This window comes from Actinoplanes sp. NPDC020271, from assembly GCF_044388125.1.
Lineage (GTDB): Bacteria > Actinomycetota > Actinomycetes > Mycobacteriales > Micromonosporaceae > Actinoplanes.
The window spans coordinates 286,729-399,892 of record NZ_JBIRWQ010000005.1 but is presented as its reverse complement, the minus strand read 5'-3'; the positions used below and the strand labels follow the sequence as shown (position 1 = coordinate 399,892).

At 70.4% G+C, this 113,164-nt stretch carries 105 protein-coding genes and 1 pseudogene (2 of these 106 running past the window's edge); 44 read left to right on the top strand and 62 right to left on the bottom strand.

Translation table 11 applies throughout. The features are described 5' to 3' along the window. On the top strand, positions 1-585 hold the 3' portion of the coding sequence (locus ACH442_RS14610) for a diacylglycerol/lipid kinase family protein (RefSeq protein ID WP_396338477.1). The gene continues 384 nt to the left of window position 1, outside the view; 585 of the gene's 969 nt are visible here — the last part of the coding sequence; its start codon lies beyond the left edge, outside the window; its stop codon occupies positions 583-585. A 354-nt stretch (positions 586-939) separates the two neighbouring features. Here ACH442_RS14610 and ACH442_RS14605 read toward each other — a convergent pair whose 3' ends face one another. Together ACH442_RS14605 and ACH442_RS14600 are read right to left on the bottom strand one after the other, a co-directional pair. Continuing rightward, positions 940-3,222 carry a putative bifunctional diguanylate cyclase/phosphodiesterase gene (locus ACH442_RS14605; RefSeq protein WP_396338476.1) on the bottom strand — a complete coding sequence of 761 codons (2,283 nt, stop codon included), beginning with the start codon at positions 3,220-3,222 and terminating at the stop codon, positions 940-942. A gap of 48 nt (positions 3,223-3,270) precedes the next feature. Beyond that, complete coding sequence (locus tag ACH442_RS14600; RefSeq protein WP_396338475.1) at positions 3,271-3,873, bottom strand: hypothetical protein; 603 nt, start codon at positions 3,871-3,873, stop codon at positions 3,271-3,273. A 122-nt stretch (positions 3,874-3,995) separates the two neighbouring features. On the opposite strand from ACH442_RS14600, the gene ACH442_RS14595 reads away from it, so the two are divergent. Beyond that, positions 3,996-4,667: an HAD family hydrolase gene (locus tag ACH442_RS14595; protein ID WP_396338473.1), complete on the top strand. Its 672-nt coding sequence runs from the start codon at positions 3,996-3,998 to the stop codon at positions 4,665-4,667. On the opposite strand, the gene ACH442_RS14590 is transcribed toward ACH442_RS14595, so the two are convergent. The 6 genes from ACH442_RS14590 to ACH442_RS14565 form a co-directional block, all read right to left on the bottom strand. Further along, entirely contained in the window at positions 4,657-5,457 is an 801-nt protein-coding gene (locus ACH442_RS14590; protein ID WP_396338472.1) for an ABC transporter permease, read from the bottom strand. The two genes, ACH442_RS14595 and ACH442_RS14590, sit on opposite strands and share 11 nt — an antisense overlap. Further along, positions 5,454-6,359: an ABC transporter ATP-binding protein gene (locus tag ACH442_RS14585; protein ID WP_396338471.1), complete on the bottom strand. Its 906-nt coding sequence runs from the start codon at positions 6,357-6,359 to the stop codon at positions 5,454-5,456. Before ACH442_RS14585 ends, ACH442_RS14590 begins: the two co-directional genes overlap by 4 nt. After that, complete coding sequence (locus tag ACH442_RS14580; protein ID WP_396338470.1) at positions 6,356-6,916, bottom strand: helix-turn-helix domain-containing protein; 561 nt, start codon at positions 6,914-6,916, stop codon at positions 6,356-6,358. The genes ACH442_RS14585 and ACH442_RS14580 overlap by 4 nt, the downstream gene beginning before the upstream one ends. A 95-nt stretch (positions 6,917-7,011) precedes the next feature. Then, positions 7,012-7,791 carry a MerR family transcriptional regulator gene (locus ACH442_RS14575; protein WP_396338469.1) on the bottom strand — a complete coding sequence of 260 codons (780 nt, stop codon included), beginning with the start codon at positions 7,789-7,791 and terminating at the stop codon, positions 7,012-7,014. A gap of 15 nt (positions 7,792-7,806) precedes the next feature. Beyond that, positions 7,807-8,568, bottom strand: a complete 762-nt coding sequence (locus ACH442_RS14570) for an ABC transporter permease (protein ID WP_396338468.1) — start codon at positions 8,566-8,568, stop codon at positions 7,807-7,809. Continuing rightward, a complete protein-coding gene (locus ACH442_RS14565; RefSeq protein ID WP_396338467.1) occupies positions 8,565-9,350 on the bottom strand; it encodes an ABC transporter ATP-binding protein in 786 nt (261 codons plus the stop codon). Before ACH442_RS14565 ends, ACH442_RS14570 begins: the two co-directional genes overlap by 4 nt. Positions 9,351-9,666: 316 nt before the next feature. Here ACH442_RS14565 and ACH442_RS14560 point away from each other — a divergent pair, with 316 nt between their 5' ends. The 4 genes from ACH442_RS14560 to ACH442_RS14545 all read left to right on the top strand — a co-directional run bounded on the left by ACH442_RS14560 (position 9,667) and on the right by ACH442_RS14545 (position 14,381). Further along, the gene (locus ACH442_RS14560; RefSeq protein ID WP_396338466.1) at positions 9,667-10,110 is read left to right on the top strand and encodes a YciI family protein; all 444 of its coding nucleotides are present in this window, start codon (positions 9,667-9,669) and stop codon (positions 10,108-10,110) included. Between the two features lie 35 nt (positions 10,111-10,145). Beyond that, on the top strand, positions 10,146-11,408 hold the full coding sequence (locus ACH442_RS14555; protein ID WP_396338465.1) for an RNA polymerase sigma factor: 1,263 nt from the start codon (positions 10,146-10,148) through the stop codon (positions 11,406-11,408). A gap of 193 nt (positions 11,409-11,601) precedes the next feature. Next, entirely contained in the window at positions 11,602-12,768 is a 1,167-nt protein-coding gene (locus ACH442_RS14550) for an LCP family protein (RefSeq protein WP_396338464.1), read from the top strand. A 128-nt stretch (positions 12,769-12,896) separates the two neighbouring features. After that, on the top strand, positions 12,897-14,381 hold the full coding sequence (locus ACH442_RS14545; protein ID WP_396338463.1) for a hypothetical protein: 1,485 nt from the start codon (positions 12,897-12,899) through the stop codon (positions 14,379-14,381). A gap of 133 nt (positions 14,382-14,514) precedes the next feature. Here the strand turns inward: ACH442_RS14545 and ACH442_RS14540 are convergent, their stop codons facing one another. The 3 genes from ACH442_RS14540 to ACH442_RS14530 form a co-directional block, all read right to left on the bottom strand. Next, a complete protein-coding gene (locus ACH442_RS14540) occupies positions 14,515-17,643 on the bottom strand; it encodes a WD40 repeat domain-containing protein (RefSeq protein WP_396338462.1) in 3,129 nt (1,042 codons plus the stop codon). 235 nt (positions 17,644-17,878) lie between these two features. Next, entirely contained in the window at positions 17,879-18,556 is a 678-nt protein-coding gene (locus ACH442_RS14535; protein ID WP_396338461.1) for a hypothetical protein, read from the bottom strand. Further along, positions 18,553-18,894 (bottom strand): hypothetical protein, encoded by a 342-nt coding sequence (locus ACH442_RS14530; RefSeq protein WP_396338460.1) that lies wholly within the window; start codon positions 18,892-18,894, stop codon positions 18,553-18,555. Before ACH442_RS14530 ends, ACH442_RS14535 begins: the two co-directional genes overlap by 4 nt. Before the next feature lie 293 nt (positions 18,895-19,187). On the opposite strand from ACH442_RS14530, the gene ACH442_RS14525 reads away from it, so the two are divergent. From ACH442_RS14525 to ACH442_RS14515, 3 genes are all read left to right on the top strand, one after another. After that, complete coding sequence (locus ACH442_RS14525; protein ID WP_396338459.1) at positions 19,188-20,462, top strand: hypothetical protein; 1,275 nt, start codon at positions 19,188-19,190, stop codon at positions 20,460-20,462. 587 nt (positions 20,463-21,049) lie between these two features. Beyond that, positions 21,050-22,042 carry a glycoside hydrolase family 11 protein gene (locus ACH442_RS14520; protein WP_396338458.1) on the top strand — a complete coding sequence of 331 codons (993 nt, stop codon included), beginning with the start codon at positions 21,050-21,052 and terminating at the stop codon, positions 22,040-22,042. A 26-nt stretch (positions 22,043-22,068) separates the two neighbouring features. After that, positions 22,069-23,058, top strand: coding sequence for a polysaccharide deacetylase family protein (locus ACH442_RS14515; protein ID WP_396338457.1), 990 nt, complete (start codon positions 22,069-22,071; stop codon positions 23,056-23,058). Between the two features lie 457 nt (positions 23,059-23,515). Here ACH442_RS14515 and ACH442_RS14510 read toward each other — a convergent pair whose 3' ends face one another. From ACH442_RS14510 to ACH442_RS14490, 5 genes are all read right to left on the bottom strand, one after another. Then, complete coding sequence (locus ACH442_RS14510; protein ID WP_396338456.1) at positions 23,516-25,396, bottom strand: CocE/NonD family hydrolase; 1,881 nt, start codon at positions 25,394-25,396, stop codon at positions 23,516-23,518. An 801-nt stretch (positions 25,397-26,197) separates the two neighbouring features. Continuing rightward, positions 26,198-26,710, bottom strand: coding sequence for a LytR C-terminal domain-containing protein (locus tag ACH442_RS14505; protein ID WP_396338455.1), 513 nt, complete (start codon positions 26,708-26,710; stop codon positions 26,198-26,200). Positions 26,711-26,815: 105 nt separating this feature from the next. Continuing rightward, entirely contained in the window at positions 26,816-27,451 is a 636-nt protein-coding gene (locus ACH442_RS14500; RefSeq protein ID WP_396338454.1) for a 3-oxoacid CoA-transferase subunit B, read from the bottom strand. Then, positions 27,448-28,110, bottom strand: coding sequence for a 3-oxoacid CoA-transferase subunit A (locus ACH442_RS14495; protein WP_396338453.1), 663 nt, complete (start codon positions 28,108-28,110; stop codon positions 27,448-27,450). Before ACH442_RS14495 ends, ACH442_RS14500 begins: the two co-directional genes overlap by 4 nt. Before the next feature lie 31 nt (positions 28,111-28,141). Next, complete coding sequence (locus ACH442_RS14490) at positions 28,142-29,323, bottom strand: thiolase family protein (RefSeq protein ID WP_396338452.1); 1,182 nt, start codon at positions 29,321-29,323, stop codon at positions 28,142-28,144. 71 nt (positions 29,324-29,394) lie between these two features. On the opposite strand from ACH442_RS14490, the gene ACH442_RS14485 reads away from it, so the two are divergent. From ACH442_RS14485 to ACH442_RS14470, 4 genes are all read left to right on the top strand, one after another. Further along, a complete protein-coding gene (locus ACH442_RS14485) occupies positions 29,395-30,279 on the top strand; it encodes a LysR family transcriptional regulator (protein ID WP_396338451.1) in 885 nt (294 codons plus the stop codon). Further along, the gene (locus ACH442_RS14480) at positions 30,276-30,599 is read left to right on the top strand and encodes a hypothetical protein (RefSeq protein WP_396338450.1); all 324 of its coding nucleotides are present in this window, start codon (positions 30,276-30,278) and stop codon (positions 30,597-30,599) included. The genes ACH442_RS14485 and ACH442_RS14480 overlap by 4 nt, the downstream gene beginning before the upstream one ends. A 64-nt stretch (positions 30,600-30,663) precedes the next feature. Continuing rightward, a complete protein-coding gene (locus ACH442_RS14475) occupies positions 30,664-31,644 on the top strand; it encodes a maleylacetate reductase (RefSeq protein ID WP_396338449.1) in 981 nt (326 codons plus the stop codon). Continuing rightward, the gene (locus ACH442_RS14470) at positions 31,641-32,540 is read left to right on the top strand and encodes an intradiol ring-cleavage dioxygenase (protein WP_396338448.1); all 900 of its coding nucleotides are present in this window, start codon (positions 31,641-31,643) and stop codon (positions 32,538-32,540) included. Before ACH442_RS14475 ends, ACH442_RS14470 begins: the two co-directional genes overlap by 4 nt. Here the strand turns inward: ACH442_RS14470 and ACH442_RS14465 are convergent. Next, a complete protein-coding gene (locus ACH442_RS14465; protein WP_396338446.1) occupies positions 32,509-33,387 on the bottom strand; it encodes a cytochrome c biogenesis protein/redoxin in 879 nt (292 codons plus the stop codon). The two genes, ACH442_RS14470 and ACH442_RS14465, sit on opposite strands and share 32 nt — an antisense overlap. 364 nt (positions 33,388-33,751) lie before the next feature. On the opposite strand from ACH442_RS14465, the gene ACH442_RS14460 reads away from it, so the two are divergent. Beyond that, positions 33,752-37,261 carry a TIR domain-containing protein gene (locus tag ACH442_RS14460; RefSeq protein WP_396338445.1) on the top strand — a complete coding sequence of 1,170 codons (3,510 nt, stop codon included), beginning with the start codon at positions 33,752-33,754 and terminating at the stop codon, positions 37,259-37,261. Here the strand turns inward: ACH442_RS14460 and ACH442_RS14455 are convergent. Beyond that, positions 37,246-40,152, bottom strand: coding sequence for a BTAD domain-containing putative transcriptional regulator (locus ACH442_RS14455; RefSeq protein WP_396338444.1), 2,907 nt, complete (start codon positions 40,150-40,152; stop codon positions 37,246-37,248). The genes ACH442_RS14460 and ACH442_RS14455 overlap by 16 nt on opposite strands. Positions 40,153-40,643: 491 nt before the next feature. Between ACH442_RS14455 and ACH442_RS14450 the strand changes: the two genes are divergently transcribed. Next, positions 40,644-40,796 carry a BBE domain-containing protein gene (locus ACH442_RS14450; protein WP_396338443.1) on the top strand — a complete coding sequence of 51 codons (153 nt, stop codon included), beginning with the start codon at positions 40,644-40,646 and terminating at the stop codon, positions 40,794-40,796. Positions 40,797-40,965: 169 nt separating this feature from the next. Then, positions 40,966-42,594, top strand: coding sequence for a ribosomal protection-like ABC-F family protein (gene abc-f, locus ACH442_RS14445; RefSeq protein ID WP_396338442.1), 1,629 nt, complete (start codon positions 40,966-40,968; stop codon positions 42,592-42,594). A 295-nt stretch (positions 42,595-42,889) separates the two neighbouring features. Here abc-f and ACH442_RS14440 read toward each other — a convergent pair whose 3' ends face one another. Further along, a complete protein-coding gene (locus ACH442_RS14440) occupies positions 42,890-43,360 on the bottom strand; it encodes a 4-oxalocrotonate tautomerase family protein (RefSeq protein ID WP_396338441.1) in 471 nt (156 codons plus the stop codon). 268 nt (positions 43,361-43,628) lie between these two features. Beyond that, on the bottom strand, positions 43,629-44,096 hold the full coding sequence (locus tag ACH442_RS14435; RefSeq protein ID WP_396338440.1) for an Hsp20/alpha crystallin family protein: 468 nt from the start codon (positions 44,094-44,096) through the stop codon (positions 43,629-43,631). A gap of 233 nt (positions 44,097-44,329) precedes the next feature. Here ACH442_RS14435 and ACH442_RS14430 point away from each other — a divergent pair, with 233 nt between their 5' ends. Further along, positions 44,330-45,376: an alanine racemase gene (locus ACH442_RS14430; RefSeq protein WP_396338439.1), complete on the top strand. Its 1,047-nt coding sequence runs from the start codon at positions 44,330-44,332 to the stop codon at positions 45,374-45,376. 142 nt (positions 45,377-45,518) lie between these two features. On the opposite strand, the pseudogene ACH442_RS14425 reads toward ACH442_RS14430, so the two are convergent. Then, positions 45,519-45,608: pseudogene (locus tag ACH442_RS14425) on the bottom strand (sigma factor-like helix-turn-helix DNA-binding protein); the annotation flags it as partial. Between the two features lie 123 nt (positions 45,609-45,731). Here ACH442_RS14425 and ACH442_RS14420 point away from each other — a divergent pair. Continuing rightward, a complete protein-coding gene (locus tag ACH442_RS14420) occupies positions 45,732-46,370 on the top strand; it encodes an SDR family NAD(P)-dependent oxidoreductase (protein WP_396338438.1) in 639 nt (212 codons plus the stop codon). A gap of 52 nt (positions 46,371-46,422) precedes the next feature. Here the strand turns inward: ACH442_RS14420 and ACH442_RS14415 are convergent, their stop codons facing one another. Further along, positions 46,423-47,034, bottom strand: a complete 612-nt coding sequence (locus ACH442_RS14415) for a VOC family protein (protein WP_396338437.1) — start codon at positions 47,032-47,034, stop codon at positions 46,423-46,425. A 365-nt stretch (positions 47,035-47,399) separates the two neighbouring features. Between ACH442_RS14415 and ACH442_RS14410 the strand changes: the two genes are divergently transcribed. Further along, positions 47,400-48,992 carry a GGDEF domain-containing protein gene (locus tag ACH442_RS14410; protein WP_396338436.1) on the top strand — a complete coding sequence of 531 codons (1,593 nt, stop codon included), beginning with the start codon at positions 47,400-47,402 and terminating at the stop codon, positions 48,990-48,992. Here the strand turns inward: ACH442_RS14410 and ACH442_RS14405 are convergent. From ACH442_RS14405 to ACH442_RS14370, 8 genes are all read right to left on the bottom strand, one after another. Continuing rightward, positions 48,944-50,353, bottom strand: coding sequence for a GGDEF domain-containing protein (locus tag ACH442_RS14405; RefSeq protein ID WP_396338435.1), 1,410 nt, complete (start codon positions 50,351-50,353; stop codon positions 48,944-48,946). The genes ACH442_RS14410 and ACH442_RS14405 overlap by 49 nt on opposite strands. Positions 50,354-50,512: 159 nt before the next feature. Continuing rightward, on the bottom strand, positions 50,513-51,283 hold the full coding sequence (locus ACH442_RS14400) for a metallophosphoesterase family protein (protein WP_396338434.1): 771 nt from the start codon (positions 51,281-51,283) through the stop codon (positions 50,513-50,515). A gap of 54 nt (positions 51,284-51,337) precedes the next feature. After that, positions 51,338-52,951, bottom strand: a complete 1,614-nt coding sequence (locus ACH442_RS14395; RefSeq protein WP_396338433.1) for a carbohydrate binding domain-containing protein — start codon at positions 52,949-52,951, stop codon at positions 51,338-51,340. A gap of 68 nt (positions 52,952-53,019) precedes the next feature. Further along, positions 53,020-53,403 (bottom strand): TetR/AcrR family transcriptional regulator, encoded by a 384-nt coding sequence (locus tag ACH442_RS14390; RefSeq protein WP_396338432.1) that lies wholly within the window; start codon positions 53,401-53,403, stop codon positions 53,020-53,022. Positions 53,404-53,456: 53 nt separating this feature from the next. Then, positions 53,457-54,182, bottom strand: coding sequence for a glycosyltransferase (locus ACH442_RS14385; RefSeq protein WP_396338431.1), 726 nt, complete (start codon positions 54,180-54,182; stop codon positions 53,457-53,459). An 8-nt stretch (positions 54,183-54,190) separates the two neighbouring features. After that, entirely contained in the window at positions 54,191-54,790 is a 600-nt protein-coding gene (locus ACH442_RS14380; protein ID WP_396338429.1) for an SAM-dependent methyltransferase, read from the bottom strand. Continuing rightward, positions 54,787-55,509, bottom strand: a complete 723-nt coding sequence (locus tag ACH442_RS14375; RefSeq protein ID WP_396338428.1) for a PIG-L deacetylase family protein — start codon at positions 55,507-55,509, stop codon at positions 54,787-54,789. The genes ACH442_RS14380 and ACH442_RS14375 overlap by 4 nt, the downstream gene beginning before the upstream one ends. Then, positions 55,503-56,444 (bottom strand): acyl-CoA dehydrogenase, encoded by a 942-nt coding sequence (locus ACH442_RS14370; RefSeq protein ID WP_396338427.1) that lies wholly within the window; start codon positions 56,442-56,444, stop codon positions 55,503-55,505. The genes ACH442_RS14375 and ACH442_RS14370 overlap by 7 nt, the downstream gene beginning before the upstream one ends. Positions 56,445-56,673: 229 nt before the next feature. On the opposite strand from ACH442_RS14370, the gene ACH442_RS14365 reads away from it, so the two are divergent. Continuing rightward, on the top strand, positions 56,674-58,167 hold the full coding sequence (locus ACH442_RS14365; protein WP_396338426.1) for a DUF1996 domain-containing protein: 1,494 nt from the start codon (positions 56,674-56,676) through the stop codon (positions 58,165-58,167). Continuing rightward, positions 58,134-58,697 (top strand): DUF305 domain-containing protein, encoded by a 564-nt coding sequence (locus ACH442_RS14360; RefSeq protein ID WP_396338425.1) that lies wholly within the window; start codon positions 58,134-58,136, stop codon positions 58,695-58,697. Before ACH442_RS14365 ends, ACH442_RS14360 begins: the two co-directional genes overlap by 34 nt. Before the next feature lie 218 nt (positions 58,698-58,915). Here ACH442_RS14360 and ACH442_RS14355 read toward each other — a convergent pair whose 3' ends face one another. Further along, a complete protein-coding gene (locus tag ACH442_RS14355; protein ID WP_396338424.1) occupies positions 58,916-59,587 on the bottom strand; it encodes an NADPH-dependent F420 reductase in 672 nt (223 codons plus the stop codon). 2 nt (positions 59,588-59,589) lie between these two features. Beyond that, complete coding sequence (locus ACH442_RS14350; protein ID WP_396338423.1) at positions 59,590-60,621, bottom strand: LLM class flavin-dependent oxidoreductase; 1,032 nt, start codon at positions 60,619-60,621, stop codon at positions 59,590-59,592. Positions 60,622-60,819: 198 nt separating this feature from the next. Between ACH442_RS14350 and ACH442_RS14345 the strand changes: the two genes are divergently transcribed. After that, positions 60,820-63,270 carry a GH36-type glycosyl hydrolase domain-containing protein gene (locus tag ACH442_RS14345; protein WP_396338422.1) on the top strand — a complete coding sequence of 817 codons (2,451 nt, stop codon included), beginning with the start codon at positions 60,820-60,822 and terminating at the stop codon, positions 63,268-63,270. Between the two features lie 19 nt (positions 63,271-63,289). Here ACH442_RS14345 and infA read toward each other — a convergent pair whose 3' ends face one another. The 4 genes from infA to ACH442_RS14325 form a co-directional block, all read right to left on the bottom strand. Beyond that, positions 63,290-63,514, bottom strand: a complete 225-nt coding sequence (gene infA / locus ACH442_RS14340; protein ID WP_396338421.1) for a translation initiation factor IF-1 — start codon at positions 63,512-63,514, stop codon at positions 63,290-63,292. Then, positions 63,514-64,209, bottom strand: coding sequence for a GNAT family N-acetyltransferase (locus ACH442_RS14335; protein WP_396338420.1), 696 nt, complete (start codon positions 64,207-64,209; stop codon positions 63,514-63,516). The genes infA and ACH442_RS14335 overlap by 1 nt, the downstream gene beginning before the upstream one ends. Before the next feature lie 230 nt (positions 64,210-64,439). Further along, a complete protein-coding gene (locus ACH442_RS14330) occupies positions 64,440-64,535 on the bottom strand; it encodes a nucleotidyltransferase family protein (protein WP_396338419.1) in 96 nt (31 codons plus the stop codon). Between the two features lie 180 nt (positions 64,536-64,715). Next, on the bottom strand, positions 64,716-65,363 hold the full coding sequence (locus ACH442_RS14325) for a hypothetical protein (protein WP_396338418.1): 648 nt from the start codon (positions 65,361-65,363) through the stop codon (positions 64,716-64,718). Positions 65,364-65,671: 308 nt separating this feature from the next. On the opposite strand from ACH442_RS14325, the gene ACH442_RS14320 reads away from it, so the two are divergent. Together ACH442_RS14320 and ACH442_RS14315 are read left to right on the top strand one after the other, a co-directional pair. Beyond that, a complete protein-coding gene (locus ACH442_RS14320) occupies positions 65,672-66,058 on the top strand; it encodes a hypothetical protein (protein ID WP_396338417.1) in 387 nt (128 codons plus the stop codon). A gap of 108 nt (positions 66,059-66,166) precedes the next feature. Further along, on the top strand, positions 66,167-66,667 hold the full coding sequence (locus ACH442_RS14315; RefSeq protein WP_396338416.1) for a hypothetical protein: 501 nt from the start codon (positions 66,167-66,169) through the stop codon (positions 66,665-66,667). Positions 66,668-66,800: 133 nt separating this feature from the next. Here the strand turns inward: ACH442_RS14315 and ACH442_RS14310 are convergent, their stop codons facing one another. Continuing rightward, positions 66,801-67,139: a DUF1330 domain-containing protein gene (locus ACH442_RS14310; protein ID WP_396338415.1), complete on the bottom strand. Its 339-nt coding sequence runs from the start codon at positions 67,137-67,139 to the stop codon at positions 66,801-66,803. Between the two features lie 209 nt (positions 67,140-67,348). On the opposite strand from ACH442_RS14310, the gene eno reads away from it, so the two are divergent. Then, entirely contained in the window at positions 67,349-68,605 is a 1,257-nt protein-coding gene (eno, locus tag ACH442_RS14305; protein ID WP_396338414.1) for a phosphopyruvate hydratase, read from the top strand. A gap of 4 nt (positions 68,606-68,609) precedes the next feature. Here the strand turns inward: eno and ACH442_RS14300 are convergent, their stop codons facing one another. Beyond that, positions 68,610-69,260: a DivIVA domain-containing protein gene (locus tag ACH442_RS14300; protein WP_396338413.1), complete on the bottom strand. Its 651-nt coding sequence runs from the start codon at positions 69,258-69,260 to the stop codon at positions 68,610-68,612. Positions 69,261-69,349: 89 nt separating this feature from the next. Here ACH442_RS14300 and ACH442_RS14295 point away from each other — a divergent pair, with 89 nt between their 5' ends. Together ACH442_RS14295 and ACH442_RS14290 are read left to right on the top strand one after the other, a co-directional pair. Further along, positions 69,350-71,356 carry a M6 family metalloprotease domain-containing protein gene (locus tag ACH442_RS14295; RefSeq protein WP_396338412.1) on the top strand — a complete coding sequence of 669 codons (2,007 nt, stop codon included), beginning with the start codon at positions 69,350-69,352 and terminating at the stop codon, positions 71,354-71,356. Positions 71,357-71,425: 69 nt separating this feature from the next. Further along, positions 71,426-72,013, top strand: coding sequence for a DedA family protein (locus ACH442_RS14290; protein WP_396338411.1), 588 nt, complete (start codon positions 71,426-71,428; stop codon positions 72,011-72,013). 107 nt (positions 72,014-72,120) lie between these two features. Here ACH442_RS14290 and ACH442_RS14285 read toward each other — a convergent pair whose 3' ends face one another. After that, on the bottom strand, positions 72,121-74,811 hold the full coding sequence (locus ACH442_RS14285; RefSeq protein WP_396338410.1) for a TIM-barrel domain-containing protein: 2,691 nt from the start codon (positions 74,809-74,811) through the stop codon (positions 72,121-72,123). A gap of 167 nt (positions 74,812-74,978) precedes the next feature. Here ACH442_RS14285 and ACH442_RS14280 point away from each other — a divergent pair, with 167 nt between their 5' ends. Next, positions 74,979-75,770 (top strand): aminotransferase class IV, encoded by a 792-nt coding sequence (locus ACH442_RS14280; protein WP_396338409.1) that lies wholly within the window; start codon positions 74,979-74,981, stop codon positions 75,768-75,770. Between the two features lie 77 nt (positions 75,771-75,847). On the opposite strand, the gene ACH442_RS14275 is transcribed toward ACH442_RS14280, so the two are convergent. The 6 genes from ACH442_RS14275 to ACH442_RS14250 all read right to left on the bottom strand — a co-directional run bounded on the left by ACH442_RS14275 (position 75,848) and on the right by ACH442_RS14250 (position 80,255). Further along, entirely contained in the window at positions 75,848-76,438 is a 591-nt protein-coding gene (locus ACH442_RS14275) for a TetR/AcrR family transcriptional regulator (RefSeq protein WP_396338408.1), read from the bottom strand. 55 nt (positions 76,439-76,493) lie between these two features. Beyond that, on the bottom strand, positions 76,494-77,180 hold the full coding sequence (locus ACH442_RS14270) for a DsbA family protein (RefSeq protein WP_396338407.1): 687 nt from the start codon (positions 77,178-77,180) through the stop codon (positions 76,494-76,496). Beyond that, the gene (locus tag ACH442_RS14265) at positions 77,180-77,329 is read right to left on the bottom strand and encodes a hypothetical protein (protein ID WP_396338406.1); all 150 of its coding nucleotides are present in this window, start codon (positions 77,327-77,329) and stop codon (positions 77,180-77,182) included. The genes ACH442_RS14270 and ACH442_RS14265 overlap by 1 nt, the downstream gene beginning before the upstream one ends. A 123-nt stretch (positions 77,330-77,452) precedes the next feature. Further along, positions 77,453-78,928, bottom strand: coding sequence for a gamma-glutamyltransferase (locus ACH442_RS14260; RefSeq protein WP_396338405.1), 1,476 nt, complete (start codon positions 78,926-78,928; stop codon positions 77,453-77,455). Positions 78,929-79,179: 251 nt separating this feature from the next. Beyond that, positions 79,180-79,626, bottom strand: a complete 447-nt coding sequence (locus ACH442_RS14255) for a hypothetical protein (RefSeq protein ID WP_396338404.1) — start codon at positions 79,624-79,626, stop codon at positions 79,180-79,182. A gap of 167 nt (positions 79,627-79,793) precedes the next feature. Beyond that, positions 79,794-80,255, bottom strand: a complete 462-nt coding sequence (locus ACH442_RS14250) for a TspO/MBR family protein (RefSeq protein WP_396338403.1) — start codon at positions 80,253-80,255, stop codon at positions 79,794-79,796. Between the two features lie 62 nt (positions 80,256-80,317). On the opposite strand from ACH442_RS14250, the gene ACH442_RS14245 reads away from it, so the two are divergent. Further along, positions 80,318-80,857 (top strand): type 1 glutamine amidotransferase domain-containing protein, encoded by a 540-nt coding sequence (locus ACH442_RS14245; protein ID WP_396338402.1) that lies wholly within the window; start codon positions 80,318-80,320, stop codon positions 80,855-80,857. Between the two features lie 20 nt (positions 80,858-80,877). Here ACH442_RS14245 and ACH442_RS14240 read toward each other — a convergent pair whose 3' ends face one another. Together ACH442_RS14240 and ACH442_RS14235 are read right to left on the bottom strand one after the other, a co-directional pair. Further along, complete coding sequence (locus ACH442_RS14240) at positions 80,878-82,617, bottom strand: methyl-accepting chemotaxis protein (RefSeq protein WP_396338401.1); 1,740 nt, start codon at positions 82,615-82,617, stop codon at positions 80,878-80,880. Between the two features lie 79 nt (positions 82,618-82,696). Then, a complete protein-coding gene (locus tag ACH442_RS14235) occupies positions 82,697-83,155 on the bottom strand; it encodes a hypothetical protein (RefSeq protein ID WP_396338400.1) in 459 nt (152 codons plus the stop codon). A 60-nt stretch (positions 83,156-83,215) separates the two neighbouring features. On the opposite strand from ACH442_RS14235, the gene ACH442_RS14230 reads away from it, so the two are divergent. Further along, a complete protein-coding gene (locus ACH442_RS14230) occupies positions 83,216-84,007 on the top strand; it encodes a (2Fe-2S)-binding protein (RefSeq protein ID WP_396338399.1) in 792 nt (263 codons plus the stop codon). A 49-nt stretch (positions 84,008-84,056) separates the two neighbouring features. Further along, positions 84,057-85,211 (top strand): oxygenase MpaB family protein, encoded by a 1,155-nt coding sequence (locus tag ACH442_RS14225; RefSeq protein WP_396338398.1) that lies wholly within the window; start codon positions 84,057-84,059, stop codon positions 85,209-85,211. A 12-nt stretch (positions 85,212-85,223) separates the two neighbouring features. On the opposite strand, the gene ACH442_RS14220 is transcribed toward ACH442_RS14225, so the two are convergent. After that, positions 85,224-85,958 (bottom strand): SDR family oxidoreductase, encoded by a 735-nt coding sequence (locus ACH442_RS14220; protein WP_396338396.1) that lies wholly within the window; start codon positions 85,956-85,958, stop codon positions 85,224-85,226. Between the two features lie 151 nt (positions 85,959-86,109). On the opposite strand from ACH442_RS14220, the gene ACH442_RS14215 reads away from it, so the two are divergent. Further along, positions 86,110-86,688: a hypothetical protein gene (locus ACH442_RS14215; RefSeq protein WP_396338395.1), complete on the top strand. Its 579-nt coding sequence runs from the start codon at positions 86,110-86,112 to the stop codon at positions 86,686-86,688. A gap of 65 nt (positions 86,689-86,753) precedes the next feature. Next, positions 86,754-87,521, top strand: a complete 768-nt coding sequence (locus tag ACH442_RS14210; protein ID WP_396338394.1) for a hypothetical protein — start codon at positions 86,754-86,756, stop codon at positions 87,519-87,521. Between the two features lie 7 nt (positions 87,522-87,528). On the opposite strand, the gene ACH442_RS14205 is transcribed toward ACH442_RS14210, so the two are convergent. Together ACH442_RS14205 and ACH442_RS14200 are read right to left on the bottom strand one after the other, a co-directional pair. Beyond that, a complete protein-coding gene (locus ACH442_RS14205) occupies positions 87,529-88,113 on the bottom strand; it encodes a DivIVA domain-containing protein (protein ID WP_396338393.1) in 585 nt (194 codons plus the stop codon). Between the two features lie 177 nt (positions 88,114-88,290). After that, positions 88,291-90,123, bottom strand: a complete 1,833-nt coding sequence (locus tag ACH442_RS14200; protein ID WP_396338392.1) for a PAS domain S-box protein — start codon at positions 90,121-90,123, stop codon at positions 88,291-88,293. Between the two features lie 177 nt (positions 90,124-90,300). On the opposite strand from ACH442_RS14200, the gene ACH442_RS14195 reads away from it, so the two are divergent. Then, entirely contained in the window at positions 90,301-91,038 is a 738-nt protein-coding gene (locus ACH442_RS14195) for an SDR family oxidoreductase (protein WP_396338391.1), read from the top strand. A gap of 467 nt (positions 91,039-91,505) precedes the next feature. Here the strand turns inward: ACH442_RS14195 and ACH442_RS14190 are convergent, their stop codons facing one another. From ACH442_RS14190 to ACH442_RS14170, 5 genes are all read right to left on the bottom strand, one after another. After that, positions 91,506-92,291 carry a MerR family transcriptional regulator gene (locus ACH442_RS14190; protein WP_396338390.1) on the bottom strand — a complete coding sequence of 262 codons (786 nt, stop codon included), beginning with the start codon at positions 92,289-92,291 and terminating at the stop codon, positions 91,506-91,508. An 80-nt stretch (positions 92,292-92,371) separates the two neighbouring features. Next, entirely contained in the window at positions 92,372-93,637 is a 1,266-nt protein-coding gene (locus tag ACH442_RS14185; RefSeq protein WP_396338389.1) for a serine hydrolase domain-containing protein, read from the bottom strand. 352 nt (positions 93,638-93,989) lie between these two features. Continuing rightward, on the bottom strand, positions 93,990-96,020 hold the full coding sequence (locus tag ACH442_RS14180; RefSeq protein ID WP_396338388.1) for a xanthine dehydrogenase family protein molybdopterin-binding subunit: 2,031 nt from the start codon (positions 96,018-96,020) through the stop codon (positions 93,990-93,992). Next, on the bottom strand, positions 96,017-96,994 hold the full coding sequence (locus ACH442_RS14175; protein WP_396338387.1) for an FAD binding domain-containing protein: 978 nt from the start codon (positions 96,992-96,994) through the stop codon (positions 96,017-96,019). Before ACH442_RS14175 ends, ACH442_RS14180 begins: the two co-directional genes overlap by 4 nt. Further along, positions 96,991-97,479, bottom strand: a complete 489-nt coding sequence (locus ACH442_RS14170; RefSeq protein ID WP_396338386.1) for a 2Fe-2S iron-sulfur cluster-binding protein — start codon at positions 97,477-97,479, stop codon at positions 96,991-96,993. Before ACH442_RS14170 ends, ACH442_RS14175 begins: the two co-directional genes overlap by 4 nt. Positions 97,480-97,587: 108 nt before the next feature. Between ACH442_RS14170 and ACH442_RS14165 the strand changes: the two genes are divergently transcribed. Continuing rightward, positions 97,588-97,986 (top strand): DUF6010 family protein, encoded by a 399-nt coding sequence (locus ACH442_RS14165; protein WP_396338385.1) that lies wholly within the window; start codon positions 97,588-97,590, stop codon positions 97,984-97,986. Here the strand turns inward: ACH442_RS14165 and ACH442_RS14160 are convergent. Further along, entirely contained in the window at positions 97,952-98,101 is a 150-nt protein-coding gene (locus ACH442_RS14160; protein ID WP_396338384.1) for a hypothetical protein, read from the bottom strand. The genes ACH442_RS14165 and ACH442_RS14160 overlap by 35 nt on opposite strands. Positions 98,102-98,165: 64 nt before the next feature. Here ACH442_RS14160 and ACH442_RS14155 point away from each other — a divergent pair, with 64 nt between their 5' ends. The 3 genes from ACH442_RS14155 (at position 98,166) to ACH442_RS14145 (ending at position 101,498) form a co-directional block, all read left to right on the top strand. Continuing rightward, positions 98,166-98,771, top strand: a complete 606-nt coding sequence (locus ACH442_RS14155) for an AAA family ATPase (protein ID WP_396338383.1) — start codon at positions 98,166-98,168, stop codon at positions 98,769-98,771. A 132-nt stretch (positions 98,772-98,903) separates the two neighbouring features. After that, a complete protein-coding gene (locus tag ACH442_RS14150; RefSeq protein WP_396338382.1) occupies positions 98,904-100,361 on the top strand; it encodes an FAD-dependent oxidoreductase in 1,458 nt (485 codons plus the stop codon). Positions 100,362-100,823: 462 nt separating this feature from the next. Further along, positions 100,824-101,498 (top strand): SprT-like domain-containing protein, encoded by a 675-nt coding sequence (locus tag ACH442_RS14145; RefSeq protein ID WP_396338381.1) that lies wholly within the window; start codon positions 100,824-100,826, stop codon positions 101,496-101,498. A gap of 57 nt (positions 101,499-101,555) precedes the next feature. Here ACH442_RS14145 and ACH442_RS14140 read toward each other — a convergent pair whose 3' ends face one another. The 3 genes from ACH442_RS14140 to mmsA are packed head-to-tail and all read right to left on the bottom strand — an operon-like array spanning position 101,556 to position 105,538. Continuing rightward, on the bottom strand, positions 101,556-102,677 hold the full coding sequence (locus ACH442_RS14140; RefSeq protein WP_396338380.1) for a substrate-binding domain-containing protein: 1,122 nt from the start codon (positions 102,675-102,677) through the stop codon (positions 101,556-101,558). Positions 102,678-102,695: 18 nt separating this feature from the next. Further along, positions 102,696-103,994: a multiple monosaccharide ABC transporter permease gene (gene mmsB / locus ACH442_RS14135; protein WP_396338379.1), complete on the bottom strand. Its 1,299-nt coding sequence runs from the start codon at positions 103,992-103,994 to the stop codon at positions 102,696-102,698. Further along, the gene (gene mmsA, locus ACH442_RS14130; RefSeq protein ID WP_396338378.1) at positions 103,991-105,538 is read right to left on the bottom strand and encodes a multiple monosaccharide ABC transporter ATP-binding protein; all 1,548 of its coding nucleotides are present in this window, start codon (positions 105,536-105,538) and stop codon (positions 103,991-103,993) included. Before mmsA ends, mmsB begins: the two co-directional genes overlap by 4 nt. Positions 105,539-105,682: 144 nt before the next feature. On the opposite strand from mmsA, the gene ACH442_RS14125 reads away from it, so the two are divergent. Both ACH442_RS14125 and ACH442_RS14120 read left to right on the top strand, forming a co-directional pair. After that, positions 105,683-106,858: an ROK family transcriptional regulator gene (locus tag ACH442_RS14125; RefSeq protein ID WP_396338377.1), complete on the top strand. Its 1,176-nt coding sequence runs from the start codon at positions 105,683-105,685 to the stop codon at positions 106,856-106,858. Positions 106,859-106,884: 26 nt separating this feature from the next. Then, positions 106,885-108,906: an ATP-binding protein gene (locus ACH442_RS14120; protein ID WP_396338376.1), complete on the top strand. Its 2,022-nt coding sequence runs from the start codon at positions 106,885-106,887 to the stop codon at positions 108,904-108,906. A 72-nt stretch (positions 108,907-108,978) separates the two neighbouring features. On the opposite strand, the gene ACH442_RS14115 is transcribed toward ACH442_RS14120, so the two are convergent. Beyond that, positions 108,979-109,341 carry a response regulator gene (locus tag ACH442_RS14115; protein WP_396338375.1) on the bottom strand — a complete coding sequence of 121 codons (363 nt, stop codon included), beginning with the start codon at positions 109,339-109,341 and terminating at the stop codon, positions 108,979-108,981. A 360-nt stretch (positions 109,342-109,701) separates the two neighbouring features. On the opposite strand from ACH442_RS14115, the gene ACH442_RS14110 reads away from it, so the two are divergent. From ACH442_RS14110 to ACH442_RS14100, 3 genes are read left to right on the top strand one after another with little or no spacing between them, the layout of a single operon-like run. After that, complete coding sequence (locus ACH442_RS14110) at positions 109,702-110,391, top strand: HAMP domain-containing protein (protein ID WP_396338374.1); 690 nt, start codon at positions 109,702-109,704, stop codon at positions 110,389-110,391. Then, positions 110,388-111,026 carry a DUF2461 domain-containing protein gene (locus tag ACH442_RS14105; RefSeq protein ID WP_396338373.1) on the top strand — a complete coding sequence of 213 codons (639 nt, stop codon included), beginning with the start codon at positions 110,388-110,390 and terminating at the stop codon, positions 111,024-111,026. Before ACH442_RS14110 ends, ACH442_RS14105 begins: the two co-directional genes overlap by 4 nt. 46 nt (positions 111,027-111,072) lie before the next feature. After that, positions 111,073-111,519 carry a VOC family protein gene (locus tag ACH442_RS14100; RefSeq protein ID WP_396338372.1) on the top strand — a complete coding sequence of 149 codons (447 nt, stop codon included), beginning with the start codon at positions 111,073-111,075 and terminating at the stop codon, positions 111,517-111,519. A 2-nt stretch (positions 111,520-111,521) separates the two neighbouring features. On the opposite strand, the gene ACH442_RS14095 is transcribed toward ACH442_RS14100, so the two are convergent. Next, positions 111,522-111,854 (bottom strand): ArsR/SmtB family transcription factor, encoded by a 333-nt coding sequence (locus ACH442_RS14095; RefSeq protein WP_396338371.1) that lies wholly within the window; start codon positions 111,852-111,854, stop codon positions 111,522-111,524. Next, a complete protein-coding gene (locus ACH442_RS14090; RefSeq protein WP_396338370.1) occupies positions 111,851-112,312 on the bottom strand; it encodes an SRPBCC family protein in 462 nt (153 codons plus the stop codon). The genes ACH442_RS14095 and ACH442_RS14090 overlap by 4 nt, the downstream gene beginning before the upstream one ends. 80 nt (positions 112,313-112,392) lie before the next feature. Here ACH442_RS14090 and ACH442_RS14085 point away from each other — a divergent pair, with 80 nt between their 5' ends. Beyond that, positions 112,393-113,164 carry the 5' portion of a GntR family transcriptional regulator gene (locus ACH442_RS14085; protein WP_396338369.1) on the top strand. It continues 140 nt past the right edge of the window, so 772 of the gene's 912 nt are visible here — the first part of the coding sequence; its start codon is at positions 112,393-112,395; its stop codon lies beyond the right edge, outside the window.

The following is a 113,164-nucleotide window of genomic DNA, read 5'->3' as shown; positions in this document are numbered from 1 at the left end:
GGCGAGCAGCGGTTCGCGGTGATGGCCGGGATGGGGTTCGACGCGCAGATGCTCGACGCCACCAGCGACACCGCGAAGAAGCACGTCGGCTGGCTCGCCTACGTCGCCGGGGCGCTGCGGCACCTGCGGGACCGCCCGATGCGCGTCCGGATCTCCCTGGACGGCGGCCCCGCCTTCACCCGCCGCCCGCGCACCGTGATCGTCGGCAACGTCGGCCGCCTCCAGGGCGGGATGCGCCTGCTCCAGGAGGCCCAGCCCGACGACGGCCTGCTCGACGTCGCCGTCCTCAGCCCACGCAACCTGCGGCACTGGCTCGCCCTGGCCTGGGGTGTGCTGCGCCGCCGCGACGCCGTCCCGCGCATGGAGACGTTCACCGCTTCCACCGTGGAGATCCGCAGCAACCGTCCACAGCCCCGGCAGCTCGACGGGGATCTCATCGAGCCAGGGAAAGAACTGCTTATTTCCGTACGCCCGAAAGCGCTCGTCCTGTGTGTCCCCCGCCCGGAGACCGACCCGGACCTCGCGCACGACGCCGGCGCCGTCGCCCGTGACGCCGACGAGGTCCGCGAGGCGACCGGCGCCTGACCGGAGATCACCGTGGCGGGGTACGCCGCTCACGCCCACCCCGCCGCGGGATGATCGTCGGGTGATGAATCGGGCCGCGGCGGTGGCGGCGATGCGCGGGCTGGCGCTCGGTGACGCCGCCGAGAAGCTGCCGGACCGGGTCACGGCAGCGGGCTGATCACGGCCGCCGCCACCGCGGCGTGTCACCGTCGCCGACCGGATGCAGGAGGCCGCCGAGACCGATCAACCCGCCCGGTACCCGGACAGCCTCACCCGGTCGTCCCGCTTCTGTCACCGCGACAGCGTGCGCCCCGCCCGCCGCGCGGCGGGGAGGCCGGACGGCGTGTCGCCCGGCATTGATCGCGTCTGACCCGGTCACGACACGGGTGTGACCTGCCGTTCCAGCAGCCACGGGGTCAAGCGTCCGGCGGCCTGCGGCCGGCTCAGGTGGTACCCCTGGACCAGATCGCAGTCCCATTCCCGGAGCCGGTCGAGGACCGCCTCGTTCTCCACCCCTTCCGCGATCAGCCGCATGTCGAGGTTGTGGGCGAGTTCGACGGTGCTTTTCACGATGGCCGCGCTGCGTGGATCGGTGTCGCAGTGGGCGACGAACGCCCGGTCCAGTTTCAGGTCGTCGACGGGCAGCGCGTGCAGGTAGGCCAGGCTCGAATACCCGGTGCCGTAGTCGTCGACGGCCAGCCTGATCCCCATGTCGCGCAGCTCGTCGAGGGTCCGGGTCGCGCGCGCCGCATCACGCATCAGCACCTCCTCGGTGACTTCGAGATGAAGAGCTTGCGGGGGTACGCCGTGACGGGCCAGCGCGTCAGCGACGTGATCGGGCAGCGCCGGGTCGTGCAGGTTGGAGGCGGACAGGTTCACCGCGACGGTCAGGCCCAGCCCGGCGGCCCGCCAGTCCCGGCACTGGCCGAGCGCTTTCTCCAACACTTGCAGCGTGATCCGCCCCATCAGCCCGGCGTGCTCGGCGAGGGACAGGAACCCGTCGGGGTAGACGAGCCCACGGTCCGGGTGGTTCCACCGCACGAGGGCTTCGACGCCGGCCACCGTGCCGGTTTGCACGTCGATCTGCGGCTGGTAGTGCAGGACGAGATCGTCCCGGTCGAGCCCCACGCGGAACTCTTCGAGGGTGGTCAGCCGCCGCCGCCCGGTGTCGTCGTCGGCGCCGTCGCTGGCCACGGCGAGCCCGCTGTGGTCGCTCTTCGCGGTGTACATGGCGTTGTCGGCGTGCCGCAGCAGGGTGCTGCGGTCGGTCCCGTGGCAGGGGAAGACCGCCAGTCCGATGCTGGCGTCGATGTGCAGGCTGACCTGTTCCAGGTCGAACGGGTGCCGCAGCGCGGTGAGCAGCGTCGTCGCGACCTCGCGGGCGCGGTCGGCCCCGGCCCCGGGCATGACCACGCCGAATTCGTCCCCGCCGAGCCGGGCCAGGGTCCCGGTGCCGCCGAGTGCCTCGGCGAGCCGGGTCGCGACCATCTGGATCAGCCGATCGCCGAGGTGATGCCCGAAGCTGTCGTTGATCTCCTTGAAGCGATCCAGGTCGAGGATCGCCACGGCGGTCGGATCGTCGGTGTCGCGGCGGTGCAGTTCGGCGTCGAGGGTTTCCTGGAACAGCCGCCGGTTGGGCAGCGTGGTGAGGTCGTCGGTGCGGGCCTGGCGCCGGGCGTCGGCGAGCGCCTCCACCGTGCGGACGGTCAGCAGGATCCGGACGATCGCCGCGGTGATCGCCGCCGCGGCGAGCAGGCTGCTGGTGCGGGGCAGCACGGATCCGCGCCAGCTGCCGTAGAGCAGCAGTCCCATCGACGCGCAGCCCAGCGCGGCCGGCAGCACCACGCCGACCAGGGCCCGGGCCGGTGGGCGGGCCGAGGCTTGCTCGGGGCGCTGCCAGGCCGCGGCGACGATGACGGCCAGCGCCACCGACCAGAGCGCGTCGGTCCAGCCACCCGGGATGTACGTGCCGTGGCTGGTCTCGAACATGTGGATGCCGTTGGCCGCGGTGTTGATGCCCATCCCGGCCAGCAGGACGGACCAGACCGGTTCGGTGCGCCAGCCGCTGAGCGCCCACGCGCCGAGCAGCAGCCCGGCCAGCACGATGTCGGCGATCGGGTAGGCCAGGCTCACCACCACGGTCGTCGCCGGTTCCCCGGCGACACCGGCGAACCCGGTCAGGAACACCACGGACGCGAACGCCGCCGCGCAGGCCGCCGCGATCAGCCCGTCGAGCCAGGTCGGCGCGTTGAACCGGGAGCGCCGGGCGCGCAGCAGCCGCAGCACCGCGGCGTAGGCGAACGGGTAGTAGGCCAGCCACATCGCGTCGGAGATCGAGGGGTACGGCGGTGGGTCCATCCGCACCAGGACGGCGACCCAGTAGACCGTTCCGGCGGCGTAACAGCCCAGCCCGGCGGCCATCAACGACCAGGCGCCGCGGTCCTGCCGGTGGACCGCCGCCCGGGTCGCGACGAGCACGGCGGCGAGCAGGTAGATCGCGTCCTGCATGACGTCGTTGAACCCGGGGTGCCGAGCGACCCAGTCCCGCGGTCCCGGCACGATCGCCACGAACTGCGCGATCAGCAGGACGACGCCCAGCCCGAACCCGGCCCGCAGCCAGATCCGGCCACGCGGCGGCACCATCGTCACCGACACCACACCCGCCCCTTCGGGCGATACGCCGTCATTGTGAGTGTTTTACCTTTCTCAGACGTCGAGGAATCCGCCGGACGCGGCGCCGGCCGGCGGCAGCCGCCCGGTGTCGATGTCCTCGACGAGGTGGATGTCGGCGAACTCGGGCGGGTCGGGGCGGCCGGCCTCGTCGAAGAGCCGCACGCCGCGGCGCAGCCGGATCCCGGGATGGTCCGGGCGATCCATGCCGAGCCGGTGCACGTCCCCGGCCGGGTTCACGACGATCACCTGGTCGTGCGGCAACGGGCCCGGCCGGTGATCCGGGCGGTGGACGAGCCGCTGGCGGAACCCGCCGTCGTTCAGGCACCAGGCGCCCCGGGACTCGACGGCGACCATCAGCCGGCCGGCGCTGTAACCGGCCGCGGCCAGGCCCGTACGGCCGATGCGCCCGACCGGTCCACCCTCGCCCGGCTGCACCCACAGGTCCGGCCCGTAGCTGAGGACCTGCCAGGTCTCGCCCAGGGGCGGTGGGGGCAGTCGCGGCCACGAGACCAGGTCACGCAGCATGCCGCCGGAGGCGTCGAGCACGGCCGCGACCGGCTGGAACTCGTCCACAGCCCAGACCACGTCACCATCGGTGAACAGGTGCAGCGGGCGCAGCGCCCGGCTCGGAGTCACGTGCTGGATTCTCCTCGGTGCGCGGGCCATGACCGTACGGGAAGATGATTTTGATCTTCTTCGGTAGCCGAGGTCAAAGGGCTTCGGTGATTCGGGCGGCCGATCGTGGGTACCGGGGTCGCATGAGATCCGGGGTTCTGTTCGACGTCGACGGCACACTCGTCGACACCACGTACCTGCATGCCGTCGCGTGGTGGGAGGCGCTGCGGCAGACCGGCGCGGACGTTCCGATGGCCAAGATCCACCGCGGGATCGGGATGGGCTCCGACAAACTGCTCGACCACCTGCTCGGCGAGAACCGCGACCGGGACGGCGACGAGCGGGCGTCGACCGCGCACGACGTGCTCTACGGCGCCTGGTGGGAACGGTTGCGCCCACTGTCCGGCGCGGCCGACCTGCTGCGCGCGGTCGCCGGGCGCGGGCTCGCGGTCGTGCTCGCCTCGTCGGCCAAGGAACCGGAGCTTCAGCAGCTGCGCCGGGTGCTCGGCGCCGACGACGTGATCGCGGCGGCCACCTCGTCGTCGGACGCCGAGGAGAGCAAACCGGCGCCGGACATCCTGCAGGCCGCGCTCGCCCAGTCGGACGTCGACCCGCACGCCGCGGTCTTCGTCGGCGACTCGGTCTGGGACGTACAGGCCGCGGGCCGCCTCGACATCCCGTGCATCGGCCTGGCCTGCGGCGGGACATCCGCCGGCGAGCTGGAGAAGGCGGGCGCGATCGCCGTCTACGACGACCCGGCGGCGCTGCTGGCCGCCCTCGACGACTCCGCGATCGCCACCCTGCTCAAAGAGTGACGTCGCGGCGCATCGGCAGGACGACGGCGATCAGGGCGGCGGCCAGCGCGTACCCGGCGAGCAGCAGCGCCCCGGCGGCCGGGGACAGCAGCCGGACGGCGGTGCCGCCGACCTCGTCCGAGATCGCGTCGGCCAGGTAGGTGAAGTCGGTCAGGGCGGCCGTGGCGCCGCCCGGCAGGACCGGGTAGAGCGCGTTGACGCCCGGGATCATCAGCAGCAGCGGCTCGCCCAGGTACAGATAGCCGATCACCACGCACAGGGCGGTGACTTGGTTGCGCAGCAGGGCGCCGACACCGACACCGAGCAGCAGGTAGACGACCATGGCCAGGCCGATGCGGGCGAGCAGGGCCAGCACCGTGGCCGCCGGCAGGCCGAGAGAGATGCCGCGGACGGCGGCGACGGCGAACAGGGCCCCGGCCGCGGTGCCGGCGAGGACCAGGCCGTACGCGAGGCCGGCCGCGCCGTACGTGACGAGTTTCGCGGCGAGCACCCGTCCCCGGCGCGGCTCGAACAGGAACGTCACCGCCGCGGTGCGGTGCCGGTGTTCCGAGGTGACGGCGAGCGCGCCGACTGCGGCCGGGACGAACGCGGTGTAGCCGAGCAGCCCGAGAAGGCCGCGGATGCCGGCCCCGGTGTCCAGCCCGGGCATCGGCGGGTCGAAGTTCTCCGGCCCGACCAGGGCCATCGCGCCGAAGAGGCCGGCCCCGGACAGCACCGCGGCGAGCAGCAGACCGCCGGGCACCCGGGTGGCGAGCAGCCGCCGGATCTCGGCTTTGACCAGGTTCTTCATGCGGTGGCCACCCTGTCGGTCGTCAGCTGGAGGAAGAGGTTCTCAAGGCTGGTGCTCTCGGTGATCAGTTCGTGCACCCGCACCTGATGCTCGGCGGCGAGGTCGGCGATGGCGGGCGCGGTCAAGCCGCGCACCCGGAGCCGGCCGTCCTCGACGGTCTCGACCCGCGGCACCTCCCCGCCCGGCCGGGCGTCGCGCAGCACGACGGTCAACCGGTCCGCGTCCGGGGACCGGACCAGCACAGCGGGCGGGCCGGCCAGCTCCGACCAGGGCCCGGCCGCGACGAGCTCGCCGCCCCGGATCACCACCACGTCGTCGACCAGCTGCTGGATCTCGCTCAGCACGTGGCTGGAGATCAGCACGGTACGCCCGTCGCGGGCCAGCCCGCGCAGGAGTCCGCGCAGCCAGAGCATGCCCTCCGGGTCGAGCCCGTTGCCCGACTCGTCCAGCAGCAGCACCCGCGGGTCGCCGAGCAGCGCGGTGGCCAGGTTGAGCCGCTGTCGCATGCCGGTGGAGAACTCGTGGGTGCGGCGGTCGGCGGCGCCGGTGAGGCCGAGCAGGTCGAGCAGCTCGATGACCCGGGCGTCCGGGTGACCGCCCATCGCGGCATAGACGCGCAGGTGGTCCCGGGCGGTGTGGGCCGGATGGAACGCGCTGCCGTCGAAGACCGCGCCGACCACACCGGACGGGCGGTGCAGCCGCCGGAACGCCCGGCCGTCGATCGTGGCAGTGCCGGACGTGGGCCGCACCAGACCGGTCAGCATGCGCATGGTGGTGGTCTTGCCGGCCCCGTTCGGGCCCAGGAAACCGGTGACCACGCCCGGCCGGACGGTGAACGTCAGATCGTGGACGGCGGTGACCGTGCCGTACCTCTTCGTCAGGTGCGAGACCTCGACCGTCACCGGGTGCTCCCCTCACTCTTGTCGCTGTGGTCGACCGGTAGCAGGACGGTGGCCAGCAGGCGTGGCACCCGGCCCTCGCCGGGCTCGTTGCCGAGCAGCGGGCCGACGACCCGGTTCAGGTCGGCGGCGAACGCGGCCAGCTCGGTGTCGGACAGATGCAGCACGACCTGCTGGTAACCGGCGCCGTCGGCGACGAGGTCGACCTGTTCCCGCGCGAGGTAGCGCGAGAAGTCGGAGAGCAGGCTCGACACGAACGCGGTGAAGTAGCGCGCGTGGTCCTCGGGTGTGGCCGTGGCCAGCTCCGCCGGGTTCAGCGTCGCACCGTGGGCCGGCAGCGCGTAGACCCGCTCGACGGCGCCCCGGACCTTGCGCTGGTCGACCACCTCGATCAGGCCGGCCTTGACCAGGGTGCCCAGGTGCCGGTACAGCGTGGCGTGCGGGACGTCGGGCAGTTGCGTCACGAGGTCGTGCGTGGTGAGGCGGGCGCCGGCGACCGCCCGCAGGATCCGGATCCGGACCGGGTGCAGGGCCAGGTCGGCCCATCGATCCTTCGACATGTCCACAGGGGAACGTTATCACTATCGATACTGATAGCAACAGGGCGCGGCGCAGACCATCGACGGGGTTCCCGCCCCGGCCGCCGGTGGCCTGGTCAGGCGGGTGGTTCCCGGACCCGCCGCATCCGGGTCCAGCCGTCCCAGCCGCGCTCGCGCATCAGTTCCCGCAGCTGCTCGGCCCGGCCGTCGGCCTCGTCGGCCAGGTTGTCCAGCAGCGCGAAGAACATCTCGTCCCATTCCCCCGTGCCCGCTTCGAACCCACCGGCGCCCGCCGCCGACTCGGCCAGCTCGACGAGCAGGTCGACGGCTTCCAGCACGAGCGGGTCGTCGAGTCCTTTCGTCTCCATCAGCGCCGACAGCACCTGATAGAGCCGGACGATCCGCGGGTCCTCGAGCTGCGCGAACTTGTCCGGGATCCACTCCGCCAGCTTGTCCGGCCAGCGGGCCGCGATCAGGATCCACCCGTCGCGCTCGCCGGCCAGCATCCGCTCGGACGCCCCGATCTCCCGCAGCCGGTCCAGGTAGGCGACGACCGGCGGCGGGAGCACCAGGCTGTCCCCGGCGGCGAGCTGCGCGATCTGTTTGCGGCTGGTCTCCAGGCGGGCGATCTCGTCACGAAGATGGGCGTCGATTCCGTCGATCGCCTCGGCGAAGTCGGCCTCGTCGGCTTCGAGCATCCGGGCGATCCGCCCCAGCGGCACGCCGGCCTCGGCCAGGGTACGGATCTTGATGAGCGCCACCACGGCCGGCGCGCCGTAGGTCCGGTAGCCGGAGGCGTCGCGCTCCGGCTCCGGCAGCAGCCCGATCTGGTGATAGTGCCGCACCGCCCGCACCGTGACCCCGGCATACGCCGCCAGTTGCCCGATCGTCAGCATGCTGGAGATCCTGGCTCAGCTCACCCGGCGGCGGTAGACCCGCCCGGCGAAGACGACGGCCACCACCAGGATGCCCACGCACCAGGCCAGCGCGGTCCAGATGCCCGACCCGACCGGTCGCCCGTCGAACAGCGCCCGCAGGCTGTCGACGATCGAGGTGACCGGCTGGTTCTCGGCGAACGCGCGGACCGGGCCGGGCATCGACTCGGTCGGCACGAACGCCGAGCTGACGAACGGCAGGAAGACCAGCGGGTACGCGAACGCGCTCGCGCCGTCGACCGAGCTCGCGGTCAGCCCGGGGATCACCGCCAGCCAGGTCAGCGCCAGCGTGAACAGGACCAGGATGCCCGCGACGGCCAGCCAGCCGAGCATGCCTGCCCCCGACCGGAACCCCATCAGCAGGGCGACCGCGAGGACCACCACGACCGAGACCAGGTTGGCGACCACCGAGGTCAGGACATGCGCCCACAGTACGGCCGGCCGGGCGATCGGCATCGACTGGAAACGCTCGAAGATTCCACCCTGAAGATCCAGGAACAGCCGGTACGCCGTGTACGAGATCCCCGATGCGATCGTGATGATCAGGATGCCGGGGAGCAGGTAGTTCACGTACGTGCCGGTGCCGGCCCGGATCGCGCCGCCGAGCACGTAGACGAAGAGCAGCAGCATGGCGATCGGTGTGATCGCGGTGGTGATGATCGTGTCCGGGCTGCGCGCGATGTGCCGCAGCGACCGTCCGGTCAGGATCGCGGTGTCACCGGCGAAGTGCTTGGTCATCGTTTCTCCCCGTTCACCAGTGCGAGGAAGACGTCCTCGAGGGTGGGCTGCTTCTCGACGTATTCGACCGTGGCCCGCGGCAGCAGGCTGCGCAGTTCACCGAGGGTGCCGTCGACCAGGATCCGGCCCTCGTGCAGGATCGCGATCCGGTCCGCCAGTTGTTCCGCCTCGTCGAGGTACTGCGTGGTCAGCAGCACGGTCGTGCCGCCCGAGGAGAGTTCCCGGACGGCCCGCCAGACCTCGAGGCGCCCTTCCGGGTCCAGCCCGGTGGTCGGCTCGTCCAGGAAGATCACCGGTGGTTCACCGACCAGGCTCATCGCGATGTCGAGCCGGCGGCGCATCCCACCGGAGTACGTCCCGACCCGCCGGCCGCCCGCCTCGGTCAGCGAGAAGCGGCGCAGCAGCCCGTCCGCGATGGTCCCGGCGTCGCGCAGATGCCGCAGCCGAGCCACCATCACCAGGTTCTCCCGCCCGGTCAGGATCTGGTCGACCGCCGCGAACTGCCCGGTGAGACTGATCGACTCCCGTACGTCGGCGCCCCGCGTCCCGACGTCGAAGCCGTTCACCTCGGCCCGGCCGGCGTCCGCCTTCAGCAGCGTCGACAGGATCCGGACCAGGGTCGTCTTGCCGGCCCCGTTCGAGCCGAGCAGCGCGAAGATGCTTCCCCGGGCCACGTCGAGGTCCACCCCGCGCAGCACTGTCAGTTCCTTGAACGACTTCTCCAGGCCCCGCACCCGTATCGCGGTGCGGCCGGCCTGCTCGATTCCCGCAGACACACTCATGTCCGTCAGCATCGAGGGTTGACGCTGCGTCAGGGTCAAGCGTCAGCGCCGGCCGATTTCCCTCCCGGGAGGGATCCGCTCCGGCTCCCGGCGGCGATCCGGCGACTGGCGGGCGCCTACGCCGGTGGCCGGGCCGCGACCCGTCTGGCCGGACGCTCGGCTGACCGGCCGGCAGGTGGAGGTGCTGCGCCGGATGGCCGCCGGTCGGTCCGACGCCGAGATCGCCGAGGCGAAGATTTCTCCGGCAGGGTGTCGAGTGGGCCGGGCGCCGTTCGACGCGTAGGCAAGAAGGCACCTGACACGAGGAGACAGCGACATGCGGTTCATGGTGATCACCAAGGCCACGACGGCGAGCGAGGCCGGGGTCCTGCCCGCCACGGAGGACTTCGAGACGGCCGGCAGGTTCATCGAGGAGCTGGTCGACGCGGGTGTGCTGCTCGCCGCGGAGGGGATCGGGCCGAGTTCGACCGGCGCCCGGATCTACTTCGACGGGGAGAAGCGGACCGTGGTGGACGGCCCGTTCACCGAGACCAAGGAGCTGATCGCCGGCTTCTACCTGGTCGAGATGAAGTCCTTGGAGGAGTGCGTGGAGTGGTTCAAGCGCTGCCCGCTCCCCCAGGTCGGGCCGGGCGAGTCGACGAACATCGAGATCCGCCGGCTGTACGGGGCGGAGGACTTCGGCGACGAGTTCACCGCCGAGCAGCGGGAGGCCGTGAAGCGCCGGGAGGAGAACGCCGCGCCCGGCTACAAGTCGGCGTAGTTGCGACCGGTCGCGCGGTGGGGTAGATCGGGGGCGTGGCCACTGACACCCACCGCGCGATCGAGACGGTCTGGCGGATCGAGGCGCCCCGGCTGATCGCGGGCCTGACCCGGCTGGTCCGTGATCTCGGCACGGCCGAGGAGTTGGCGCAGGATGCGCTGGTCGCGGCGCTGGAGCAGTGGCCCGGTCAGGGCGTTCCGGATAATCCCGGCGCGTGGCTGATGACCACCGCCAAGCGCCGGGCGATCGACCTGATCCGGCGCAACGCGACGTACCGGCGCAAGCTGGCCGAGGCCGGCCGCGACCTGGAGGAGTCCTCCCCGGACATCGGCGCGCTGGTCGCCGAGGACGACAGGATCGGCGACGATCTGCTGCGGCTGGTGTTCGTGGCGTGTCACCCGGTGCTGTCCACCGAGGCGCGGGCCGCGTTGACGTTGCGCCTGCTCGGCGGTTTGACCACCGACGAGATCGCGCGCGCGTTCCTGGTGCCGGAGCCGACCGTGGCGCAGCGGATCGTCCGGGCCAAGAAGACCATGGCCGCCGCGGGGGTGCCGTTCGAGGTGCCGCGCGGTGACGAGTTGGCCGCACGGCTCGCCTCGGTGCTGGAGGTCGTCTACCTGATCTTCAACGAGGGGTATGCGGCGACCGCCGGTGACGACTGGATGCGCCCGGCCCTGTGTGCGGACGCCCTGCGGCTGGGGCGGGTCCTGGCCCGGCTGGCGCCGCGCGAGCCCGAGGTGCACGGGCTGGTCGCGCTGATGGAGATCCAGGCGTCCCGTGCGGCGGCGCGCACCGGCCCGGGCGGCGAGCCGATCCTGCTGGCTGATCAGAATCGGGCACGGTGGGATCAGCTGTTGATCCGCCGGGGCCTGGCCGCGCTGGAGCGGGCCGAGTCCCTGACCGACGGCGAGCCGGGGCCGTATGTGGTGCAGGCCGCGATCGCCGCCTGTCACGCGCGCGCCCGGCGGTTCGAGGACACCGACTGGGTGCGGATCGCCGCGCTCTACGAGCGGCTGGCGCGGGCCACGCCGTCGCCGGTGGTCGAGCTGAACCGGGCGGTTGCGCTCTCCATGGCGTACGGGCCGCAGGCCGGCCTTGATCTGCTGGATCAGCTGATGGCCTTCCCGGCGCTGCGTGACTACCACCTGATGCCCAGCGCGCGCGGTGACTTCCTGGTCCGGCTCGGACGTCGTGCCGAGGCGCGCGCCGAGTTCGAGCGGGCGGCGGCGCTGACCCGCAACGAACGCGAACGCGCGCTGTTGCTGGACCGGGCCGCCGCCTGCGATCCGCCGGGCTGACGAGCCGGGAGCCGCCGACCGAGTGGCATTTGCGTGACAGCTACCGCAAGGCCGGGATCACTTTCCGTAAGCAGCTGGCCTCGGCTCTGCGAATGTGACGTGATCCCAGTGACAAACATCTCCCAGGGGTGAATCGCCTGCCGTTCATTGCGTCTTGGATGTGGACGGCCGGACCGATCACGGGGAGTGCTCCTTGGGCAGCAGCAAGCGGCGACGACGTACGCCCCGGTGGGCGATCGCGACCATCACGTTCGGGTTGTTGCTGCTGGTCGGTGGCGGTGGCGGGGCGATCGCGCTGCGCGAGACGGTCGCGGTGGCCAGCGCCTCGGTCGGTCAGGAGACGCTGCTCGGCTCGGCGGCCGAGCCGACCGAGGGCACGACCAAGAAGAACGCCGATCTCGACGGCGCGCAGAATCTGCTGCTCGTCGGCATCGACCAGCGGCCGACGGAGACGCACGGCGAGCCGCTGCGGTCGGACTCGATCATCCTGCTGCACATCAACAAGGATCACAGCAGCGGCTACCTGATCTCGCTGCCGCGCGACAGCTACGTCAACATCCCGGCCTACGACAACGGCAAGCAGCGGTGGGGCGGCGGAAAAGACAAGATCAACGCCGCTTTTGCGTACGGCACGCGGGGCCTCGAGGGCAACGACGCGCTGAAGCACGGCTTCGAGCTGCTGACCATCACGGTCAAACAGCTCACCGGGATCACGCCGGACGCCGGGGCGATCATCGACTTCCAGGGTTTCCGCGACGTGGTGAACGTGCTGGGTCGCGTCTGCATGTACGTGGACACCACCACGAAGTCGATCCACCTGGGCAAGGACAAGAACGGCAACACCACGAAACCGTTCAACATCCACTCCGACGGCACCGTCAACAAGAACCACCCCCTGCCGGGCGTGACGCCGAACACGTACACCAAGGGCAACCACTGCTTCAACCCGAGTCAGGCGCTCGACTTCGTCCGCCAGCGCGACCTGCTCGACGACGGCTCGTTCGACTACGGCCGGCAGCGGCACCAGCAGCAGTTCTTCAAGGCGATCGTCAACCAGGCGCTGAAGGACGGGCTGGACTCCCCGACCAAGCTGCCGAAGCTGCTCACCGCGTTCGGCAAGGCGATGACCGTGGACACCGGCGGCGTCCCGCTCGCCGACTGGGCGCTGTCGATGCGCAGCCTCAAACCGGACCGCCTGGTCACCATCAAGACGAACGAGGGCAAGTTCAACTCCGACAAGATCAACGGCCGGGACGTGGAGTTGCTCAGCGCCGACAGCATGGACCTGCTGAAAGCCGTCAAGAAGGACCAGATCGACAACTTCCTGATCAGCCACCCGAAGTTCGTCGCCACCAGCTGACCGGCAGGGCGCCACCGCCCGGGCGGGCGGGATCGACCGATCAGCTGTTGATCATGCCCGGGGGTCGGTTTACGCTCCTCCCGCTCTCCGTCCGCCGACCCGGCGGGCGCCTTCGAAGAACGGTGACCATGAGCCTGCGCGCCCTGCTCCGCCGCCTCGCCCTGCCCCCGCTCGCCGCGGGCCTGGCCGTGGCCGGCCTGGCCCTGCCCGCCCGGGCGGATTCGATCACCGACTTCCCGTTGCTGGTGCTCGACCTGACCGAGACGATCACCGTGGTCGACGGGCAGTCGAAGACGGTCGCCTTCTCGGTGGACAACCTCGGTGGCGGGACCGCCCAGAACACGATCGTCCGGTTCGGCTCGGTGCCGGCCGGCCTGGGCTTCGTGCCGCCGACCGGCTGCACGGTCACCGAGTGCAAGCTGGACAAGCTCGCGGCCGGGGCGAAGCAGAGCTACACCTTCACCGTGAAGCCGGACACCACGGTTCCGCTGACCTCGTCGTTCGAGGTGACCCTGGTGACCGGCTTCGAGGAGCTGGACGGCATCCAGGTGCAGGTCGTCCGCACCACCAAGGCCGGGGCCGACCTCGAGATCGGCGCGATCAAGGACCTCAAGGTGGGCCGGGGCAAGTCCGCGAACCTGCCGCCGGTCGCCATCCGCAACACCGGCAGCGCCCCCTCCAAGACGCTGGGCCTGTTCCTGGGCGCCCAGGACGGCGTCGCGCCGGACATGGACCGCTACCGCAACTGCGAGCTGGACACCGACGAGGGCGGCGTGATCTGCGTCCTCGACCAGACGCTGGCCCCGGGCCAGAGCGCCTCCGTCGACCCGGCCACCCCGCTGGCGTTCAAGGTCGGCAAGGACACGCCCGGCCCGGCGAGCTACTACGCCGGCGTCGCGGCCCTCGGCCTCACCGACAAGTACGTTGCCGCGTTCGCCAAGCGCAACGCGGGCAAGACCGGCGACAAGCTGGCCCTGAAGAGCACCTCCTCGGCCGCGAGCCTCACCGACGGGGACGTCGACGACGACCTCAACCCGGACGACAACGTGGCCTCCTTCAAGGTGACCGCGCCGATGGCCGCCGCGGACGGCAAGGCGGTCGGCGGGGTTTTCAGCGGCGCGGCCGGTGACCGGGTCACCGTCAAGGTCGGCACGCAGAACCTGGGCCCGTTCGCGACGGTGCCGCTGAACTTCACCTCGCTGCAGTATGTGCACGTCCAGCTCCCGACCGGGATCACGCTGACCAAGCCGGACGAGCTGTGCCTACCGGGCACCTCGCCGGACGACATCGACCTGGCGGGCACGCTGGCCAGCCGGGACTGGGTCTGCCTGGTCCTCGGCCAGCTGCACAAGGGCGACCAGAGCCTGTTCGCCTTCACCGCCAGCATCGGCGACGGCTCGCACGACGCCGGTTTCGTGCAGACGGCCGGCAGCGTCCAGGACACCGTGTCCGGCAACAACCGGGCCGCGCTGACCGTGGAGGCGCAGGACAGTCTGCCGCTGACCGGGCCGTCGGCCGGGCTGCTGGCCGGAGGCGGCGCCCTGCTGCTCGCGGCGGGCCTGTTCGCGCTCCGGATGGCGCGCCGCCGCCGGATCATCACCGTCGTGGACTGACACCGCGTTCCTCGCCACGGGGGCGTCATGTCGTGCGGATAAGGCAACGTCAGGTGCGTATGCGAAAGCCTGCGTACCGGACGGGGCCCATCCGCGCAGCAACGCCGTGCCGGAGAGAAGCGGAGCAGCATGTTCAGTGGCCGCATAGCTGCCGAATGGGAGTACTCGATGCGTACTCCCGCCACAGTTGAGTACTCAAGTCGTGGCCGGCGATCAGGCATGTCGCGGCAATCGGATCAGCGATGGTTTCGAGTACGGGCCGGAGATCACGCAGCTGGATCAGCGCCTCGCCGCTGAAAGTGCTGTTGATGCCGTTCGCCAGGTGGGTGGCGGCCAGCAGACCGTCATGGGTCAAGGCGATGTGCCCGAAGTAGATGCCGTGCGCATCACCACCGGCGAAGACCATCGCTTCACTTGCGGCCCGAAAATCATCGACGTCCCAGACGTTGATCGCTCCAGGTGTGCCGAGCACCAGCGTGGACCCTACAAGCGCCGCGCCGTCGGAGGATGCTTCAGCCCCGGCATGCACTGAACCGAGCACGGTCGGTGCCGCCGGGTCCGTGGTGTCCCAGATGGTGCCGGGTCCGGAGGCGCCGGTCACGAACATGCGCCGACTGTCCGGTGCATACACGACCAAGTTGGGGCCATCGCTTCCCGGAGGGATACTCCGCGTGGCCAGAACCTGCGGAAGGGCCGGATTCTTTACATCCCACCACGTAACGGTCCGGTTGTCGCCAAGCGTGACGAGCGTGCGGCCATCCGGAGAAAATATAGTGGACCTCGGTGGCGTGCTGGCAGGCAGCAGGCCGACTGGCCGGGGATCACCCCGGACTTCCCACAGGGACACCGAAGCTGCTCGCTCGGTCACGTCGGAGTAGGCCAGGGCGACGAGGAGTGCACCGTCGGGCGAGAGAGCCAGAGGTTCTATACCCCCCGCCCCGACAGCAGGCACCGTGCCGGTGCGGTGAAATTGCTCATTTGCGTCGATCTCCCAGATCCCGATGCCACCCGTGCCGTCCGGGGAGGCGAAATGTCGCCCGTCCCTGCTGAAGGCACTGTCAGCGTTATCGGTGGAGGCCGACGAGGGGTCATCCCCTATCGCGAGGCCCCTTCCGTCCCGCGGTCCGGTCGTCGACAGGCGACGCGGGTGAGCGGCATCCTTCAGGTCCCACAGCGTCGCCGCGTTGCCAACCGCGGTAACCACGAGATGGTTTGTATCCGGTTGGACAGCCATGCCGGTAACTCTGGCAGCACCGAGCGGCAGCGTTGCTTCGATGGCCGGCTCATTCCAGGCTGACGGCCGCCATAGGGTGGGTTCGGTGGCGGCGGTGAACACCAGGGCGGTCTTACCATCGGGTGAGAGATCTGCCATGGTCACCTGGCTGGGAACCTCCGCCAGCGTCCGGCGCAGTACCGGGCCGTCATCCGTCATGTCCCACACGTAGCTCGACCCGTCAGTGGCGGAGATCAGGTGTGCGCCGTCCGGGGTGAAACCGATCGATGAGGACCCCAGACCCAGGGACCGCGAGAACGGTAGGCCTCCATCGCGGGCCGGCCGTGCCGGGTCGTTTATATCCCACAACTGGTGGCGGCCGTCCTGGAACCCGACGGCGAGCCGCCCTTTTACCGAGATCGCCAGACTCTCGGCCGCACCCGGAATGGAGGAGGCGATCATGGGCCGGTCAGGATCATGCACGTCGGTGAGGACCAATCCGTCTTTCTTGGCAAAGGCCAGCAAGCGTGAGTCTCGGGAGAAGGCAAGCAGCGGCGTCCAGTCACCGTTGATCGGGCCGGTTACGGTGGCAATGGACGCGCGCAAGCTCGGCCGGCGTGCATCACCTGACGTCCACAGGCGCACAGGCTGGTTTTCGGCCATGGTGGCGAGCAGCCCATCCGGGGCGTACTGAACCCAGTGGACAGGTGTATCGGTAGCGGCAGGAGGCAGCGTCGTGGCGCCGACAGGAACCACATAGAGGCGATCGTCAACAGCGAGAGCGATGGTTTTGCCGTCCGGTGAAAACGCGCAGCCACTTACCTCCCCGGACACAGCGATGGCATTGCGGACCGAGCGCGTTCCGATGTCCCAGATCAATACCGCGCTACGTTGCAGGGTGATGACGTGGGTGCTGTCCGGGGACCACACCTGCGGGCCGCCACAGAATTTCTGAGTCGCCGGGCTGGTGAGCTGGCCGGCGTAGCGGTTCGTCATGATGTCGCGGATCAGGGTGGATCTCGCGCCCGGGGCGCCAAGCCGGTATGCCAGGCCTTCCAGCAGGAGGGCGCTGCCAGGATCTCGTGTGCGCAAAGCGGTTGCGGCAGGCAGCAGCCCTGCCGCAACTTCGCGCTGACGTGCTATCTGGGATTGATGTATCGCGGCGACCGCGCCGCCGGTCAGTCCGGAGATCGCCAGCAGCAGGGCAACGACGATGGCTGCGAAACTGGGGTTGAATCGGGTACGACTCAGGCGTACCGCGGCGGGCAGGTCAGCGGCGAAGCGCACCCGGGCCTCGCGGGCAAGGGAATCGGGCACGGTGTCAGGCGCGGACCCGGCCGCGAGAATCACCCGCAAGCCGTGGTGGATTGCCTCATCGAGCTTGTTCGTGACCCCTGTCACGGGAGTCAGCCTCAGGTCAGCTTCAAGCCGCGCGCTGATGGCAACGCGGCGGTCGAGGCGGCGCACCCGGAGCGACGGCGGCATCCTTCGGGCAAGATCGGTCAGAATCACGCCGAAGGCCGCGCCCAGAGATGCTCCGCCCACCTCGTCACAGGGTAGGTCTTCGCTTGTCAGACGCCAGACCACGCACTTGTCACGAATCGGTTGCCCCGCAATGCGCCAGGCAGCGTCCAGGGACTCAGCGAATGACGGGTCAGCCGTCAGGAAGAGCATGACACGCGGGTCGGGGTAAAGCCCGGGTGGCCCGGTGTCGAGCACGGCCAGGCGTAACAATCCGTGCGCACCGGTCGATCGCCTATCGAACAGTACGGGCAGCTGCGCCTCGCGTTCGGGGCGCGGCCACTGGTCCGTCAGTGCCCGCATCAGCAGCGTCAGCAGTCCAAACGGTGCCGCATCCGATGCTTCCGCCTCGTCGGCCAGGACGGCGAGGCGACGCGCGGCGGTGGCTACATTCACGTCGGAAAACTCGGTGGCGATGTCGCTGCCGTTCAGCTGCAGAACCGGCAGCACGTTCGCGCGGCGCCAGTGTGATGCGGCATCGCCGAGCATGCCGGCCGTGTCGGCGGCCCCGCTGACTGCGGTGACCACGCACACAGCCGCATTCGCCGCCGACAACGCGGGGCCCGGACCCGGCGCCGTCATTCGCCCCAGGCGGGACTCGCCAGGCCAGACGACGCGGGTTGCCAACGCCCGCGCCGTGTCGTGCTCGGGCTCCAGTCGTTGCCGCAGGGATGTAGCAGCATCCAGGTCACCAACGGACGCCTGGCACAGCTCCATCCAGCTTCGGGGGCCGTACAGCAGCCGTGTACACAGTTCGTATGGGTCAGACTGCGGCATCGCGGATGGTCCGGCTCACAGGATCGTCTCCCGGTAGAGAAGCGACAATCGCAGCCCATGCAGGCATGGCCGGATCGGGAGTTGCTGCTACAGATCGAGCCAGTTGGTCCAGGGCCGCGGGATCCCCGGAATCGACCTCTGTCACCCGAACGGGGTCGCTCACCGAAAGGTCGAGCCACCTCGAAGCGGTCAGGCGGAGCGCCCCCTCCCCTCCGCCTGACCGACTGGGAACGAAGACCATAAAATATCGATGAGAACTGCTTTCCGTGGTGACATCCATCGGCAGCAGCCGCTCGGCCGAGGCGTATTCGGCATCGTGCACCAGCACTTCGATCGTGCCAGGCCCGGATTCACGAATATCGAACCTCTGGGACCCGACGATCCATTCCACCGCCCGGTAACCGGGTTCCTCGGAAGCAGCCATCCGCATCGAGAGCCGGTCGAAACGAGGAAATTTGATCCGCGATCCCTGCACCGACGGTTCAGCCAGCGGATTGCCCGTCCTCGCGACCACGACGGGCTCGCGCGCCGGCAGGCCGAATCCCAGCAGGCTGCACCAGTAACGCCGCCACAGCCCATATCCCTGCCAGGACCGCATCGGCCGAGCCGGATAGGGAGCAGTCGCGCTGAGTGCGCTCCAGTAGCGCCGCAGCACAGTACTCATGGCGCCTCGATGTCGCCCGGGGGCGCCGCCGGAACACGGCCGCTACCCAGTTGAGCCAGTAGGGCCGGACCGGAGGCTCCGACCGCAATGGCAGTGAGGACACCGAAAATCTGACTGTGCAGTACAAGTGCGGCAGCACCGCCCAACGCCAGCCGGGTGACAGCTACGAGGATGTCGGCCGCCGGGTCGATGTATCGAGTCAGGGGCGGCAACCGCCGGCCGCGGCGGCGTGCCGAGTGCCGAGCTTTCTGCCAGGCCGCCAGGTTGCCCCACACTGCGACCACCTCGACGATGCCGCCGCCGGCCATGCCCAGCAGCGCCGCAGACGCCAAATCCATGCCTGTCGCTTCCGCCGACTCCGACCAAGTGGCGTCAATCTATCTGAGCGAACCGGCCTTTGTGGACCCGTCATATGCTTGCGGTCGATGTTTCCGGGGCCACAGCCGGTACGGGATGGGGGAATCTCGTGGATCGACGACGGAGGCGTGCGTTCCTGGCGTCGGGGCTGTGCATCACCCTCGTGGCTACGGGCTGCTCGTTCTCGAAGGGCAGCAGGCCAACGGTTGCGGAATCGGCAGTGCCACCCGCGAAGGAACTGTGGCGGTTGGCCGGACGGCCTACCGGACAACCCGTGCCGATCGCGGGTATCGCAGTGGGTCAGGTCAGCCAGGACCGCAGGACCTTCGCCGTTGGTATCGATCCGGTGACCGGCAGGGAGATCTGGCGGCAGGAAGCGTCACCGAGTCAGGTCACACCCGGCGTCGAGGTCGCTCCGGTTGCCATCGGCGACAAGGTCGCTTACTTCCGGCCAAATTCCGAGCATGGGCAACTCGCGCGGCTGGTGATCGCCGATCCGCGAACGGGAAATGACCTGCAAGTCTCCGGTCCGCAGCTTTTTCTGTCCAGCCCAGAGCCATGCAGTGGCAATGTCGACGTGTGCGTCTTGTCGCACGAAAAAACCGATGACGAAGTCAAGCCGCACAAATTCAGTCCAGCCACCGGTAAGTATGTTGCCGTTACAAGCAAAATGCCGCAGGACGCCCGCACCATCGGCACGGCCGGCCTACTCGGGTTCGACGGACGGAATCCCGAGGAAATTGGCCTCCTACGCGATGGCAGGATCCGCTGGACAACAAAACTCGGTGATGCCTTCCCTGAAGGATTCAGCACTGATTGGGGTTGGTCCTGGTTGCTCTACGGCAAAGAAAAGGTATACGCCGGCTCTGTTTACGGCAAACCCGCCGAGCCCTATGACCAGCGTCGGACCGAGGACCTCTCAACGAACAGAGCGATGGCTGCAGTCTCCGAGGACGACGGGTCCGTACTGTGGCGCGACACGGGCAGCGTGATCGGCTGCAACGGCATTTACGGAACAGACGAGGACAAGACGTATTTCCCTGTTCGCTGCCGATACAGAGGATCGGAGACCATAGATCCAGACCAGAAGGCGACCTTCACCTTCGCCGGCCTGGAAGTCACGATGGAAGGATTCGAGGTCCAAACCGGCCGAACGACCTGGTCCGTGCCCTTGGGCGCAGCGGAGAACCTCGAGACGTTCGCCAAGCCATTCCCGGTCACGGGAACGAACGAAATAGTAGTAACGCCAGGGAACGACATCCCTCTTGTCATCGATGCCGATTCCGGGAAATCCCGAACGGCGGCCGCCGACGCGACCTTCTGGTGTCTGTCCAGCTATAAGTACGATTATATTGAGCCTTTCACCAATCGGCTCGGTGACACAATTCACCTGCGCATCGGCGGCAACCAGGCCACCACCTGCAGCGCGACGGGCAATCCGGCAACCGGTACGCCCAGCGCCGCCGCGACCTCGGCCGTGGGCGCGCACATCGGCCCATACGTAGTGATGGCGACGGATACCGGCTTCACCGGCTACTCGGTCAACTGACAGGCCGGGCTGCTTCCCCGGAACAGTGCCAGACATCAAGGACGGCCACCACCATTCGCGATGATGGATTGCTGCAGAGGCTGAGCCGTCGGGCGTAGTGGGCTCGCCTGGCTCGCGCCTTGGTGTCGGCATCGCCGCCGTGACGGGCACAGACGGTAGGCGATGCCGCGGGCGCCCCGAAGAGGAAGACTTTGACCAGGCGGATCTCGTTGGCGGCAGCCTGATCAGGCTCGGATGCCGGATCCGACGGTGGCAATGGTCTCGGCGGCGCAGATCGTCAAGGTGGCACACCTTGACGGCTCAACCGCACGTCACGCAGTTCCGAAACTTTCGGAACTGCCTTCCGCAACTTGGTGAATGTTTCGAGGCCAGGTCGCAATGTCGAACGTTAACAACGGCTTTGAGCTGCTGCTATTCGCAAGCGCTCACGACTTCTGGTTCCGATATGTTTCCGTAAGTTGTTGACAGCTCCCCGAGAGCAGGCAAATACTCACGCTGTCGACAGGGATCGCCCACCGTCGATCCGAGTCGGCTTCCGCTCCCACCGCCTGGTTCTCCCCGCCCAGGCCTCCCCGAAGGAAACCGCAATGTCCGACGCTCTCGTTCGACCCCGGAACCGGGGCCGCATCAGACTGGCCCTCGGTGCCGCATGTGCCGCACTGATCGCGGTCACCGGCACGATGATGGCCGGCCCGGCCCGCGCCGACACGACCATCACCAGCAATCAGACCGGCACGAACAACGGCTACTACTACTCGTTCTGGAAAGACTCCGGCAACGTCAGCATGACCATGGGCGCCGGCGGTCAGTACAGCACCCAGTGGAGCGGCATCAACAATTTCGTCGCCGGTAAGGGCTGGGCGACCGGTGCGCGCCGGGCCGTCACCTACTCCGGCTCGTTCAACCCCAGCGGCAATGCCTATCTGACTCTGTACGGGTGGACGACCAGCCCGCTGATCGAGTACTACATCGTCGACAACTGGGGCACCTATCGCCCGACCGGCACGTTCATGGGCACGGTCACCAGCGACGGCGGAACGTACGACATCTACCGCACGCAGCGGGTCAACCAGCCGTCGATTCAGGGAACGGCCACGTTCTACCAGTACTGGAGTGTGCGGCAGTCGAGGCGCACCGGCGGCACCATCACCACCGGGAACCATTTCGACGCCTGGGCCAGCCACGGCATGAACCTCGGCACGTTCAACTACCAGATCCTGGCGACCGAGGGATACCAGAGCAGCGGCAACTCCAACATCACCGTCGGCGGTACGAGCAGTGGCGGCGGTGGCACCACCACGCCGCCTCAGACCGGTGGCTGCACGGCGACGCTTTCCGCAGGTCAGCAGTGGAGTGACAGGTACAACCTGAACGTCAGCGTCGCCGGCTCCAGCAACTGGACGGTCACGCTGAACATCCCGTCACCGGCGAAGAGCATCGCCACCTGGAACACCACGGCGAGCTACCCGAACGCGCAGACCCTCGTCGCCACGCCGAACGGCAGCGGCAATTCCTTCGGCGTGACGATCCAGACCAACGGCAACTGGACCTGGCCTTCCGTGTCCTGTTCCGCGAGCTGACGACGTACGGGAAAAGGGGGTTTGAAATGTCGTCGAAAGTGCTCTCCACCGCGCGCACCGTCGGACTCGCCGTCCTGACGCTCTTCGCCAGTCTCGTCGCCGTGAACGTCGCCGCCGAATCGGAGGCCGCCACCTGCAACGGCTATGTCGGGCTGACCTATGACGACGGGCCGACCGCCGGCAACACGCAGAACCTGCTGAACACGCTCAAAGCCAACGGGCTGCGGGCCACGATGTTCAACGAAGGACAATACGCCGCGGCCAATCCCGGCCTGGTCAAGGCTCAAGTCGACGCGGGAATGTGGGTCGGCAACCACAGCTACACGCACCCGCACCTGACCCAACAGAGCCAAGCAACAATCGATTCAGAGATCTCCCGTACGCAATCCGCCATCGCGAACGCAGGGGGCGGCACCCCGAAATTGTTCCGGCCGCCCTACGGCGAGACGAACGCGACACTCAAGTCCGTCGAGCAGAAATACGGGCTCACCGAAATCATCTGGGACGTCGACTCGCAGGACTGGAACAACGCGAGCACCGACGCGATCGTGGCCGCGGCCGGGCGGCTCACCAACGGGCAGATCATCCTGATGCACGACTGGCCGGCCAACACGGTCGCCGCCATTCCGCGCATCGCGCAGGGGCTGGCCAGCCGCGGCCTGTGCGCCGGGATGATCTCGCCGTCGACTGGGCGGGCCGTCGCACCCACCGGCGACGGGGGCGGGGGCACGACCACTCCCCCGCAGACCGGCACGTGCACGGCGACACTGTCGGCCGGGTCGTCGTGGAGTGACCGTTACAACCTCAACGTCACCGTTTCCGGGTCCAGTTCGTGGACGGTCACGCTGAACATTCCGTCACCGGCGAAGGTGATCGCCACCTGGAACATCACGGCGAGTTACCCGAATGCGCAAACGCTGGTGGCCAAGCCGAACGGTAGCGGTAACGCGTTCGGTCTGACCGTGCAGACCAACGGCAACTGGACCTGGCCGTCGGTCAGTTGTAGTACCGCCTGACCTTCCCGCTCCCAGGGCTGCGGCGGCCGGTTTCCTTCCGGCCGCCGCAGTCGGCGCTTTCCTTCCCCCACCGCCCCCGGCAACCCTCCCGCCGCCGGCAACCCTCCCCACCCGCCGCCGGCAACCCTCCCCGCCCGTCGCCGGCAGCTTTCCTGCGCCCGGCGCCGTCAGGGATTGCCTTCCGGCCGCTGTTGTCGGCGATTTGCTCCCTGGAAGATCCGCAGGAAGAACAAAAGCACCCCATGGCCTGGGCGAACAGGACGTGGCCGCGGTCACGGGCGGTCAGCCCGGCCGGGCGATAGGTGTAGGCATCGGCCATGCGCACACTGTCGCCGCGCCCGCCCCTCGCCACGGGTGAATCACCAGGCTTCCCGGCCCGGGATCGGGCTCCCCGCCCGCGATCGAGCCGAGTTCTGTGGGCCGCCCGACCCAGGATCGGGCCGGGCAGCCGGTGTCGTCAGCGACCGAGCCGGAACGTTCCCGGGCCGACCCCGGTCAGCGTCCGGGTGTACTGCCGCAGATACGTGTCCAGGAACGGCGACCGGTCACCCTGGGTCGGCACGTCGAACCGCGGGTTCTGGAACTCGAACCCGAGCCGCGCCCGCGTCACCGTGATCGTGTTCCCGCTCGGCGTGTCCCGCCAGCTACCACTGCCGATCGTCCCGATCTGGACGCCGAGCTGATGGCCCGTCTCCAGGGTCCAGTCGGTGGACTTCAGGTCGAACGCGACCCGCCCGGCCCGCTCGATCAACGCCACGTTCTCGTCGAACATCACCGAGGTCCCGTCCGGGGCAACGTCCCACAGCCGGACCATGACGTTGCCGGGCGCGCTCGCGGCGAACGTGACCGACGGCGTGGCGGTGATCCGCAGCCGCGACCGCACCGGCGTCGACCAGCTGAAATTACTGTGCGTGTCGCCGGCCGCGAGCTTGTTCGCGGCGAGCGGCACCGGATCGGCGTAGTGCTCCATGTCCCACTGCCGATCCTGCGGCGCGGCCAGGGCCGAGGCGGCACCGTCGTCCACGTACTGCCCGTCCGGCAGACTTTCCGTACTCGCCGACGTCGGTAGCGGCCAGGTCGGCTGCGCGCGCCAGACGCCGGTGCTGTCCTCGATCGCGTACGCCGGGTCGTGCACCGCCGGCCGGATGCCCTTCAGGTAGTAGTCGTAGAAGCGCATCACCTCGTCGAAGAACCCGGCGCGCCCCTGCAGCAGCTGCCCGTCACCGTTCGTCTCGTTGCCGCGCACGTGCTCCCACTGCCCGAGCCAGCCCCGTTCGACCCCGCGATGGTTGTCGAGGTATTCCTCCATGTCCTCAGGCTTGGTGTTGTTCTCGATGAACCCCTGCGTCACGAAGAGCGGCGTGGTCGTGCCCTTCGCGGCCGCCGCCAGGTTCCGCGCCCGCCAGTAGGGCGAGTTCAGCTCCGGGTTGTTGTTGTTCGTCAGGTTGTCGGCGAGGCACTCGGGGTGGCTCGTCTCGTAGGCCGCGTTCGCCTTGTACCGGTCGCTGTCGTCGGGCAGCGGCGCGATCGTGGCGATGCCGTTGTAGGCGTTCGGCGTCCCGGTCACGTTCGGCCGCGGCACCTCGTTGCTGAACAGGTAGTTGTACATGTTCCACACCGGTTCCTGCGCGACGACCGCCTTCAGCGCGTTCAGCCGCAGGTTGTTGCCGACCAGCCCGGTCACGGCGTCGTAGGACTTACCGTACATACCGACTTTCCCGGTCGACCACGGCTGGCGCGACGCCCACTGGATCGCGGCTCTGACATCAGCCTGCTCACCCGGCCCGACCCAGTCCAGGCACCCGGTGCTCCCGCCGAAACCACGAAGATCGACCATGACGTACGTGTAACCGCGCGCGAACAGGTCGGTGCCACTGGTGAAGTCCGCGAAGCGGCTGGACGGGCCGGTCTGCGTCCACCCTTCCGGACCCGTCTGCCCGGCGTGCCCGAAGTAGGGCCCCACCGCCAGAATCACCGGCGTCTTCGCCCGAGCCGAAAGCCCCACCGGCCGCAACACGTCGGCGTGCAGCTCCACCCCACTCCGATCAGCCGACGGAAAATACGCCTCGGTCCACACCGCCCCTTCCGGCACCCGGGGATTCTCCTCATGCGTAACCCCCGGCCCCGCGTTCGCGGTCGCCGCCGCACCCGGCCTCACGCTTGCCGCCGCCACCGCCGCCGCATTCATGGTCGCCGCGTTCGCGGCCGCGGCGGTAGCCGACGTCGCCTTCGTGGTCGCCGCCGCGGTAGCGGCTGTCGCGGCCGTCGCTGTGCCACCGGTCGCCAGCGCCACCGCCGCAACCAGCGCAACAGCGCCCGCCCCTCTGCGTATGCTCATCCGAGCCCCCAGAAATAGACCAGCATCTCTGACAAGACGCTAACCCGTCGCAGTCCTTTTTGGAGCACGCCGGCAAGGTCCGCTCGTACGAACCCCGGTTTCGGTCAGCCTCACCGCAACGCCAACCGCAATGTCGCCGGCCCGCCGCTCCCCGGGACAGCGCGTCTCGCCTACCCCTGCTTGTTCTACGATCGCGCCGCGATCCGTCACATCGTGGACGAGCCGAGCGCCTTGACCAACCGCGCCAGGGAGTTCCTCGATCTGCACGCCCGCCGTTCGCCGATCACCCCGGAAGATCCGGGCCGGTGGGACGGATGCACTGATGCGTCCGGTGCCGTCGTGACGGGTCCGGTGGATGGCCTGGACCGTCTGACATCGTTCGTCAGTCGCTTCGGGGGCTTGGCCTGCTGCGGTGAACGGCCGAGTCGCGATGGCGGTCACCGGAATCGCTATGAGTTCGACGGCTTCATCTCGTCCGGCTGGGATCAGCTCGAGAAGGGCGACTGGGTGGCGACGGCCGGGCTGAAGGAAAGCTATCCGCTCACCCCGCCGCTGACCGCCCCTCGACCGACGTCACTGCACACATCGCCGAAGCCGGCCACCGGCCCCTCAACCGGTTCCCGCGGGGACGGACGTGGCGGGTCCAACGTCACCGCACACCGGAATGGCGGCGGCGCCGGGGCGGGCCGGCACCGGGAATCGTCGCGGACCGGACGGCGGGCGTCGCTTTTGCGTCGCCGAAGCCGACAACCGACCTGTCGTCGACGCCACCGCGCAAGACGATCAGGCCGCGCAAGACGATCAGGCCGCGCAAGTCCCCGGAGGCGCCGTTGGCTCCCCGAGCTGAGCCAGCGACTGGTTCACCTCGGTGAACGTAGCCAACTGCCGGTACCGCGCCCCGATCACCACGTCGATCACGTCGCTGGTCCGCCCCGGGTTGAACTGCGCCTCCGCGTCCCCGAGGAAGAACGCCCGGATCCACTGCGCCGCCCCGACCGTTTTCGGCCCGAACTGAACGACCGCGACCTGATCCACCTTGGTCTTGCTCTTCGCCGGCTTCTGCACCACGAACCCGCGATTCTTGAAGTCCTCGCTGACCTGCTCCGCGACACCCGCCGTCCGGGTCCCGTTGAGCACACGCAGCTTGACCTGCTCCGCGTTGTCGGGCAGCGCGAGGTTCACCTTGGCGGTGCAGCTCTCGCTGGCGATCGCCGCACTCTGCGTGTCGTGAACCACCGCGACGGCCGCGACAGTCGCCGCGACGGCACCCATGGCGCTGATGACGCGGTAGGCCCGCGATCGCGTGTCCTTCATGCCACCTTTGTTGCCCACCGCCCGGGCACGGTGAACCTTCCTCTATCAAGCCGTGACGTCCCGGCTGGTGATCTCGCTCTCACCAACGACACCCCGGCCACCCGGTTACTCCGCTTCCCGCAATGGCACCGCCAATCGTGAGCTGAGCTCGTCGAACGTGATGCCGAACGTCTCCCGGACCACCACCCCGCCGGCCGTGATCACGAACGTCGCCAGATCGGTGTAGACCCGGTTGACGCATCCCAGCCCGGTCAACGGATACGTGCACTCAGGCACCAGCTTCGGCGACCCGTCCTTGGTGAGCAGCGTCATCATCACGTAGACGCTCTTCGCCCCGACCGCGAGATCCATCGCGCCACCGACGGCGGGGATCGCGTCGGGCTCGCCGGTGTGCCAGTTCGCCAGGTCGCCGCGCGCCGAGACCTGGAACGCGCCGAGCACGCACACGTCCAGGTGTCCGCCGCGCATCATCGCGAACGAGTCGGCGTGGTGGAAATACGCCGAGCCGGGCAGCTCGGTCACCGGCACCTTGCCCGCGTTGATCAGGTCCGGGTCGATCTGTTCGCCGGTCGCGGCGGGGCCCATGTTGAGCATGCCGTTCTCGGTGTGCAGCACGATTCCCGCATCGGCCGGCAGGTGGTCGGCGACCAGGGTCGGCTGGCCGATGCCCAGGTTCACGAACGATCCGGCCTCGATGTCGCGCGCCACCAGCGCCGCCATCTCGTGCTTGTCGAGGCTCATACCGCCACCACCCGGTCGACGTAGATGCTCGGGGTCACGATCACTTCCGGGTCGAGTTGCCCGGTGTCGACGATCTCGTTGACCTGGACGATCACCTGTTTGCCGGCGGTCGCCATGACCGGCCCGAAGTTGCGGGCGGTCTTGCGGTAGACCAGGTTGCCCATCCGGTCCGCCTGATGGGCCCCGATCAGCGCCACGTCACCCTTGATCGGAAACTCCAGCACATACGTCCGGCCGTCGATCTCGCGCGTCTCCTTGCCCTCGGCCAGCGGCGTGCCGACCGCGGTCGGGCAGTAGAACGCCCCGATGCCAGCGCCGGCGGCCCGCATCCGCTCGGCGAGGTTGCCCTGTGGCACGACCTCCAGCTCGATCTTGCCGGCCCGGTAGAGGCCGTCGAACACCCACGAGTCCGTCTGCCGCGGGAACGAGCAGATCACCTTGCGGACGCGGCCCTTGGCCAGCAGCGCGGCGAGCCCGGTGTCGCCGTTGCCGGCGTTGTTGGACACCACCGTCAGGTCGGTCGCGCCCTGCTCGATCAGCGCGTCGATGAGCTGCACCGGCATCCCGGCCAGCCCGAACCCGCCGATCAGGACAGTCGAGCCGTCCGCGATTCCGGCGACGGCCTCGGCCGTACTGTCGCAGATCTTGACGGCGCTCATGCCGTCACCTCCGCTGAGGTCGGGGACTCGCTCATGCCACGTTCTCCAGGACGACGGCGAGCGCCTGGCCCACACCGATGCAGATCGCAGCGACGCCGTACCGTCCGCCGGACTCCTTGAGCCGCGCGGCGAGCGTGCCCAGGATCCGGCCGCCGGACGCCCCGAGCGGGTGCCCGACGGCAATCGCACCGCCCTTGGCGTTGACGATCGCCGGGTCGATGTCCCACGCGTCCACGCAGGCCAGCGACTGCACGGCGAACGCCTCGTTCAGCTCGACCGCGGTAACGTCGGCCCACGTGACGCCCGCGCGAGCCAGCGCCTTGTCGGCGGCCTCGACGGGCGCGTAGCCGAACATGACCGGGTCGACCGCGGCGACCCCGCGGCCCGCGACCCGGGCGATCGGTGCTGATCCGATCCGGTCGGCCGCGGCCTCGGAGCCGAGCAGGATCGCGGACGCCCCGTCGTTGAGCGGCGAAGCGTTCCCGGCCGTGATCGTCCCTTCCGGCCGGAACGACGGTTTCAGCCTGGCCAGTTTCTCCGCGGACGAGCCCGGGCGGATGCCCTCGTCACGGTCGAGATCCGCACCGGCGACCGGCACCACCAGGTCGTCGTAGAAGCCGGCGTTCCACGCCTCGTCGGCAAGATTGTGGGAGCGGGCGGCGAACTCGTCCTGCCGCTCGCGGGAGATGCCGAACTTGTCACCGAGCAGCTCGTTGCACTCGCCCAGCGAGATCGTCCACTCCTTCGGCATGTTGTCGTTGACCAGTCGCCAGCCAAGCGTGGTCGAGACCGCGGTGACGTTGCCGGCCGGGAACGCCCGCGACGGTTTCGGCAGCACCCAGGGCGCCCTGGTCATCGATTCGACACCGCCGGCCACCACGACGTCGGCGTCGCCGGATTCGATGGTGCGCGAGCCGATGATCGCGGCGTCCAGCGACGAGCCACAGAGCCGGTTCACCGTGTTCGCCGGAACGGAGACGGGGAGGCCGGCGAGGAGCACGGCCATCCGGCCGACGTTACGGTTGTCCTCGCCGGCCTGGTTCGCACAACCCCACACGACGTCGCCGATCGCGGCCGGATCCAGGGCGGGGGCCTTTTTCAACAGGCCCCGGAGGGCGGTCGCGGCCAGATCGTCCGGACGGCTCTCGGCGAGGGCGCCGCCGAACCGCCCGAACGGTGTGCGGGCCGCGGCGTAGAGGTACGCGGAAGTCATGCCACCCAACCTAGGCCGCCCGCACCGATTGTGGCCAATACTGAATCGCGCTGGATTGATAATCTGTATGCATGGATCTGCGGCACCTGCGATCGTTCGTGGCCCTCGCCGAGGAACGGCACTTCGGCCGGGCCGCCGAGCGCCTGCACCTGGCCCAACCGGCATTGTCGCAGCAGGTCAAGCAGTTGGAGCGGGAGTTCGGCGTGGAGTTGGTCAGCCGCACCACGCGCCGGGTCGAGCTGACCGAGGCCGGGCTGCGCTTCGCCGAGCACGCCCGCGCGGTCCTCGGTTCCGTCGAACGTGCCGTCACCGACATGGCACTGTTCGCCTCCGGGCACACCGGGCGGGTCTCGGTCGGCTTCATCGGCACCGCCACCTATGACCTGCTCCCCCAGGCGACCCGTGAGGTGCGGCGCCTGCTGCCCGAGGTGCGCCTGGAGGTGCACGGCGAGTCGCTGAGCCCGGCGCTGCTGGACGGTCTGCTCGACGGCACGTACGACCTGGTCGTCCTGCGTCCCGACGGGATCGCCCGGCCGGAGCTGGAGGTGCGCGTGCTGCGCACCGAGCGCCTGATCGCGGTCCTGCCCGACTGGCACGATCTGGCCGATCGAGAGAGCATCGACCTGGTCGAGTTGTCCCGCGACCCGTTCGTCATGCATTTCTCCGGTCATCGCTCGTCGATGCACGAGCACGTGCTGGCCGCCTGCGCCGCGGCCGGTTTCCGACCGTCATCGATCATGGAGGTCGGTGAGACCGCGACGCTGGTCGCCTTCGTCGCTGCCGGCCTCGGCGTCGCCCTGGTCCCGGAGGCGGTCCGCAGCCTGGACCTGGAAGGTGTCGAATATGTGCTGATCAATCGGGCTCCGACGATCGATCTGGCCATCGCGACCCGCACCGGTGAGAGCTCCGCGGCGGTTCGTCAGGTGGCCGACATCGTCGTACGCTGCTCCTCGTGACCTCGCCCCGGCGGCTGGTCCGGTTCAGCACGGCCGGCCTGCCCATCGCCCGGCGCATCGAGCTGTGGGAGGACCACAACCGGGATGCGCTGATCGGCCTGCGCTGCCACATGCTCGGTGCGCAGCCCTGCGACGGCACCGAGCGGAACCTGCAGCTGGATCGCCTCCACCTGGCTCGAGTCCGGGGCAATTCGCACGTCGTCGAGCGGCCCGCCGGGGTGATCCGGCGGAGCCCGGCCGACGCGATCGTGGTCTCCCTGGCCGTTCAGGGTGAGGCCTTCTCCTGTCACGACGGCGGCACATCGGCTGGCGCTCGATGAGCCTGCCCGACGATCCGCACCAGGCCCTGCGCGCCGCGCCGGCCACGATCCTGGGACGAGCCGCATGAACTTCACCCACGAGACCCTGCCGCAGCGGGTCGTCTTCGCCTCCGGGCAGGCATTCGCGCGCCTGCCCGAGGAGGTCGCCCGGTTCGGCGAGCGACCGCTGGTGATCAGCACCCGGGCCGACGACGTGCTGCCCGGCGCGGCCCACTTCCGCGAGGTCGCGATGCACGTCCCGGTCGCGGTCGCCGCCCGCGCGCGGGAGGCCGCGGAGAAGCACGACGTGCTGGTCAGCGTCGGCGGCGGGTCCACGACGGGGCTGGCCAAGGCGGTCGCGCTGACCACCGGCCTGCCGATCGTCGCGGTGCCCACCACGTTCGCCGGCTCGGAGGCCACCAACGTGTGGGGCATGACCGAGAAGGGTCGCAAGACCACCGGCACCGACGAGCGGGTCCTGCCCCGCACGGTCGTCTACGACGCCACGCTCACCCTGTCGCTGCCCGACGAGCTGGCGGTCGCCTCCGGCCTGAACGCGGTGGCGCACTGTGTCGACTCGATGTGGGCGCCGCGCGCCGACCCGATCAACCAGGCCCTCGCTCTGGAGGGCATCCGCGCGCTGCGGGCCGGCCTGCCCCGGCCCGATCTGGCCGGCCGGGAGCAGACGTTGTACGGGGCCCATCTGGCGGCGGTCGCGTTCGCCTCTGCCGGGTCGGGCCTGCACCACAAGATCTGTCACGTCCTCGGCGGCATGTTCGACCTGCCCCACGCACAGACCCACGCCGTCGTCCTGCCGCACGTGACCGCGCTCAACATCTCCGCGGTGCCGCCCCACGTCGCGGAGGTCCTGGGCGGGCTGCGCAGCCTGCGGGAGGAGGTCGGAGCCCCGCGGGCGCTGCGCGACTACGGGTTCCGTGACACCGACATCCCGGCCGCCGTCGAGGCGATCCTCCCGGTCGTGCCGGCTGGCAACCCGGTCCCGGTCACCGCCGAGACCCTGACCGCACTGCTGCACCACGCCTGGGCTGGTGAGGAGGCACGATGAGCACAGAACAGCAGCTCCGCGAGCAGCAACTGACCGAGCGCGTGGTCGCGTCCTTCGACGGCACGCCCGACCCGCGGCTGAAAGAGGTGATGCAGGCGCTCACCCGGCACCTGCACGCGTTCGTCCGCGAAGTCAGGCTGACCGAGGCCGAGTGGCAGCGGGCGATCGCGTTCCTGACCGCGACCGGGCACCTCACCGACCACCGCCGGCAGGAGTTCATCCTGCTCTCCGACGTGTTCGGCGTGTCCATGCAGACCGTCACGGTCAACAACGAGGCTTATCGGGATGCGACCGAGGCGACCGTGTTCGGTCCGTTCTTCGTGGAGAACTCGCCGGAGATCCCGCCCGGCGGGGACCTCGCCGGCGACGCCCCCGGGCAGCCGTGCTGGGTGGAGGGCACGGTCACCGACACCGACGGCGAACCGGTGCCGGGCGCGCGGATCGAGGTGTGGGAGGCCGACGACGCCGGCTTCTACGACGTGCAGTATGACGACGAGCGCACCGCCGCGCGAGGCCACCTGTTCTCCGGGCCGGACGGGTCGTTCCGGTTCTGGGCGATCGTGCCCACGCCCTACCCGATCCCGCACGACGGCCCGGTCGGCACGCTCCTGGAAGCGACCGGTCGTTCCCCGCTGCGCGCCTCCCACCTGCACTTCATGGTCGAGGCGGAAGGCTTGCGCACGCTCGTCACGCACATCTTCGTGCGCGGTGACGAGTTGCTCGACCGCGACAGCGTCTTCGGCGTGCGCGACTCCCTGATCAAGGACTTCGAGCCCCAGCCGCCCGGAACCCCTGCTCCGGACGGTCGCGGCCTCGGCGACCGCCCGTGGACCCGGGTGCGTTTCGACATCGTCCTCGCCCCGGCTACCTCTGCTCCTGGAGGAGAGACGCGATGATCTGCTCCGTCTCGTCGTAGTTGCCCTCGCCCGTGGCGATGTAACGAACCGTTCCGCTCTTGTCGATGGCGAAGACCGCCGGGCAGGCCTCCACACCCCAGGCCGACCAGGTCGCGTAGTCGTTGTCGATCGCGATCGGGTAGGTGACGCCCAGCTTCGCCGCGGCCTTCTCGACACTGGGGATGTCACGCTCGAACGAATACTCCGGGGTGTGCACGCTGATCAGCTGCAGACCCTGGGCCTGGTGCCGTTCGTACCAGTCGTGCAGGTGCGGGATGACGTGCCTGCAGTTGATGCAGTCGAAGGTCCAGAAGTCCACCACCGTCACCTTGCCGTCCAGCGCCGCCGGCTGTTCTCCCGGCGTGTTCAGCCACTGCGTCACCTGCTGGAACGCCGGCGCCGGCCCGCAGTCCCGCACCCCGTCGGGCTCCGTGTGAAGCGAGTCGTCCACACAGTCCCGCAGTTGCGTGGGCGCCGTCGAGCCCTTCGCCGGGCCGACCGTGCCGAGCTTCTCGACCTCGTGGCTGAGCGCGGTGGTGTAATCCGGGATCACTCGCTGCACGGCCACGGCGGCGTTGAACGTGAGTGCCAGGGCCAGCCCGACGACGGCAATGCCCGATGCGATCCGGATGCCACGCTGACGACGGCGGAACGCCTGGACCCGCTCGGCGACGGCCCGACCGGCCAAGGCGAAGATCAGCAGGCTGACGCCGGTGCCGAGCGCGAACCCGACCGCCAGCACGATGGTCCCGGCGCCGATGTGCCCGGTCGCGCCCGCGACCGCGATCGCCGCGAGGACCGGACCGGCACACGGGACGTAGACGGCACCGAGCACCAGTCCCAGCACGAACCCACCGTGCTCGGAGCCTCGCCGCAGCTCAACACCCACCGCGGGCGCGGGCACCGGGCGGTGATCGCGCGGTGCGGCAGTGTGCGATGTGGAGGCCGCACGGCTCCAGGGTGGCCGGAGCGGGGGTGGTTTCTGCGTGGGGACCCTGTGGGCGCGAGGTTCCGCAAGCGCGGCAGGAGAGGTCAGGGGCCGGGCATCCACGGGGGGAGATGCCCGGCCTGGATAGATCAAAGCACATCACCCCGCATGTCCGCTATGCGGTGTGCGCCAGTGAATGTGGTGGCGTGGGGGTCCGCTTTACCCGTGAGCTGCTGACATGGAGAATCGGTCCCCGCTGATCACCTCGACCGTGGGAAATGTCATGCCATTCGATGGTTTTATCTCCTACAGCCATGCTGCCGACGGACGTCTGGCGCCGGCTGTCCAGCGTGGTCTGCATCGATTGGCGAAGCCGTGGCATCGCCGGCGGGCGCTGTGGATCTTCCGGGATCAGACGGGGCTGGCGGTGACGCCGAAGCTGTGGTCGTCGATCCGTGCGGCGATGGACGACTCGAACCACTTCGTGCTGCTGGCCTCGCCGGAGGCGGCCCGGTCGACCTGGGTCAACCGGGAGATCGAGCACTGGCTGGAGGCGAAGTCACCCGACCTGATCCTGCCGGTCGTGACCGAGGGTGAGTGGCAGTGGGACGCCGGCACCGGTGACTTCACAGCCGACTCCACGGCGGTGCCGCCGGCGCTGCGGGGGGTGTTCGCCGAGGAGCCGCTCTTCCTGGACCTTCGCTGGGCCCGCGACGACCTGCACCTGAGCCTGCAGCACGTGCGCTTCCGGGACGCCATCGCCCAGCTCGCCGCGCCGATGCACGGGATGAGCAAGGACGACCTGGAGGGCGAGGACGTCCGGCAGCACCGGCGGGCCCGGCGACTGTGGACGGCGGCTACGGCGATGCTGGTGCTGCTGACCCTGGTCACCTCACTCACCGGGGTGCTCGCGGTTCACAACGCCGACCGGGCGACCACCGCGGCGACCGAGGCCCGCGTGCAGCAGGAGGTGGCGTCGCAGCAGCGGGTCACGGCGGAGCGCGCCACCGCGGAGTCGCAGCGCCAGCAGCAGAACGCGCAGGAGCAGGAGGACCGGGCGAGCGCCGCGAAGATCGAGACCGCACGGCAGAAACGGCTCGCCGCGGAGCAGCGGGCGCTGGCCGACGAGGCGTCGGCGGAGGCGAAACGGCAGCAGGACGCGGCGGACGACTACCGCGCCAGTGCCCAGTTCCAGAAGTCCAACGCGGAGCGGCAGGAGCAACTCGCGCAGGGCGCCGGCGAGGAGGCGAAGCAGCAGAGGGCCGAGGCCGAGCGGCAGAAGGCCGAGGCCCGCCGCCAGGAGACGCTCGCGGACCAGGCGACGACCCGCGCCCAGGAGCAGAAGGCGCTCGCCGCGGAGTACCGCAAGGCCGCGCACCAGGCCGACGAGGAGCGCAAACGGCAGGAGCAACTGGCCCGCGAGGCGGCCGACGAGGCTCGCCGCCAGCGGGAGGCGGCCGCGGCGCAGCAGCGCGTCGAGATCAGCCGGCGACTGCTGGCCCGGGCCCGCGCGATGGCCGCCGACGACCCGCGGAAGGCCTTGATGCTGGGTGTGACCGCGCAGCGCCTGAACCCGGACGCGCAGACCGCCGAGCAGCTGAGCCACCTGGTCATGTCGACGCACTACGCCGGCACCCTGAGCGACGTGGACAACGTCGTGTCGCTCGCGGGGCAGGCCGTCGCCACCGTCGACGCCGGCGGGACAGTGTCGGTGTGGGACGCAACGAAGCCGTCGGCCCCGACCCGACTGGCGAAGCTACCGGGCGACACGACCAGAACAGCGTCACCAGCCGGCAACCCGGCAACCTCAGCTACACCAGCCGGCAACCCGGCAACCTCAGCTACACCAGCCGGCAACGCAACAACGTCAACGGCACCAGCCGGCGACACGGCAAAGGCGGCCACACCGGCCCGCGACGCGACGGGAGCCCCGACACCCACCGACGACGCGACGAAAGCGGCGGCGACGCTGCTGGTGGCCAGCCCGGACGGCCGTACCGTCGCGGTCTTCGGCGGCGGCACCGGAGCAGCATTGTGGAATGTGGCAGACCCGGCCCACCCGGTACGCCTCCCGCCCCTCACCGACGCCGCCGGAATCGCGTCGGTGGCATTCAGCCCGGACGGCCGAACCGTCGCCACGAGCAACAACGACAAGGACACAGTCCTCTGGGACATCTCCGGGGCCGTTCCCGCCGCCCGGTCCACGCTGCCGGACGCGTACCCGCTGAAGTTCAGCCCGGACGGCCGGACCGCGATCACCAGCGGCCCGACGGTCACCGTCTGGAACGTGGCCGACCCGGCGCACCCGGTGGCCGGCGCGAAGCTCGCTCCCCTGTTCGGCACCCCGATCACCGACGCCCGTATCGAGTTCGACCCGACGATGCCGCTCGCCGCCGTCGAGGCCGGCGGCGACTACGTGGCCCTGTGGGACCTGACCGATCCAGCCCAGCCGAGCCAGGGCGCGTCAAAACTGGCCGTGACCGGAAAAGCCCACCTGAGTTCGATGACGTTCAGCCCGGACGGTCGCACGCTGGCGTTCGCCGACGCCGCCGGAACGACCGTGCTGTGGAACGTCGAGGGTGGCGACTGGCCGTGGCTCTCGACCCGGCTGGCCACGCTCAACTCGCCCGGCGGCCCGGTGCGCTCGATGGGGTTCAGCCCGGACGGGCGGACGCTGATCACCGCCGGCCCGCGCCGGACGGCCACCCTGTGGAGCACCAGGGGACCGTTCGCACAGGACGCGTCGGCCGTACTGCCGGGGCCTTTTCCCGGGAAGGTCGTCGGCTTGGCCTTCGGCGCGGACAGCCGCTCGCTGCTGGCCGCGGGCCGGCAGGGCTCGGCCGTGTCGTGGGACGTGACCGATCCGAAGAGCCCGGTCCGCGGGGATGCGGTGCCGCTCTACGGCAGCACGGTCGAGGGGATCACGCTCAGCCCGGACGGCGGGACGATGGCTGTCGTCGGCGCTGACAAGACGGTGACGCTGTTCGACCTCAAACGCGCGGCGACCCTGGCGACGATCAAGGACGGCACGAGCGCCGTGGCTGCGGTGACGTTCGGCCCGGACGGTCACACGCTCGCCGTCGGCCGCAGTGACGGCAAGACGACCCTGTGGGATCTGACCGATTCTCATCAGCCCACCCGGCTCGCTGATCTCGCCCTCCGCGCGCCGATCTCGGCGATCGCGTTCACCCCGGACGGGCGAACCATGGCCGTCAGCGAGAGCAACTACGTGACGACGGTGGACGTGTCCACTCGTTCCGTTCCGGTGCAGCTGACCTCGGTGCAGCTCAAGGACTACGCGTACGCCGCGAACGCGCTCGCCTTCAGCCCGGACGGGCGCACCCTGGCGGCGGGCACCGACAACGCCACCACCGTCCTGTGGGATGTCGCCGACCCGTCCCGGCCGTACCAGGCCGGCACGCTCGTCGGGCACACGAACCAGGTGCTGTCGGTCGCGTTCAGCCCGGACGGCCGCACTCTGGCCACCGCCAGCCTGGACGACGCGATGATGCTGTGGGACGTCGCCGACCCGGCCAGCCCCGTCCCGTACGCCGTCATCAAGAGCCCTGACCTGCAGAGTTTCAACACGGCGTTCAGCCCGGACGGCCACACGCTCGCCGCGGGCGGCGGTTACGGCGTGCCGACCCGCAACGTCACCCTCTGGGACGCGAGAGTGCCGTCCGCGCTGGCCGCCGACCCGGCCCGGCCGGCGTGCACGATCAGCGGGCGCGGCCTCGACGCCGGCGAGTGGCAGCAGTACGTCCCGGAGCTGCCCTATCAGCCGACCTGCTGACCGAGCGCGGGCACTTCGAGGTCGCTGCGGATGTCCCGGCCCCGATCCCGGTGGGTTCCGGCCTCACCGGGGTCGGGGCTGGTGGCGGCGAGACCGTCGTGGGCGCGGGCCGCCTCGAACCGGTCGCCGATCTCCCCCGACAGCCTCAGCGCGTGCTCGTGCTGGAGCCGAGCCTCGCCGGTCTCGCCCACGCCCTGCAGCACCTGACCGAGATCGTTCAGCGCCGCGGCCTCGCTGGCCCGGTCCCCGATCCGCCGCAGCAGCACCAGCGCACGCCGCAGGTGCTCGGTCGCCTCGCCGAGCCGGTCCTGGCCGGCGCGGATCGCGGCCAGGTCGGTGAGCACGTACGCCTCCGCGGTCCGGTCGCCGGTGCGCCGGACGGTGTCGAGGCTGCGTTCGAGGTGGGCGGCGGCCCGGCCGAGCGGCACCGGCTGATGCGGCAGCCGGGCGAGCAGGGACATCACGTACGCCTCGCTGAACGTGTCACCGAGCGTGACGTAAAGCTCCAGCGCACACTCGAACCGCCCCGCTGCCCGTTCCGGATCACCGAGCCGGGCGTCGATCAAGCCGAGCCGCACCAGCGCGTCCGCCTGCCCGGCCTGGTCACCGAGCCGTCGATGCAGCTCCCACGCCTGGTGGTAGCGGTCGCCGGCCCGCCGATAGTCGCCGAGCAGCCAGTCGACGCTGCCCAGGTTGCGCAGCACCTGCGCCTCGGCCACGCGGTCACCGAGCTCTTCATACAAACCCAGGGCTTGCCGGTACGCCGTGACGGCCTCCCCCGGTCGTCCTTGCCGCCGGTGCAGCCGGCCGAGGTGCGACAACGCCCGAGCCTGGGCCGCACGGTCCCCGACGGCACGGGCCGCGGTCACCGCTGACGCCGTCACCGTCGCCGCCTCCGCCGCCGGCCCGCCGGCGTCGAGGTACCCGAACAGTGTCTCCGCCAGTGCGATCGTGTGCTGGAACCATCCGTGCGCCGTGCCGTAGACACACATCACGGCCAGGTTCGGCCGTTCCGCCTCGATCCACGCCCGGGCGTCATCGCTGCTCGCCCCGGCCAGATAGTGGTCGAACAGCCTGGTCAGCGCCGCCCGCCGCTCCGCCTCGGCGTCGTGCTCGCCGGCCAGCTCCGCGGCGTAGGCGCGCAGCAGGTCGTGCATGCCGTACCGCCCACCCCGCCCGGCCTGGACGAGACTGGCCCGGACCAGCACGCCGAGCATCCGCCGCGCCTCACCCGGCTCGGCACCGGCCAGCGCCGCCACCGCGTCGAGGTGCGCGTCCTCGCCCGGGTGCAGCCCGAACAGCCGGAACAGGCGGGCTGCGGCGTCCGGCAGGTTCCGGTACGACCAGGAGAACACCGCCCGCACCTCGGCCCGCGGATCCCCGCCCGCGTCGAGCAGGTCGAGTCGCACCTGATGGTCGCCGAGCTCGTCGACGAGGTCGGCCAGCGGCACGTCACCACGGTCGGCGGCCAGTTCGGCGGCGATCCGCAGCGCGAGCGGCAGCCGGGCACACGCCGCGGCGAGCGCTTCCGCCGCGGCCGGCTCCTGGTCCACCCGTACGCCGATCAGCTTGCGCAGCAGCGCCAGCGCGTCCGGCTGCGGCAGCAGGTCCAGGTTGACCCGCTCGGCGCCGTGCACGGCCACCATCCCGGGCAGCGACTCCCGACTGGTGATCAGTACCAGACACGATCCGGTGCCGGGCAGCAGCGGCCGCACCTGCTCCACCGAGGACGCGTTGTCGAGCAGCACCAGCATCCGCCGCCCGGTGAGTTCAGAACGGAAGCGGCCGGCGCGCTCGTCCGTACCCGGTGGGATCTCCGGCCCGCGCACGCCGAGCGCGGTGAGGAACCCGGCCAGCGCGTCGGCGACCGTCACCGGCTGCTCGGCGTCGTAGCCACGCAGGTTCACGTAGAGCTGACCGTCCGGGAACGCGTCACGGACCCGGTGCGCCCACCGCACGGCCAGCGCGGACTTGCCGACCCCGGCGGTGCCGGCGAGCAGCGCGACGGTCAGCGGCGGTTCGTCACCGCCGGGCGAGACCAGCAGCCCGTCGAGGGCGGCGAGTTCGCCGGTGCGGCCGGTGAATGCCCGTACGTCGGCGGGAAGTTGAGCGGGAATCGGGGCGACCGCGGCCGGCGGGACTCCGAGATCGTTGCCCGGCAGGTCGAGGGCCGGGTCGGCGGCGAGGATCTGCTCGTGCAGCCGGCGCAGCGCGGCGCCCGGATCGCTGCCCAGCTCGTCGGCGAGACTGCGCCGGATCCGCCGGTACTGCTCGTCGGCGTCGGCCTGGCGACCGCAGCGGTACAGCGCCAGCATCGCCTGCGCGGCCAGCCGCTCGTCCAGCGGATGCTCGGCGACCGCCGCGGACAAGCCGGGCAGCAGTTCGCCGTGCCGCCCCAGCCGCAGCAGCACGTCGTTGCCGTCGAGCTCGGCGGCGAACCGTTCGTCGAGCAGCGTGCGGCGCAGCGCGTTCAGCCACGGCGTGTCCAGGCCGGCGAACGGCTCGGCCCGCCACAGGCCCAGCGCCGCCGCGATCAGCGTGGCCGCCACCTGATCATAAGCGGTCGCCCGGCTCTCGGTCATCAGCCGGCGGAACCGGTGCAGATCCACCGCCTGCGGATCGACGGCGAGCTGGTAGCCGCCCGACTCCTTGCGGATCTCCACCCCGGCGGCACGGCGCAGGCGCGACAGGTAGCTGTAGAGCGCGCCGGCCGCCCGCTGCGGCGGATCGGCGCCCCACACCCGGTCGACGAGCTGGTCCACAGTGACCGGACGGCCCGCCTCGGCGAGCAGCACACCGAGCACGCTCCGCTGCCGGGCATGACCCAGGTCGACGGTACTGCCGTCGACATGCGCCTCCACGACCCCGAGCACCCCGAACTCCGCCGCCAACTGACCTCCGCATGACCAGGCGATTCAAGAAATTCACCAGAACGCTAAAAGTTTCGCATGCTTCGTACAAGGTCAACCGGCGAGCATGGACGACGTTGCAGGGGCGGCAGGTCGCTCTCGCCCGGTTACGCCTGCGTAACGGGGGAATCGGGACGCCACAGCGACTTCACCGGCGACGAGCGACCTGCCTGCGCAACACATCACCCGGTTGAGCCAGCGGCTCCACCGGCCGACGCCGTCACCAGGGACGTGACCGCGAAGCCCGACCTCACGAGGCTCGCCGGCGAGCGGGGCGGCCCGCTGTTCCTGACCGGCGACCCGGGGTAAGCCGCAGAGTCCTTCACCTTCCACGTGACGCACCCGCTCACGCCGCCGGCCGCGGTCGGCGCCACCTCGGTCGGTGACGTGCGAGCAGCGACCCGCTTCGCGGCCGCGAACAACCTTCCCGGTCGCCGTGCCGTGGCTGAAGACGTGGGCGGACACCCGCGAGGATGCTGGCGGAAGAGGCAACCGAGTCGGCTGAGCTGCGGAACCTCTACACTCCGGAGATCTACGACCGATTGCTCGACGTGATGCGGAAGTACGACCCGACGGCGATGTTCCGCAAGAACCACACGATCCGGGCGCGCCAGGAAGCGCGCTAGTATCGGGGCGGTCCTGAGAAGGAGAGCAGACCAGTGTCAGTGGACGACGACGTTTCGGGGTTAACCCGCTGAAGCGGTCACCGGCGTGCGCGTGTCATCGCGGCGCTTGCGTGGCCTCTGTCGTCGTTCCCTGATCACGGTTCACCTTCGTACCCTCAGAGGCCTTTGAATGTCTATCATTTGCACAAATCTGTCCTTTTCGTGGCCGGATGACTCCCCGGTCTTCGACGATCTGTCGGTCTCCGTCCCGGACGGGCGCACCGGGCTGGTCGCCGCGAACGGCTCCGGGAAGAGCACGCTGCTCCGCCTGATCACCGGCGAACTGCAACCGACCGGTGGCAGCGTCGTCGTCGAGGGCACCCTCGGCTACCTGCCGCAACACCTCCCGTTCCGCGCCGAGCAGACCGTCGCCGAGGTCCTCGGCGTCGACCGGATCATGGCCGCGCTGCACGCCATCGAGTCCGGCGACGCGTCCGAGGAACACTTCACCACGATCGGCAACGACTGGGACGTCGAGGAACGCACCCGCGCCGAACTGGACCGGCTCGGCCTCGGCGGCATCGCCCTCGACCGGCGCCTCGGCACGCTCAGTGGCGGCCAGGTCGTCTCCCTCGGACTCGCCGCCCAGCTGCTGAAACGCCCGGACGCGCTGCTGCTCGACGAGCCGACCAACAACCTCGACGGGCCCGCGCGGGAACGGCTGACCGAGGTGCTGCGCAGCTGGAACGGCTGCCTGCTGGTGGTCAGCCACGACCGCGCGCTGCTCGACCGGATGGACCGGATCGCCGCGCTCGACCACGGTGACATCCGGTGGTACGGGGGCAACTTCGCTGCCTACACCGACGCGGTCCAGGCCGAACGCGAAGTCGCCGAACGACAGGTCCGCAACGCCGAACAGGACCTCAAACGGCAGAAACGCGAGATGCAGCAGGCGCGGGAGCGGGCCCAGAAACGCGCGTCGAACGCCTCCCGCAATCTCGCCGACGCCGGGCTCGCCCGCATCATCGCCGGCGGCCTCAAACGCGACGCGCAGGTCTCCGCGGCCAAAGCCAACGAGACGCACGCCAACCGGGTCGGCGACGCCCAGGCCCGCCTCGACCAGGCGTCCCGCGCGGCCCGCCAGGACGACAAGATCGCCATCGAGCTTCCGGGCACCACGGTTCCGGCCGGCCGCACGGTCTTCCACGGCGAAAAACTGCAGATTACGTACGGCGACCAGCCCGTTTTCGCCCCTCCCGGCGTCGACCTGGACGTCCGCGGCCCGGAGCGCATCGCCCTGATCGGCCCCAACGGCGCGGGCAAGTCCACTCTCCTGCGCCTGATCAACGGTGACCAGCATCCGGATTCCGGCACCGTGACCCGCGCCGACGGGCGCGTCGCCTACCTGTCCCAGCGCCTCGACCTGCTCGACGAATCCCGCACCGTTCTGGAGAACCTCACCACGTGGGCCCCGGCCCTGACCGACGCGGAACGCATGAACCTGCTGGCCCGCTTCCTGTTCCGCGGCGCTCGGGCGCACCTGCCGGTCCACGTCCTCAGCGGCGGCGAACGCCTGCGCGCCACCCTCGCCTGCGTCCTGTTCGGCGACCCGGCCCCGCAGTTGCTGCTGCTCGACGAGCCGACGAACAACCTCGACCTGGACAGCGTTGCCCAGCTGGAGGCGGCGCTGACGGCGTACCGGGGAGCATTCGTGGTGGTCAGCCACGACGAACGCTTCCTGGCGGAAATCGGCATCACCCGCTGGCTGCAACTGGCCGACGGGCGTCTGACCGAGACGGCCGCCCCGGCAGCGGTGTGATCAGCGTCCTGCAGGGCCGGGCCGCGAACCCGCCCGGTCATGCACCCCTCACGCCCGCCCGCTCGAGCCCTCCCGGCCACCCACGCGTCCGACCTCTTCCCTCGCCAACAGCCTTCCCTCCCCACCGGGCCTCCCGGCGCCCCGCCCTCGGTCCCTTCCGGCGTCTCGGCACTCCTTCCCCCGGTGCCTCGCCGTCCCAGATCGCCGACGCCGAGCCCGGGCCCTCGGAAACAGCCCTCAGCGCCGGCCGAGCAACCTCGGCGCCGAGGGTCGACACGGACGTCCGGAACAGCACTCAGCCCCGGCCGAGCAACCTCGGCCGGGGCTGAGCCGCTGTTCCGGACGAACTTGAGCGGGGCCGGCGCTGATCGCGCGGACTGGTGCCGCTGATGACTTGGCCGCCCAGTCCGGAACGGGACGTGGGCTGCCCGACCAGTTCGACGAGCACCTCGTCACGGCAATCGTCCCCGAACACGGCGGTCACCGCGGCGGTGAGAGCAGACACGAGCCGCGCGACGACGGTGTCCGCGTCGTCCCGGGCGAACACCTCCTCGCGCATGCCGAACGTCACCGACGGCGCCACTGAGTCGACCGCCACCCCGCCGCGCGCCCAGCGACCGGCGGGGATCCCGATGAGCCGGACATCGACCGAGCTGCGCGCCCATTCGCCGTAGACGGAGACTACGGCGTCGGTCAGCCCGCTGATCAGGCCGGACTCACGGCCGGCGAGTTCCGCTTCGAGCGCGTAGAGCGTCACATGAGGCATCGGCAACTCCTCGCCGTCAGAAAAGCTCCGGCTGCAACCAGCCGGCTCGCGGTCGAGAAGCCTATAGCCCGACCTCACCCCACCCGAAGCGATTTCCCGCAGACACCACGGGTCGGCTGGCGCGTCCCGTCGCGACGGAAGTCGCGGCGAACCGAAGATCGCGGCGGGCGGGCGGGCCGCGGCGGGCGGACCGCGGCGGGCGGACCGCGGCGGGCGGACCGCGGCGGGCGGGGCTGCCCGATCACGGCGGGCAGCCCCGGGTGCCGGGTCAGGACTTGGTGATGGCGGGCGAGCTGGTGCCCTCGACAACCTCCGGCTGCGCGGCGGGCTCGCGACGGTCGCTGGTGGTGATGGCGATGCGGCGAGGCTTGGCGGCCTCCGCGACCGGAATCGTCAACGTCAGCACACCGTCCTGCCACGTCGCGGCGATCTTGTCGAGGTCCAGGCCGTCACCCAGGGTGATGCGGCGCTCGAACGTGCCGGTGGGGCGCTCGCGACGCAGCCACTGCACGTCGTCGTCGGTGCGGGCGGAGCGCTCGGCGCGAATCGTCAACACCCGCCGGTCGACGTCGATCTGCACCGAGCCCGGGTCGACCCCGGCCAGGTCACAGTGCAGCACGAAGTGCTCACCGGAACGGTACAGGTCCATCGGCATCGCCAGGCCGGCGGTGCTGCCACTCATCATCTGCCCAGCGAGACGGTCGAACTCGCGGAAAGGATCGAAAGTCAGCACCACGAACACCTCCTCATGACTGCCCGCCGGCCTTTCCGGCGGGCACGTGGCGCTCGGCTAAAGATCAGATCTGCCGAGGTCGTTGCATGAGGTCTTGCGGCTCATCACCGCGAATGACCAGCAGCGACAAGTAATTTTTTAGCACTGTCCCGGCGGGAGTGCCAAGCCCTTCGACCAAAATTTTCCGCGATGATCTACTGGCGGACGGCTGTCACGCCGTACCTCAGGAGGATGTTGTGGTTCTTGATCTGCCGACACCGTGCGTGATCGTCGATGCTGACGTGCTCGACCGGAACCTGCGGGCGATGGCGACCGCGGCGGCCGGCCGTGGGATCGCGCTGCGGCCGCACGCCAAGACGCACAAGTGCGTGGAGATCGCGCGGCGCCAGGTCGAGCTCGGCGCGACCGGGTTGACGGTGGCAACGGTCAGCGAGGCGGAGACTTTCGCCGCGGCGGGGCTCGACGACCTGTTCATCGCTTACCCGGTCTGGCCCACCCGGGAACGCGCCGCCCGGCTGCGGGATCTCGCGTCGCGGGTCCGGCTGCGGATCGGCGTCGACTCCGCGGAGAGCGCGGAAGCGCTGGCCCGGGCCGTGCCGGGGCTGGAGGTGCTGGTCGAGGTGGACAGCGGGCATCACCGCAGCGGCGTCGATCCGGGTGCGGCCGGTGCTCTCGCCGACGCGGCAGAAAATTCTGGATTGACGGTACGGGGCGTGTTCACCTTCCCTGGTCACGCGTACGGCCCGGAGCGGCAGCGTCCGGCCGCCGAGCAGGAGTCGGCCGCGCTCGCCGCAGCCGCCGCGGGCCTCGGCCCCGGGGTCCGCAGCGGCGGTTCGACGCCGACCGCCGCGCTGACCGGCACCGGCGTGCTGACCGAGATGCGCCCCGGCGTGTACGTCTTCGGCGACGCCCAGCAGCTGGAACTCGGCACCTGCGAGTGGGCCGACGTGGCGCTGACCGTGGAGTCCACGGTGGTCAGCCGCTCCGGGAACCAGTTCATCCTGGATGCCGGCAGCAAGGTGCTCGGCGCCGATCGGCAGGCGTGGGCCACCGGTTTCGGCCGGCTGGTCGAGCTCCCGGACGCGCGGATCGTCGCGCTCTCCGAGCACCACGCCACCGTCGCCCTCCCCGAGGGCATGCCGCTCCCCCGGCTCGGCGACGTCCTGCGGGTCGTTCCCAATCATGTGTGTACGACCGTGAACCTCGCCGACGAGCTGATCGTGACCGCCGCGGGAGCCGAGGTGGACCGTTGGCGGGTCGCCGCCCGCAACGCGAACACGTGACGACCCCGGGCCCTGGGATCGTCCGGCCAAGGCTGTTCACCGGCGTGCCGGGCGCCCCCGGGTGGAAGTGTGTCCGTTTCCGCTTCTCGACCGGCTCGGAGCCGCGGAGCGCCCCTGGCCCCAGCCTCGGGGTCGCTCCGGGTCAGGCGACCGCGGCGCGCAGCGAGCGCATCGCGTAATGAGCGCGCGACTTGACCGTCCCCACCGGAAGCCCGAGCCGCTCCGCGGTCTCGCCCGCGATGCCGTACTGGTCGCGAACCCTGGTGTGCCCCCGGCCAGGGCTCGACCCTGGTCCCGTACCCGGGCCCGCCAGCCACAGTGGCATGAGCAGAACCGGTCACGAGGAGGATCGAGCATGGAGGAGCCGAGGGTCTGGCTGGTCACCGGGAGTTTCCGGGGGCTGGGCCGGGCCGTGGTGGTGGCGGCCGCCGGGTCCGGGGCGCGGGTGATGGCGGCCGCACGCCGGCCGGACGACGTCGCCGACCTGGTGGCGGCGTTCCCGGGGCGGGTCGAGGTGGTTCGGCTGGACGTGACGAACCCGGCCGGGGCGCGCCGCGCGGTGCGGGACACGGTCGAGGCGTTCGGGCGCGTGGACGTCGTCACCGGCGGCAATGCCGGGGACGGCGCCGACCTGCGGGAGCGGATCGAGGCCGACCTGTTCGGCGTCGTGCACGTGACCGAGGCGGCCCGGCCGACGTTGCGGGACGGCACGTTCGTCCAGGTCACCACCGGGCGGGCCGAGGCCGCGCAACTGGCCGCCGAGGGGTATTTCGAGGCGGACGTGGCGCCGCTCGGCATCCGGGTGATCATCGTGACGGTCGGCGACGACTGCGATCCGGCGCGGGCGGCGCAGGCGATCGTGCGGGTGGTGGCGGAGGACGACCCGCCGCGGCGCCTGCCGCTCGGGGCGGGCGCGTTGACGACGGCGCTGGAGACGGGCGCGGCCCGGCTGGCCGAGACCGAACGCTGGGCGGACGTGAGCAAGTCGGTGTGAGCACCACGAAAGCCGGCCCGGGGATCCGGGCCGGCGTCGGTGTCGGTGACTGTCAGGATTCGAGGCCCGCGGCCTTCGCCATGAAGGTGGCGTACCAGGCCGGCCAGTTCTCGTCGTACTTGCCGTCCAGTTCGTCGGCCTCGTGCCGGCCGTGGGCGAGCGCGGCGTCGCGCAGCGCCTGCTCCAGTTCGGCCGCCGAACCGTAGACGACGTGGCTGATCCGGCCGAGGCGGCGCTGGGTGACCTCCTGCAGGAAGAACAGGTTGCCGTCGGGGTCGGCGAAGCTCAGGAACGAGCTGTACGACTGCCGCGCCGGGTGCGGGCCGTCGACCCGGTCGGTGGTGCCGGCGTGGTGGAAGACGCCACCCGCGTCGTGGAAGATCTCGCTCGGCTCGGCGCCCTTGGCGACCAGCTCCGCACGGGCGGCCACGATGTCGTCGACGACGATGTGCACGCCCTTGCTCGACCCGGGCGCCGCGTCGGTGATTCCCTTGCCGACGATGATCGACGCCGCCGATCCCGGCGGGGTGAAGTGCACCACGCGGAAATCGTTCGGGCCCTGGTAGTCCACGTCCTCACGCCACCCGAGACCGTTGTAGAACGCCTTGGCCCGGTCCACGTCCGAGACCGGCAGGACCACGATCTCGACCTTGAAGTCCACCATCGTCAGCTCCTCCGCTGCACCGGATGCCCTAGCGGCATCTCGTCCGGAACTCACTCTGCCGCCACGGGGTGGCCCGTCGCCCCCGTGGAGGACACTGGTGGACCCCCGGGGCCACTCTCGAAAAGGTCCGCGTAAAGCCCCAGGACCCCCGGGTCGGCCACCCCGTCGTACGGGCTGAGGACCATCGCCGGCCGCCGCAGCCCGGCGCCGCGCCCGGGACGCGGAGTTCGGACGATCGCCAGGCACTGCGCGACCGGCGGGGCGGGCCGGAACTCACCGTGCCGCCGCTAATCCTCAATCACGCCGGCAGCCGTCCGATCAAATCCCGAAGGCCCCGGCACGACCACGAGAGGAGGCGACAGCGGATGATCGCGTCGGTCAACGCTGCTGCCCCGCTCCGACGTGTCGTCGCGGACCGGGTGTGCCGCTGGTGGATCATCGTCGCCGCTGCTTGGCTGGCTCTCTTCGCGGGCCTGGTCGCGCTGTACCGGGACTCGGAAGCCGGAAGTCTCTTCGTCGGCGACATCGTCTATCTGGTGCCCTTGGCCGCCGGCGCCACCGCGGCCCTGATCGCGGCCCGGCGCCTCACCGGCCGGCACCGCAGGTTCTGGCTGCTGCTGAGCATCGCCTGGTGCGCGCAGCTGGCCGGTGAGTGTGTCTGGGCCGGTTATGACTACCTGTCGGATTCCGGGGCGCCGCAGCCGTCGGCCGCGGACGTGGGTTACCTGACCTCGTCCGTGACGATGCTGGCGGCGCTGATGACCGGGTTCGGTGGCGTGAGCGCGCTGCGCCGATGGCGTGGCCTGCTCGACACCGCGATCATCGTGCTCGGCGTCGGGGCCGCGGTCTGGTGCCTGGCGATCCGGCCGCAGTGGTCACCCCAGCTCGGCCCCGCCGACGTGGTCACGCTGACCTATCCGGTCTTCGACACCGCTCAGCTCTGCTGCCTCCTGATCATCGGCGCGGCCGGTCATTCGCGCATACCTCTGCCGGTGCGGCTCGTCGGGTTGAGCAGTGCCGTCAACGCCCTGAGCGACCTGGTGTACACCTGTCTCAGCATCAGCACCGGCTATGAGCCCGGTGGCTGGCTGGACGTGGGTTTCGAGGCGGCCTCGGTCTGCGGTCTCGTGGCGGCGCTGATCGCGGTGCGGGTCCCGGAGCCGCCCGCGGAACCACTCACCTTCGACCGTGGGCTGGCGCTGACTCCGGTGCTGTTCTCCAGCGCGGTGGTGTTCACCCTGCTGGTCACCGAGAAGGTGCGCACCGGCGTCGTGGACGACACGACCCTGACCGTCAGCGGCATGCTGTTCGTCGGCGTGCTGTTCCGGCAGCACCTGTTCACGAGGGATCGGGCCGCGCTGGCCGAGCAACTGCGTCAGGCCCTGCTCGAGCAGCAGCGCCTGGCCGTGACGGACAGCTTGACCGGCTTGCACAACCGCCGGTACTTCACCGAGCAGTTGCTCGCGTGGCCGGACCGGGAGGATCTGGGGCCGATCAGCGTGATCGTCGTCGACCTCGACCACTTCAAGCGCATCAACGACACGTACGGGCACCTCAACGGCGACGCGGTGCTCCGGCAGTCCGCCGAGCTGATCGTCAGCGCCTGCCGGCCCACGGATCTCGTGGCGCGGTGGGGCGGCGAGGAGTTCGTCATCATGCTGCCCGGCACGTCCGGACCGGAGGCCGAGGTCATCGCCGAGCGTGTCCGGCGGACGATCGCCACGGATCCCGTGCCGACGGGCGAGGGCATGGTGCCGGTCACGGCGTCGATCGGCGTCGCCACCGGCGACCCACGGGGCGGCGAGGCCCTGGTGGAAAGCGCCGATAAGGCCCTTTACCAGGCGAAACGATCCGGGCGCAATCGGGTCGTCATGGCATCCGTGACCGCGGACGGGTCGCGGGCCGGCGGTCAGACGGCCAGCGCCACGCGGTTGCGGCCGGCGCCCTTGGCCCGGTAGAGCGCCGCGTCGGCGCGGGCGAACAGCCCGTCCGACGACTCCTGACCGTCCCAGACGGCAACCCCGGCGGAGAACGTCTGCCCGGACGGGGTCAGCGGTCGCAACCGGTCCAGCAACTCGGTCACCGCCTCGGTGTCACAGTCCGGGATGAGGAGGGCGAACTCCTCACCGCCGTAGCGGGCCAGCAGGTCGCCGGCTCGCAGTCCGCCCGTCCAGGCCGCCGCCGCTTCCTTCAGCAGCCGGTCACCGGCCAGATGACCGTACTGATCATTGAAGTGCTTGAAGTGGTCGAGGTCGAGGACGGCCAGCACCAGCGGCTTCCCGTCACGGCGAGCGTGATCCAACGCCAGCGGCAGCGCCGCCTCCCAGGCCCGCCGGTTGGCCAGCCCGGTGAGCGTGTCACGTTGTGCCAGATCGGTCAGTTCCTCGGCCTGGTGTTCCAGCACCGACGCCTGCCGCTCGACCTGTCGGATCAGGACCGCCATCCGAGCCACCACCAGCAGGAACATGACGACGCAACCCACCACGACGGCCTGCGCGTCGGGCACCCGGTTGTGCTCGCGCCAGGCTTCGACGGCGAGCAGCAACGGGGCGATCATGGTGGCCGCGGTGAGCAGCACCAGCCGCCACCGAGAGAACCGCCGGTCGCTGATCTCGATCGGTTCGGCCAGGTCACGGATCCCGGGATGCAGACCCGCGGCGCCGTAGAGACCGAAGGCGAACAGGTAGCCGGCGTCCATCGTATGGCTGCTCAGGGTGCCCGCCTGGAACTCGAAGTGATCGGTCAGGGCCCAGGCGTAGTCCGCCGCCAGGTAGCTCGTCATACCGGTCGCGAGCAGCAGGAACGCACCGTTGCGACCGCCGCCTCCGACGAGCATGCGGGCGAGCAGCGCCAGCATCAGCAGGTCGAGGATGGGATAGCCGATGGCCACCAGCTTCCCGGCGAACGTCAGACCGGGCGACTGGGTGACCGGCTTCATCAGGTACACCCAGGCGATCAGCGCGAACGCCCCGGCGATGATCACCGCCTCGATCACGCCGGCGGGATCGCGAGCCCGCAGCCGTCTCCGGAGGATCAGGATCAGCACCACGATCTCGAGGAAGCCGGCGGTCAGATACAGCACGTCGGCCGGCGCCGGGTAGGCCGAGCTCCGCAGGTGACGCGCGTACCAGGCGTACACCAGGTCGCCGCAGACGGCCAGGAACTGACAGCCCGCGAACATCAGCCACAACGGGGCGGCCGCCGCCCGGTTGCGGCGGACCCCGAGCACCAGGGCGAGCCCCCCGGACAACGCGATCGCGGCGTAACAGATGGTCTGCAACCACGAGTCCGGCGTGCCGAAGTACGCCACGACGGACATCGCCAGAAAACTCAGAAACCACACCCATGGTGGCCAGATCGCGCGGCCCATCCGCCCTCCCGGTACAGCCTCCCCGCGGACACTTGAGGTCATTCCAGCAGGCCGCAGGCCCCGATGATGGGCAATCGGGACTTGCGGGCATCGAACCGCCGGGATCGGTCAGCGGTGATAGTGCGGGGTGGTCGCGCCGCGATAGAGGCCGTGCCGCAGTTCGGAGACGTAACCGTCGAGCTCGGGCATGCCGAGCCGGGCCGCCTCGGCCAGCTCCGCCTCCTGGTCGCACGGGACGCGGACGAACTGGACCGAGAACGACGCCGGCTCACGGGAGTCGAGGACGCCCTCCAGGATCACGTAGACCGGCGTCGGGTCGTCCATCGCGTTGCCCACGCTGCCGGTGTTGAACAGGGTCAACCCGTCCGGCCCGACCTCGTGGAACGGGTCGTGGGTGTCGCCGTAGCCGACGATCGTCGGTTCCGGGCCGTCGAACCCGGTGGCCGGCGTGTTGGCGAACATGCCCCGGAACTGCGCCTCGTCGTGGTCGAAGCGCACCCGGTGGTGCACGCTGGTGGCCGAGGCGTGGAAGAGCCGGACCCGGCGGCCACTGAGCCAGAAGTCGTGGCAGAACGGCAGGTCGCGCAGCCACTTGCCCTGGCCCTCACCGAGCTGGGCGAGCCACCAGCGCATGCCCTCGTTGTCGTAGGTCCGGTCCGGGTCGGGCAGGAAGTCGTCCCAGTTGCCGAGGATGTTGACCGCGCACCGCTCCTGGCAAAGGTCGATCACCTCGCGGCCGCGCGGGCCCTTGCCGACGAAGTCGCCGAGGTTGTAGATGCGGTCGATGCCGCGGTCGTCGATGTCGCGCAGCACCGCCTCCAGCGCGGTGAGGTTGCCGTGGACGTCGGAGATGAGCGCGATGCGATCGAGCCGGGACACCCACCGATCCTATGACCGGCTCGACCGCTCAGCGCGTTGATGACGCCGTGTCGCTCAGGAGAGGCTGACGTCGTCGAACCAGACCGAGCCCGCGTTGTCGCCGGACTTCAGGTGCAGCTGCACGCCGGCCGCGTCGTCGGGCGCGACCGCGGTCACGGTCAGCTGCCGCCAGTCGGTCGTCCCACGCGGCAGGCGCGCCGACTTGTCCTGCTTGATCCATCGGCCGCGCTCGTCGAACCAGCTCAGCGTGATCTCGGTGGTCCCGGTCGCGTTCTCGCCGCGGGCCCAGGCGGACGCCGACCAGGACTGTCCGCCGCGGACCGGGGTGACCGGCGAGATCCGCAGCGACGGCAGGCCGCGCGGGTCCCGCCCGGTCCCGGAGAACCGCACCGAGTACCGTCCGTCGTGCGCCACCTCGTCGGTCTGCTCGGCGACCCCGGCCGCGGGCAGGTTGTCCCGCCACGGCGAGTCACGGTTGTCCTGTTCGAAGCTGAGGTCCAGCACGTCCTCGTAGCTCTCGGTGGCGGCCCACGCGTTGCGGACCACCGCGGCGGCCGGTTTGGCCGTCCCGTCGAGGCGGTAGAGCCCGAACTGGTACTGCGACGGCGTCACCGACACCATCGACCCGGCCGGGATCGCGCCCTGGGCAAAATCGGTAAGGGTCCACGGTGCCACCGAGCGGACGCCGGCGACCGCGGCCGCCCGGAACACCCGGGCGAGGTAGGCGGCCTGCTCTCCCGGACTGCCCACCCCGGTGCTCAGCCCGGTCTCGCCGATCACCATGACCTCCGGCGCAACCGAGTCCCTGGCCCGCACGATGTCCGGCAGCGCCTGCTCCGACTCGCCGTAGAAGTGGTAGTCGTAGTAGTCCAGCGTCACGTCGCCGAACGCGTCGCGCAGCTCGGCGAGCCCGTCCGGGCCGGCGTGCCCGTCGACCGAAACGGTCAGCGGCATCGTCGGCGCGAAGTCACGGATCGCCGGGATGATCTGGCGCGCCCAGCGCACGGCCGGCACGTCCTCCGGCGACATCTCGTTCTTGACCTCGACCGCGATCACGCGCGGGTCGTCGGCGTAGGGGCCGATCACGGCCTTCGCCCAGTCGACGCTGCCCCGGACCAGCTTGTAGTAGGACCACCAGTCGAACAGGGTCAGTTTCACGGCCAGGTCGTGCCGGGCCGCGATGTCGACGAACGCGGCGAGCCGGTCCAGGTACTCCGGCTTCGGCGTGGGAAAGCCGAAGACGCGCGGGAACACGACGATCCGCACGCCGTCCGCGCCGAGCGCCGAGATCCGGGCCAGGTCACTGTCGATCTGCTCGGCGTCGAAGCGTGTCCACATCGCCGACCAGCCGGCGCCGGACGGGTAGTAGTTCATCGTCTTCGACCCGGCGACCGCGGCGAGGCGCCCGGCCAGCGTCGGCGCGACGCCGGAGGCCGGCGCCGGCTCGTCCACCACCGGCGGATCGGCGGGCAGCGGATCGGCGGGCAGCGGCTCGGCGGGCAGCGGCTCGGCGGGCAGCGGCTCGGCGGGCAGCTCCCCCGGGGCGGGCTCGGCGGCCACCGGCGGATCGGCCGGCAGGTCGTCGGCCAGCGCCGGCGCCGCCGGTGCCAGCACACCCACGGTCAGCAGGCACGACAGGGCAACGGCACGAATGCGGTCACTGCTCATCGAGGTACGGCGTCCCTTCACGTCATCACGGCAACGTCCGTTTCGGCCGTCGCGCGATGACGCGGAGTTCAGCCCGGTTGCGGTCCGGGGTGCGTCCGGTGCCGGATCACAACCCCCAGAACCGATTTCCCGTACGCCGTGAGCAGCGCGACGAATCCACGCCGGGGCGGCTCACGACGTACCCGCAAATGGTCTGAGCCCGCAGCAGAGCAGCGGCGATCTCGCGCCCATGACCGGTCCAGGGCGCCGGTCGGCTCGGCGAGGGCCGGGCGGATGACCCGCTCGGTCCACTGCTCGCGCGCCCGGTCGATGACGGCGAGCCGGAGCGCTTCCTCGGAACGCCAGTGCGCGAAGAGCCCGGACTTGCTCACCCCGAGCGCGTCGGCGACCTGGCTGAGGGACAGCCCGTCGAGCCTGGAGACGGTCGCCGGCAGCAGCGCCTGATCGAGCACCGCGGTGCGCGTGCGTTCCCCCCGGGCCGGCCGTCCTGCGTCATGCCACCGCCCTACAAGAAGACCGACCGGTCGTAAAGATTCTTGAGGTGGACGGAGAAGCCGCCCGGCGCTCGCCCGTCGGGCCGAGCACTGGTCAGAACCGGACACCGACTGTCGAAGACCACCTGTCCGCCGTTCCCCCGCACCGCCGCGACCAGGGCCCGGTCCTCGTCGTGCGCCACCGGAGGGAAGCCACCCGCCGCGACGTAGGCGGTCGCCCGGACCCCGAGATTCGCCCCGTGGACGTGCCCGTGCCGATCGCCGGCGACCCGTTCCGCGTAGCGGCGCTGGTACTCCGAGGGCAGCGGGTGCGGCCAGCCGGACCAGTCGTCCACCTCGACCGTGCCGGCCACCAGGTCGGCGCCGTCCCGCGCATGGTCGAGCTGCCGGCGCAGCCAGCCCTGCGGGACCCGGCTGTCGGCGTCGGTGGTCGCGATCCAGTCGACGCGCCGGCCCCGCGCGCGACCCTCGCCGGCCGCAGTCCCGGCAGCGTCGCGCCGCCGTGCGCGGCCGGCTTTCAGGGCTCGGGCGGCGCCGGCCGCACGCGCGCGGCCCACGTTGCGGGCGGTGATCGTCACGACCTCGGCGCCGCCCGCCGCGGCCAGCGCGGCCGTGTCGTCGGTGCAGGCATCGGCGACCACGATCAGCCGAACCGGGACCGCCACCCGTGCGGCGGCGACCCGCAGCGCGGAGAGGCACCGCGGGAGACGGTCACGCTCGTTGTGGGCCGGGACCACGACGGCGATCACAGCAGCCCGGAGCGCCGGGCGACCGAGGCCGGGTCCCGGCTGAAGACCTCCAGCAGGAAGTCCGGCTCCTCGTGCCGAGCCACCCGGTGCAGCTCGGGGAGCCGGGCCAGGGCCGCGTGCACCTCGTCGCCGCTGCGGGCGTGTTCGGCGACCGGCCACCGCCAGTGCACGGCGACCAGGTCGCCGCCCGGCTCCAGCGAGGTGATCGTCCGGTCGAGCAGGGTCGCCAGGTCCGCGTCGTCGAAGTAGTAGCCCAGCTCGGAGAGGACGATCAGGTCGAACGACTCGTCCGGCCAGTCGTGCGGCATCCGGGCGGTCCGGACCGTCACGTGGGGCCGGTCGGCGAGCCGCTCGGCCGTGGTACGCACCGCGGCGTCGACCGCGTCCACCGCGAGCAGGCGGTCGCAGCGACCGGCGAGGCGGGCGGTGAGCAGGCCGGTCGAGCAGCCAGGCTCGAACGCAGAACGATAGCGCCGATTCGGGAGCGCGTCGGCGGTCAGGGCGTGCTTGCGGGCGTCGTACCAGCGGGACTCGAAGCTCCAGGGGTCGGGGTCGGCGGCGTACATCCGCTCGAAGTAGTCGATCGGCGTGCTCATGTGAAGATCACCTCGAACGGGCGGGTGAATCGGGCCACGACGTGCGGGGGCAGGATCGCGGCGTCGGCCGAATCGGGCCCGAGCGGCGCGGTCTGGCTCGGGAAGGCGGCGATCGCGGCCGCCTTGGCCGTCCGGGCGGCCGGCGGGAGCTCGACGCGATGCGCCCGGTCCCAGGGAACATCCGGGCTGCCCGGGTACGACCAGTGCCACGCCCAGATCGGGTATTCGAGCAGCCGCGCGCCGGTCGCGGCACACGCGCGCGCCGCGGCCCGCCCGGTCGCCTCGTGGTCGGGGTGCCCGTCGCCACGCCACGTGACCAGGCACCACCGGCCGGGGGTGAGCAGCTCGGCGAGTTGCCCGGTCAGCCGCTCCTCGTCGATCCCGCCGTCCGGGTGACCGAGCCGATGCACGGCCGCCGACCCGAGTCCGAGCCGGCGCAGCGCCTCGGCGGTCTCCGAGCGCCGGACCGCCGCCAGTGACGCGGGCGTGTGCACGGTGGATCCCGGGTGCGAGGCCTCCCCGTCCGTCACCGCGGCCAGGTCGGCGTGGCCGAGCACGGCCATCAGCCCGGCCACGCCGAGGATCTCGTCGTCCGGGTGCGGCGCGACGACCAGCGGCGGCCCGGGCGGGTCGAGGGTCAGTTCCGGCCATTGCCGCATCGCGGTCCAGGTCCGCCACTGCTCCTCGGTGGTCCCGTTGCCTTCGATCGGCTTCACCATCCCGCTTCCTCCACCACTCGCGAACCCGGGATCCAGTGCGGATCCTCGTCGACCAGCAGGCGACCCAGCTGTTCCAGGTCGCTCTCGGCGTGGCTCTGCCGCAGGTAGACCGTCAGGTCGGCGATCCGCTGGGCGTGCCCGGGATCCAGGCACAGGGGACCCGCGCCGAGCGCCCGCCCGACCCGGTCGACCACCTCGGTGGCCGCGGACTCCACGGCCGCCCGCACCCGCAGCGCGAGCCGGCCCGCGTCGGCCCGCGGGTCCGCGTCGATCCGGCCGGCCGCGTCGGCCAGCACCGCCCAGGCCGAGGCGAGCGCGACGTCGACCGCGCCGAGGTGCGCCAGCGCGTGCGGACCCACATTCCCGGCACGGGCCGCGGCGAGCAGGGTGTCGGCGACGCCGGTCGCGCCACCGAACCAGCACGCGGCCACGCCGATGGCGCCGTGCCAGAAGCCGGGGCGGCCGACGTACTTCCCCGGGCCGCCGACCGGGCGGGCCGGGGCGCCGGTGAACCGGACCGTGCGACTGTCACTTCCGGACATTCCGATCGCCGGCCAGGTGCCGTCCAGCGGCTGGGCGTACGGCCCCTCGTTGCGCACCGCGAACAGCCGGATCCCGTCGTCGGCGGCCGCGGTGACCAGCGCATCAGTGCACCAGACGGCGCCCGAGCACCACGGCCGGTCGCCGGTGAGGCGCCATCCGCCGTCGACGCGTTCGGCCCGTACCGCGGAGGGCGCCGCCGCCCAGACACCCCAGCGGCTGTCGTCACCGGGCTGGTCGTCGCCGAGTTCGTCGCGGATCGCGACGGCGTCGAGGTGCCCCTCGGCCAGCCGGCAGGCGACCAGGTCGGCACGGCCGAGCGAGGCCAGGCCGCGGAGTCGTTCGATGGTGTTCCCCCGGCCGGGCAGGGGCAGGTCAGGCAGTTCGATCAACACGGCGAGCCTGTACCCAGCCGCTCGCCGATCAAGCGCGACGCACCCATGAAGCCTTAAAGAAAACTTAAGGAAAGAGTTGGCAAAAACTGTTATTCAAAGGCCGTACCGCAGCCACCAGGACCGTCCTGAGCTGGGCAAATGAATTTTTCATTGAACCATTGAAACAGCTGTGAGAGGTACGCATAATTCGTCGCGCAGCAGTTCTCCGGCATTAAATTGAGGATTTTGCATGACTTCTGAAACGAGGCACGTCGCTCCACCCGATCCGCGGCGGCGGCGCCGGACCACCCGGGTGATCCTGGGGGTCACCGTGACCGCGGCGCTCGGCGCGAGCGGCGTCTACGTCGCCACCGCGGACGCCGGCGAGGTGGCCGTCCCGGGCGCGTTGCAGGCCGAGGCGTTCACCGCCCAGTCCGGCGCGAAGACGGAGAAGACCTCGGACACCGGCGGCGGCAAGAACGTCGGCTGGCTCGCCGACGGCGACTGGCTGAAGTACCAGGGCGTCACCATCGGCGGCGCGACCCTGAGCGCCCGGATCGCCTCGGACAACAGCGACGGCGGCGCGGTCGAGGCGCGGCTGGGCAGCGCGACCGGTACGCTGCTGGCGACGTTCCCGGTCGCGAGGACCGGCGGCTGGCAGAAGTGGACAACGGTCACCGCGACGGTTGCCAAGATTCCGACCAGCAAGCAGGACCTGGTCCTGGTGATGAGGAGCAAGTCGCGCTCGGACTTCGTCAACATCAACTACCTGCTGCTGGGGCCGGGTTCCGCAACCCCGGCCACGCCCGCGGCGACGACTCCGGCCGCCACCACCGAGCCCGCCACCGCCCCGTCGAGCGCCGCCCCGCCGGCCTCCGCGCCGGCCGCCAGCCCGGGTGGCTGGGTCGACGTCGACCAGGCCGCCTGGGACAAGGCGCTCGCGCAGTACAACGCGGTCGCCTCCCAGCCCGTCCCGGCCGGCACCACGATGGTCCCGGAGTTCCACACCGACTGTTCCGTCTCCGGTGAGGCACCCGACGACCCGATCGTCTTCCCGAACCTGCCGGGTGCGTCGCACCTGCACACGTTCTTCGGCCCGAAGGTCACCGCCTCCAGCACCGCCAAGGATCTGCTGGCCGAGTCGACGACGTGCACCGCGCCGGGCGACAACAGCGCCTACTGGGGGCCGGCCCTGCTGCTCAACGGCACCCCGGTGAAGATGAAGAACTTCCGGGCGTACTACGGGGCGAAGATCAAGGACCCGAAGACGGTACGGCCGTTCCCGCCCGGCCTCGTGATGGTCCAGGGTGACGCCAAGCGGCAGGTCGCGACGCCCGCCGGCGCGAGCGGACAGTTCTGGTGCGCCGGCAGCGCCGAGATCGGCCGCAGCAAGGACGGCAACTGGCCCGAGTGCGCGGCCGGCGGCAACCTGATCTACCAGCTCACGTTCCAGGACTGCTGGGACGGCAAGCACGTCGACTCGCCCGACCACAAGTCGCACATGGGCCCGTCGGTCAACGGCGTGTGCACCGGGAACTACCCGGTGGCGATCCCGAGCCTGTCGTTGATGCTCGGCTACGACTCGCTCGGCGGTGACGGCCTGGCGCTGTCGTCCGGCATGGCGTCGTCGATCCACGGCGACTTCATGAACGCCTGGGACCCGGCGAAGCTCGGCGCCCTGATCAAGGTCTGCATCAACGCCGGCGCGAAGTGCGGCTCGACGCCGTCGTTCACCGGCGGCTGACCTTGCGGATCCTCGCGGCCACGGCGGCGGCGCTGCTTCTCCTGACCGGTTGTGGTCAGCGGACGGCGCCGCCGCCGGCGGCGTCCCCCACTGTCCCGCCGGCCACGTTCGGCGGCACCGACCTGGCCTGGATCGAGATCACGCTGGCCATGAACGAGCAGGTCATCCCGCTGCTCGACGCGATCCCGGCGCACACCGCGACCCCGGCCGTCACCGACCTGGCAACCCGGGTGCGCACGGTCACCGAGGCCGAACTGATCCAGCTGCGCGCGCTGCACGACAAGGCGGGCCTGCCGTCCGACAACCCCCACGAGGGGATGCCGATGCCGGGCATGGTCACCACCTCCGCATTGACGGCCTTGACCCAGCTTTCCGGTACGGCGTTCGACACCGCCGTCACCGAGAAACTGCACGAGGGCCTGGACCAGGCGATCAGCCTCGCCCGCAGCGAACAGGCCAACGGCGCCGACCCGGACACGCGTGCCCTGGCCGGTGCCGCCATCACCGCCCGTGAACCGCTCGTCCAGTGAGTCGCCGCCCGTGCGAGCACCGCGCGACGCGCGCCATGGGCCAGGCCGCCCGGCGGCGCGAGATCGCGGCTGGTTCTCCTGGGCGTCATGAGCCCCGGACGACGCCCAGGAGAACCGGCCGGACAGCGCGAGCCGCGCGCCCACCGGAGCCAGCGACGGGCCTTGCGGCGGGCGCCACGGGACGGGGCTCACGGCGTACCCGCACAAGGGGTTGAGGGTCAGGCGCGAGCCGCAGCGACCTGGAGCCCGCGCGGGGAGGACGGGAAGCGGGCGAGCATGGCGCGGATCTCGGGGGCGTCCACGTTGGCGCCGAAGAGTTCGGTGCCGGGTTCCATGGCTACGCCCGAGGCGAGTGGGCCCGCCACGACCGGGTCGAAGCCGAGCGCGTCGACCAGGGCGGACACCGTCGCCACGCCGGACGGGTCGTCGCCGGCGACGGCGATGGCGCGGCGGCCGGGCGTTCCGGCGGGGCGGGCGCCGTCCTCCAGGTCGTGGTAGCCCATGTGGTTGAAGGCTTTCACGACGCGCGCGCCGGGCAGGAACGCCTGGACCGTCTCGCTGGACGACGTGCGCGGGTCGGTCAGGTCGTCGCGGATGCCGTCGACCTCCCACCAGTAGTTCATCGCGTCGATCACCAATTTGCCGCGCAGCGGGTCGGCCGGGATGTCCCGGTACTTGCCGAGCGGCAGCGCCAGGATCACGAGGTCGGCCCGCGCCGCCGCCTCGGCCGCGGAGACGGCCTGGGCGCCCGGCGTGAGCACCTGAATGATCAGCTCGATCTTGGCCGGGTCGCCGGAGCCGGACACGAGGACGTCGTGTCCGGCGGCGAGCGCGAGCCGGGCCAGGACCGTGCCGACCTTGCCGGCGCCGAGGATGCCGATCGTGGTCATCGTCAGCCGGCCAGGATGTCGCGGACCATCGGGATCACCTTGGAGCCGAACAGCTCGACCGAGCGCAGGCGGGCGCTGACCGGCTGGGCCCCACCGGTGTAGATCATGTCGAAGCGGCCGACGCCGAGCGCCTTGATCGCGCGGGCCATCTTGCGGGCGACGGTCTCCGGCGAGCCGAGGTAGAGCGAACCGTTCGCGATCTCGGCCTCGAACTCGGCGCGGCGCAGCGGGGGCCAGCCGCGCTGGGCGCCGATCCGGTCGCGGATCACCTTGTACGGCGCGTAGAAGATCTCCTTCGCCTCCTCGTCGGTGTCGGCGACGAAGCCGGGCGAGTGCATGCCGACCGGGTGGGCGACCGTGCCGAGCTGCTGGGCGGCCTGCTCGTAGAGCTTGAGGTAGGGCGCGAACCGGTCCGGCGCGCCGCCGATGATCGCCAGCATCAGGGGCAGCCCGTGGCGCGCGGTGCGGACCACCGACTGCGGGGAGCCGCCGACGCCGACCCAGGTGTCGAGGCGGCCGGACTCCGTCTTCGGGAACACGTCCGCGTTCTCCAGCGCGGCGCGGGTGGTGCCGGTCCAGGTGACCGGCTGCTCGTCGAGCAGCTTCACGAACAGCTCGAGTTTCTCCTCGAACAGGACGTCGTAGTCGCTCAGGTCGTACCCGAAAAGGGGGAACGACTCGGTGAACGAACCACGACCCAGGATCACCTCGGCCCGCCCGTGGGACAGGGCGTCGACGGTGGCGAAGCGCTGGAACACCCGGACCGGGTCGTCGGAGCTGAGCACGGTGACGCCGGACGCCAGCCGGATCCGCGAGGTGCGACCGGCGATGCCGGCGAGAACCGTTTCCGGGGTGGTGATCGCGTACTCCGGGCGGTGGTGCTCGCCGAGGGCGATCACGTCGACGCCGAGCTGGTCGGCGAGCACGGCCTCGTCGACGACCTGGCGGATGGCCGCAGCGTAGGAGACGGGCGCGCCGGCGTCGTCGACCGGGACGTCCCCGAAGGTGTCGAGTCCAAAGATCACGTCATTCACACGTCAACAATGCCTCGAAGTAATTGACGCGTCAATCATACGTGAGCCCCGGCACAACCGGCGATGCAGAGCCGGCGGCGGACCCGCGGACGCGGCCGCGTTGCCGCCTCCGCCGGCCAGGGGCCGAAGACCGTTCCCAGGGCACCGAATCCGTGTTTACACTCCCGTAATGGGAGCGCTCCCAATCGAAGGAGATGGATGGTGCGTTACGGACACTTCGACGACCGGACCCGCGAGTACGTCATCGACCGCCCCGACACCCCCCTGCCCTGGATCAACTACCTGGGCAGCGAGGAGTACTTCGGGCTGATCTCCAACACCGCGGGCGGCTACTCGTTCTACCGCGACGCGCGGCTGCGCCGGCTGACCCGGTACCGCTACAACAGCGCGCCGCTCGACGTCGGCGGGCGCTACCTCTACCTGCGCGACGACACGACCGGCGACTACTGGTCCCCGTCCTGGCAGCCGACCCGTCGTGAGCTGGACGAATACGAGTGCCGGCACGGTCTGTCGTACACCACGATCTCCTCCGCCCGCACCGGGATCCGCGCCGAGACGCTGTACTACGTCCCGCTCGGCGAGACCCTCGAGGTCTGGCGCGTCGCGGTGACCAACGAGCGCGACACCACCGCTGACCTGTCACTCTTCTCGTCGGTGGAGTTCTGCCTCTGGGACGCGCAGGACGACGCCACCAACTACCAGCGCAATTTCTCCACCGGCCAGGTCGAGGTGGACGACGGCGTCATCTACCACAAGACCGAGTACCGCGAGCGGCGCGACCACTTCGCGTTCTTCGCCTGCTCCGAGCCGATCGAGGGCTTCGACACCCAACGCGAGGCGTTCCTCGGACCCTACCGCGGCTGGGAGGCGCCGATCGCGGTCGAGCGCGGCAGCCTCTCCGGTTCGATCGCGCACGGCTGGTCGCCGGTCGGCAACCACCACGTGCGCCTGAGCCTGGAGCCCGGCGAGACCCGCGAAGTGATCTTCGTGCTGGGCTATGCGGAGAACCCGCGCGACGACAAGTTCGACCCACCGCATTCTCAGATCATCAACAAATTGCGCGTACGCCCGAAAATCGCCCACTGGCTGCAACCGTCCGCCGTGAAAGCGGGCTTCGACGCGCTCACCCGGCACTGGACCGCGCTGCTCGGTGGGCTGCAGGTCAGCACCCCCGACCCGGACACCGACCGGATGGTGAACATCTGGAACGCGTACCAGTGCATGATCACGTTCAATCTGAGCCGGTCGACGTCGGGCTTCGAGACCGGCATCGGCCGTGGCATGGGGTTCCGTGACTCGAACCAGGACCTGCTCGGATTCGTCCACATCATCCCGGAACGGGCCCGCGAGCGGATCCTCGACATCGCCGCGACGCAGATCGCCACCGGCGGCGCCTACCACCAGTACCAGCCGCTGACCAAGCGCGGCAACAACGACATCGGCGACGGTTTCAACGACGACCCGCTGTGGCTGATCCTGGGCGTGTCCGCCTACCTGAAGGAGACCGGGGACGCGTCGATCCTGGACGAACCGGTGCCGTTCGACAACGCGCCGGGCAGCGAAGTGTCGCTCTACGAGCACCTGATCCGCTCGCTGACCTACACCCTGGACCGGCTCGGGCCGCACGGCCTGCCGCTGATCGGGCGCGCCGACTGGAACGACTGCCTCAACCTCAACTGCTTCTCGGAGACGCCCGGCGAACCGTTCCAGACGACCGAGAACGTCAGCGGCGGTCAGGCGGAGTCGGTCTTCATCGCCGGGCAGTTCGTGCTGGCCGCCAAGGAACTGGCGAGCATCGCCGACCTGCGCGGGCTCGGCGAGAAGGCGGCCGAGTACCGGGCCGCGGCCGAGAAGATGACCGGCACGATCGTCGAGCACGGCTGGGACGGCGCCTGGTTCCGCCGGGCCTACGACTTCCACGGCAACCCGATCGGCTCGGGCGAGAACGACGAGGGGCAGATCTTCGTCGAGCCGCAGGGCATGTGCGTGCTGGCCGGGGTCGGGCTGGACGACGGCCTCGCCGCCCGCGCGCTGGACAGCGTGGCCGAGCGGCTGGCCACCCCGCACGGCGTGGTCCTGCAGCAGCCGGCGTACTCGCGCTACCACGTCGAGCTGGGCGAGATCTCCACATATCCGCCCGGGTACAAGGAGAACGCCGGGATCTTCTGCCACACCAACCCGTGGATCATGATCGCCGAGACGATCGCCGGGGACGGCGACCGTGCGTTCGACTACTACCGGCGGATCAACCCGTCGGCGCGGGAGTCGATCAGCGAGGTGCACCGGTGTGAGCCGTACGTCTATGCCCAGATGATCGCCGGGAAGGACGCGCCCACCCACGGCGAGGCGAAGAACTCCTGGCTGACCGGGACCGCGGCGTGGAACTTCGTCGCGATCACCCAGTGGATCCTGGGTCTGCGCCCGGAACTGGACGGGCTGCGGATCGACCCGGTGCTGCCCCGCGCGTGGAACGGGTTCGTGGCGACCCGCGTCTACCGCAGCGCGACGTACGAGATCACCGTGCGCAAGCCGATCGGGGTGACCGGACGCGTCACCCAGCTCGTGGTCGACGGCTCCCCGGTGGACGGCACGGTCATCCCGCCCGCACCGGCCGGAACCACGGTCCGGGTGGAAGCCGTGATCGGCTGACCCACCCGGACCGCGGCCGTCAATTGCGGTAGCGGAACAGGATGCGGCCCCGGGACAGGTCGTACGGCGTCAGCTCGACCAGCACGCGGTCGAACGGGAGGATCCGGATGTAGTTCTTCCGGATCTTCCCGCTGATGTGCGCCAGCACCGTGTGCCCGTTCTTCAGCTCGACTTTGAACGTGGCGTTACGCAGGCATTCGAGGACAACGCCCTCCAGCTGGATTCCGTCGGCAGATCCGGGCATCAGCGCATCTCCAGTTCCAGGTTGCTGCTGACCCGGCGGGCCCGCAGACTCCCGGCCAGCGCGAGCACGGCCACATTGGCCTCGTGCACGTCGGCCGACGCGGTCTCGATGCCGCGCCGGTGCAGTGTGCCCAGCACGTCGGCGAGCAGTGCCCGCCCGATGCCGCGGCGACGGAACTCCGGCTGAACCGTGATCAGCCTGATCCGCGGCCGCCGAGGCAGCGGCGCGAACCGGAGCAGGCCCACCTGCTGTCCGTCGACCTCGGTCGCAGTCACAGTCACAGTCGCGGTCACAGTCGCAGTCGCAGTCGCAGTCGCAGTCGCAGTCGCATTGTCGGCCGCCACGATCGTCACGCCCGGCGGCGGCGTCACCGCGCCGAGCCCGGTGATGATCGGATCAGTCGGGACGACGTACTCCCATTCGCGGCGGCCGATCGCGAACCCGGCCGCTCGCCACTGCTCGGTCAGGTCGACATCGGCCTCGTCGACCACGGTGTGCAACGGTCGCGGCAGCACAGCCAGCATCGCCGCGGCGAGCTGCTGAAAAACCACGTCGTGCCAGGCGTCGACGCTGACGAGAAGCCGGCCGTCGGGCCGCCGGTGCGCCTCGGCACGGCCGACGACCAGATCATCCTCAAGGGCGTGCCACTGAAACTCCGCCGGCCGGGTGACCACGGTGGTTCGTACAGAATTCACAGGTTTTGATGCCTTTCGGGAGTGCCGGGAAACGCGGCGCTCCCGGCAGCCCCTACGTCAGCCGCCGAACCGTGACGACGAAGGGAGCACCCACATCGCTACATCGATCATCGGGGCTCACCTCCTCAGGTGGTGTCACGGTGACCAGCACGCTAGGCGACGGCCGCGCCCGCGTCCACCGATTTATCACTGCCGGATCGGAGGCCCCGCCGCCCGACAGATCTCATCTCTCAGTTCCATCGTGGCCACTGATCCAGGGTCGAGGGGTAAGGCTCGTCGCCGTTGTGCCGATGCATCCACGCCTGGTTGCGGATCTCCCACGGCACCTCGGGCTAGATCGCCGTGGCCCGAGGTTCGGCGCGCTCGTCGTCGCGACGGTCCAGCCTCACCGGGCCGAAGTAGACGACGACCACGTCACGCTCGGGCAGACTTTACCCACTGACCGCCGGCCGTGACGTCGGGCGACGACCGGATCGCGGCGGACCAGCAAGTCACCGCAGTCCGGGCTACGAAAGGGTCAGATTCCACTGTGCGTTCGGATCAATATCCCCGAGGCGGAGACAGAGAATCAGCATAACGGGCTGGGCCTTGGGCGGGATGTCGAAGGTGAGAAGGATGTCGGAATCGGTAGCCGGATCAACCCTGGACGGCGCCAACCATCTACTCCTGAGGTTTCTCACCGTGGGCGGGTAGTACCTTTTTCCGTCGCCCATCTCCAGCCATGCGCAGCCTTCTGAAAAAGACCCATCGAATGACTCGGTACCGACATTCTTGATCCGGAGGGTATATGACGCCGTGCTGGCACTGTAGGCGCGGTCGGCTCGGAGCTCGGCAACGAATCCCGGGTCGCCCGTCATGGTCACGGCCTCCCCGATAGGGACCGGCTCGAGAAAAGGACTATGCGTGCGGAAGTAATCGCGGAAAGCCTCTTGGTCGAAAGGGATCGAATCGTACATGCTTCCGGAGAGGTCGGTGTCATCGTCGCCGATCCGCCGTTCGGTAAGTTGGTTCGTGACGACGACCAGCAATCCCAGGAGCGCTGCGATACCGGCGAGCGCGGCCAGGGTCCGGGCCCACGGATATCTAGCTGTCATGAGCCGGCAAATCGGCAGAAGCGGCTGGGAGTTGAGGAGATCGAGTAGGAACGTGTTCATGTCACCCGGGTCGGGGAGGTTCTTCGGCTTCGACCACCGCGCTGACGACAGTCACCCGTCGGTCGCCTTCTGGAGCGTGGACTGGGGAGTCGTACCGCTGGCGACGAGCTTCGCCGACTTCCTCGGCACGCTGCGTGATCAGGGATGGCGGCGGCACCGGAGTGCTCAAACGACGACTGTCCGATGTCGCCTACCGGCAGACCGCGGCGGCTACTCTCCCGCTCGAGCGTCGGGCGGAAGCAGATGGGAAAGTGCGCCATGCTGACGGTGCGCACCTGAGCAGTCCGGGGTGAGCCGGTTCGAGTCCGGTGGCCCGGCGCGACCTGTCGGAGGCAGAAGGGGACGACCGTCGGCACGTCCTGGATCATCGACGGATGGGCATTCAGGTCGAGCTGCAGGTAGGCGAACAGCGGGTGCGTCAACTGCCGGATCCGAGCGGTGGGCTGTTCGATGCCGCCGGCGACTTCGATCGGCTGCTGGATCCTGGAAACCCGGCACTCGGGCTGCTCAGCGCGGTTGATCCACACGGGGAAACCCGGTTCGGTGCGAATCAGATGCGGCAACTCCTCGCCGAACTGGAGCTGCTGCTCATCGGGGCAACGGCCGGCGCCGAGCGTCGTGGATTGATGCGACTCCGCGCGATGGCCGAGCGTTGCGCCGAGGACCAGGGCGAGCTCGTGTTCGTCGGGGACTGAGGGGGCCGCACACCCGGTCAGCGGCAGAGCTGGATGCCTCGGGGAGCAGCCGGACGATCCATTAGGCTGTAGCGGATTCGAGGGGGATCTGTGGGAGCTTCGTCATGGGTGAGCCGGGTCGCGTACCAACCGGACATCGCCGCCGCCCTTGATGCCGCGAGGTGGGAGGCCTTCCGGAACGGTGACTTCTACCGCACCGACGATCTGCCTCAAGCCCTGACCATGACGGAGGAGGAGTTCGCCGAATGGCTCGTGGATGATTCCGGGCCGCTGGCGGAGCCGGAGGCACGGCCGTTATGGCGGGCGGTCCGCGCCGGCGAGCCACGCGACCCCGATACCCTCCGATTCATCCAGCCCGAGTCGGGCACTCATTCGGTTATCGACATGGAGTCCGTGTCGGACGTCCCCGACATGTTCGCGGTCGCGCCGGCTCCCGGTGAACTGCTCGACAGCCTGTTCGGAACCCGCACGCCGAGCACGGATGCGGTGGCCGAGGTGGCGGCAACCGGAGGATTGGACCTGCGCGACCGCTGGTACGGCACCTATGTCATCGGCTACCGGGACACGACACCCGAAGCGATCTTCTTCGTCGGCCACAGCGGCGACTGAGCATCCGCTCGTGAGCAGAGCAACGCGTCGGCGTGTGTGGTACCCGGCGCGACGCCTCGCTGCCGGCCGGCACGCACGATCGCCGACGGATCCGGATGCCCGCAAGAGTCGGCCAGTCGGTGGAACGGCGAGCTCAGGGACGAGCGCGCATCCGGGCGGCGGTCTTCCGGGCGTCGTAGCCGGTCGGCACCCCTTCGGCGAACACCACGTCGCCGGCCAGGTGGCCGGTGCGCAGGGGCAGGATTTCCTGGTACGCCGGTGACGCGTACCAGGCGTGCGCCGAGTCCAGATCCGGGAAGGCGATCATGACGAGTGCCCCCGGCCACTCCCCTTCGACGACCTGGACCGGGCTTCCGTGCACCAGGAATCGCCCACCGTACGGGTCCATCGTGTCCTGGATCCGCTCGATGTAGTCGAGCACGTCCTCGTGGTCGCTGGTGCTGTGCAGGTGCGCGACGGCGTATGCGGTCATGTCCGTGAGGCCTCCCGATGCGGCGGTGTCCGACATCTCGATCGTGCCGTCGCGCGGTAGTCCCGGCGATTACCCGGGAGGTAATGCCGCCGCACCTTAAACCCGCACCTCGGGGTGCAGGTCAACGCGATTCTTCTCGCGATGACAGACCGGGGCGGGGACGGCCAGGCTGGTCCGGCAGACGTCAACCGGATCAGGGAGTGTGCAGGATGACGGCCATCAGCCGGGTGTTCGGACGGCAGATCCTCGACAGCCGCGGCAATCCGACCGTCGAGGTCGACGTGGAGCTCGCGGACGGGTCTTTCGGGCGGGCGGCGGTGCCGTCCGGGGCGTCGACCGGCGCGCACGAGGCGGTCGAGTTGCGCGACGGCGATCCGCGGAGGTTCCACGGCAAGGGGGTCACCCGGGCGGTCGCCGCGGTCAACGGGGAGATCTTCGGGGCGGTGCGCGGGCTGGACGCCGAGGACCAGGCTCTCGTCGACACGACGATGACCGATGTGGACGGTACGAAGGACAAGGGCAGACTGGGCGCGAACGCGATTCTGGGGGTGTCGCTGGCGACCGCGAAAGCCGCGGCGGCAGCGCACCGGCTGCCGCTCTACCGGTACGTCGGCGGGGTCGGCGCGACCCGCCTGCCGGTGCCGATGATGAACATCGTGAACGGCGGCGCGCACGCCGACAACCCGCTCGACTTCCAGGAATTCATGATCGCCCCGGTCGGCGCGCCGACGTTCGCGGAGGCGGTGCGGATGGGGGCGGAGGTGTTCCACACGCTGCGCCGGCAGTTGGCCGCGGCCGGGCACGGCACGAACGTCGGGGACGAGGGCGGGTTCGCACCGGATTTCGCCGACGCCGACGAGGCGCTGCGGTTCGTGGTGGGCGCTGTCGGGGAGTCCGGGTACCGGCTGGGCGCGGACATCACGATCTGCCTGGATCCGGCCAGTTCGGAGTTCTTCGACGGCGACGCCTACGTCTACCGGGGCGAGGGGCTGACCCGATCGGTGGACGAGCACATCGCGTACTTGATCGAATTGACCCGGAAGTTCCCGATCAGCTCGATCGAGGATCCGATGGCCGAGGACGACTTGGCCGGCTGGAAGGCGCTGACCGCGCAGGCCGGGGACCGGCTGCAACTGGTCGGCGACGACGTGTTCTGCACCGACGCCGACCGGTTGACCAGCGGGATCGAGGGCGGTTACGCGAACGCGATCCTGGTGAAGGTCAACCAGATCGGCACGCTGACCGAGACGTTGCGCACGGTCGAGACCGCGCACCGTGCCGGTTACCGCGTGGTGATGTCACACCGGTCCGGTGAGACCGAGGACACCACGATCGCGGATCTCGCCGTGGCCACCGGGTGCGGGCAGATCAAGACCGGCTCGCTGTCGCGCAGTGACCGGACCGCGAAGTACAACCGGCTGATCCGCATCGAGGAGGAGCTGGGACGCGCCGCCCGCTACGAGTAGCGAGCTAGAAGTCGCCCTGATGCCGGACATCGTCGGCCAGCCCGGCCCGATAGTTCTCGGCGAACTCGGTGAGTTCCGCGACCTCGTGCTGCAGCGCCGACCGCCGCTCGGTCAGCTGGGCCACCGCCTGGTCGTCGCGGCGCAGCGCGTCCTCCTCGATGTCGTGTGCGGTCGCTGCCGCCTGCTCGGCGATCCGCTGCGACTGCACCCGGGCGTCGACCAGCATCTGCTCCGACTCCTGGTAGGCGTCCTGCATGTGCTGCTCGGCGGTCCGCTGGGCCATGGCGAGGACCTGGCCGTTGACCTCGGCCGGCGCCGGGCCGGCGTGGTGGGCCTCGGCCAGGCGGCGCTGCAGCTCGTCGGCGTCCTGCTCGGCGTGGTCGCGGGCGACGAGCGCCCGGTCCAGCTCGTCGCTGACGGCGGCCAGGGCGTCCGGAGCCGGCCCGGGGACAGCGATGACCGCCGTCGCGCCGGGATCGGCCGGACGGTCGCCGTGGAGCTGCTGCTCCAGCTCCTCACGCTCGGCGAGGAGGCGCAGCATCTCCTGGGTGATCTCGTCGCGGAGGGCGTCGACCTCGTCCGCGTCGTAGCCGCGCTTGCCCAGCCCGGCCCGATGGAATGTGATGTTGTGTACGTCGGCCGGCGTGAGCGGCATAGGGGTACTCCTGTATCGATTCGGCTTCACACTGTACGCCCGCATCCCATGCATTGAGATGCGTCGATTGGTCTGCCAGGATGACCGGCATGACTAGCGCGCGGCGTCTGATCTCGGTCATGTCCGTGGCGATCCTGGCGGTGAGCGGCGCGGCCGCCGCGACTCCGGCCACTGCCGCACCGCCGGGTGGTGTCGACCCGGACACCCCGTGGCGGATGCGACACTGGCCGCAGACCCAGCCGTGGCAGCGCGACGAGCCGGCCGCGCTGGCCAAACCGGACGGCCCACCGGCGATCGACCCGCAGCACTACGAACTGCCGGACACGATGACCTGGTCCGACTACAAGGCCGTGCCCGGCACGAACTGGGCGGACCCGGCGGTCAAGGGCTCGGTGCGCACCTTCAAGGGCGCGCTGGTGCTCGTGGACTTCCCGAACCAGCCTTTCGTGGTGACGCAGCCGGCCAATTCCACCATTTACGGCAATCCTTCCGGCGTACAGAACTTGGCTCGTGATGCTGTTCCGGCATTCTATCGGGACTTCCTCAACAAGCCGGGGACGCTCAACCGCGGTCACACCATTCACGAGTACTGGATGGAGGACTCGAACGGTCGCTACGGCATCGACCTGAGCTCCTTCGGGGTCTACCGGATGCCCGCGAAGAGTCACGAGTACGGGATCGAGAACTCGATGCAACGCGGACTCGGGTGCCCGTCCGGCGACACGTGCGGGCGCGACATCCGTACGGACGCGAAATCGGCCTGGACCACGGCGGTGGGTGAGGAGACAGCGGCCTCGTTCGATTTCGTGTTCTTCCTGTCGGCAGGTCAGGACGAGTCGTCGACCTGGCAGGAGTTCGGGCAGATGAAGTTCCGGACGAAGGACGACGTGACCGACGAGTTCGGCCCGCCGGACGACGCGCTGCCGAACTCCAATGCGACGCGGTACGTCGACTGGACCTCCTGGGCGGCGTCGTCGAACGTCTGGCCGAATGCCACGCAGGGCAGTTCACTGCAGGCCGAGAGTTCGGGAATGTCGACCTATGCGCACGAGTTCAGCCACATTCTCGGCATCGGCGACAACTACAACAATCCGTACAGTGTCCCGGCCCGGCGTGATTACAGCGGGCCGTGGGAGATGCTGAGCCGCGGCACGTTCAACGGGCCGGGCGGGCCGCACAGCCGCTGGCTGATCCCGGGCACCGCGGGCTCGTCGATGGGCGCGCAACACATGCTGCGGAACAAGATGAAACTCGGGATCGTCGACGACGCCGCCGTGCTGAAACTCTCCCGCGACGCGCTGACCGGCTCGGGCGTCGTGCTGACGAAGGTGACCGCGCGTGAGGTGGCGGGTCGCGGCCTGGCCGGGATCAACGTCACGCTCGACGGCGGCGACAAAGCGCCGGCCTGCAACACCGCGACCGATCCCTACTGCGACGGCGGTGGTTACGACAATTACACCCTGGAAGTGGTCGACCGGATGGGCTTCGACTCGTTCACGCCGGACTCGGGGGTGCTGCTGGCCAAGACCAAGGACGCCGACAGCGCGCCGTTCATCTGGACCGTCGACGCGAACCCGCAGGACATCGACAAGGTCGATTTCGTGCAGCCGGACGGGACGCCGCAGAAGATGACGGTCGGTGACTACCGGCAGCTGTCCGACGCGCTGTTCCACGCCGGAACCGGGTCGGGCAGCGAGTTCGAGTACACCGACACCGCCAACCGCCTGCAGTTCTACGTGCTGGACCGGCAGCGGGACCGCAACGGGGTGCTCTCCTACCGGGTCGCGGTGCGTTCGCTGGACGGCGCCGGGCCCGCTCGCCGCGGCGTGCAGGCCTCCCCCGCGACCGCGAAGGCGGACTCCTCCGGCTGGGCCCGTTGCCGCATCCCGGTCCGCAACACCGGCCGCGGCGACGACGTGTTCCGCGTGTCGGCCTCAGGGGCAACCCTTCCGCGTACGGTCGTGGGAGTGCCCGCCGGCCGCACCACGTCGGTGGACGTCCATGTCAGGAACAGATCAGCGCGTACGGCCGTGACCGTCACCTCCGAGAGCAACGCGGCGGCCACCGTCACCACGAGCTGCACGGTCCGCCGCTGACCCAGTTCACGCCCGTGACGAGGGTCGCGAAGGCGTGTCGCCGCCCGGCGCCCGGCCTACCGTGGGGGAATGCTGGAGCTCATCGACCGATTCGGCTATCTCGGGATAGCCGCCGTCGTCTTCGTCGAGAGCTTCGGCATCCCCGCCCCGGGCGAGACCGTGATCATCGCCGGTGCGGCGCTCGCCGGCCGCGGCCACCTCAGCATCGCCGCCGTCGCCGTGACGGCGTTCCTGGCCGCGGTGATCGGTGACAGCCTCGGCTACCTGATCGGCCGGCGCGGCGGCCGTCGGCTCGTGCGGCGCTTCGGGCGCTATGTGCGGCTCACCCCGGAACGCCTGGAGCGGGTCGAGGGGTTCATGACCCGCCAGGGCGCGCGGGTCGTCGCGGTGGCCCGGTTCTTCGAGGGGTTGCGGCAGTTCAACGGCATCGTCGCCGGTCTGACCCGGATGCGGTTCCCGCACTTCCTGACGTGGAACGCGCTGGGCGCGGCGCTCTGGGTCGGGGTGTGGTCCACGGCGGCCTACCTGGCCGGCGACCACATCGAGGAGATCGCCGCGACGCTGAGCCGCTATCTCGTGCTGGTGGTCGCGGTCGTGGCCGCGGCCGGCCTGCTGATCTACGTGCGCCGGCGGGCGAGGAGCCGCTCGGCCGAGTGACGTCCCGGCTGACCCGCACCGTGGTCGTGCGAGACGAACGACCACGGTGCGGGTCAGCCGGCGGGAGCGGGCCGCCCACCGGAGTGAGCGGCCCGCGGCGTCACCGGTTACGGCTTCTTCGCCCCGGAACGGACGAAGACCGGCATGGTGTCGAGCGTCGTGGTCACCGAGGCGGTGGTCCCGCCCGCGTACCGCTTGCCGGTGAAGTAGTCCGTCCAGGTGTTGCCCGGCGGGAACCACACCGTCGTCGTCGCCGTCGTGCCCGGCGTCGTCACCGGCGCGACCAGCAGATCCGGCCCGTAGAGGTACTGGCTGCCGGCCGTCGCGTAGGCCTCCTGCTCGTTCGGGTAGGCCAGGTACATCGCCCGCACGATCGGGGTGCCCGTGCGCGTGGCCTCCGCGGCCGCCGCGTACGTGTAGGGCTGCAATTTCTTCCGCAGGTTGAGGAACTTCTTGGCCGAGGCGTTCGCGGCCGGCCCGTACTGCCAGGGCAGCCGGTCGCTGTGGTTGGAGTGCAGCCGGTCGATCGGCTGGAACGTGCCCATCTGCACCCACCGGGCGTAGAGGTCGTCCGGCAGCTTGGTGCTGCCCGGCTCGGTTCCCGGTTCCTGCAGCCCGTTGGTGTGCCCGCCGATGTCGTGGCTGATCGCGGCCAGCCCGGTCGCCGCCGACTCGCCGGGCGTGTAGCCGACCTCGAACCGCAGCGTCTCCCAGTTCGAGATGGCGTCGCCGGTGAAGTGCAGCGTGGTCCGCTTGTCGGCCCACGGCCCGCCCGTCACCGCGCTCGGGTTGCCGTAGCCGCCGGCCTGCAGTGAGCCGTAGGCCCGGGAGAACGCGAAACCGGTCTTGTCGGCGTAGGCCTGGTTGATGTGCGAGTCGAGACCCTGGGACGCGTCGCAGCACCAGTCCAGCCACCAGAAGTCGACGCCGTCGGCGCCCATCTGGTCGTGCAGCCAGAAATAGGCCTGCAACTGGTCGGCATCACCGAAGTCGAAGACGTAACAGTCGGCGCCGCCGTTGCAGCCGGTCCGCTTCAGCTTGCCCTTCGCGATCTGCTGGGCCTGGGCGAAGTGCGGGTCGGAGCCGAGGATGCTCGGGTGGATGTTCAGCCCGGTGTGCACGCCCTGCTTGCGCAGCCAGGTCGCGAACGCGGTCCAGTCCGGGAACCGGCTCGGGTCGATCTCCCAGCCGTTCCACCGGTCCGGCGACTTGAAGTCGGTGTCGACGACCAGCGAGTCCAGCGGCACGCCTTCGCTCTTGAAGCGCGACACAATTGATTCGAATTCGGCGGCGGTACGGTCGTAGTACTCCGAGTACCACACGCCGTACGTCCACTTGGGCAGCAGTTCGGTCGGGCCGGTCAGCGTCGACAGTTCGTCCAGCGCGTGACGGTAGTTCTGGCCGTACGCGAACACGTACCCGTCCGGATGCGCGGTGGTCGAGTCGTCGAGCAGCGACCAACCGTCCTGGAAGAGCAGGCCGGCGAAGGTGCGCGCGCCCCCGTTGACCCCGTCCAGGCCACGCCGATACCCGCCGAGCGGTGCGTGCGGCGCCAGCAGCGGTGCGCGTTTCGCGGTCACCGCGACGGTGTCCACGTTGACGTGGCAGGCCTGGTCACTGGGACAGCCGAGGCTCACCGTGTTCGTCCCGGCCTTCAAGGACACCAGAACCGACTGCGTACGCCAGTAGTCCCACCCGCTGGTCGGCGGCAGAGTGGCCGTGACCGCGGGGCCGTCGTTCGCCGTCACGGCGATCGTCCGGTCCTGGATCGGCTGGTCGCCGGCCTGGGCGTTCGCATACCGCAGCTGCACCTGGTAGGTCCCCGGGGCCGGCACGCCGGTCACGGTCAGCGCGCTCCCGGCGCCGGTCCGTTCCAGCCCGGCCAGGAACCCGTCGCCGGAGTACCCGTTGTGGTCGTCGGCGAGCTTCCCGCCGTTGGCCAGGACGCCGCTGTCCGCCTCGCACGGCGTGCCGAACGCACACGGCTGCGGGCCGGGCGTGACCGGCGCGGGATAGGCCGCACCCGGCGCGACGACCGCGAGGCTGTCGACGTTCACGTTGCCGGAGTCGGTGGCCGTACGCAGCAGGCTGACCTCGTGGCGGCCGGCGGTCAGGGTCAGCGGCACCGAGGCGAGCGCCCAGGTGTCCCAGTTGCCGGTCGGCGGCAGGCTCAGCGTCCCGGCCGCGACGCCGTCGACCGTGACGGTCAGCGTGCGGGTGACGTTCTGCCCGTCGCCACCGGTGCTGTTCGCGTACCGGACCGTCAACTGCTGCGCGCCCGCGGTGGCCGGGGCGACCGCGAACGTGGCCGACGCGCCCGTGCCCTCGAAACCGGCGGCGAAGCCGTGGCCCGTGTAGTCCCGGTGATCGTTGGCCGCACTCGGCCCGTTCAGCGCCAGGTCCTCGGCCTCGCACAGGGCGCCGAAGACACACTCGGGGACGCCCTGACCGGCCCACGGAGCCGCGGTTACGGTCTGCTTGCCGGTCTTCAGGCGCACCGTCAGATTGTCTTCGGTGAAAGCACCGGAGCCGACCTGGTAACGCAGGGTCGCGGCACCGGTGTCGATGGTCAGCCAGCCGTGCGAGACCCGTTGGGTGAACGCGGTCGGCTTGAAGTCGTCACGGCCGATCACGTTGAACGTGTCGGCGTCGGTGAACTTACCGTTCGCCGCGTACTCGGTACGGATCAGCGTGGGCGAGAGCACCTGGAAGCGGGCGTTGCCGGAGACGACGCTCCGGGGCTTCTTCGAGTGGGCTTCGGCGGAGGTGGACGACGTCAGCGTCAGGCCGCTCGTCACCAGAGCCAGGGAGGCCGCGGCAGCGACCCTCCGTCGGACAAGATCGCGCAAGGGAAACCCCCATCGGTGGCGATGAGATCTATCCCTGACAACGCTGTCACCCGCCGGTAACAAATGTCAATGGATCAAACAAACCCCGGAGAGCGCTCCCTGGCATGATGACCCGGGTGACGCACGTGGAGATCAACGGCGAGCCGGCGACCCCGGAGGCACTGCTCCGAGCCGCCACCTGGAACTACGGGCACTTCACCTCCCTGCAGGTGCGCAACCGGGCCGTGCCCGGCCTGACCCTGCATCTCGACCGGCTGCGCGAGGCCTCGGCCGTCCTCTTCCCCGACGCCACCCCGACGTCCGCCGACAGTGTCCGGTCGCTGATCGGGCACGCGCTCGGCGACCGGGACGACGCGTCCGTGCGGGTCACCGTCCTGCCCGGCGCGCACGATCCGGTACGGACCGACCTGATGGTCTCCGTCTCCGACCCGGTCCCCGGCGATCCGCGCCCGCCGCTGCGGGTCCGCACCATCACGTACGAACGGGAACTCCCCCACCTCAAACACGTGGCGACGCTCGGACTGACCTTCCACTACCTCCAGGCCCGCCGGGCCGGATTCGACGACGTCCTCTTCGCCGGTCGCGACGGTTCCCTGCGCGAGGGCTCGGTCTGGAACGTCGCCTTCTGGGACGGCACCCACATCATCTGGCCCGAAGGACCACTCCTGGCCGGCATCACCATGCAGGTGCTCCGGCAGGGCCTGAGCCGGCTCGGCATACCGGACACGACACGACGACTGACCGCCGGGTCACTGGCCACGATGACAGCGGCCGCCGCGACCAACTCCCACTGCCCGGCCCAGCCGATCGCCGCTGTCGACGATCGGGCATTCAGCGACGAGGAGGCGCTCACGCACCTCCTCCGGCAAGCCTGGCAGGCAGCCGGCTGGGAACCGATCCGCCCCTGACCCCGACCCGCGCCGCGTCACGCGCTGAGCTCCCGGACCGGCACTCCGCGACGTCCGCACGGGCGGCGGGACGGGGCTCACGACGTACGCGCAGAGGGGGTTGATCGGAGGCCGTCGAGCAGGAACCGCAACCGGCGCTGGTAGTCCTCGCGTGGCTGCTGGCCGCACGCCTGGACGATCGCGCCGCGTTCCAGGATCAGGTGGTTCACGTCGTCGGGCGTCAGGTCGGTGCGGATCACGCCGGCCTCCTGCGCGGCCCGGAGCAGGCCGAACGCGAACTCCTGGGCCTTCTCGCAGAGGGTGAGCAGCGGCTCGGAGTCAGGCAGCGCGCGGATCAGGACGTCGTTGGCGGCCGGCTCGTCGAACTGCAGGAGGAACATGCGCAGCAGGTACTCCTCGAACCGCGCGAGCGGGCTGTCCAGAGCCGAGACCGCGGCGATGATGCCCTGGATGCGCTCGGCGACGAGCTCGTCGACGACGGCGTCGATCAGGCCGCGGCGGCTGCCGAACCGGTGGTAGATGGTGCCCTTGCTGACCCCGGCGGCGCGGGCGACCTCGTCCAGCGGGGTGGTCAGGCCGCCGGTGCGGAACACGTCGAGGGCAGCCCGGCGGATGCCCTCGACGTTGCGGCGGGCGTCGGCGCGCCGCGGCCGCGCCGGCTCGGTCATGCCGCCTCCCCCGCCCCGCTCCGGCACGACGGTACGACCGAGCTCGATGGTGCGCTCACGCCGGCTGGGCGGCGCGGTCCTGCCAAGCCTTGTCCAGCACCTGGCGGAACGCCTCGATCGGCTGAGCTCCGGAGATCCCGTACTTGTCGTCGAAGACGAAGAACGGAACACCCGAGATCCCGTACGCCTGAGCCTGCGCGATGTCGGCCCGGATCTCCTTCTCGAACGCACCGTCGGCGAGCGCCGCGACCGCTTTCGCGCGATCGATGCCGAGCTCGGCCGCGAGGTCCGCGAGGACCTCGTGGTCGGCCAGGTTCAGCCCGTCGGTGAACTCGGCCTTGAACAGCCGCATCACCATCTCGTGCTCGCGACCGGCCGCCTTGGCCAGGTGGATGATCCGGTGCGCGTCGAGCGTGTTCACCATGATCGCGTCCTCGAACCGGTAGTCGAGGCCGGCGGCGGCGCCCTGCGAGGTCAGGTGGGCGTGCGAGGCCTCGAGCTGGGCGGCCGGCATGCGGTAGTTCTTCGCCAGGTACTCATCGGCCTTGATCGCCTCGCCGACCGGGAAGCCCGGGTTCAGCTGGAAGCTGTGGTAACGCACCTCGACCGAGGAGCCGTGCGGGAACTGCTCGATCGCCTGCTGCAGGACACTGTCGCCCAGGTAGCAGAAGGGGCAGACGACGTCGCTCCAGACGTCGACGACGATCGGCTCGGCGGCCTTGCCGAAAACGCTGGCGGTCATCAGTCGCACACCCCGTCCACGCCGCAGACGCCGGCGTCGCCCGCCGACTCCAGGAAGATCAGCTTCGGCACGGCCGGCTGCTCGGTCGCGGCCGCCTCGGCATCGCTGACCTGCTCCTCCGCGTCATCCGCGAGAAAAATTGACTCCATGGTCAAGAACCTAGCAACAACTTGACCCCACCGGCAAGAAAACCTTCCGCAGTACGGAGGTATGCGCCACAGCCGCGGAACCGCTGAAGCGGGCCGCCGTGTGCACGAGGCCGCTGACCGCCGTCACAGGAGCACCGCGCGGCCGTCGGCTCGGGGATCGCCGGCCGCGGCCAGGGTTCCGCCGCTGCGCCGGGCCACCTGGACATGACCGGCGTCGTCGTGCCGGCCCGCGGTGGTCTCCACGGTCAGGCCCAGCCCGGCTGCCGTCGCCGCGAGCCGGGGCGCGTCCGGCGTACCCGGCTCCAGCAGCAACGTCGGTGTCGCGCGGTCGATCTCCTCGGCGCCGATGACCCAGCGCGACCGGGTCAGCAGGGCGTCGAGATCGGGCGAGCCGACCACATCCGCGGCGACCTGCGCCAGGATCCACGGCTGGGAACGGCCACCCTGACAGCCCAGGGCCACCACGGTTTCGCCGGCCACGGCGAGGGCCGGGCAGAGAGTGTGCGGCGGGCGCGCCCCCGGGACCAGTCGCGCCGGGTGGGCCGGATCGAGGCTGAACGAGGAACCGCGGTTGTGCAGGACCATGCCCGTACCCGGATCGAGCAGTCCCGACCCGAAACTGAAGAAGACGCTCTGGATCAGGGTCACCGCGGTCCCGTCCGAGTCGACCGCGGTCACCGCCACGGTGTCCCCGGCCGGGCGCGGCGCAACGCTGCCAGTGCCCGCGACCGGGGAGCGCAGCAGCAGCCCGTCCAGGTCGACCGGGCCGGTCCGCGGGTCGCCGAGCAGCACGTCACGGGCGGTTCGCGCGCGATACGCGGCGGGCAGCAGGTCCGGCGACCCGGCGATCGCGAGGAAGGTGGCGCCCTGGACCGGAGGTGGCGCGGCGTGCCAGGTGACCCCGTCGATCGTCCTGGTCAGCGGATCCGTGATCTCGGCGCGGTGCGCCCGGAAGTCGTCGATCGACAGGGGACTGCCGAGCGCGGTGAGTCCGGCGACGAGCCGCTCGGCCAGCGCGCCGGAGTAGAACGCACGCCAATCCGCGGCAACCGAGTCCAGCGTGGTGGCGAGCGCCGGCTGCACCAGGGTGGTGACCGGGGCTCCGGCGCTGTCGAGCAGCAGCGCGCGCAGGCCCGGATCGGCACCGACGACGTCCCGCCCGTCACGGATCGCCCGCCGCAGTCCCGGGCTGACCGGCACCCCTCCGGCGGCCAGCGCCCGGGCCGGGGCGAGCAGGTCGGCGAGCGGCAGCCGGGCGCCCTCGGCCGCGAGCGCGGCCCATCCGGCGATCACCCCCGGGACGGTGATCGGGTGCGGACCGCGTTCCGGCATGCGCGGCCCGGACGCTCGTAGTGCGGCCACGTCGACGGCCGTGGCGGCCGCGCCGATCGACAGGATCGCACGGGGTGACCCGCCCGCGGGGCGGACGATGGCGACCAGGTCACCGCCGATCGAGCACTGATGCGGGTACGCCACGGTCAGCGCGGCCGCGCCGGCCAGTGCCGCGTCGAGGGCGTTGCCGCCGGCCGCCACGACGGTGCGGGCGGCGTCGGCGGCAGCCGGGTGGGGTGCGGCGAACGCGACAGAGGGGGCAGGCACGGCTCGACGATACGACGCGACAGCCTCCGGCCCGCTGGACGCCCGCCCGCGGTGGGCCGCGCAGCGGATGATCATCGGGACGTCCGGTACACCGGCGACCCGGTCGCCGTCTTCGGTCGCACTGGCAGGTCCGCGTCGCGGCCGGTCAGGGGTTCCCGAGCCGGCCCGGGTTCACCACGGTGAGGCGGCAGCGCAGGTGGCGCCGCTCAGGGCGAGGCAGTCGGGCGGCGTCCACGGGCGGGTGGCGTACGTCATTGCTGTGCGAGGAACGTACCGAGCTCGGCGGCCGGAGCGAGCAGCAGCATCGTGGACCCGTCGGTGAAGGCGAGACGGAGCCGGCCCTCCCGCTCGGTCGCCGCCGTCAGTTCCGGCCGCGCGCACTCCCATCGCGGGCGCAGTTGCCCGCGGGACCAGCCGAGCCGGCGGGACAACAGCATCACGCGCTGATCGGTCACGGCCAGGACCCGGGGATCAGTGACCAGGCGCACGTGCTGGTCCAGCCGCTCGGCCAGGTTGCGCCGCACCCCCGGGCGGCCGGTGCTCACCGGCCGGCGGAACCGGAAGCCCGACATCTCGGCGCGGCTCATCCTTGTCGGCGTGCGCCCGGCGGCCTTGCTGACCCAGATCGCGGCGCGGAACTCCTCGCCCGCGCGTAGCTGCTCCCGCACGCGTGCGGCGAGTTCGTCCCCGGAATCCATCGGCCCTCCCGGGTCAGGAGACCACGACCGCCCGGCCGGGTGGTCACCGGGGTCAGGCGCGGGGCGGGCAGCAGGAGGCCGGGGGCCGAAGTCGGGAGGGTCGCACCGGCCCCGGCGAACCGAATCGCGGCTGACCGTATGGCCCGGTGCGAGTCGGGAGGCTTCGCCTAGTTGCGTTTCACGATGGCGGCGTTCAGCGCCGTGGCGAACATCGTCCACGCGACATAGGGCGCGAGCGCCGCCCCGGCGAGGCGATCGGCCCGCGCCGCCTGCCGCAGGAGCACCAGGTTGGAGACGTTCAGCAGAGCGATCTCGGCGAGGGCGACCTTGGGCTGCTTCGCCCGGAAGAAGAGCGCCGTCCAGGCCGCGTTGAGACCGAGATTGATCGCGTACGACCGGGCAAACGCCCGCCGCTCGTCGGCGCTCCCCCGGTTCAGCGCCCGGGTCCCCGCGGCCGCGATCAGCACATAGAGCGGCGTCCACACCGCCGGGAACGCGGCCGGCGGCGGCTGCCACGGCGGCTTGCGCAGGGTGCGGTACCACCGCGACTGCGGATCGGTGGCGATCGAACCGGCGCCCGCCGCTGCGACCACCGCCGCTGACGTCTTCACCCAGGTCGGAACAGTCATGAGCAAACCCTTACCCGGGGAAAGTCACGTTTACCCGATGTGGTGACGGGCACCGATTCACCATGGCTACCAACATTCACGGCAAGCGCATCGCGTTCCTCGCCACCGACGGCGTGGAGGAGGTCGAGTACACCGAGCCGCGCAAGGCGGTCGAGAACGCGGGCGGCACCGCCGAACTCATCTCGATCAAGGACGGCGAGGTCCAGGCCGTCAACCACATGGACAAGGCCGGGACGTACGCGGTGGAGAAGCTGGTCAAGGACGCCCGCATCGCCGACTACGACGCTCTCGTGCTGCCCGGCGGCGTGGCCAACCCGGACTTCCTGCGGGCCGATCCGGGCGCGGTCCGGTTCGTCCGGGACTTCTTCGCCACCGGCAAGCCGGTCGCCGCGATCTGCCACGGCCCGTGGACGCTGGTCGAGGCCGGCGTCGTCGAGGGCCGGACGCTCACCAGCTGGCCGAGCCTGCGCACCGACGTCACCAACGCCGGCGCGACCTGGGTCGACGAGCAGGTGCACGTCGACGGCAAGCTCGTCACCAGCCGCAAGCCCGACGACCTGCCGGCCTTCTGCGACGAGTTGCTCGCCCAGGTCGCGGCCTGATCGGTAGCGTGGTCCGGCGCTCAGACCGTCAGGTCGTCGAGGCGCCGGATCGCGGCCGACACCTGCTCGGTGAGCGCGGTCAGGGTCGTCGCCTGCTCCGCGGTCATCGACTGGGCGCGGGCGGTCGTGACGTCGATGTCGGCGATCGCCGCGGACATCCCGGACATGATCTCCACGACCGCGGTGACGTGCTCGTTCAGCTCGTCCAGCGTGGCGCTGATCGTCTCGGTCGACTCGGCCGTGGTCAGCGCGAGGGTCTTCACCTCGTCGGCGACGACCCCGAACCCCTTGCCGGCCGCACCGGCGCGGGCCGCCTCGATCGTCGCGTTCAACGCCAGCAGGTTCGTCTGCTTCGCGATCCCGCCGATGAACCGGGCCACCTCGTCGACCCGGCGCAGGCTGTCGTGCAGGGTGCCGACCGCCGCGGACGCCTCCGCGTTGCCGGTCAGGAGACGGCCGGCGACCGTGCGGACGTCGGCGACCTGACCCTCGATCCGGCCGGCGGCCGCGCTCACCGTGCCGGCGCGCTCCGCGACGTCGACCAGCTGGCCGCTGACCACCGTCGACGTGCCGGTGACCAGCTCCTGGGCGGCGCGCTGGGACTCGCGCTGGGCGGCCGACTGCTCCTCGTGGGCGCGTTGCAGTTCGTGCTGACGGTGCTCCTGCTCCGTACGCAATAGTTCTTCGTTCTTGGAAATCTTGTCGAGCATGCCGTCGATCGCGTCACCGAGACCGGCGAGATCGTCGCTGCCGGTCGCGCCGATCCGCAACGTGTGATCGCCCGACGCGATGATCCGCTCGGTGGTCTCCCGCAACGGCCGGACCCGGTTGCGCAGGGCGCGGCGCGTCGACCAGCGCATCATGATCACGAGCAGCACCGTGGCGACGGCCATCAGGGCGAAGAGCCGCCATGCGGTACGCGTCGCCGCCTGATAGATCGGTCGCGGCTGCACCGCCTCCAGGGTCAGGTTGCCGCCGTCCACGGTCGCGACGGTCGCGTCGACCGCCATCCGGTCCGGGCCGAGCACTGCGGTGCGCACCGCGACCGAGCCGATCGAGCTGGTCAGCGCGGGTTGGGCGGTGGCGTCCGGGCGGATCGCGTCGACGATCCCCATCCTCAGGTTCAGGTCCTGGCCGAGCGCGCCGAGCCGGGTCTCGTCCAGCTTCTTGAGCATGACGAAGCCGCCGGACGGAGTGCCGTCGCCGCTGCTGCGGAACGCGCCGAGCCCGCAGAACAGGTAGCCCCCGCCGCTCGACAGCACGCCGCAGGTGGGCGTCCCGGCCGCGGCGTCCGGGTCGTAGAGCTTCTTGAGCAGCGCGGGGTTGTCCAGCCCGGTCGGCAGCGCCCCGAACCCGGCGCCACTGCTCGCGCCGCCTCCGCTGCCGCTGGTGCTCCCGGCGGAGCCGCTCGTCGTGCCGCCGACGCGCAGCGACCCGTCCGGGCCGATGCCGAACACCGCGTCCAGGCCGTTCGTGTCGTGCTGGGTCGCCGGCGGGAAGTCCTCCAGAAACGTTTCATCGTCACCGTCACCGATGGCGTAGTAGACGTCGTCCCAGATGCTGTTCGTCACCCCGAACGCGGTCAGCAGCCGGGCCTGGTTGTCGAGCCCGATCCGCATCCGGTCCGCGTCCTGCGCCACCTGACGGGCCTCGAGCCCGTCGAACGCGCTGGTAGCAATCTGTCTGAGCAGCAGAAAGCCGAGGACGCACGCGGTCAGGGCGCCGAGGACCGGCCACAGCCGTCGTACCTCCAGTTTCATGACGGTGTTATCGACCCCGTCGGGAAAAGTCTGAGCCTTCGTCGCGGGTGCCGCTGCTCACACGGCTCACGACCACGGGTTACAGGCACATCCAGGCGTAGAGCGACTCCCCGTGCTCGCGGGCGCGCGCCGCCAGCGCGCCGAGCTCGGTCAACACCTCACGGAGATGTTCCGGGTCGGCGAGACCGTGAAACTCCTCGATCTGCGCCCACCGGTCGGCGAGCTCCGGAATCCGCGCGGCATCGATATCGGCCAGAACGTCCCGTGAGCCGTCGTCGAGCACACTGACCCACGGACCCTCATACTCCATGTCGCGTTCGGCGCCCACGGGCCAGACGAGCTTCTCGTCGACCAGATCGACGCTCCACTCCCGGTCGGTGGCGAACCCGATCACCCGGGCGAGCGTCACGCCCGGCTCGATCCACTTGAGGCCGACACCGTCGAACGCGCCCACCGGCGAGTCACCGTCGTGCTCGTCCAGATGCTCGCGCACGGCGACCACGTCAGGCGCCCGGAAGTAGTCGATCAAAACACCCACTGGTCAGCTCCTGTCCATCCGGATCGCGCCGCGCGCCGGTGGAATCCTATGGTGGACCGCGTGGGATCGGTGGACGCCTTGCGGGTGGCCTCGGGGCTCGGGCCGTACTTCGCCTGGGAGCCCTGGGACGGTGCGCCCGGCTGGCGCCCGTTGCGTGACCTGCTCGACGAGCGGGTCGTCGCCGAGCGGGTGGCGGTCGCGCAGGACACCCTCGTGCGAATGTCCGGTCTCGATCGCGAAGCCATCGGTGAACGCGCCGTCGCGTCGATCACCTTCCTCGGCCTCGCCTCCCGCTTGATCTCCCCTCTGCTCGGCGCGGTCGCCGCCGGAAACGCCCTCCCGCTGCCGGACATCGACCGCCTGTGGTGGCAACCGGTGGCCGGAGGTCCGATCCCGATCGCGTTCCGTGAGCTGGCCGCGGTGCCGTGCGCGGACGAACCGGCCCGGACGATCGCGCAGCGATTCACCGCCACCGCGACGATCGGACTGGTCGAACCGGTGCTCGACGTGTTCCGCCGCCGGTTCACCCTGTCGCCCCAGGTCCTGTGGGGAAATGTGGCGTCGGCGCTCGGCGGCGCCGCCGGCATGATCGCCGACAACCGGCCCCGGCATGCGGCGCGGGCCGCCGCGATCGTCGAGGAGTCGCTGCTCCTGCCACCGCTGCGGCTCACCGCGGACCTGATCCAGCCGGACGCCGGCCGCGACCGCTGGTTCCTGGTGCGCCGCAGCTGCTGCCTCTACTACCGGATCCCCGGCGGCGGCACCTGCGGCGACTGCGTCCTGACCCCACCGGAGGTCCGGCAGCAGCACTGGCGCACGGTGCTGAGCCGGGGTGACCCGCACACCATCTGAACACCGGCCGGAACTGGAGTGCGAATCGCGGTTGACCTAGGGTCGGGTGATGGTGCCGACGAGGTTCGGAGCGGACCGCGACTGGGGCGAACGCGCCGCCCGTCCGCTGCGCCTGCTGGCCGGAGCCGGAGCACGACCGACCGAGCCCGAGCTCGCCGCGCTGGAGGCCGGGCTCAACCGCCGCGACGAGCCCGCCGCGGCGCTGATCAGAGCGATCCGCGAGTCACCCGGCCTCACGATCCGGGACCTGCACCGGCTGATCGCGGCGGGGCCGGCCGACGACGTACCGGAGATCTTCGCAGATTTTCTCGCCACGGTCCGGACGCCTCCCGCCTGGCTCGACAACGGTCTCCTGGCCCGTGGCGCCGAGGCCTGCCGGGCGTTCGGGATGGACGCCGGCCTGGTCCTGGCCTACGGCTCGCTGCTCGGCGGTTACCGCACCGGGGCGGCGCTCGAACCCCTGGTCCGGACCGGGCGGCTGACCGGCGGGGAGACGCTGCGCCGGATCAAGGAGACCTCGATCTGGTGGCGAGCGGTCACCGCGCCCGGAGGCCTGGCCCCGGACGGTCCCGGTTTCCGGACCACCCTGCACGTCCGCGTGATGCACGCCCTCGTCAACGCGTCGCTGGAGGCCGACCCCACCTGGGACCACGCCGGGCGCGGGTTACCGATCAACCAGTACGACCAGGCGAGCACCCTCGGGGTCTTCTCGACCAGTTTCCTGCTTCACCTGCGCCTGCTCGGCGTCCGCGTGCCGCGCGACGACGCCCGGGCGGTGATGCACCTCTGGTGCTACGTCGGCTGGCTGCTCGGGGTCGACGAGCAGTGGCTTCCGCACACGGAGAAGCAGGGGCGACGCCAGCTCTATCACTTCCTCTCCTACGACCCGCCGCCGGACGGGAACAGCGTCGCGCTCGCCCGGGCGCTGATCGATATGACCGACGAGGTCACCAGCGGCCGGCGCCGTACGTACGAACGGGAACGCGCCCTCTCCGTGAGCACTTGGCTGCTCGGCCGCGCGGCGATGCGCGACCTGGGCCTGCCCTGTCGCCCACCGTGGTACGGCCTCGCCCGTGTCGCCGCGAACGCCCTGTTCAGCCAGGGCCTCGGACGGCTGCCCGGAGGCCGCTCCCTGCTGCTCGCCCGCGGTGAACGCCAGGCCCGCGCCCAGTTCGCCCGGTGGGGCGACACCCTGCCGGCCTGACCGTCGTGGTGGTCAGATGATGCCCCCGTTCGCCCGGATGACCTGGCCGTTGATCCAGTGGCCGGCTGCGCTCGCCACGAACGCGACCGTGGCCGCGATGTCCTCCGGAGTGCCGAGCCGCTCCAGCGGCGGCTGCTTGGCCAGGGAGTCGATGGCAGTCTGGTCCTTGCCCTCCAGGAACAGGTCGGTGGCCGTCGGGCCGGGGGCGACCGCGTTGACCGTGACGTCGCGCCCCCGCAGCTCACGCGCGAGGATCATCGGGATGGCCTCGACCGCGCCCTTGCTGGCGGTGTACCCGGCGTAGGTCGGGAACCGCAGGCCGACGACCGACGTCGAGATCAGCACCAGTGAGCCACCCGGGCGCAGCCGGCGCGCGGACTCCCGGGCGACGACGAAAGCGCCGCGGATGTTGGTGCGATGCATCCGGTCCAGGTCGTCGAGATCCAGGTCGGCGATCGGTGCCAGGGCCAGGACGCCGGCCGAGTTGACCACCACGTCGATGCCGCCGAAACGCTCCTCGGCCTGCGCGAACATGGCCTCGACGGCGTGCTCGCCGGCAATGTCGGCGGCGACCGCGAACGCCTGGCCACCGTCGGCGGTGATCTCGTCGACCACCTCGGTGGCGGCGACGGTGTTCCCGCTGTAGCCGACGACGACCGCCGCGCCTTCCGCGGCGAGCTTGCGGGCGATCGCCCGGCCGATGCCCCGGGACGCGCCGGTCACGATGGCCACTCGCTGCTGAGTCATGACACACTCCTCCTGATAGCGTCGCTATCGCATTTCGATAGCGGCGATACGAACGACTGTATCACCGATATTGGAGTTGCGTATCGTCGCAATCGTGGCCTCGGCCGTAGCGGGGCAGCGGAATTCCACGTCGGACGGCAGGATTACCCGGATGACGGGGACTGGTGACGATGTGCGGCGACCGAGTGGCTTCCTGATCGGCTCGATCGTCGCGCTGAGCTTCGGCACGACGTTCGTGATGGTCAACAGCGGAGGCCCGCCGGGCCCGTGGCCGGCCGTGCTCCGAGTGGCCGGCTCGGCCGTGGCGATCGTGCTGCTCGTCGGGGTTCTGCGGGCGCGCCGCCTGGCCGCGGAGGCACGCCCGGGTGACGTCGCCGGGCTCGCCGACCGGCGGTACTGGTATGTCGTCGCCGGTGAGGTCGTCGCGCTGTTCGGCGGGCTCTACCTGATCAACCAGGTCTTCGAGACGCCGGAGGTGGCGATCGCCTGGGTCGCCGTGGTGGTCGGGGTGCACTTCAACGCGTTGGCCTGGGCGTGGCGCATGCCGATGTACCACTGGCTGGGCGCCGTGATGACGCTGCTCGGGCTGGCCGGATTCGCGGCTCACGCGCTCGGCGCCTCGGCGAGCACCGTCGCGCTGATCGCCGGGGTCGGCTCAGGCTTCGCGCTCTACGGTGCGGTCGCCGCCGCGATCCGGGACACTCACCAGCGCGCCGCCGCCGGCGCCTGACCCCTCTACCGTTACCCGATCGATAAGGTACGGTGCCTGATCAAAGCTCATGGGGAGGGCATCGCATGACCGACATCAGTTGGGCGCGCCGGATGGACGCGGTTACCGGCGGCGCCATGGTGCTGACCGTCGATGCGGTCGTCTTCCTGATGACGGCCCTGGTCGGGGCGCCCTTCGTGGTGTTCTTCATGGCTGACGGCGACGACCCGGTCGGCCCGATCTGGCCGATGGCCACCGTCTGGGTGGTGTCCGCGGCCCTCGGGTCGGCGTCCGCGGCCGCCGCGTTCCTGATCGGCGCCCGCAGCACACAGCGCATCCGTCAGGCCGGCGCGGCGACCGCACTGGCCACGGCGGCAGCGACCGCGGTGCTGGTCGCCACGTCGATCAGCGCGTCACCGGTGCTGGCCGCGGTCAGCGCACTGTTCGCCGCCGCGAACCTGGGTGCGGCGAAGCTCCTGTTCGGCCCGGAGCGGGCGACCGTGGAGGCGCCGTCGCTGCCGGAGGTGTTCCTGCTGGCCGCGCCGCTGGCGGAGGCCGAGGTGCGCACTCGCGACACCTTGGAGATCGAGATCCGCCGCACCGGCAGCGGCAGCCCGGACGACGAGCCGGAGGACGAGCCGGAGGACGAGACCGCGCGGGCCGCCGAGGCCGAGCCGGACGATGAGCCGGATGACGGACTGGACACCGAAGGCGGATCGGTGTCAGCCGAGACGCTCACCGAGCTCGACCCGGAGCCGGTCCCGATCATCCGCCTGGGCCGCCCCCGCAGCCAAGCCGCACTGCGCACGCTCGGCGGCATCACGCTCCCGCCCCGAGCCCGCCGCTCCCGGTAGGAACCGCTCAGCCCCCGAACTCGCTCAACCGCCCGGCAATATCCCCGCGAACCCCGGCTCGCTGCCGTTCCACCAGCTCCGCCAGCTCCCCGATCTCATCCAGCATCGCCGCTCGCTGCATCTCGATCCCGGAGATCGCCTCGGCGTGCGCATGCCGGGCATCGGCCACGATCGTCGATGCCCGCAGCTGAGCGTCGCTGACAAGCTGAGCCGCCTTGGTCGTGGCCTGCTCGACCAGCGCCTCGGCCTCTCGGCGAGCCTCAGCCACGTGCTCGTCCGCGTTCCGCTGGGCCAGCTCCAGCATGTGCGGGTTGTCGAGTCTCACCGGGGCGGCGGCTTTGTCGAGTTCGGCTCGCAGCGCCCGCGCGTGTTCCTCGGCCCGCAGGCAGTCCAGTTCCGCCCGCCGTACCCGTTCGGCCAGGTCGTCGGGCGCCAGCTGCTCGCTGAGGGCCCGGTTCTCCGCTTCGAGCCGCCGCATCTCGCCGGCCACGTCTTCCAGGAAGGCGTCGACCTGCTCCTCGTGGTACCCGCTCGTTCCCGGTCGTGGCCGCCGGAACGCCATGCTGTCGATCTCGGCTGGGGTTATCCCCACGGCGGTTACCTGCCTTCCTGAGCCTGTGCACGTTCTCACAGCGGTGCCGGTATGCCGATGATCCGATCAGGGCTTCGCCGTGGAGCGCTGGACCGCATTCCAGAACACGCCCTGCCTGGTCAACGTCGGAAGGCAGTACATCCAACCTCAGGAGTCAATGTCAACATCGTGTGCCCGTCAAGCCCCGTTTGCGTGAGCCGCCGACATCGTCTCGCCGACGACCGCGAGCAGTTCCACCGCGGTGAACGGCTTCTGCACGATCGGAATCTCCGGCCCGAGCCTGTGCTCCCGGCGCACCTCGGCGTCGCTGTACCCGGACATGAACAGCACCCGCAGATCCGGCCGCCGGGACCGCAGCCGCGCGGCGAGCGCCGGACCCGAACGACCGCGCATCACCACGTCCGTGATCACCAGCGAGACGTCGTGCAGGTCCATGCCGGCCAGGGACTCCTCACCCAGAGCCGTGGCCCGGTAGCCGTTGTCGCGCAGAATCCGGATCACCAGGTCGCGTACGTAATCGTCGTCCTCCACCACCATGACCAACTCGCCGTGGCCGTGGGCGAGTTCACCCGCCGACGGATCCGCGGGCGTGTCGTCCGGCATCGCGGCCGACGGCAGCAGGATGCGGAACGTGGTTCCGATGCCGGGTGCGGACTCGACTCCGATCATGCCGCCGGCGTCGCCGACGATGCCGTAGACCGTGGCCAGCCCCAGGCCCGTACCCCGATCGGCGGGCTTGGTCGTGAAGAACGGCTCGAAGAGCCGGTCCCGGACCTCGGCGGTCATCCCGCAGCCGGTGTCGCTGACGGTCAGGCGGGCGTATCGTCCCGGCGGCAACGGCGCCGCCGGCCCGTCGCTCAGGGTCACATTGTCGGTCTCGATCACGACGACGCCACCCTCCGTTATCGCGTCCCGTGCGTTGATCACCAGGTTGAGCAGGATCTGGTCGAGGCGCCCGCGGTTCGCCCGGACCGGCATCGAGCCCGCGTTCGGCCGGCAGACCAGCCGGACGTTCTCGCCGATGGTCCGGCTGAGCAACTCGTCGGCGTCGGTCACCACCTGGTTGAGGTCGATGATCTCCACCTGAGTCGGTTCCCGCTTGGCGAAGAGCAGCAGCTGCTCGGTCAGCGACTTCGCCCGGTCGGCGGCATTGCGGATCCGCGACAGGTCGTCGGCCGCCTCGCCGCTGACCTGGTCGCCGAGAAAGTCGGCGTAGTTCAGGATGATCGACAGCAGGTTGTTGAAGTCGTGCGCGACCCCACCGGCGAGCTGACCGAGACTCTCCAGGCGATCGGCGCGCGCGGACCGCTCCCGGGCGAGCTTCTCCTCGGTGATGTCACGCTCCGTGGCGGCGGCCGCGACCACGATCCCGTTGTCGTCGCGGATCGGCCAGACGTCCACCGAGACCAGCAACGGCGTCCCGTCCTTGCGGACCCGCCGGGACTCGTCGAAGTGAAGCCGCCGCCCCGTGGCCAGTTCCGCCAGCGCCTCCTCCAGGTCGCCGCCCCGATCCTCAGGAAGAATGTCGTCGAGCGGGCGGCCGATCACCTCGTTCGCCGTCCAGCCGTAGAGCCGCTCGGCACCACCGTTCCAGGCGAGCACGACGCCGTGCAGGTCGCTCGCGATGATCGCGTCCCCGGACTGCTCGGCGATCGCGGCCAGCATCTCCCGCTCCCGGGCCGCGGCGACGTTCGCCCGGTGCAGTCGCTGCTGGTAGCGGGCCAGCACCCAGCAGATCGCGGTGACCGCGGCCACCAGCGCCAGCCGCGCCGACTGGTCGGTCGAACCCAGCAGCCCCTGCGCGGTGGAGGCGGCCAGCGCGACGCCGAGCGCGTACACCCCGACGAGCAGCACCGCCTCCGGAACCGCCGCGATGGCGGCCACCGGTGGCCCGATCGCCACCATGCCGAACGTCAGCATCCGTGCCGGCAGGAGCGCCGACACCACTCCCAGGATCGTCACGACCAGCACCGACACCAGCACCACGGACGATCGCGCACGTGCGCGCACGCCCGAACCGGGTATCGGATGCCTCGCCACTGGCCGACCTTTCGTGACGATTTGCCGGAACTGCCACTCAGCAGCCTAAACGCGGCCCCGGTATCCAGGACCAGAACCGTGTCACAGATTCCAGGCCTGTCCGGTCATAGCCGGCGACCGAGTCAGAACCGCAAGGAAGGCACCACCATGAAGATCGCCGTCATCGGGGGAACCGGGCTCATCGGCTCGCAGGTCGTCACCAGGCTCGACGCCGCCGGCCACGACGCCGTGCCGCACTCCCCCACGACCGGCCTCGACCTGATCACCGGCAAAGGCCTGACCGAGGCCCTGAGCGGCGCCGACGTCGTGGTCAACCTGACCAACTCGCCGACCTTCGACGAGGCGTCCCCCGAGTTCTTCCGCACCACGATGGACAATCTGCTCACCGCCGCGTCGAAGGCCGGGGTCGGACACGCCGTCATCCTCTCCATCGTCGGCGCCGAACTCGTCCCCGGCCTCGTCTACTACCAGGCCAAGGTCCTGCAGGAGAACATCCTCGAGGCCGGCCCGATCCCGTGGTCGATCGTCCGCGCCACCCAGTTCTTCGAGTTCGTCGGCGCGATCCTCTCCTGGACCACCGACGGTGACACCGTCCGCCTCCCGGCCACCCCGATCCAGCCGATGGCCTCGGCCGACGTGGCCGCCGCGGTCGCCGAAGTCGCCACCGGCGCCCCGCTGAACGCCACCCGCAACGTGGCCGGCCCGGAGATCTTCACCCTCGACGAGCTGGCCCGCACCTACCTCACCGCCGAGCACGACCCCCGCACGGTAGTCACCGACCCCACCGCCGGCATGTTCGCCGCCGTCCCCGGCAACGCCATCATCGCCCCGGCCGGCGCCCACCTCGCCACCACCACCTACCGCGAATTCCTCACCCGCTCATAAAACGAAGCTCAACTTCAAGATCTTCATTTCCCGTCTCCGCTGTGGTCACCCTCCGCCGCTCCCGCGGGGACCCTGGCGGGCCGAGCAGGGCGCGGGGCGCCCAGAACGCTCAGCCCGCCAGGGCGGCCTCCGTGGGTGGGCACGGTCAGAGCAGCAGACCCGTCCACGCCTCCCACCCCGACAACCGTCCCGCCGCAGCCCGCCGTCGATGACGCTGCCGGGCGCGGCGCGCGCTGGCCGGCGGTCAAGGTTTGCGCGCCGGCCACCCGAACCCGCCCGGCCGGTTCCCGGCGTCGTATCAGCCGCCGGACAACAACGCCGGTGCCGAACGCGGCCGGCCGGGGACCGGCGTCGTGTCAACGTCCGGACAACGACGCCGGGAACCGGCCGAACGCGGCGCGATGAGCGGGGTAACCGCGAGCTGGTTACTCAGCCCGTGCGCCAAGGCGCGCCTCGAGCCGGTGTGGTCAGCGGGAATGTGGCCTGGGAATGTGGATGCCGGCCGCGCGCAGCTTGGCCTCGAACAGCGCGGTCAGCCGTTCCGCGGTGGGCGTCGGCTCTTCGCCGTGGTGGGCGATCAGCGTGTACCGGGTCGCGGCATCGCTGCGGGCTTGCAGGCCGGTCACGGTGTTCAGCAGTGCGGGGTCGGCGAGGTAGTGCTCGGCCACGGCGGTGGCGACAGCGGGGATGCGGGGGTCGTCCGGTTCCCAGGTGGCGGCTTCGGCCGCGCGCCTGGCCAGGGCGACGAGCCGGGTGTCTTGCAGAGCCTGTTCGAAGTTGGTGAGGTAGTCGTCGAAGCCTTCCGGGGCCAGGGCCTTGGCCAGCACCCACCCGTCGCTGGTGGCGGCCACCTCATCGGCGGTGAAGCCGAGGCCGCGCATCCGCGCCAGCAGTGCCACCGCGCGATCGGGCAGCAGGGCCCGATCGCCGTCGGCGAGGCGGTGCAGCATGTCACGCCGCGCGGTCAGCTTTTCGATCCGTGACGTGAGCTGCCGCTCGACGTCGGCGAGCGCGGCGGTGAACCGCGTGGCATCGGCGTCGAGCATGGGCGCGATCTCGGCCAGCGGCACCCCGGCTTCGGCCAGTGTCCGGACCTGCACCAGCCGCAGCAGCGCGGCCGAGCCGTACCGCCGGTAGCCGGAGTGGTCGCGCTCCGGCTCCTCGACCAGGCCAAGCTTGTGGTAGTGCCGCACCGTCTTGACCGTGACACCGACGAACACCGCCGCTTGCCCGATCGTGACTCCGTTGGTCATCCGCTCAGCCTGCCTTGCGTTTCAGCGCATCAACCATGTCGGGCTCACCGATCCCGGCGTGGCCACGGTTCGCACACGGGTCACCGGTCCGCGGTCCGTCCACCGTCGAAGACCGCGTCGAGCAGCCGATGCTGGGCGTTCCGGAACGCCGGCCCGATGGACAGGCCGGCATCGTCGACGCAGTTGAGCGCGGCGGTCAGGGTCTTGCTGCCGTCGGGTGTGCTGTACATCAGCGCCGCATGTCCGATGGCGGCGCCGTTGTGGGAGATGACGGTGCCGCGGCCGCCGGTGGTGATCACGAAGACGCCCAGGCCGTAGTTCATGTCCGGGATGCCGGTCGGACGGGGGGTGCACATCTCGGCCAGCAGCGGCGCGGGGAGGAGTCGGCCGCCCAGTAGCGCGGAGATGAACCTGTGCAGGTCCTGGGTGGTGGAGATCATGTCGCCGCCGGTGGAGAGCCAGGAGGGATTCTGGCGGGTGACGTCGACGATCGTGTCACCGTGGCGGTAGTAGGCGTGCGCGTGCGGCTCGAGAAGCTCCGGCGAGGCGTCCGGCACCACGGTGCCGGACAGTCCGAGGGGCCCGAGGATCAGCCGGTGCATTTCCTCGGCGTACGGGCGGCCGGTGACCGTTTCGATCAGCAGCCTTGCGAGGACGTAGTTGGTGTTGGAATAGCTCCAGCTCGTTCCCGGCTCGAACCGCGCCGGCTCGGCCAAGGCCAGGTCCACCAGGTCCTGCGGTCGGTAGACCGTGAACCGGTTGTCCAGCCAGTCACTGCCCGTCGGACCATAGGGCATGGTGACCCCCGGCGTGAACGTTCCGTCCTCGTCGACCTCGCCGGTGAAGTTGAACAACCCGCTGGTGTGCTGCAGCAGCATCCGTAAGGTGATCCGTTCGTCCAGCGTGGACTCGGGCAGGTACGGGGCGACCGGGTCGTCCAGGCCGAACCTGCCCTCGGCCACCAACCGCAGCACGAGGGCCGCAGTGAACGTCTTGGTGTTGCTGCCGATCCGGTGATGCCCGTTCGCCGGTGGCTTCTCGGTCCCGCCCAGTTCGGCTTTTCCGGCGCTGCCGATCCATTCGCCTCGCTCGTCGTTGACACGTAGCGACACCCCGACGAATCCGGAGTCGACGATGTCCTGGATGACCTCCTGCAACGCCGGGCGATCCGGCCAGGACGCGGGGGCCGGCGCCGCCCTGACGACGTCGAGGGCAGCGGTGGTCTTCCGGGCCGTCTCGGCGGTGACGGTGCTGGGCGTGCCCGGGTGCATCTGGGCCGCTTCGACGGCGGGAAGGACGGCGGTCCGCACGGCACTGCTGTTCTCGCCGGAAAGGGGACTGATCATCGTGGTTGCTCCCAGAGGTCGGTGCCGTCGGGTCGGCGTCGTGCCAGGACGACCTTCGACCCTGCCCTTGGGTCAACCTCAACAATGACGTGAATCACAGTCTGGATGGTCGCGACCGGACCGGCTCGTGTGGCCGGAGCCGAGCGCTTCTACCGCAGACAGGGAGCGGTGTAACAACGTTCGAAACCACCGGAACGCGCCCGGCCAGGCACCAGCGGCGTAACGACGCCCGGATAACGACGCCGGCCGGCCGAACGCGGCCGACCGGGCGTCAGCGGTGTGCCGACGCCCGGATAACGACGCCGGTGCCCGGCCGAGCGCGGCCGGCCGGGCGTCAGCGTCGTATCGCGGGCTACGTCGTCGGGAGGTGCGGGAGGAGTTTGTCGAGGCGGGCGGGGAGAGAACGAATGCGGACTCCCGTCGCGTGGAAGATGGCGTTGAGGATCGCCGCGGGGGAACCTACGATGCCGATCTCGCCGATGCCTTTGCTGCCCATCGGGTTGAGGTCGAGCTCCGGGGCGTCGAGCCACGCCGCGTCGATCCACTCGACGTCGGCGTGGGTCGGGATGTGGTATTCGGCGAGGTCGTGGTTGACCCAGGTGCCCTGGGCCGGGTCCAGCACCGACTCCTCGTGCAACGCCATGCCCATTCCCATGATCATGCCGCCGAGGAACTGGGAGCGCGCGGTACGCGGGTTGAGGATGCGGCCGCCGTCGAACATGCCGAAGAGGCGGGACACCCGGATCTCGCCGGTGACGGTGCTGACCCGTACTTCGGCGAAGTGCGCGCCGGAAGCGTGCCGGTCCTCCTTCTGCTGCTGAACCGATTCGGTCGTGTCGAAGGTCGCTTCGTCGCGGGTGCCACCGGCGGAGCGCAGTTCGCGGCAGGCGCCGGTGACCGCCCAGCCCCAGGAGGCGCTGCCGGAGGAGCCGCCGGCGACCGACGCCTGGGGCAGAGTGCTGTCGCCGATCCGGATGTGGATCTGGTCGACGGGCACGTCGAGTTCGTCGGCGGCGATCTGGGCGAGGATGGTGCGCGCGCCGGTGCCGAGGTCGGCGGCGGCGATCGCGACCTCGTACTCGTCGCCGCCGAGGGCCCGGACCCGTGCGGTCGACGGCATCGCTTGCGCGGGGTAGGTGGCGCCGGCCATCCCGGTGCCGACCAGCCATTCGCCGTCGACTCGCCGAGCGCGCGGTGACCAGCCGAAACGGTCGGCGCCGGTGCGCAGGCACTCGACGTAACGGGGGTTGGAGGGCGAGTTGCGGATGCGCAGCTCGACCGGGTCGGCGCCGAGTTTCACCGCCAGTTCGTCGAGCGCGCACTCCAGTCCGACCATGCCGGGGGCCTCACCGGGGGCGCGCATCCAGCGCGGGGTGGGCACGTCGAGGCGGACGACCTGGTGGCCGGTGCGCAGGTTCGGGACGGGGTACATGTCGCGGGTCACCACGGACGCGGATTCCACGAACTCCAGGAGACGGCTCGACTGCGTACACGTCTGGTGATCGATCGCGGTCAGAGTGCCGTCCTCGGTGGCGCCGATCCGGATCCGCTGCACGGTCGGGGCACGGTGGCCGACGACGCTGAACATCGCCTGGCGCGGGAGCGCGACCTGCACCGGACGGCCGGTGACCAGGGATCCGAGCGCGGCGAGGACCGCGTTCGGGCGGGCGCTGCCTTTCGACCCGAAGCCGCCGCCGACATGCTCGGTGACGACGTGCACGCGCTCGGCGGTCAGCCCGAAGATCGCTGCGACGGTTTGCGCGATGCCGGACGGGTGCTGATTGGAGTCGTACAAAATAAGATCTTGATCGTCCCAGCGGGCGATCGTGGCGTGTGGCTCCATCGGGTTGTTGTGCAGCGCCGGCGTCTCGTAGACGACGTCGACCGTGACCGGTGCGGTGGCCAGCGCCCCGTCGGCGTCACCGATGTCGGAGCCGGCCGGCACGTCCGGGACGACCGTCTCCGGCGTGTAACGATCCGGGTGGTCGGCGCGCAGCTCGACGTCGTGGTCCTCGGCGGTGATCTCGAGCTGGACGGCCTGTGCGGCGCGGCGGGCGGCCTCGATCGACGTGGCGATGACCAGCGCGAGGGGCTGGCCGCGGTACCGGATCTCGTCGGACTGCAGCACCGCCAGCTCGGGATCGTCGGACTTTTCCAGCTCAGGGGCGTTGCCATGCCAGAGGACGGCGAGCACGTCCTCCTCGGCGGGGTCGGTCAGGACCGCGTCGAGGCGGCCGCGGGCGACCGGCGAGGCGACGATCCATCCGTACGCCAAATGATCTTGTGGGTATTCCGCGGCGTAGCGGGCCGCGCCGGAGACCTTGGCCGGGCCCTCCAGGCGCGCGACGGGCGAGCCGACCGCCCGCGACAGCATCGAGGTCATCGGGTCACCTGGCCGGTAAGGCTCTCCAGAACGGAAACGGTCAAATTCCGAACCAGATCGATTTTGTACGCGTTGTCGCGCAACGGCCGGGCCTCCCCCAGTTCCGCGTCCGCCGCGGCTTGGAAGTTCTCCCGGGTCGCCGGCTGCCCACGCAGCGCCGCCTCCGCCGCCAGCGCCCGCCACGGCTTCGGCGCGACCGCTCCGAACGCCAGTCGCACATCGCTGACCAGCCCGTCCTTGACCTCGACAGCCGCCGCGACGGAGCCGACGGCGAACGCGTACGACGCCCGGTCGCGCGCCTTCCGATACGCCGACCGCGTCGCGAACGGTACCTCCGGCAGGTCCACCGCCGTGATCAGCTCACCGTGGTCGAGGATCGTGTCGCGCTCCGGAGTGTCCCCGGGAAGCTGATACAGATCAGTCACCGGGATCGACCGCTGACCGCCGGGCCCGTCGACCTGGACCACCGCGCCGAGCGCCACCAGGGCGACCGCCATGTCCGACGGGTGCGTCGCGATGCACGCCGCCGACCCGCCCAGGATCGCGAGGTTGCGGTGGTCACCGTCGCGCGCCGGGCAACCCGAGCCGGGCCGGTGCTTGTTGCACGGCATCGTGGCGTCCATGAAATACCGGCACCGCGTGCGCTGCAGAAGATTGCCACCGGTGGTCGCCATGTTCCGCAACTGCCCCGACGCACCGGCGAGAAGCGCCTGGCTGAGCACCGGGTAGGCGGTCCGCACGCGCCGATCCGCGGCAAGATCACTGTTGCGGACGCCGGAGCCGATGCGCACCCCGCCGCCGGGCAGGTCGGTGACCTCGTGCATCGGGAGCTTGTTCACGTCGACGAGCACGTCCGGGGTGGCCACGCCGAGTTTCATCAGGTCGACCAGGTTCGTGCCACCGGCCAGGAACACCGCGCCCGGCTCCAGACCGTCGGCGAGGCCCGTGGCCGTACGGTAGTCGAAGGTCTTCATCGTCCCGCCGCCTGCTTGATCGCCGGAACCATGTTCGGGTAGGCCCCGCAGCGGCACAGGTTCCCGCTCATCCGCTCCCGGATCTCCGCGTCGCTGAGCAGGTCGTCGTCGCTGGTCACGGCACTGGGCCAGCCCCGGTCGACCTCATCGAGCATGCCGACCGCCGAGCAGATCTGACCCGGCGTGCAGTAACCGCACTGGAACCCGTCATGATCCAGGAAACCGCGCTGGACCGGGTGCGGCTCGCCCTTGTGCCCGAGCCCCTCGACGGTGGTGACCTCGGCGTCCTGCTGGGTGATGGCCAGGATCAGGCAGCTGTTGACCCGGCGGCCGTCGAGCAGCACCGTGCACGCCCCGCACTGCCCGTGATCGCAGCCCTTCTTGGCGCCGGTCAGATGCAGCCGCTCGCGCAGCGCGTCGAGCAGGGTGGTCCGTGGATCCAGGCCGACGAGGTGGTGCTGTGCACCGTTGACGGTGAGACGCATCTCCCGGCGATACCCATCTGCGCGGCGCTGAACCGCCTGGCCAGATCCCGTTGCCACCGGGCATTTCAGCCACTTCCGACGTACGTCGAATGTTCCTAGGTTTTGGTCATGTCTGTGCTGTTACCGCTGCTCATCGGGGTCGTCGCCGTCCTCGCCCTGTCCCTGCTCCCGGATCGTCACCGCCAGAAGGTCAACGCGCTCGGCATCGCCGGGGCGGGGGCGGTCTACGTCAGTGGGGGCGGCTTCGGGGTGTGGGAACTCGCGTTCACCACGGTGCTGACCGTCGTCGCCTACCTCGGCCTGCGCAACTGGCGGTGGATCGGAGTGGGCTGGCTGCTGCACACCGGCTGGGACGTGCTGCACCACCTGAAAGGCAACCCGATCCTGCCGTTCGCGCACGACTCGTCGTTCGGGTGCGCGATCTGCGACCCGGTGATCGCGGTGTGGTGCCTCACCGGTGGCCGCCCCCTCCTCACTCGACGTCGTCAGGTGAATGCGGACGCCTGACCGACTGGCTCGCGGCGTCCGGCACGATCGTGCTGTCGTCGGACTCGCGGGTGCCGTCCAGCCCGACATCCGGATGCTCGGCACGCCGATGCTCCTCGATCTCGCCGTCGGCCATGTCCCGATGACACAGGTTGCAGGTCGCCATCCGCCTATTTTCCCCCTACTGACAGCATGGCCGGATGCCGACACCTGAACAGGCGACGATCGTGGCCGTGTGCGGATCGCCCGGAGCCGGGAAGACCACAACCGCCACCGCGGTGGCCGGTGCCCTGGGGCTGACGCTGCTGACCCGCGACGAGATCTCGGCCGGCCTGCACCTGTCCGGGGTGAGCCGCGACTCGTCCCGCGGCCGGGCCGAAGCACTGTTCGTGGAGACGGCCTGCCGGTTCGCGAACGCCGCGACCAGCGTCGTCGTGGAGAACTCCGTCCTCTCCCGCGACCTCGTCGACGGGCTCCGCGCCGCAGGTGCCCGGATCGTGGCGGTGCACGTCGTCGCCGACCCTTCGGTGATCGGGCAGCGCCTGCGCGACCGGACGGAGCGCGGGCGCACGGTGGGCGGTATCCGGCCGGGCGACGTCGTCCTGCTCGACCTCTTCGAACGCGGTGAGATGCGCGCGTCGATCTTCGAGCCGCCGCCGGGCGTGCACGAGGTCGTCCGGGTCGACACGTCGGCCGGCGGCCCGCCCGATGTGAGTTCGGTCGTCGGCGCTCTCCACCGGACGGCCGCGGAAAGCGGTCGCCGCGACGCACCGTGCGGAACACCGGGTGTGAACTCTCCCGGCTGAGATCCGTTGCAAGGTGTGTCCGGGTGTTGGCGATCCCAGCGCGGCGCCCGGACATCTTCTCCGGCCGCCCGCCTGTCCTGTGACCCGCGATACTCGCTGTCACCATCGGACGGGCCGGCCGGTCTCTGTGGTGTGCGAACGATTCTGGTGGTCGGCGGCGGTTACGCCGGGTTCTACACAGCGTGGAAGCTGGAGAAGAAACTCCGGCGCGGCGAGGCACGGGTCGTCGTCATCGACCCGCGGCCCTTCATGACGTATCAGCCCTTCCTGCCCGAGGTCCTGGCCGGGTCGATCGAGGCACGGCACGCCGCCGTCTCGCAGCGACGTCATCTGAAGAACACCGAACTGATCTCCGGTACGGTCGTGAAGATCGACCATGCGTCGCGAAGCGTGACCGTGCGTCCGGCCGAGGGTCCGGAATACCGGCGGGGTTATGACACGCTCGTCGTCACGGCCGGTGCGGTGACCCGGAAACTGGCGATCCCCGGCGTCGTCGAGCAGGCGATCGGGCTCAAGCACGTCGAAGAGGCGGTCGCGATCCGGGACCAGCTGCTCACCGCGTTCGACCGGGCGTCGACGCTGCCGCCCGGGCCGCGCCGCCGCCGGTTGTTGACGGTCACGTTCGTGGGCGGCGGGTTCTCCGGCGTCGAAGGGTTCGGCGAGCTGTTGTCGCTCGCCTCGGCGCTGGTGAAGAAGTACCCGGAGCTCGACCCGGCCGAGGTCGACTTCCACCTGGTCGAGGCGCGGGACCGGATCCTGCCCGAGGTCACCGGGAAGCAGGGACGCTGGGTGGTCCGGTCGCTGGAGGAGCGCGGCGGCCACGTGCACCTCGGTGCCCAGGTGCTCTCCGCGCAGGATGGGCACGTGGTCCTGTCGACCGGGGTGGAGTTCGACTCCGACCTGATCGTGTGGACGGCCGGCAACGCGGCGAACCCGATGGTCCACAACCGCACCGACCTGCCGATCGACGCCCGGGGGCTGCTCGTCGTCCGGGCCGACCTGCGAGTCGGGACCGAGGAGGCGCCGATCCCGGACGCGTGGGGCGCCGGCGACGACGCGGCCGTCCCGGACCTGGCCGTCGGCAACGGGACGGTGACCGTGCCCAACGCGCAGCACGCCGTCCGGCAGGGCAAACTACTGGCCCGCAACATCCTCGCCGACCTGCGGGGAAAGAAGACCAGGCGGTACGTGCACCACAGCCTCGGCACGGTCGCGACGCTCGGCCTCGGGCAGGGAATCTTCGAGTGGAAGGGGATCGTGGTCAAAGGGTTCCCGGCGTGGCTGATGCATCGCGGCTACCACGTGCTGGCGGTGCCGAGCTGGGAGCGGAAGGTCCGGGTGCTGGCGATCTGGCTGACCGCGGCGCTGTTCGGGCGGGACATCGTCTCGCTCGCGTCGGTCCAGCACCCGCGGCACGCCTTCGTCACCGGCGGCGAACCCACGACACTGACGATCGCCCCCGAGCCGGTGGCGGACGACGCCGAACCCACCCCGGAGCCGGTCGCCGCCGACCCCGCACCCACGCCCGGCCCGGCCACCAGCAGCACCGAACCGGTGCCGTCCGGAGCCACCACCCCCGCCGCGCAGTAACCGGCAGCGCGCTCCCGGTCCCGGCTGCGCGCTGCCTGCGCGACCAACCGCCCACCTCGCGGGCTCCGGCGGGCGGGACTTTCCGGCCCGCTCGAGCCGTCGACGGACGGCTGCGACGGAACCGGGGCCGGAGCGAGGGCTGGGGACGGCGGCTGCGGCGGAACCGTTGTCGCGGCGGGAGCTGGGGACGGCAGCTGCGGCGGAACCGGGGCCGGAGCGAGGGCTGGGGACGGCAGCTGCGGCGGAACCGTTGTCAGGGCGGGGCCGGGGACGGGTTCGTTGCTTTGAGCGGGACCACCCACGGAGGTCGCCCTTTCGGGTCTCGCGTTCTGGGCCGGCCACGGCCCTGCGAGGCCCGGAAGGGTCCCCGCGGGAGCGACGGTCCGGACCACGGCGGAGAGGGGACATGAAGCTCCTGAATTTGATCTTGAGGCATGATTGTCGGGACGACGGGGAGCACGGTTGAACCTGAACGAGGCGCGGGCGCTGGCGCTCGACCTGATGGCGCGGCACGGGCTGACGAAGTGGCGGCTGACCTTCGACGACGCGAAGACGCGGGCCGGGGTGTGCCGGGCCGGCGGCAAGGAGATCGGGTTGTCGCGGCCGTTGATCTCGCTGTACTCGCCCGAGCAGGTCACCGAGACGATTCTGCACGAGATCGCGCACGCGCTGGTCGGGCCGCGGCACGGGCATGACGCGGTGTGGCGGGCGACGGCGATGCGGATCGGGTGTTCCGGGCGGCGTTGTGTGCCGGAGGAGGCACCGCGCGTCGACGGGTCGTGGCACGGGATCTGCCGGGCCGGGCATCGGACGACGGCGCATCGGCAGCCGGTCCGGGTGAAGTCGTGCCGGGAGTGTTCGCCGCGGTTCGACCGGTCCGCGCTGTTCGCCTGGACTTATCGGGGGCATCCGGCGCCGGTGCATCCGGCCTATGCCGCCGAGCTCACCCGGATCCAGAGCCCGTCGGCGGTCACCGTGGCGCGGCCGAAGGTGGGCGACCAGGTGCGGCTGACCGGGGCCGGGAAGTACGGCGGGCTGACCGGGACGATCGTCAAGCAGGGCCGCACCCGGTTTCAGGTGAAGACCGCGAAGGGCCTGCTCAACGCCCCGTTCGGCATGGTCGAGCAGGCCCGGTAGAAAAGGAGCAGGCGCCCCTGGCGAACCAGGAGCGCCTGCTTACCGCGGCTGATCAGCTCACTTGGTGAGCGGGGCCAGCTTCGGGTCGTTGGCGTAGGCCTCGGCCGCGTTGGCCTTGGTCACGATGACCGGGTTGAGCAGGTAGGCCGGGACGACCTTGGCACCGTTGTTGTAGGACTTGGTGTCGTTCGTGGTCGGCTCGGCACCGGTCTGCAGCGACTGCACCATCTTGATCGTCTCGGCCACCAGGTTACGGGTGTCCTTGTTGATCGTGGAGTACTGCTCGCCTGCCATGATCGACTTGACCGACTCGACCTCGGAGTCCTGGCCGGTGACGACCGGGATCGGCTTGCCGGCGGCCTTCACCGAGGTGATGATCGCGCGGGCCAGGGTGTCGTTCGGGGAGAGCACGCCGTCCAGGGTCTTGCCGCTGGTGTAGGTGGAGTTCAGCAGCGAGTCCATGCGGCTCTGCGCGCCCTCGGCCTTCCAGCCCTGGATCGCGGTCTGCTTGACGTCCTTCTGGCCGGAGCCGACGATGACGTCACCCTTGTCGATGGCCGGCTTGAGCACGTCCATCGCGCCGTCGAAGAAGACCCCGGCGTTGTTGTCGTCCGGCGAGCCGGAGAACAGCTCGATGGTCCACGGACCGGTCGCCTTCTTGGCCTTCATGCCGTCCAGCAGGGCCTGACCCTGCAGCTGGCCGACCTTGAAGTTGTCGAACGCGATGTAGTAGTCGACGTTCGCGGTGTTCTTGATCAGGCGGTCGTACGCGATGACCTTGGCACCGGCCGCGTGGGCGGCGTCGACCTGGGTGGTCAGCTGCGCGGCGTCGGTCGCGCCGATGACGATGACCTTCGCGCCCTTGGTCACCATGGCGGTGATCTGCGCCTGCTGGTCGGCGACCGTGGTCGACGCGCCGGCGTACTGCACGTCGGACTGGAAGCCCGCGGTCTTCAGACCGTTGGTGAACAGGTCACCGGCGAGGACCCAGTTCTCCGAGGTCTTCGACGGCAGGGCCACGCCGATCAGCGCGTCCTTGGCGAAGCCCTTGGCGTCGCCGGAGCCGGAGCCGGAGCCGCTGTCGCCGCTGCCGCCGTCACGGTCGTTGGAGCAGCCGGTCAGGGCGAGCGCGACAGCCGCACCGACGGCCACGCTCTTGATCAGAAAGTTACGACGCATTTTAGTTTCAAACCCTTCTCAGGAGCGGGCCGCAGGCTGCTTCTCGAGCTTCGGTTCGGTTGACTCGCCGGCCGCCGCCTCATGCCCGGGGCGGAATACGCGCGTCAGGGAACCGATGATCGAGAAACGACCCTGCTTCTTGTTGTAAACATCCAGGGCGACGGCGCCGAGCAGGAACAGACCCTTGATGATCTGGACCATGTCGGAACCGGTGCCCGTCAACTGCAGACCGTTGTTGAGAACGGCCATCACCAGACCGCCGACGATGGAACCGCCGACCGTCCCCAGACCACCCGAGACCGCCGCGCCACCGATGAAGACCGCGGCGATCGCGTCGAGTTCCCAGCTGAGTCCGTCCTGCGGGCCGGAGGCCGCGGACCGGGCCACGAAGATCATGCCGGCCAGAGCAGCCAGGACGGACATGTTCATCATGACGAAGAAGTTCACCCGGCGAAGCTTCACGCCGGACAGCTCGGCGGCCCGGGAGTTGCCACCGACCGCGTAGATGTGCCGGCCACCAGCGGTGTTCCGGGTGTAGAAGGAGTACACGAGGACCAGGACGGCCAGGATGATGCCGGAGATCGGGAAGCTGGTGCCGACCCGGCCACCGGCGAACCGCAGCGTGACGAAGACGATCACGACGATCATCACGACCATACGGACGACCGCGATCCACAGCGGAGCGGGCTCGGCGCCCTCCATCTGGGTTCGCACCTTGCGGGCACGCAGCTCGCGCCAGACCACGGCGACGCAGGCCAGCAGCCCGAGCAGCAGCGTCAGGTTGTTGTACCCGGTGTCCGGCCCGACCTCGGGCAGGTAACCGGCGCCGATGTCACGGAAGCCCTGCGGCACCGGCACGGTGTCGGCGTTACCGATGTACTGGTTGCCGCCGCGGAACAGCAGCATGCCGGCGAGCGTGACGATGAAGGCGGGAATACCGACGTACGCCACCCAGAAGCCCTGCCATGCGCCGATCAGCGCGCCGACGACGAGGCCGAGCACGATGCCCAGCGGCCACGGCAGGTTGTGCTCGGTGACCGCCTTGGCGACCACGATGCCGACAAACGCGGCGACCGAGCCGACCGACAGGTCGATGTGGCCGGCCACGATCACCATCAGCATGCCGATGGAGAGCACGGAGATGTACGCGTACTGCTGGGTCAGGGCGATCAGGTTGCCCGGCTGCAGGGTGAGCCCACCAGTCTTGAACTGGAAGAACAGGATGATCGCCACCAGCGTGAAGATCATGCCGAACTGACGGGCGTTCGACGTCGTACCGCCGAAGAGGTTTTTCTGTAGTTCTTTTATCCGACTCATGACGTGGCCAGCTTCTTCGTGGAGGTCATCTGCTTCATGAGGGTTTCCGGGTCGGCGTCACGCCGCGAGATCTCGCCGGTGATCGTGCCCTCGAAGACCGTGTAGATGCGGTCGCAGAGCCCGATCAGCTCGGGCAACTCGGAGGAGATCACCACGACCCCGCGGCCCTCGGACGCGAGCTCCTGGATGATCCCGTAGATCTCGTACTTCGCGCCGACGTCGATGCCCCGCGTCGGCTCGTCGAGGATCAGCAGGTCCGGGTCGGTGAACATCCACTTGGCCAGGACGACCTTCTGCTGATTGCCGCCGGAGAGCTTGGTGACGCCCTCGTCGACGGTCGGCGTCTTGATCCGCAGGCTCTTGCGGTACGCCTCGGCCTCGCGGTACTCCGCGGCCTCGTCGAGCACCCCGTTGTGGGTGATCTTCGAAAGCTTGGCGGCGACGACGGAGGTCTTGATGTCGTCGAGCAGGTTCAGGCCGACGGCCTTGCGGTCCTCGCTGACGTACGCCAAGCCGTTCGCGATCGCGTCGGAGACCGTCTTGAGCTGGATCTCCTTGCCGTCCTTGAAGATCTGCCCGCTCTCGTAGACGCCGTAGGAGCGGCCGAACAGGCTCATCGCCAGCTCGGTGCGCCCGGCGCCCATCAGGCCGGCGAACCCGACGATCTCCCCGCGCCGCACGGTGAAGCTCGAGTTCTTGCAGACCAGACGGTCGGCGGAGATCGGGTGCCGGACGGTCCAGTTACGGACCTCGAAGAACACCTCGCCGATGTCCGGCGTGTGCTCCGGGAACCGGCTGCCCAGGTCACGGCCGACCATGCCACGCACGATCCGGTCCTCGTCGGCGCCCTCGCCCTTGACGTCGATGGTCTCGATCGTCCTGCCGTCCCGCAGGATCGTGATCGAGTCCGCGATCGCCTCGATCTCGTTCAGCTTGTGCGAGATCATGATCGAGGTGATGCCGCGCTTCTTGAAGCCGCGCAGCAGGTTGAGCAGGTGCTGCGAGTCGTTCTCGTTGAGCGCCGCGGTCGGCTCGTCGAGGATCAGCAGCTGCACGTCCTTCGCGAACGCCTTCGCGATCTCGACGAGCTGCTGCTTGCCCACCCCGATGTCCTTGATCAGGGTGTCGGGGTCGTCTTTCAGCCCGACCATGGCCATCAGTTCCAGGGCCTTGCTGTTCGCGGCCCTCCAGTCGATGCGACCGAAACGACGCGGTTCGTTGCCGAGGAAGATATTCTCGGTGATCGACATCCCGGGAACGAGCGCGAGCTCCTGGTGGATGATCACGATGCCGGCGTGCTCGCTGGCCCGGATGTCGGAGAACTTCGCCTCGGCGCCCCGGTAGACGATCGAGCCCTCGTACGTCCCGTGGGGGTAGACGCCGCTGAGCACCTTCATCAAGGTCGACTTGCCCGCGCCGTTCTCCCCGCAGATCGCGTGGATCTCTCCGTCACGAACCGTGAGGTTCACGTCGGACAACGCCTTGACGCCGGGGAAGGTCTTGGTGATAGACCTCATCTCCAGCAGTGGCGGAGCAGTGCTCATACCGCCTCCCAACAGGTCTTTTGCAGAGATCTTCGGATATGACGTCGGCGTTTCCAGACTGTAAATCTTATTTATTTACTAAGTCAACCGGGGGTGGCATCATGGTCGGCATCGATCAGGTAACGACCGGGAGGCGCGACACCGGTGCGGCGAACAGGTACGAATCTGCCCAAAGTCGGCCAGTACAACCAGGCTGTCGTCCTCGACCAGATACAGGTGGCCGACGGCATCAGCCGGGTGGAGATCGCTGAGCTGACCGGGCTCACCCCGCAGACGGTGTCCGGCATCGTCCGGCGGCTGATCACCGACGGCATCGTCCGGGAGGACGGCGCCACGGTCTCCAGCGGCGGCAAACCGCGCACCCTGCTGCGCGTCAACGCCGGTGCCCGGCTGGCGGTCGGGGTCCACTTCGACCCGGTCCAACTGTCCTGCGTGGTCGCCGACCTGCTCGGCCGGCCGATGGTCAAGCTGCAGCAACCGGTCCGGCCCGGGGCCTCCCCGGCCGAGATCACCAACGCGGTCGCCGGGCTGGTCGCCGACGTCCTGGCCACCGCCGGGGTCGACCGCAAACGGGTGCTCGGGCTCGGCCTGGCCACCCCCGGGCCGATCGACCAGACCCTCGGCGCGCTCGTCGGGCCGCCGCAACTGATGGGCTGGACCCGGGTCGGGCTCAAGGACATGCTGGTCGAGGCGACCGGGCTGCCGGTCACCCTGGACAACGACGCGACCGCCGCGGCGATCGGCGAATGCTGGGCCGGGGCCGGGCGCGGGGTCGCCGACTTCGCCTACTTCTTCTTCGGCGCCGGCGTCGGTGGCGGGCTCATCCTCGACAACCAGGTCTACCGGGGCGGCTCGATGAACGCCGCCGAGTTCGGCCACCAGTCGGTGCAGCCGGACGGGCCGGAGTGCTACTGCGGGAACCACGGCTGCCTGGAAAGCCTGATCAGCCCGAAAGCACTGGTCGCGGCGACCGGCCTGGAGACCTACGACGCCGTGCGGCAGGCCGCGGCCGACGGTCACCCGGCCGCCGTCGAAGCGGTTGACGTGGCCGCCTCCCACCTGGCCACCGCCGTCGTCAACGTCGCCAACATCCTCGACATCGACCTGGTCGTGCTCGGCGGCCACGGCCTGCGCCACCTCGAGACCCGCTTCCGCGACGCCACCGCCAAGGCCCTGGCCACCCGGCCACTGGCCAGAAGCATTCGCACGGTACGGGTGGAGGTCTCCCCGCTCGGCGCCGACGCGGCCGTGGTCGGAGCGGCGGCGCTGGTGCTGCACACGACGTACTCGCCCCAGGTCTCGGAACTGCTCTCCCTGTAGCCCACGGCCGTGGTTTGCTGGAGAGCATGGAGGCACTCGGCCCTCCCCCGGCTGCCCGGCCCGCCCACCGGATCGAGTTCCTCAGCGGCGACGCGATGCCGGACGCGGCCGCCGATCGGTTCGCGGCGGTCGTCGCCCGGGTCGCCCACGCGCCGACCGTGCTGATCCTGCTGGCCGACCGCGACCGGTTACGGCTGGTCGGGGCGTACGGGATCCCGGCCGCGTGGCCGTCGTACGGGACGACACCGGCCGGCTCGACCATGGCCGGGCTCGTCGTCAGCCGCAACGCGCCGGTGATCGCCGAGGACCTCGCCGCCGACCAGCGGGTGCCGCGCGGGGCGCCCGCGCTGGAGATCAGTGTCCGCGGATACGCCGGATATCCGATTCATGACCCCGACGGCAACGTCTTCGGGGTACTGGCCGTCATGGACTCCGCACCCCGCCACTGGACCGACGACGAACTGGCCGCGGTCGACGACGCGGCGCAGGCGTGCACCGCGTTCGTGGCCGAACGGTCCGCCCGCGAGGACGTCGACACCCAGCGCCGGTTCCTCGACGCGCTGCTGCAGAGCCTGCAGACCGGGGTTGCCGCGTGCGACGCCGACGGGCACATCGTGTTCGCCAACGAAGCCCTGCACCGGATCATCGGATCGGCTCCCCTGATGCGGCCGCTCGCCGAATGGTCACGGGCCAGCTACCTGGTCGACGAAGGTGGCCATCCGCTGCGGCGGGAACAGATTCCGCTGTTCCGGGCGCTGGCCGGGGTTCACGTGCGCGACGAGGAGCTGCTGATCCGGTCCACCGACGGGCGGATCCGGACCGTGACCACGGACGCGCAGCCGATCACCGGGGCGCAAGGGGACCGGGTGGGGGCGGTTTCCTGCGTACGGGACATCACCGACCAGCGGACGACCGAACGGTTCCATGACGTCGAGACGGCGGTGTCGGATGCGCTGGCACACGCCGAGAGCGTCCAGGAAGCGGGTCCACGGATTCTTCGCGCCGTCTGTGCCGGTTTCGGGTGGGCGTATGCGCAGCTCTGGCTCGTCGACCAGGCGACCGGTGCTCTGGATCTGGCCGCTTCCCTGGCCTGTTCCGGCGCCGCGCCGGCACCCCCGCCGGCCGCGGAGATCGCTGCGACCGCTTGCCGGACCGGGCAGGCCGTTCGAGTGAGCGAACCGGTCACCGGACTCGCCGTGCCGGCCCGCTCCGGTGACCGGACCCTCTCGGTGCTGACCTTCTTCGGCGACACGCTGGAGCCCGCCGACCCGCTGGTCGCATTCCTCAACGGGGTGGCCGCGCACGTCGCCGAATTCCTCGAACGGCGCCGCGCCGAAGAACTGACCGTGGCCCTCGCGCACAGCCGCGACGGATACCTGGCGCTGATCGACCACGAACTGCGCACGCCGCTGACGTCGATCTCGGCCTACATCGACCTGCTGCGCGACGCCGAGCCCGGTGCGGCCGCCGACGAACTGCCCGACATCCTCGACGTGCTCGGCCGCAACAGCGAAATCCTGCGGCACATCATCGAGAACCTGCTCGACCTGGCCGGCCTCGACAACGGTCACATCCCGATCGCCGACGAACCGGTCGACCTGGCCGCCACCGTGACCGCCGCCGCCCGGGCCGCTGAACCGCTCGCCGCCGTCGCCGGCGTCGCGCTCGACCTGGACGTGAAGCAGGGCACGACGGTACGTGGTGACGAGAGCCGCCTACGGCAGGTAGCCGGTCACCTGATCGCCAACGCGGTCGGTCACACACTCGGCGCCGGGCGGGTCGTCGTCTCGCTGACCCGGCCCGCGCCCGCGGTTGTCGAACTGACCGTCGCCGACGAAGGACTGGGCATTCCGGCGGCGGATCAGGATCGGGTGTTCGCGCGGTTCTACCGGTCGGCGCGCACGCGGGAGCATCGGCTGCCCGGGGTCGGACTCGGACTGACGATCAGCCGGGCCATCGTCGAACGTCATCGGGGGACGATCCGCTTCGAGCCGTGCCCGCCGCCGGGCACCCGCGTCACGGTCCGCCTCCCGGCCTCCGCCCCTTGACGCTGCCCGGCCCCGGGCGGCGCATCACGGCCGGACCGCCCCGCCCGGCCCCGGCGGCACACCTCTCGACGGTCAGCCGCCGACCAGGCCCCGCACGCAACTGACCAGGTCACGCGGGGTGAACGGCTTCGTGACGACCGCGGTCGCCCGGGCCCGCTCCGGCCGGTCGTCGCCCGGAGTCAGGCTCCCGCTCACGAAGATCACCGGAAGGTCCCTGGTCGCCGGATCCGCCCGGATCGCCAGGCACATGTCGACGCCGGACATCACCGGCATGTCGATGTCACTGACCACGGCGGCCGGCCCGTGCTCACGAACGGCCTCCAGAGCGACCGCCCCGTCCGCCGCCTCGACCACCGTGAAACCGGCGCGGCGCAGCACCCGGACCATGATCATGCGAATGTCGTCATGGTCCTCGGCGACCACCAGGAGTGTCATAGGTCCGTCTTCACGTCGTCACGGAGTCCAAGCGTGAGCGGCTGTGTTCTCAACCGGCCTCGGGGAGCACCCGTCGGCGCTCCCACCGATCAGCCTAAATCGTCAGTAACACCCACGAGGTATGTTCTCGCCTCCAGGGGATACTTCCGCTGACGTCCGCCACCGGCATTCCCACCACGCGTAAGACCTCTCCGCACCAGCCGACGCAGCCGCGTCCTGGAGCAGGTCCGGGACGACATCGAGGCCATCAAGTACGACGCCGCGGACGTGACCGGCTGACAGGGCCTGGTCGTCGCGGACACGGACGCCTTCGGGTACACCTACGCCACCGGCCCGGACGGCTACAACCGGCAGGGCGAGATGAAGTCGGAGGACACCATCTACGCCGACCTCGCGGCCACTCACACCGGCGACATGACCGACGCCGAGCGGGCCGAGTTCGCCAAGCTGAAGCCGGCCTGGGACGAGTTCTTCACCTGGGACACCGCGATCATGAAGTGGCTCTCGGCGGTGGCGGCGCTCAAGCGGCTCGCCGACCACGACCTGACCGTCCGGATCGGCCCGCAGCGCCGCGACGAACTCGGCGTGCTCGGTGACGCGGTCGACCGCACCGCCGAGCCGCTGCGCGAGACGGTCGCCGCGATCGCCGGGCACGCCGGGCACGCCGGGCACGCCGGGCACGCCGGGCACGCCGGGCACGCCGGGCACGCCGGTACGGTCTCCGCCGCCTCCGACGAGCTGTCCGAGGTGTCCACCCGGATCGCCGCGGCCAGCACCGAGGTCGACGCGCAGGCCACCGCGGTCGCCGACGCGGCGGGCCAGGTGTCCGGCAACGTCCGCACTCTGCGGGCCGGCAGCACGGCACCACGACCGCGGTCGCCGGCCAGGCCCGGCAGAACGCCGCGAACCTGGCTCGCACCAGCGGCGAACTCCGCGGGTTGGTCGCCGGCTTCACACGCTGAGGGGACCGCGCCCACCTCCTCGGCCTCTCTTCCCCCTGACCCCTCACCGCCCGGCGGGGTGCGGGGATGGCGCAGAATCGGCAGGTGACGTTTCGTGGGTGGCCGGTGGAGGCGCTGGAGTTCTACGAGGGGCTCAGCGCCGACAACTCGAAGACGTACTGGACGAGGCATCTGGCGTTCTACGAGGACCAGGTGCGCGGGCCGATGCTGGAGCTGCTTGCCGCGTTGGAGCCGGAGTTCGGGCCGGGCAAGGTCTTCCGGCCGTACCGGGATGTGCGGTTCAGCAAGGACAAGACGCCGTACAAGACGCATCTGGGGGCGTGGCTGGAGGGCGGCGGCTACCTCCAGCTGTCCGCGGACGGGCTGGCCGCCGGCTCCGGCTACTACCAGATGGATTCCGGTCAGCTGAACCGCTTCCGGGAGGCGGTGGCGAACGACGCCAGCGGCACGGTGCTGACCGGCATCATCGCCGAGACCAGCAAGGCCGGCATCCAGGTGGCCGGGCGGGGCACGCTGAAGACGGCGCCGCGCGGCTACCCGAAGGATCATCCGCGGATCGAGTTGCTCCGGCACAAGGGTCTGATCACCTGGAAGGAGTGGCCGCCGGCGGCCTGGCTGGGGACGGCGGCGGCGAAGACGCGCGTGGTCGAGTTCCTGCGCAAGAGTCTGCCGCTGCGGCACTGGCTGGACGACCACGTCGGGCCGCCGCTCGCCTCGTCATGAGCGTTTCAGGTCAGCCGGTGTCCGCAATTCGGGGCAGAGTGGCCGTATGAGTCTTGAGATCGCTCGCGAGGTCCAGTTCACGTTCGACGCCAACGATCCCGGCGCCCTGGCCACGTTCTGGGCGGAGGCGCTCGGCTATCAGGTCCAGCCGCCGCCGGCCGGGTTCGACTCGTGGGAGCAGGCGCTGACCGCGTGGGGTGTGCCGCCCGAGCGCCACAACAGCGCGTCGGCGGTGGTCGACCCGAAGGGCGCCGGGCCGCGGCTCTTCTTCCAGCAGGTGCCGGAGGGCAAGAGCGGCAAGAACCGGGTGCATCTGGACGTGCGGGCCGCGCCCGGGCTCAGCGGCGACGAGCGGATGGCGGCGCTGGAGGCCGAGGCCGCGCGCCTGGTGACGTTCGGCGCGACCCGGCTGGAGCGGCACGAACCGGTGCCCCCGAACGCCGGCCATCTCATCATGGCCGACCCCGAGGGCAACGAGTTCTGCCTGGACTGACGTTATTCGTTCTCCTGAATCGCCTCGGCGATCCGCTTGATGCGCCGCAGCCTGGCGTCCCACGCCGCACCGACGGCGGAGAGCTGGGCGACCGCGCGCGCGAGCTGCGCGTCGTCGACGTGGTAGCGCCGTTCGCGGCCCGCCGGGGCGCCTCGCACCAGCCCGACCCGATCCAGAACGGTCAGGTGCTTGGCCACCGCCTGCCGCGTGACGGTCATCTGCTGGCTGAGCGTGGTGGCGGTGCCGCCACCCTCGGCGAGCAGCAGGTCCAGCATCCGCCGCCGGCTCGGGTCCCCGATCGCCGACCAGAGATCGTCGTCGACCGCGCTGGTCACGGCTGGACCTGAAGCGTGGCCACGTAGGGCGCGAGCCGCGGCAGGAAGTGCTCCCACCCGGACACGTGGTCGTTGTAGCGCTCCTCGATGACGGCCTGCGACCATCCCTGCTCCCGGAAACCGGTCTCGGTCATCCGCAGCAGCGTCCCCGCCCCGGACGCCGCCAGCTCGAACGTGACGAGCAGCGAGTTCCCGCTGGTCGCGGCGGCGCCGACCGGGTGCGTCCAGCGGAACGAGAACGTCCGCGGCGGCTGCGCCTCGACGACGGTGAACTGCTCGACGTTGCCACCCTCGTGGCAGTCGCCGAAGGTGATCGTGCCGCTCGCGCCGGGCACGGCCTGGTAGTCGGCGTCGTCGGGCCACCAGCCCTTGAGGTGTTCCGGGCTGCTGACCACCTCGAACACGATTTCCGGGGTGGCGTCGACGTAGATCTCGCGTTCGATCGTTCCGAGTTCCATGACATCCTCCTGCAACCGTTGGTTGCACCTCACCGTACTCGCGGCGTCCATCACGTGCAACCATTGGTTGCTTTCCCGGAATGCGGACGTCTTCCCCGGCGCAACTAACGCCTCGAGAAAAGAACTACCAGCTCAACGCCACGATCACCGCCCGCTCCGGTGGCGCATTGGACGACGTCTTCCCCTTTTCCTATGAAGTTAATAGGTTACGAGCCGTGGAGGAGATGACACCGCAGCTCACCGAGGCGCGCCGCCGCCGGGCCGACCGGGCCCGGCAGGTCGCCGACGTGCTGCGTCATCAGGTGCTGGCCGGGGCGTTCGGCACCGGCGCTCTGCCCGGCGAGTCGCTGCTCTGCCACGATCACGCCGCCACCCGCAACACCGTCCGCGAGGCGCTGGGCCTGCTCGCCGCCGAGGGCCTGATCGAGCGCCTGCCCGGGGTCGGCACGCTGGTCGTCTCGGCGAAGTACGGGCACGGGCTGACCCGGCTCGCCGGGCTCGCCGAGACGCTGCGGGAGCACGGCGAGATCACCAACGAGGTACGCACCCTCACCGTCATCCGCCCACCCGCCGTCGTCGCCGAGCGCCTGCGCGTCCCCGACGGCGAGCAGGTCGTCTACCTGGAACGGGTGCGCAGCCTCGGCGGCGTCCCGGTCTCGCTCGACCTCACCTACCTCCCGCAGGACATCGGGGTCCCGCTGCTCCACGAGGATCTCGCCCACCGCGACGTGTTCGTGCTGATCGAGGAGCTGACCGGCCAGAGTCTGGGCCACGCCGACGTCAGCGTCGAGGCGATCAACGCCGATCCGCACAGCGCCGCCCTGCTGAACGTCGCCGACCGGTCGGCACTGC

What these genes read in the sequence shown, in the direction of transcription:
- ACH442_RS14595 (WP_396338473.1), top strand. Translation starts at nt 3,996, where the DNA reads ATGAGATCCGGGGTTCTGTTCGACGTCGACGGCACACTCGTCGACACC.
- ACH442_RS14590 (WP_396338472.1), bottom strand. Translation starts at nt 5,457, where the DNA reads ATGAAGAACCTGGTCAAAGCCGAGATCCGGCGGCTGCTCGCCACCCGG.
- ACH442_RS14580 (WP_396338470.1), bottom strand. Translation starts at nt 6,916, where the DNA reads ATGTCGAAGGATCGATGGGCCGACCTGGCCCTGCACCCGGTCCGGATC.
- ACH442_RS14575 (WP_396338469.1), bottom strand. Translation starts at nt 7,791, where the DNA reads ATGCTGACGATCGGGCAACTGGCGGCGTATGCCGGGGTCACGGTGCGG.
- ACH442_RS14570 (WP_396338468.1), bottom strand. Translation starts at nt 8,568, where the DNA reads ATGACCAAGCACTTCGCCGGTGACACCGCGATCCTGACCGGACGGTCG.
- ACH442_RS14565 (WP_396338467.1), bottom strand. Translation starts at nt 9,350, where the DNA reads ATGAGTGTGTCTGCGGGAATCGAGCAGGCCGGCCGCACCGCGATACGG.
- ACH442_RS14560 (WP_396338466.1), top strand. Translation starts at nt 9,667, where the DNA reads ATGCGGTTCATGGTGATCACCAAGGCCACGACGGCGAGCGAGGCCGGG.
- ACH442_RS14545 (WP_396338463.1), top strand. Translation starts at nt 12,897, where the DNA reads ATGAGCCTGCGCGCCCTGCTCCGCCGCCTCGCCCTGCCCCCGCTCGCC.
- ACH442_RS14535 (WP_396338461.1), bottom strand. Translation starts at nt 18,556, where the DNA reads ATGAGTACTGTGCTGCGGCGCTACTGGAGCGCACTCAGCGCGACTGCT.
- ACH442_RS14530 (WP_396338460.1), bottom strand. Translation starts at nt 18,894, where the DNA reads ATGGATTTGGCGTCTGCGGCGCTGCTGGGCATGGCCGGCGGCGGCATC.
- ACH442_RS14520 (WP_396338458.1), top strand. Translation starts at nt 21,050, where the DNA reads ATGTCCGACGCTCTCGTTCGACCCCGGAACCGGGGCCGCATCAGACTG.
- ACH442_RS14515 (WP_396338457.1), top strand. Translation starts at nt 22,069, where the DNA reads ATGTCGTCGAAAGTGCTCTCCACCGCGCGCACCGTCGGACTCGCCGTC.
- ACH442_RS14510 (WP_396338456.1), bottom strand. Translation starts at nt 25,396, where the DNA reads ATGAGCATACGCAGAGGGGCGGGCGCTGTTGCGCTGGTTGCGGCGGTG.
- ACH442_RS14505 (WP_396338455.1), bottom strand. Translation starts at nt 26,710, where the DNA reads ATGAAGGACACGCGATCGCGGGCCTACCGCGTCATCAGCGCCATGGGT.
- ACH442_RS14500 (WP_396338454.1), bottom strand. Translation starts at nt 27,451, where the DNA reads ATGAGCCTCGACAAGCACGAGATGGCGGCGCTGGTGGCGCGCGACATC.
- ACH442_RS14495 (WP_396338453.1), bottom strand. Translation starts at nt 28,110, where the DNA reads ATGAGCGCCGTCAAGATCTGCGACAGTACGGCCGAGGCCGTCGCCGGA.
- ACH442_RS14490 (WP_396338452.1), bottom strand. Translation starts at nt 29,323, where the DNA reads ATGACTTCCGCGTACCTCTACGCCGCGGCCCGCACACCGTTCGGGCGG.
- ACH442_RS14485 (WP_396338451.1), top strand. Translation starts at nt 29,395, where the DNA reads ATGGATCTGCGGCACCTGCGATCGTTCGTGGCCCTCGCCGAGGAACGG.
- ACH442_RS14475 (WP_396338449.1), top strand. Translation starts at nt 30,664, where the DNA reads ATGAACTTCACCCACGAGACCCTGCCGCAGCGGGTCGTCTTCGCCTCC.
- ACH442_RS14470 (WP_396338448.1), top strand. Translation starts at nt 31,641, where the DNA reads ATGAGCACAGAACAGCAGCTCCGCGAGCAGCAACTGACCGAGCGCGTG.
- ACH442_RS14460 (WP_396338445.1), top strand. Translation starts at nt 33,752, where the DNA reads ATGCCATTCGATGGTTTTATCTCCTACAGCCATGCTGCCGACGGACGT.
- ACH442_RS14450 (WP_396338443.1), top strand. Translation starts at nt 40,644, where the DNA reads ATGCTGGCGGAAGAGGCAACCGAGTCGGCTGAGCTGCGGAACCTCTAC.
- abc-f (WP_396338442.1), top strand. Translation starts at nt 40,966, where the DNA reads ATGTCTATCATTTGCACAAATCTGTCCTTTTCGTGGCCGGATGACTCC.
- ACH442_RS14440 (WP_396338441.1), bottom strand. Translation starts at nt 43,360, where the DNA reads ATGCCTCATGTGACGCTCTACGCGCTCGAAGCGGAACTCGCCGGCCGT.
- ACH442_RS14420 (WP_396338438.1), top strand. Translation starts at nt 45,732, where the DNA reads ATGGAGGAGCCGAGGGTCTGGCTGGTCACCGGGAGTTTCCGGGGGCTG.
- ACH442_RS14415 (WP_396338437.1), bottom strand. Translation starts at nt 47,034, where the DNA reads ATGGTGGACTTCAAGGTCGAGATCGTGGTCCTGCCGGTCTCGGACGTG.
- ACH442_RS14410 (WP_396338436.1), top strand. Translation starts at nt 47,400, where the DNA reads ATGATCGCGTCGGTCAACGCTGCTGCCCCGCTCCGACGTGTCGTCGCG.
- ACH442_RS14405 (WP_396338435.1), bottom strand. Translation starts at nt 50,353, where the DNA reads ATGTCCGTCGTGGCGTACTTCGGCACGCCGGACTCGTGGTTGCAGACC.
- ACH442_RS14395 (WP_396338433.1), bottom strand. Translation starts at nt 52,951, where the DNA reads ATGAGCAGTGACCGCATTCGTGCCGTTGCCCTGTCGTGCCTGCTGACC.
- ACH442_RS14380 (WP_396338429.1), bottom strand. Translation starts at nt 54,790, where the DNA reads ATGAGCACGCCGATCGACTACTTCGAGCGGATGTACGCCGCCGACCCC.
- ACH442_RS14375 (WP_396338428.1), bottom strand. Translation starts at nt 55,509, where the DNA reads ATGGTGAAGCCGATCGAAGGCAACGGGACCACCGAGGAGCAGTGGCGG.
- ACH442_RS14365 (WP_396338426.1), top strand. Translation starts at nt 56,674, where the DNA reads ATGACTTCTGAAACGAGGCACGTCGCTCCACCCGATCCGCGGCGGCGG.
- ACH442_RS14355 (WP_396338424.1), bottom strand. Translation starts at nt 59,587, where the DNA reads ATGACCACGATCGGCATCCTCGGCGCCGGCAAGGTCGGCACGGTCCTG.
- ACH442_RS14345 (WP_396338422.1), top strand. Translation starts at nt 60,820, where the DNA reads ATGGTGCGTTACGGACACTTCGACGACCGGACCCGCGAGTACGTCATC.
- infA (WP_396338421.1), bottom strand. Translation starts at nt 63,514, where the DNA reads ATGCCCGGATCTGCCGACGGAATCCAGCTGGAGGGCGTTGTCCTCGAA.
- ACH442_RS14325 (WP_396338418.1), bottom strand. Translation starts at nt 65,363, where the DNA reads ATGAACACGTTCCTACTCGATCTCCTCAACTCCCAGCCGCTTCTGCCG.
- ACH442_RS14310 (WP_396338415.1), bottom strand. Translation starts at nt 67,139, where the DNA reads ATGACCGCATACGCCGTCGCGCACCTGCACAGCACCAGCGACCACGAG.
- eno (WP_396338414.1), top strand. Translation starts at nt 67,349, where the DNA reads ATGACGGCCATCAGCCGGGTGTTCGGACGGCAGATCCTCGACAGCCGC.
- ACH442_RS14300 (WP_396338413.1), bottom strand. Translation starts at nt 69,260, where the DNA reads ATGCCGCTCACGCCGGCCGACGTACACAACATCACATTCCATCGGGCC.
- ACH442_RS14295 (WP_396338412.1), top strand. Translation starts at nt 69,350, where the DNA reads ATGACTAGCGCGCGGCGTCTGATCTCGGTCATGTCCGTGGCGATCCTG.
- ACH442_RS14290 (WP_396338411.1), top strand. Translation starts at nt 71,426, where the DNA reads ATGCTGGAGCTCATCGACCGATTCGGCTATCTCGGGATAGCCGCCGTC.
- ACH442_RS14275 (WP_396338408.1), bottom strand. Translation starts at nt 76,438, where the DNA reads ATGACCGAGCCGGCGCGGCCGCGGCGCGCCGACGCCCGCCGCAACGTC.
- ACH442_RS14270 (WP_396338407.1), bottom strand. Translation starts at nt 77,180, where the DNA reads ATGACCGCCAGCGTTTTCGGCAAGGCCGCCGAGCCGATCGTCGTCGAC.
- ACH442_RS14265 (WP_396338406.1), bottom strand. Translation starts at nt 77,329, where the DNA reads ATGGAGTCAATTTTTCTCGCGGATGACGCGGAGGAGCAGGTCAGCGAT.
- ACH442_RS14255 (WP_396338404.1), bottom strand. Translation starts at nt 79,626, where the DNA reads ATGGATTCCGGGGACGAACTCGCCGCACGCGTGCGGGAGCAGCTACGC.
- ACH442_RS14250 (WP_396338403.1), bottom strand. Translation starts at nt 80,255, where the DNA reads ATGACTGTTCCGACCTGGGTGAAGACGTCAGCGGCGGTGGTCGCAGCG.
- ACH442_RS14245 (WP_396338402.1), top strand. Translation starts at nt 80,318, where the DNA reads ATGGCTACCAACATTCACGGCAAGCGCATCGCGTTCCTCGCCACCGAC.
- ACH442_RS14240 (WP_396338401.1), bottom strand. Translation starts at nt 82,617, where the DNA reads ATGAAACTGGAGGTACGACGGCTGTGGCCGGTCCTCGGCGCCCTGACC.
- ACH442_RS14225 (WP_396338398.1), top strand. Translation starts at nt 84,057, where the DNA reads ATGGTGCCGACGAGGTTCGGAGCGGACCGCGACTGGGGCGAACGCGCC.
- ACH442_RS14220 (WP_396338396.1), bottom strand. Translation starts at nt 85,958, where the DNA reads ATGACTCAGCAGCGAGTGGCCATCGTGACCGGCGCGTCCCGGGGCATC.
- ACH442_RS14215 (WP_396338395.1), top strand. Translation starts at nt 86,110, where the DNA reads ATGACGGGGACTGGTGACGATGTGCGGCGACCGAGTGGCTTCCTGATC.
- ACH442_RS14210 (WP_396338394.1), top strand. Translation starts at nt 86,754, where the DNA reads ATGACCGACATCAGTTGGGCGCGCCGGATGGACGCGGTTACCGGCGGC.
- ACH442_RS14195 (WP_396338391.1), top strand. Translation starts at nt 90,301, where the DNA reads ATGAAGATCGCCGTCATCGGGGGAACCGGGCTCATCGGCTCGCAGGTC.
- ACH442_RS14190 (WP_396338390.1), bottom strand. Translation starts at nt 92,291, where the DNA reads ATGACCAACGGAGTCACGATCGGGCAAGCGGCGGTGTTCGTCGGTGTC.
- ACH442_RS14185 (WP_396338389.1), bottom strand. Translation starts at nt 93,637, where the DNA reads ATGATCAGTCCCCTTTCCGGCGAGAACAGCAGTGCCGTGCGGACCGCC.
- ACH442_RS14180 (WP_396338388.1), bottom strand. Translation starts at nt 96,020, where the DNA reads ATGACCTCGATGCTGTCGCGGGCGGTCGGCTCGCCCGTCGCGCGCCTG.
- ACH442_RS14175 (WP_396338387.1), bottom strand. Translation starts at nt 96,994, where the DNA reads ATGAAGACCTTCGACTACCGTACGGCCACGGGCCTCGCCGACGGTCTG.
- ACH442_RS14170 (WP_396338386.1), bottom strand. Translation starts at nt 97,479, where the DNA reads ATGCGTCTCACCGTCAACGGTGCACAGCACCACCTCGTCGGCCTGGAT.
- ACH442_RS14165 (WP_396338385.1), top strand. Translation starts at nt 97,588, where the DNA reads ATGTCTGTGCTGTTACCGCTGCTCATCGGGGTCGTCGCCGTCCTCGCC.
- ACH442_RS14160 (WP_396338384.1), bottom strand. Translation starts at nt 98,101, where the DNA reads ATGGCCGACGGCGAGATCGAGGAGCATCGGCGTGCCGAGCATCCGGAT.
- ACH442_RS14155 (WP_396338383.1), top strand. Translation starts at nt 98,166, where the DNA reads ATGCCGACACCTGAACAGGCGACGATCGTGGCCGTGTGCGGATCGCCC.
- ACH442_RS14140 (WP_396338380.1), bottom strand. Translation starts at nt 102,677, where the DNA reads ATGCGTCGTAACTTTCTGATCAAGAGCGTGGCCGTCGGTGCGGCTGTC.
- mmsB (WP_396338379.1), bottom strand. Translation starts at nt 103,994, where the DNA reads ATGAGTCGGATAAAAGAACTACAGAAAAACCTCTTCGGCGGTACGACG.
- mmsA (WP_396338378.1), bottom strand. Translation starts at nt 105,538, where the DNA reads ATGAGCACTGCTCCGCCACTGCTGGAGATGAGGTCTATCACCAAGACC.
- ACH442_RS14120 (WP_396338376.1), top strand. Translation starts at nt 106,885, where the DNA reads ATGGAGGCACTCGGCCCTCCCCCGGCTGCCCGGCCCGCCCACCGGATC.
- ACH442_RS14115 (WP_396338375.1), bottom strand. Translation starts at nt 109,341, where the DNA reads ATGACACTCCTGGTGGTCGCCGAGGACCATGACGACATTCGCATGATC.
- ACH442_RS14110 (WP_396338374.1), top strand. Translation starts at nt 109,702, where the DNA reads ATGAAGTCGGAGGACACCATCTACGCCGACCTCGCGGCCACTCACACC.
- ACH442_RS14100 (WP_396338372.1), top strand. Translation starts at nt 111,073, where the DNA reads ATGAGTCTTGAGATCGCTCGCGAGGTCCAGTTCACGTTCGACGCCAAC.
- ACH442_RS14090 (WP_396338370.1), bottom strand. Translation starts at nt 112,312, where the DNA reads ATGGAACTCGGAACGATCGAACGCGAGATCTACGTCGACGCCACCCCG.